Annotated in this window: 108 protein-coding genes (2 of these 108 running past the window's edge); 62 read left to right on the top strand and 46 right to left on the bottom strand. The window is 40.8% G+C overall.

Annotation, left to right across the window (positions count from 1 at the left end):
* The 9 genes from cls to AC3IRX_RS01300 form a co-directional block, all read left to right on the top strand.
* On the top strand, positions 1–570 hold the final stretch of the coding sequence (gene cls / locus AC3IRX_RS01340) for a cardiolipin synthase (protein WP_489210712.1). It extends 888 nt beyond the left edge of the window; only the last 570 of its 1,458 coding nucleotides appear in the window; its start codon lies beyond the left edge, outside the window; its stop codon occupies positions 568–570.
* Positions 571–648: 78 nt separating this feature from the next.
* Positions 649–990, top strand: a complete 342-nt coding sequence (locus AC3IRX_RS01335) for a phage holin family protein (RefSeq protein ID WP_489210711.1) — start codon at positions 649–651, stop codon at positions 988–990.
* A 16-nt stretch (positions 991–1,006) separates the two neighbouring features.
* Positions 1,007–1,492: a PH domain-containing protein gene (locus AC3IRX_RS01330; RefSeq protein WP_489210710.1), complete on the top strand. Its 486-nt coding sequence runs from the start codon at positions 1,007–1,009 to the stop codon at positions 1,490–1,492.
* A 10-nt stretch (positions 1,493–1,502) separates the two neighbouring features.
* Entirely contained in the window at positions 1,503–3,506 is a 2,004-nt protein-coding gene (locus tag AC3IRX_RS01325; RefSeq protein WP_489210709.1) for a S9 family peptidase, read from the top strand.
* Positions 3,507–3,652: 146 nt separating this feature from the next.
* Complete coding sequence (gene queA, locus AC3IRX_RS01320; protein ID WP_489210708.1) at positions 3,653–4,702, top strand: tRNA preQ1(34) S-adenosylmethionine ribosyltransferase-isomerase QueA; 1,050 nt, start codon at positions 3,653–3,655, stop codon at positions 4,700–4,702.
* 214 nt (positions 4,703–4,916) lie between these two features.
* The gene (gene rlmN, locus AC3IRX_RS01315; RefSeq protein ID WP_489210707.1) at positions 4,917–5,951 is read left to right on the top strand and encodes a dual-specificity RNA methyltransferase RlmN; all 1,035 of its coding nucleotides are present in this window, start codon (positions 4,917–4,919) and stop codon (positions 5,949–5,951) included.
* 60 nt (positions 5,952–6,011) lie between these two features.
* Entirely contained in the window at positions 6,012–6,881 is an 870-nt protein-coding gene (locus AC3IRX_RS01310; RefSeq protein WP_489210706.1) for a YncE family protein, read from the top strand.
* Positions 6,882–6,947: 66 nt separating this feature from the next.
* Positions 6,948–7,925, top strand: coding sequence for a polyprenyl synthetase family protein (locus AC3IRX_RS01305; RefSeq protein ID WP_489210705.1), 978 nt, complete (start codon positions 6,948–6,950; stop codon positions 7,923–7,925).
* A 107-nt stretch (positions 7,926–8,032) separates the two neighbouring features.
* On the top strand, positions 8,033–10,462 hold the full coding sequence (locus AC3IRX_RS01300; protein WP_489210704.1) for an alpha-ketoacid dehydrogenase subunit alpha/beta: 2,430 nt from the start codon (positions 8,033–8,035) through the stop codon (positions 10,460–10,462).
* 54 nt (positions 10,463–10,516) lie between these two features.
* On the opposite strand, the gene AC3IRX_RS01295 is transcribed toward AC3IRX_RS01300, so the two are convergent.
* Positions 10,517–10,768, bottom strand: coding sequence for a hypothetical protein (locus tag AC3IRX_RS01295; protein WP_489210703.1), 252 nt, complete (start codon positions 10,766–10,768; stop codon positions 10,517–10,519).
* Positions 10,769–11,031: 263 nt separating this feature from the next.
* On the opposite strand from AC3IRX_RS01295, the gene lpdA reads away from it, so the two are divergent.
* The 3 genes from lpdA (at position 11,032) to AC3IRX_RS01280 (ending at position 14,089) form a co-directional block, all read left to right on the top strand.
* Positions 11,032–12,423 (top strand): dihydrolipoyl dehydrogenase, encoded by a 1,392-nt coding sequence (lpdA, locus tag AC3IRX_RS01290; RefSeq protein ID WP_489210702.1) that lies wholly within the window; start codon positions 11,032–11,034, stop codon positions 12,421–12,423.
* A 62-nt stretch (positions 12,424–12,485) separates the two neighbouring features.
* Positions 12,486–13,223 (top strand): YggS family pyridoxal phosphate-dependent enzyme, encoded by a 738-nt coding sequence (locus tag AC3IRX_RS01285; RefSeq protein ID WP_489210701.1) that lies wholly within the window; start codon positions 12,486–12,488, stop codon positions 13,221–13,223.
* Between the two features lie 95 nt (positions 13,224–13,318).
* Positions 13,319–14,089, top strand: a complete 771-nt coding sequence (locus AC3IRX_RS01280) for a patatin-like phospholipase family protein (protein WP_489210700.1) — start codon at positions 13,319–13,321, stop codon at positions 14,087–14,089.
* On the opposite strand, the gene AC3IRX_RS01275 is transcribed toward AC3IRX_RS01280, so the two are convergent.
* On the bottom strand, positions 14,086–14,937 hold the full coding sequence (locus tag AC3IRX_RS01275; RefSeq protein WP_489210699.1) for an ion transporter: 852 nt from the start codon (positions 14,935–14,937) through the stop codon (positions 14,086–14,088). The genes AC3IRX_RS01280 and AC3IRX_RS01275 overlap by 4 nt on opposite strands.
* A gap of 49 nt (positions 14,938–14,986) precedes the next feature.
* Between AC3IRX_RS01275 and AC3IRX_RS01270 the strand changes: the two genes are divergently transcribed.
* The 9 genes from AC3IRX_RS01270 to AC3IRX_RS01230 all read left to right on the top strand — a co-directional run bounded on the left by AC3IRX_RS01270 (position 14,987) and on the right by AC3IRX_RS01230 (position 27,809).
* The gene (locus tag AC3IRX_RS01270; RefSeq protein WP_489210698.1) at positions 14,987–16,084 is read left to right on the top strand and encodes a Nif3-like dinuclear metal center hexameric protein; all 1,098 of its coding nucleotides are present in this window, start codon (positions 14,987–14,989) and stop codon (positions 16,082–16,084) included.
* A 4-nt stretch (positions 16,085–16,088) separates the two neighbouring features.
* Positions 16,089–16,868, top strand: a complete 780-nt coding sequence (locus AC3IRX_RS01265) for a zinc ribbon domain-containing protein (RefSeq protein WP_489210697.1) — start codon at positions 16,089–16,091, stop codon at positions 16,866–16,868.
* Between the two features lie 272 nt (positions 16,869–17,140).
* Positions 17,141–17,656, top strand: coding sequence for an Arm DNA-binding domain-containing protein (locus AC3IRX_RS01260; protein WP_489210696.1), 516 nt, complete (start codon positions 17,141–17,143; stop codon positions 17,654–17,656).
* A gap of 195 nt (positions 17,657–17,851) precedes the next feature.
* Positions 17,852–18,247, top strand: coding sequence for a hypothetical protein (locus AC3IRX_RS01255; RefSeq protein WP_489210695.1), 396 nt, complete (start codon positions 17,852–17,854; stop codon positions 18,245–18,247).
* A gap of 187 nt (positions 18,248–18,434) precedes the next feature.
* A complete protein-coding gene (locus AC3IRX_RS01250; protein ID WP_489210694.1) occupies positions 18,435–22,754 on the top strand; it encodes a CusA/CzcA family heavy metal efflux RND transporter in 4,320 nt (1,439 codons plus the stop codon).
* Between the two features lie 9 nt (positions 22,755–22,763).
* The gene (locus AC3IRX_RS01245) at positions 22,764–23,891 is read left to right on the top strand and encodes an efflux RND transporter periplasmic adaptor subunit (protein WP_489210693.1); all 1,128 of its coding nucleotides are present in this window, start codon (positions 22,764–22,766) and stop codon (positions 23,889–23,891) included.
* A gap of 1 nt (position 23,892) precedes the next feature.
* Positions 23,893–24,642 carry a phosphatase PAP2 family protein gene (locus AC3IRX_RS01240; RefSeq protein ID WP_489210692.1) on the top strand — a complete coding sequence of 250 codons (750 nt, stop codon included), beginning with the start codon at positions 23,893–23,895 and terminating at the stop codon, positions 24,640–24,642.
* Positions 24,643–24,646: 4 nt separating this feature from the next.
* On the top strand, positions 24,647–25,213 hold the full coding sequence (locus AC3IRX_RS01235) for a cytochrome b/b6 domain-containing protein (RefSeq protein WP_489210691.1): 567 nt from the start codon (positions 24,647–24,649) through the stop codon (positions 25,211–25,213).
* 97 nt (positions 25,214–25,310) lie between these two features.
* Positions 25,311–27,809, top strand: a complete 2,499-nt coding sequence (locus tag AC3IRX_RS01230) for a cation-translocating P-type ATPase (protein WP_489210690.1) — start codon at positions 25,311–25,313, stop codon at positions 27,807–27,809.
* A gap of 587 nt (positions 27,810–28,396) precedes the next feature.
* On the opposite strand, the gene AC3IRX_RS01225 is transcribed toward AC3IRX_RS01230, so the two are convergent.
* Positions 28,397–30,172, bottom strand: a complete 1,776-nt coding sequence (locus AC3IRX_RS01225; RefSeq protein WP_489211496.1) for an AMP-dependent synthetase/ligase — start codon at positions 30,170–30,172, stop codon at positions 28,397–28,399.
* A 151-nt stretch (positions 30,173–30,323) separates the two neighbouring features.
* Here AC3IRX_RS01225 and AC3IRX_RS01220 point away from each other — a divergent pair, with 151 nt between their 5' ends.
* The 3 genes from AC3IRX_RS01220 (at position 30,324) to AC3IRX_RS01210 (ending at position 32,159) form a co-directional block, all read left to right on the top strand.
* The gene (locus AC3IRX_RS01220; protein WP_459112545.1) at positions 30,324–31,463 is read left to right on the top strand and encodes an acyl-CoA dehydrogenase; all 1,140 of its coding nucleotides are present in this window, start codon (positions 30,324–30,326) and stop codon (positions 31,461–31,463) included.
* 61 nt (positions 31,464–31,524) lie between these two features.
* Positions 31,525–31,887, top strand: coding sequence for a hypothetical protein (locus AC3IRX_RS01215; RefSeq protein ID WP_459112546.1), 363 nt, complete (start codon positions 31,525–31,527; stop codon positions 31,885–31,887).
* A gap of 17 nt (positions 31,888–31,904) precedes the next feature.
* Positions 31,905–32,159: a hypothetical protein gene (locus tag AC3IRX_RS01210; RefSeq protein ID WP_459084837.1), complete on the top strand. Its 255-nt coding sequence runs from the start codon at positions 31,905–31,907 to the stop codon at positions 32,157–32,159.
* Between the two features lie 73 nt (positions 32,160–32,232).
* Here AC3IRX_RS01210 and AC3IRX_RS01205 read toward each other — a convergent pair whose 3' ends face one another.
* Entirely contained in the window at positions 32,233–33,516 is a 1,284-nt protein-coding gene (locus AC3IRX_RS01205) for a hypothetical protein (protein ID WP_489210689.1), read from the bottom strand.
* A gap of 160 nt (positions 33,517–33,676) precedes the next feature.
* Complete coding sequence (locus AC3IRX_RS01200) at positions 33,677–35,269, bottom strand: peptide chain release factor 3 (RefSeq protein WP_489210688.1); 1,593 nt, start codon at positions 35,267–35,269, stop codon at positions 33,677–33,679.
* A 98-nt stretch (positions 35,270–35,367) separates the two neighbouring features.
* On the opposite strand from AC3IRX_RS01200, the gene AC3IRX_RS01195 reads away from it, so the two are divergent.
* Positions 35,368–36,201 (top strand): CPBP family intramembrane glutamic endopeptidase, encoded by an 834-nt coding sequence (locus tag AC3IRX_RS01195; RefSeq protein WP_489210687.1) that lies wholly within the window; start codon positions 35,368–35,370, stop codon positions 36,199–36,201.
* Between the two features lie 17 nt (positions 36,202–36,218).
* Entirely contained in the window at positions 36,219–36,800 is a 582-nt protein-coding gene (rdgB, locus tag AC3IRX_RS01190) for an RdgB/HAM1 family non-canonical purine NTP pyrophosphatase (RefSeq protein ID WP_489210686.1), read from the top strand.
* Between the two features lie 32 nt (positions 36,801–36,832).
* On the opposite strand, the gene AC3IRX_RS01185 is transcribed toward rdgB, so the two are convergent.
* On the bottom strand, positions 36,833–37,561 hold the full coding sequence (locus AC3IRX_RS01185; RefSeq protein ID WP_489210685.1) for a sulfite exporter TauE/SafE family protein: 729 nt from the start codon (positions 37,559–37,561) through the stop codon (positions 36,833–36,835).
* A gap of 172 nt (positions 37,562–37,733) precedes the next feature.
* On the opposite strand from AC3IRX_RS01185, the gene AC3IRX_RS01180 reads away from it, so the two are divergent.
* Together AC3IRX_RS01180 and AC3IRX_RS01175 are read left to right on the top strand one after the other, a co-directional pair.
* Positions 37,734–38,651 carry a ribonuclease Z gene (locus AC3IRX_RS01180; protein WP_459112552.1) on the top strand — a complete coding sequence of 306 codons (918 nt, stop codon included), beginning with the start codon at positions 37,734–37,736 and terminating at the stop codon, positions 38,649–38,651.
* 29 nt (positions 38,652–38,680) lie between these two features.
* The gene (locus AC3IRX_RS01175) at positions 38,681–39,448 is read left to right on the top strand and encodes a TIGR02757 family protein (RefSeq protein ID WP_489210684.1); all 768 of its coding nucleotides are present in this window, start codon (positions 38,681–38,683) and stop codon (positions 39,446–39,448) included.
* A 23-nt stretch (positions 39,449–39,471) separates the two neighbouring features.
* Here AC3IRX_RS01175 and mgtE read toward each other — a convergent pair whose 3' ends face one another.
* Both mgtE and rsmA read right to left on the bottom strand, forming a co-directional pair.
* Complete coding sequence (mgtE, locus tag AC3IRX_RS01170) at positions 39,472–40,824, bottom strand: magnesium transporter (protein WP_489210683.1); 1,353 nt, start codon at positions 40,822–40,824, stop codon at positions 39,472–39,474.
* 113 nt (positions 40,825–40,937) lie between these two features.
* Positions 40,938–41,708, bottom strand: coding sequence for a 16S rRNA (adenine(1518)-N(6)/adenine(1519)-N(6))-dimethyltransferase RsmA (gene rsmA, locus AC3IRX_RS01165; protein WP_489210682.1), 771 nt, complete (start codon positions 41,706–41,708; stop codon positions 40,938–40,940).
* Between the two features lie 136 nt (positions 41,709–41,844).
* Here rsmA and AC3IRX_RS01160 point away from each other — a divergent pair, with 136 nt between their 5' ends.
* The 5 genes from AC3IRX_RS01160 to rluF all read left to right on the top strand — a co-directional run bounded on the left by AC3IRX_RS01160 (position 41,845) and on the right by rluF (position 45,328).
* Positions 41,845–42,744, top strand: coding sequence for a cell division protein FtsX (locus AC3IRX_RS01160; RefSeq protein ID WP_489210681.1), 900 nt, complete (start codon positions 41,845–41,847; stop codon positions 42,742–42,744).
* A 1-nt stretch (position 42,745) separates the two neighbouring features.
* Positions 42,746–43,009: a DUF3098 domain-containing protein gene (locus AC3IRX_RS01155; RefSeq protein ID WP_489210680.1), complete on the top strand. Its 264-nt coding sequence runs from the start codon at positions 42,746–42,748 to the stop codon at positions 43,007–43,009.
* Positions 43,010–43,073: 64 nt separating this feature from the next.
* Complete coding sequence (locus AC3IRX_RS01150; RefSeq protein ID WP_489210679.1) at positions 43,074–43,886, top strand: undecaprenyl-diphosphate phosphatase; 813 nt, start codon at positions 43,074–43,076, stop codon at positions 43,884–43,886.
* 24 nt (positions 43,887–43,910) lie between these two features.
* A complete protein-coding gene (gene truB, locus AC3IRX_RS01145; RefSeq protein WP_489210678.1) occupies positions 43,911–44,606 on the top strand; it encodes a tRNA pseudouridine(55) synthase TruB in 696 nt (231 codons plus the stop codon).
* Positions 44,606–45,328, top strand: coding sequence for a 23S rRNA pseudouridine(2604) synthase RluF (gene rluF, locus AC3IRX_RS01140; protein WP_489210677.1), 723 nt, complete (start codon positions 44,606–44,608; stop codon positions 45,326–45,328). Before truB ends, rluF begins: the two co-directional genes overlap by 1 nt.
* 41 nt (positions 45,329–45,369) lie before the next feature.
* Here rluF and AC3IRX_RS01135 read toward each other — a convergent pair whose 3' ends face one another.
* Both AC3IRX_RS01135 and AC3IRX_RS01130 read right to left on the bottom strand, forming a co-directional pair.
* Positions 45,370–45,714, bottom strand: coding sequence for a MerR family transcriptional regulator (locus AC3IRX_RS01135; protein WP_459084822.1), 345 nt, complete (start codon positions 45,712–45,714; stop codon positions 45,370–45,372).
* Positions 45,715–45,781: 67 nt separating this feature from the next.
* Positions 45,782–47,089 carry a DEAD/DEAH box helicase gene (locus AC3IRX_RS01130; protein WP_489210676.1) on the bottom strand — a complete coding sequence of 436 codons (1,308 nt, stop codon included), beginning with the start codon at positions 47,087–47,089 and terminating at the stop codon, positions 45,782–45,784.
* 371 nt (positions 47,090–47,460) lie between these two features.
* Here AC3IRX_RS01130 and rpsA point away from each other — a divergent pair, with 371 nt between their 5' ends.
* Positions 47,461–49,254 (top strand): 30S ribosomal protein S1, encoded by a 1,794-nt coding sequence (gene rpsA, locus AC3IRX_RS01125; RefSeq protein WP_489210675.1) that lies wholly within the window; start codon positions 47,461–47,463, stop codon positions 49,252–49,254.
* Positions 49,255–49,367: 113 nt separating this feature from the next.
* On the opposite strand, the gene AC3IRX_RS01120 is transcribed toward rpsA, so the two are convergent.
* The 3 genes from AC3IRX_RS01120 to AC3IRX_RS01110 form a co-directional block, all read right to left on the bottom strand.
* Positions 49,368–49,832: a hypothetical protein gene (locus tag AC3IRX_RS01120; protein ID WP_489210674.1), complete on the bottom strand. Its 465-nt coding sequence runs from the start codon at positions 49,830–49,832 to the stop codon at positions 49,368–49,370.
* A gap of 66 nt (positions 49,833–49,898) precedes the next feature.
* Positions 49,899–50,549: a ribulose-phosphate 3-epimerase gene (rpe, locus tag AC3IRX_RS01115; RefSeq protein WP_459084816.1), complete on the bottom strand. Its 651-nt coding sequence runs from the start codon at positions 50,547–50,549 to the stop codon at positions 49,899–49,901.
* A gap of 28 nt (positions 50,550–50,577) precedes the next feature.
* Positions 50,578–51,654 (bottom strand): M42 family metallopeptidase, encoded by a 1,077-nt coding sequence (locus AC3IRX_RS01110; protein ID WP_489210673.1) that lies wholly within the window; start codon positions 51,652–51,654, stop codon positions 50,578–50,580.
* A 54-nt stretch (positions 51,655–51,708) separates the two neighbouring features.
* Between AC3IRX_RS01110 and AC3IRX_RS01105 the strand changes: the two genes are divergently transcribed.
* Positions 51,709–52,416 carry a DUF4294 domain-containing protein gene (locus AC3IRX_RS01105; RefSeq protein WP_489210672.1) on the top strand — a complete coding sequence of 236 codons (708 nt, stop codon included), beginning with the start codon at positions 51,709–51,711 and terminating at the stop codon, positions 52,414–52,416.
* Entirely contained in the window at positions 52,413–53,207 is a 795-nt protein-coding gene (locus AC3IRX_RS01100) for a S1/P1 nuclease (protein WP_489210671.1), read from the top strand. Before AC3IRX_RS01105 ends, AC3IRX_RS01100 begins: the two co-directional genes overlap by 4 nt.
* Here AC3IRX_RS01100 and AC3IRX_RS01095 read toward each other — a convergent pair.
* Together AC3IRX_RS01095 and mnmC2 are read right to left on the bottom strand one after the other, a co-directional pair.
* On the bottom strand, positions 53,202–53,615 hold the full coding sequence (locus AC3IRX_RS01095) for an NUDIX domain-containing protein (protein WP_489210670.1): 414 nt from the start codon (positions 53,613–53,615) through the stop codon (positions 53,202–53,204). The genes AC3IRX_RS01100 and AC3IRX_RS01095 overlap by 6 nt on opposite strands.
* Before the next feature lie 10 nt (positions 53,616–53,625).
* Entirely contained in the window at positions 53,626–54,300 is a 675-nt protein-coding gene (mnmC2, locus tag AC3IRX_RS01090; protein WP_489210669.1) for a tRNA (5-methylaminomethyl-2-thiouridine)(34)-methyltransferase MnmC2, read from the bottom strand.
* 82 nt (positions 54,301–54,382) lie between these two features.
* On the opposite strand from mnmC2, the gene AC3IRX_RS01085 reads away from it, so the two are divergent.
* Both AC3IRX_RS01085 and AC3IRX_RS01080 read left to right on the top strand, forming a co-directional pair.
* On the top strand, positions 54,383–55,456 hold the full coding sequence (locus AC3IRX_RS01085; RefSeq protein ID WP_489210668.1) for a branched-chain amino acid aminotransferase: 1,074 nt from the start codon (positions 54,383–54,385) through the stop codon (positions 55,454–55,456).
* 216 nt (positions 55,457–55,672) lie between these two features.
* Positions 55,673–56,674 carry a peptidylprolyl isomerase gene (locus tag AC3IRX_RS01080; protein ID WP_489210667.1) on the top strand — a complete coding sequence of 334 codons (1,002 nt, stop codon included), beginning with the start codon at positions 55,673–55,675 and terminating at the stop codon, positions 56,672–56,674.
* Positions 56,675–56,765: 91 nt separating this feature from the next.
* On the opposite strand, the gene AC3IRX_RS01075 is transcribed toward AC3IRX_RS01080, so the two are convergent.
* The 5 genes from AC3IRX_RS01075 to AC3IRX_RS01055 form a co-directional block, all read right to left on the bottom strand.
* Positions 56,766–58,118, bottom strand: a complete 1,353-nt coding sequence (locus tag AC3IRX_RS01075) for a M20/M25/M40 family metallo-hydrolase (RefSeq protein ID WP_489210666.1) — start codon at positions 58,116–58,118, stop codon at positions 56,766–56,768.
* A 78-nt stretch (positions 58,119–58,196) separates the two neighbouring features.
* A complete protein-coding gene (locus AC3IRX_RS01070) occupies positions 58,197–59,438 on the bottom strand; it encodes a DUF1015 domain-containing protein (protein WP_489210665.1) in 1,242 nt (413 codons plus the stop codon).
* A 19-nt stretch (positions 59,439–59,457) separates the two neighbouring features.
* Positions 59,458–60,411 (bottom strand): D-2-hydroxyacid dehydrogenase, encoded by a 954-nt coding sequence (locus tag AC3IRX_RS01065; protein ID WP_489210664.1) that lies wholly within the window; start codon positions 60,409–60,411, stop codon positions 59,458–59,460.
* 12 nt (positions 60,412–60,423) lie between these two features.
* Complete coding sequence (gene serC, locus AC3IRX_RS01060; RefSeq protein WP_489210663.1) at positions 60,424–61,485, bottom strand: 3-phosphoserine/phosphohydroxythreonine transaminase; 1,062 nt, start codon at positions 61,483–61,485, stop codon at positions 60,424–60,426.
* A 139-nt stretch (positions 61,486–61,624) separates the two neighbouring features.
* Positions 61,625–61,975, bottom strand: coding sequence for a 4Fe-4S dicluster domain-containing protein (locus AC3IRX_RS01055; RefSeq protein WP_459084031.1), 351 nt, complete (start codon positions 61,973–61,975; stop codon positions 61,625–61,627).
* A 249-nt stretch (positions 61,976–62,224) separates the two neighbouring features.
* Between AC3IRX_RS01055 and AC3IRX_RS01050 the strand changes: the two genes are divergently transcribed.
* Positions 62,225–63,256, top strand: coding sequence for an acyl-CoA reductase (locus AC3IRX_RS01050; RefSeq protein WP_489210662.1), 1,032 nt, complete (start codon positions 62,225–62,227; stop codon positions 63,254–63,256).
* A gap of 1 nt (position 63,257) precedes the next feature.
* On the opposite strand, the gene AC3IRX_RS01045 is transcribed toward AC3IRX_RS01050, so the two are convergent.
* Positions 63,258–63,572, bottom strand: a complete 315-nt coding sequence (locus AC3IRX_RS01045) for a DUF4286 family protein (RefSeq protein WP_489210661.1) — start codon at positions 63,570–63,572, stop codon at positions 63,258–63,260.
* Between the two features lie 141 nt (positions 63,573–63,713).
* Here AC3IRX_RS01045 and gyrA point away from each other — a divergent pair, with 141 nt between their 5' ends.
* Both gyrA and AC3IRX_RS01035 read left to right on the top strand, forming a co-directional pair.
* Complete coding sequence (gyrA, locus tag AC3IRX_RS01040; protein WP_489210660.1) at positions 63,714–66,383, top strand: DNA gyrase subunit A; 2,670 nt, start codon at positions 63,714–63,716, stop codon at positions 66,381–66,383.
* A 27-nt stretch (positions 66,384–66,410) separates the two neighbouring features.
* The gene (locus tag AC3IRX_RS01035; RefSeq protein WP_489210659.1) at positions 66,411–67,796 is read left to right on the top strand and encodes a tetratricopeptide repeat protein; all 1,386 of its coding nucleotides are present in this window, start codon (positions 66,411–66,413) and stop codon (positions 67,794–67,796) included.
* Between the two features lie 206 nt (positions 67,797–68,002).
* Here AC3IRX_RS01035 and AC3IRX_RS01030 read toward each other — a convergent pair whose 3' ends face one another.
* On the bottom strand, positions 68,003–68,833 hold the full coding sequence (locus AC3IRX_RS01030) for a GLPGLI family protein (RefSeq protein ID WP_489210658.1): 831 nt from the start codon (positions 68,831–68,833) through the stop codon (positions 68,003–68,005).
* Positions 68,834–68,866: 33 nt separating this feature from the next.
* Positions 68,867–69,520, bottom strand: coding sequence for a metal-dependent transcriptional regulator (locus tag AC3IRX_RS01025; RefSeq protein ID WP_489210657.1), 654 nt, complete (start codon positions 69,518–69,520; stop codon positions 68,867–68,869).
* Between the two features lie 108 nt (positions 69,521–69,628).
* Between AC3IRX_RS01025 and rsmG the strand changes: the two genes are divergently transcribed.
* From rsmG to AC3IRX_RS01010, 3 genes are all read left to right on the top strand, one after another.
* Positions 69,629–70,264 (top strand): 16S rRNA (guanine(527)-N(7))-methyltransferase RsmG, encoded by a 636-nt coding sequence (rsmG, locus tag AC3IRX_RS01020; protein WP_489210656.1) that lies wholly within the window; start codon positions 69,629–69,631, stop codon positions 70,262–70,264.
* Between the two features lie 7 nt (positions 70,265–70,271).
* Positions 70,272–70,685 carry a hypothetical protein gene (locus AC3IRX_RS01015; RefSeq protein WP_489210655.1) on the top strand — a complete coding sequence of 138 codons (414 nt, stop codon included), beginning with the start codon at positions 70,272–70,274 and terminating at the stop codon, positions 70,683–70,685.
* A gap of 109 nt (positions 70,686–70,794) precedes the next feature.
* A complete protein-coding gene (locus tag AC3IRX_RS01010; protein ID WP_489210654.1) occupies positions 70,795–73,491 on the top strand; it encodes a PD-(D/E)XK nuclease family protein in 2,697 nt (898 codons plus the stop codon).
* 60 nt (positions 73,492–73,551) lie between these two features.
* Here AC3IRX_RS01010 and AC3IRX_RS01005 read toward each other — a convergent pair whose 3' ends face one another.
* Genes AC3IRX_RS01005 through AC3IRX_RS00995 form a run of 3 tightly spaced genes read right to left on the bottom strand, consistent with a single transcriptional unit; the run spans position 73,552 to position 76,751 of the window.
* The gene (locus AC3IRX_RS01005; protein ID WP_489210653.1) at positions 73,552–74,733 is read right to left on the bottom strand and encodes an acyl-CoA dehydrogenase family protein; all 1,182 of its coding nucleotides are present in this window, start codon (positions 74,731–74,733) and stop codon (positions 73,552–73,554) included.
* 31 nt (positions 74,734–74,764) lie between these two features.
* Entirely contained in the window at positions 74,765–75,526 is a 762-nt protein-coding gene (locus AC3IRX_RS01000) for an NUDIX hydrolase (protein WP_489210652.1), read from the bottom strand.
* A gap of 28 nt (positions 75,527–75,554) precedes the next feature.
* Positions 75,555–76,751, bottom strand: a complete 1,197-nt coding sequence (locus AC3IRX_RS00995; protein WP_489210651.1) for an MFS transporter — start codon at positions 76,749–76,751, stop codon at positions 75,555–75,557.
* Positions 76,752–76,949: 198 nt separating this feature from the next.
* Between AC3IRX_RS00995 and AC3IRX_RS00990 the strand changes: the two genes are divergently transcribed.
* From AC3IRX_RS00990 to AC3IRX_RS00960, 7 genes are all read left to right on the top strand, one after another.
* Positions 76,950–79,871, top strand: coding sequence for a SusC/RagA family TonB-linked outer membrane protein (locus AC3IRX_RS00990; protein WP_489210650.1), 2,922 nt, complete (start codon positions 76,950–76,952; stop codon positions 79,869–79,871).
* 4 nt (positions 79,872–79,875) lie between these two features.
* On the top strand, positions 79,876–81,387 hold the full coding sequence (locus AC3IRX_RS00985) for a RagB/SusD family nutrient uptake outer membrane protein (protein ID WP_489210649.1): 1,512 nt from the start codon (positions 79,876–79,878) through the stop codon (positions 81,385–81,387).
* A gap of 10 nt (positions 81,388–81,397) precedes the next feature.
* Positions 81,398–82,498 carry a PKD domain-containing protein gene (locus AC3IRX_RS00980; RefSeq protein WP_489210648.1) on the top strand — a complete coding sequence of 367 codons (1,101 nt, stop codon included), beginning with the start codon at positions 81,398–81,400 and terminating at the stop codon, positions 82,496–82,498.
* A gap of 6 nt (positions 82,499–82,504) precedes the next feature.
* On the top strand, positions 82,505–83,455 hold the full coding sequence (locus tag AC3IRX_RS00975; RefSeq protein ID WP_489210647.1) for a hypothetical protein: 951 nt from the start codon (positions 82,505–82,507) through the stop codon (positions 83,453–83,455).
* Positions 83,456–83,525: 70 nt separating this feature from the next.
* Positions 83,526–84,605, top strand: a complete 1,080-nt coding sequence (locus AC3IRX_RS00970; RefSeq protein WP_489210646.1) for a glycoside hydrolase family 16 protein — start codon at positions 83,526–83,528, stop codon at positions 84,603–84,605.
* Between the two features lie 17 nt (positions 84,606–84,622).
* The gene (locus AC3IRX_RS00965; RefSeq protein WP_489210645.1) at positions 84,623–86,083 is read left to right on the top strand and encodes a glycoside hydrolase family 30 protein; all 1,461 of its coding nucleotides are present in this window, start codon (positions 84,623–84,625) and stop codon (positions 86,081–86,083) included.
* Positions 86,084–86,110: 27 nt separating this feature from the next.
* Positions 86,111–86,896 carry a glycoside hydrolase family 16 protein gene (locus AC3IRX_RS00960; RefSeq protein WP_489210644.1) on the top strand — a complete coding sequence of 262 codons (786 nt, stop codon included), beginning with the start codon at positions 86,111–86,113 and terminating at the stop codon, positions 86,894–86,896.
* Between the two features lie 106 nt (positions 86,897–87,002).
* On the opposite strand, the gene AC3IRX_RS00955 is transcribed toward AC3IRX_RS00960, so the two are convergent.
* Positions 87,003–87,509 (bottom strand): hypothetical protein, encoded by a 507-nt coding sequence (locus tag AC3IRX_RS00955; RefSeq protein WP_489210643.1) that lies wholly within the window; start codon positions 87,507–87,509, stop codon positions 87,003–87,005.
* A gap of 456 nt (positions 87,510–87,965) precedes the next feature.
* Here AC3IRX_RS00955 and AC3IRX_RS00950 point away from each other — a divergent pair, with 456 nt between their 5' ends.
* From AC3IRX_RS00950 to AC3IRX_RS00930, 5 genes are all read left to right on the top strand, one after another.
* Positions 87,966–88,430 (top strand): hypothetical protein, encoded by a 465-nt coding sequence (locus tag AC3IRX_RS00950; protein WP_489210642.1) that lies wholly within the window; start codon positions 87,966–87,968, stop codon positions 88,428–88,430.
* 127 nt (positions 88,431–88,557) lie between these two features.
* A complete protein-coding gene (locus AC3IRX_RS00945; protein ID WP_489210641.1) occupies positions 88,558–89,385 on the top strand; it encodes a GLPGLI family protein in 828 nt (275 codons plus the stop codon).
* A gap of 20 nt (positions 89,386–89,405) precedes the next feature.
* Complete coding sequence (locus AC3IRX_RS00940; protein WP_489210640.1) at positions 89,406–89,828, top strand: hypothetical protein; 423 nt, start codon at positions 89,406–89,408, stop codon at positions 89,826–89,828.
* A 523-nt stretch (positions 89,829–90,351) separates the two neighbouring features.
* Entirely contained in the window at positions 90,352–90,975 is a 624-nt protein-coding gene (locus AC3IRX_RS00935) for a DUF6088 family protein (protein WP_489210639.1), read from the top strand.
* Positions 90,965–91,981, top strand: coding sequence for a nucleotidyl transferase AbiEii/AbiGii toxin family protein (locus AC3IRX_RS00930; RefSeq protein ID WP_489210638.1), 1,017 nt, complete (start codon positions 90,965–90,967; stop codon positions 91,979–91,981). Before AC3IRX_RS00935 ends, AC3IRX_RS00930 begins: the two co-directional genes overlap by 11 nt.
* Positions 91,982–92,067: 86 nt before the next feature.
* Here AC3IRX_RS00930 and AC3IRX_RS00925 read toward each other — a convergent pair whose 3' ends face one another.
* The 8 genes from AC3IRX_RS00925 to gpmI form a co-directional block, all read right to left on the bottom strand.
* A complete protein-coding gene (locus AC3IRX_RS00925; RefSeq protein ID WP_489210637.1) occupies positions 92,068–94,467 on the bottom strand; it encodes an alpha/beta hydrolase family protein in 2,400 nt (799 codons plus the stop codon).
* 257 nt (positions 94,468–94,724) lie between these two features.
* Complete coding sequence (locus AC3IRX_RS00920) at positions 94,725–95,156, bottom strand: DoxX family protein (protein WP_489210636.1); 432 nt, start codon at positions 95,154–95,156, stop codon at positions 94,725–94,727.
* Positions 95,157–95,227: 71 nt separating this feature from the next.
* A complete protein-coding gene (gene era, locus AC3IRX_RS00915; RefSeq protein ID WP_489210635.1) occupies positions 95,228–96,109 on the bottom strand; it encodes a GTPase Era in 882 nt (293 codons plus the stop codon).
* A gap of 45 nt (positions 96,110–96,154) precedes the next feature.
* Positions 96,155–96,922: a class I SAM-dependent methyltransferase gene (locus tag AC3IRX_RS00910; RefSeq protein ID WP_489210634.1), complete on the bottom strand. Its 768-nt coding sequence runs from the start codon at positions 96,920–96,922 to the stop codon at positions 96,155–96,157.
* Positions 96,923–97,732: a type I methionyl aminopeptidase gene (map, locus tag AC3IRX_RS00905; RefSeq protein WP_489210633.1), complete on the bottom strand. Its 810-nt coding sequence runs from the start codon at positions 97,730–97,732 to the stop codon at positions 96,923–96,925.
* A gap of 6 nt (positions 97,733–97,738) precedes the next feature.
* Complete coding sequence (locus AC3IRX_RS00900) at positions 97,739–98,170, bottom strand: BT0820 family HAD-type phosphatase (protein ID WP_489211495.1); 432 nt, start codon at positions 98,168–98,170, stop codon at positions 97,739–97,741.
* 93 nt (positions 98,171–98,263) lie between these two features.
* Positions 98,264–99,241 (bottom strand): acyl-ACP desaturase, encoded by a 978-nt coding sequence (locus AC3IRX_RS00895; protein WP_489210632.1) that lies wholly within the window; start codon positions 99,239–99,241, stop codon positions 98,264–98,266.
* A gap of 65 nt (positions 99,242–99,306) precedes the next feature.
* Positions 99,307–100,839, bottom strand: a complete 1,533-nt coding sequence (gene gpmI / locus AC3IRX_RS00890) for a 2,3-bisphosphoglycerate-independent phosphoglycerate mutase (RefSeq protein ID WP_489210631.1) — start codon at positions 100,837–100,839, stop codon at positions 99,307–99,309.
* A 199-nt stretch (positions 100,840–101,038) separates the two neighbouring features.
* On the opposite strand from gpmI, the gene AC3IRX_RS00885 reads away from it, so the two are divergent.
* Positions 101,039–101,362 (top strand): translation initiation factor, encoded by a 324-nt coding sequence (locus AC3IRX_RS00885; RefSeq protein WP_489210630.1) that lies wholly within the window; start codon positions 101,039–101,041, stop codon positions 101,360–101,362.
* Between the two features lie 52 nt (positions 101,363–101,414).
* Positions 101,415–102,269 carry a nucleoside phosphorylase gene (locus tag AC3IRX_RS00880; RefSeq protein ID WP_489210629.1) on the top strand — a complete coding sequence of 285 codons (855 nt, stop codon included), beginning with the start codon at positions 101,415–101,417 and terminating at the stop codon, positions 102,267–102,269.
* Between the two features lie 29 nt (positions 102,270–102,298).
* Here the strand turns inward: AC3IRX_RS00880 and AC3IRX_RS00875 are convergent, their stop codons facing one another.
* The gene (locus AC3IRX_RS00875) at positions 102,299–102,859 is read right to left on the bottom strand and encodes a DNA-3-methyladenine glycosylase I (protein WP_489211494.1); all 561 of its coding nucleotides are present in this window, start codon (positions 102,857–102,859) and stop codon (positions 102,299–102,301) included.
* Positions 102,860–103,141: 282 nt separating this feature from the next.
* Positions 103,142–103,447, bottom strand: coding sequence for a helix-turn-helix domain-containing protein (locus AC3IRX_RS00870; protein ID WP_489210628.1), 306 nt, complete (start codon positions 103,445–103,447; stop codon positions 103,142–103,144).
* Between the two features lie 286 nt (positions 103,448–103,733).
* Between AC3IRX_RS00870 and AC3IRX_RS00865 the strand changes: the two genes are divergently transcribed.
* Entirely contained in the window at positions 103,734–104,066 is a 333-nt protein-coding gene (locus tag AC3IRX_RS00865; protein WP_459084069.1) for a hypothetical protein, read from the top strand.
* Positions 104,067–104,256: 190 nt separating this feature from the next.
* Here AC3IRX_RS00865 and AC3IRX_RS00860 read toward each other — a convergent pair whose 3' ends face one another.
* Positions 104,257–104,766 (bottom strand): GNAT family N-acetyltransferase, encoded by a 510-nt coding sequence (locus AC3IRX_RS00860; protein WP_489210627.1) that lies wholly within the window; start codon positions 104,764–104,766, stop codon positions 104,257–104,259.
* A 70-nt stretch (positions 104,767–104,836) separates the two neighbouring features.
* A complete protein-coding gene (locus tag AC3IRX_RS00855) occupies positions 104,837–105,865 on the bottom strand; it encodes a threonine aldolase family protein (protein ID WP_489210626.1) in 1,029 nt (342 codons plus the stop codon).
* Between the two features lie 113 nt (positions 105,866–105,978).
* Here AC3IRX_RS00855 and AC3IRX_RS00850 point away from each other — a divergent pair, with 113 nt between their 5' ends.
* Positions 105,979–107,178 carry a pyridoxal phosphate-dependent aminotransferase gene (locus AC3IRX_RS00850; RefSeq protein ID WP_489210625.1) on the top strand — a complete coding sequence of 400 codons (1,200 nt, stop codon included), beginning with the start codon at positions 105,979–105,981 and terminating at the stop codon, positions 107,176–107,178.
* A gap of 49 nt (positions 107,179–107,227) precedes the next feature.
* Here the strand turns inward: AC3IRX_RS00850 and AC3IRX_RS00845 are convergent, their stop codons facing one another.
* The 4 genes from AC3IRX_RS00845 to uvrA form a co-directional block, all read right to left on the bottom strand.
* Positions 107,228–107,698: a hypothetical protein gene (locus AC3IRX_RS00845; RefSeq protein ID WP_489210624.1), complete on the bottom strand. Its 471-nt coding sequence runs from the start codon at positions 107,696–107,698 to the stop codon at positions 107,228–107,230.
* 75 nt (positions 107,699–107,773) lie between these two features.
* Positions 107,774–108,268, bottom strand: coding sequence for a GNAT family N-acetyltransferase (locus AC3IRX_RS00840; protein ID WP_489210623.1), 495 nt, complete (start codon positions 108,266–108,268; stop codon positions 107,774–107,776).
* A 118-nt stretch (positions 108,269–108,386) separates the two neighbouring features.
* Positions 108,387–108,800, bottom strand: coding sequence for a hypothetical protein (locus tag AC3IRX_RS00835; RefSeq protein ID WP_489210622.1), 414 nt, complete (start codon positions 108,798–108,800; stop codon positions 108,387–108,389).
* A gap of 171 nt (positions 108,801–108,971) precedes the next feature.
* The gene (gene uvrA / locus AC3IRX_RS00830) at positions 108,972–111,800 is read right to left on the bottom strand and encodes an excinuclease ABC subunit UvrA (RefSeq protein ID WP_489210621.1); all 2,829 of its coding nucleotides are present in this window, start codon (positions 111,798–111,800) and stop codon (positions 108,972–108,974) included.
* A 272-nt stretch (positions 111,801–112,072) separates the two neighbouring features.
* On the opposite strand from uvrA, the gene AC3IRX_RS00825 reads away from it, so the two are divergent.
* A complete protein-coding gene (locus tag AC3IRX_RS00825; RefSeq protein WP_459084078.1) occupies positions 112,073–112,939 on the top strand; it encodes a sigma-70 family RNA polymerase sigma factor in 867 nt (288 codons plus the stop codon).
* A gap of 91 nt (positions 112,940–113,030) precedes the next feature.
* On the opposite strand, the gene AC3IRX_RS00820 is transcribed toward AC3IRX_RS00825, so the two are convergent.
* The 3 genes from AC3IRX_RS00820 to AC3IRX_RS00810 all read right to left on the bottom strand — a co-directional run bounded on the left by AC3IRX_RS00820 (position 113,031) and on the right by AC3IRX_RS00810 (position 114,832).
* Positions 113,031–113,612 (bottom strand): Crp/Fnr family transcriptional regulator, encoded by a 582-nt coding sequence (locus AC3IRX_RS00820; protein ID WP_489210620.1) that lies wholly within the window; start codon positions 113,610–113,612, stop codon positions 113,031–113,033.
* Positions 113,613–113,621: 9 nt separating this feature from the next.
* Positions 113,622–113,996: a bacillithiol system redox-active protein YtxJ gene (gene ytxJ, locus AC3IRX_RS00815; protein ID WP_489210619.1), complete on the bottom strand. Its 375-nt coding sequence runs from the start codon at positions 113,994–113,996 to the stop codon at positions 113,622–113,624.
* 311 nt (positions 113,997–114,307) lie between these two features.
* A complete protein-coding gene (locus AC3IRX_RS00810) occupies positions 114,308–114,832 on the bottom strand; it encodes a YfiT family bacillithiol transferase (protein WP_489210618.1) in 525 nt (174 codons plus the stop codon).
* A gap of 174 nt (positions 114,833–115,006) precedes the next feature.
* Here AC3IRX_RS00810 and pncA point away from each other — a divergent pair, with 174 nt between their 5' ends.
* Positions 115,007–115,343, top strand: partial view of a bifunctional nicotinamidase/pyrazinamidase gene (gene pncA / locus AC3IRX_RS00805; RefSeq protein ID WP_489210617.1) — the 5' portion only. Its footprint extends 269 nt past the window's final position; the window shows 337 of its 606 coding nt (coding positions 1–337); it begins with the start codon at positions 115,007–115,009; the stop codon falls past the right edge of the window.

The raw sequence follows: 115,343 nt of genomic DNA, 5'->3' as shown, positions 1-115,343 counted from the left end.
GAAGCGCAGGAGTCCAGTGAGAATAAAGTGGTTCAGATTGCTTCAAGCGGTCCCGATTCACCGACTCCCACCATCTTGTTCTCCATTTTGCAGGCCATTAATCTAGCGCAAAAAGAAATTTTAATTACAAGTCCTTATTTCATCCCTGATGAAAGCCTTTTGAACGCACTTGTCATTGCCTCGCATAGCGGAATCAAAGTCAAACTTCTGGTGCCTAAAAACTCAGATTCAAAAATTGTTAAGTTGGCTTCTCGTTCTTACTATACCCAACTGCTCCATGCAGGCGTTGAAATCTACTTGTACAAAAAAGGCTTCGTGCACGCCAAAACCATGGTGGTCGATAGCTTTTTAGCCATCGTAGGAACGGCCAACATGGACATTCGTAGTTTCGATTTAAATTTCGAAGTAAACGCCGTGGTCTATGACCACAAAACGGCCTTAGAACTTAAGACTGATTTTGAAAAGGATCTACAGGATTCAGAAATTCTCGACAAAGAGCGATGGCTCTCAAGAGGAAAACCCATTCAACTTTTGGAGAGTACCATGAGCCTCATATCGCCCTTACTTTAGTCTCTACTGAGCCCTTAGGAGAGCCTTAATGCATTGCATAAAAAGAAATAAAGTAGTAGATTTGATAAAAATTATTCTATGAATTTACTAGTAAGACTTTTAATTACAGCCGTTTCGGCCTACGTACTTCAGATGATCCTCAGCGGGGTTCATATCGAAGATTTTTGGACGGCGATTATCTTTGCCGTCGTTTTAGGAATTGCAAACCTCATTTTCAAGCCCATCATGCAAATTTTAGGCTTTCCTTTGACCGTGCTTACCCTAGGGCTTTTTGCTTTAGTGATTAATGCTCTGGTCATTATGATTGTGGATTACTTTGTGGACGGTATGACGATAGACGGCTTTGGATGGGCCTTTATCTTTAGTATCTTACTCTCCATCATCACGTCCGTCATTGGAGGCGTGGTAAACAAAGACTAACCATTTAAGGATCCCTATGAAATCGTACCCGGGTGCAAGTCCTGATCTCTTTTCAAAAATAGTCACAGGAATTTTCATTCTAGCAATTCTGGTCGCGCTTGGTTTTTGGGCTTACAGCCCAAACCCCGAGGCAAGAACCTCAGGAATGTTCATTGGACTTATTTTAATCCTTGCTCTAAGCGTATCTTGGCTTCTCATTCCTTCGATTGGGAAGTCGGAAAGTCATTTTGAAATTCAGACCAAACTCCACTCCATTGAAATCCCTTTAAGAGAAATCAAATCTGTAGAAGCAAAACCCTACAAAGGACTCTATTTAAGACTCTTTGGTATAGGCGGACTCTTTGGGTATTTTGGGTATTTTAACAAAGGCGAAGTGTGGTATGTTACGAATCGACATAAGGCAGTTCGCATTGAGACCACAAGAGGTAAAGTCTATGTTGTTAGCCCTAGGGACCCCCTTGCAGTCGCAAGGGATTTAGAAAAATATATTAACCCCAAATAAAAAAAACTGTATGAAATTAAAACATACTGTTATGGCTCTTGCAGCCCCTTTCTTAATGAATGCACAGAATGTCATGACTCCAGAAATCCTCTGGACTCTAAACCGACTGGGCGTTTCGGCGGTTTCTCCCGACCAAACGACCCTCATCTATAAACTTAGCCAAACGGATCTTAAAAGCGAAAAGTCAAACAGCAAAAACTATTTGCTTTCTGTCGGAAACAAAAAGACCTTCGAACTGGATTTAGGGAAGAAATCCCTAGTCCAGTGGGACAAAAACGGACTCTATGCGCAGGAAGGAAAAATCCTTTTACTTTCCAAAGATTCCGGCAAAACTTGGACAGAGTTCTTTACCGTAGGGGACGTAGACAATGTAAGAATCTCTCCGGATGGAAAGAAAGTAGCCTTTAGTAAAGAAGTTACGATAGAAACTGTTTTAGGAAAAGAAAAATACAAAGACACGCCTAAATCCACGGCGCATATTTACACGGATTTAAATCACCGCCACTGGGATTATTTTAGTGAAGGGAAATACAACCACGTGTTTGTCGTGAATGTCTCAGACAAAAAAGAAAAAGCAATCGATCTTCTCGAGGGAAAACCTTGGGATTCTCCTCAACGTCCTTTTGGAGGGGCAGAAGATTTTGTTTGGAGTCCTGACTCCTCAAAGCTTCTTTATGTCACCAAGGCGTTAAGTGGAAAAGAATATGCTCAATCGACCAATACGGATCTATATTCCTACGATTTAGAAAACAAAACCACGACGAATCTAACGAAGGGAATGATGGGGTACGATTTGAATCCAAAATTCTCTCCTGACGGCCAGTATTTAAGTTGGCAATCGATGAAGCGCGAAGGCTATGAGGCGGATAAAAATGACATCGTAATTTTGAATCTTAAATCGGGTGAAAAGAAAAACCTAACTGAGTCTTGGGACGAGAGCGTAAGTGGAGATGTATTCTGGTCCAAAGATTCAAAAACTCTTTATTTTACTTCCGCTTTCAAAGCAACAAAACAACTGTTTTCTGTGGGGGTAGAAGGAAAAGGAAAAACGCCTGTGAAGCAACTTACCAAAGGAGACTTTGACGTAAATGAAATTTTCCTTCAATCGAAAGACGAGCTTCTCGTGTCTAGAGCAGACATGAACCACAATGCCGATCTTTATTTGGTGAATGTTAAGAATGGAAAATTTAGTCCTGTCACTTCTGTGAATGCGGAGACATACGCGAATTTGAAGCCGGCGAAAACCGAGCTTAAAATGGTGAAAACCACGGACGGAAAAGAGATGGGTGTATGGATGGTTTATCCACCTGATTTTGATCCGAGTAAAAAATACCCAACCCTTCTTTACTGTCAAGGAGGACCTCAGTCTCCATTAACTCAGTTCTTTAGTACGAGATGGAATCTAGGCCTTATGGCCGCAGAGGGATACATCGTCGTGGCTCCAAACCGTCGAGGCATGCCAGGATGGGGCACGGAGTGGAACGAAGCCATCTCTAGAGATTGGGGAGGACAAGTGATGCAAGACTATCTTTCCGCAACCGATTACGCGCTTGATTTACCTTACGTGGATAGCGAACGAATAGGAGCGGTAGGAGCAAGCTACGGAGGATATAGCGTCTTTATGCTTGCAGGTATACATGAAAATAGATTCAAAACCTTCATCGCGCACGACGGTCTTTTTGATATGAATTCTTGGTATTTAACCACAGAAGAGCTTTGGTTCGCAAACTGGGACATTGGAAAACCCACCGAATCGCCAACCCCTAAGGCGTTCACGGACTTTAACCCCATGAATCATGTTCAAAAATGGAACAAACCCATCATGATCATTCAAGGAGGAATTGACTACCGTGTTCCATACGAGCAGGGACAAGAAGCTTTCCAAGCGGCTCAGTTAAAAGGGCTAAAATCAAAATTCCTTTACTTTCCAAATGAAAACCACTGGGTGTTAAATCCCCACAACGGTCTCGTGTGGCAAAGAGAATTCTTTGAATGGCTTAAAGAGACGCTTTAGTCAGAGCTTAGACCTTTACTTTAAAACCTTCCAGGATCTTTCCTGGAAGGTTTTATTTTACTCGGAGGGTACTTTTAGGCTATACTTGACTTTGCCTCTCAAATAGTGTATCTTTGCACTCTAATTTTTAAACCGTAATTTAAAAAATGAAAACATCCCACTTTAATTTTGATTTGCCAGAGGAGCTTTTGGCAGAACATCCAAGCGAACACAGAGACGAGGCTAGACTGATGGTTTTGGACCGTAAAACGGAAACCATTGAACATAAGCTTTTCAAAGACGTCATTGACTATTTTAATGAAAAGGATCTTTTCATCTTCAACAATACCAAAGTATTCCCGGCAAGACTTTACGGAAACAAAGAAAAAACCGGAGCGAAAATTGAAGTTTTTCTTTTAAGAGAACTTGACAAAGAAACAAGAGTATGGGATGTGCTTGTGGATCCAGCTCGTAAGATTCGTATCGGAAACAAATTGTTTTTCACAGAAGACGAAGGTCTTGTGGCAGAAGTAATTGACAACACTACTTCAAGAGGGCGTACCTTACGTTTCCTATACGACGGTAGTTACGAGGAATTCAGAACCAAACTAAAAGAATTAGGGGAAACCCCACTTCCAAAATACATCAAAAGAGAGGTAGAGAAAGAAGATGCAGAACGTTACCAAACGATTTATGCAAAAGAAGAAGGAGCTGTAGCAGCGCCTACTGCAGGACTTCACTTCTCTAGACACCTAATGAAAAGATTGGAAATCAAAGGAATCGATTTTGCAGAAATCACTCTTCACATTGGACTTGGAACTTTTAACCCGATTGAGGTGGAAGACTTATCGAAGCACAAAATGGAAAGTGAAGAAGCGATTATCGACCAGAAGAATGCCGACATCATTAACAAAGCGGTAGAAGAGGGAAGAAGAGTTTGCGCCGTAGGGACTACGACGATGAGAGCTCTAGAAACTTCCGTTTCTTCCAACCGTAAAATTGGACCTTACCACGGATGGACCAATAAGTTCATCTATCCTCCACATGACTTTGGAGTGGCCAATGCGATGATCACGAATTTCCATACGCCGAAATCCACTTTGCTTATGATGATTGCAGCGTTTGCAAACAAAGATTTCATCATGAGAGCGTACGCGGAAGCCATTGAAGAAAAATACAAATTCTACTCCTACGGAGATGCGATGCTAATCCTTTAATAGGGAAGCTTTGCTATATACAAAACGTCACTTTTTAAAGTGGCGTTTTTATTATTCCGATTTGCATGGATTCCCTCCAACTTTTGAGATCGTTAAAGCTGGCATTTTTAAATCAAAAATCCATTGCACTTTAGACTTAACTGATTCACTAAGAGCACGTAAAATAAAATGGCTTAAAATTTTGTATCTTTGCAAACTTTAATAAGCATACCGTTTGAAAGATATTCGCACCTTAAGTCTTGAAGAGTTAAAAGCTCATTTTCTCACCCTCGGGGAAAAACCCTTCCGAGCCAAACAAGTTTACGATTGGCTATGGAGTAAGAACCTGCATTCCATTGAGGAGATGACGAACCTATCTAAGGAACTTCGAGAATCGCTTACGAAAGAATTTATCATTAATCCAATCGCAGTGGATTTGCTTCAAAAATCCGAGGACGGAACGATTAAAAACGGAGTGAAATTGCACGACGGACTCCTTGTCGAAAGTGTGCTTATTCCTACCTCCACAAGAACCACGGCCTGCGTATCGTCCCAAGTGGGATGCTCACTTAACTGTGAATTTTGCGCTACGGCGAAGCTTAAGCGTATGCGTAATTTAGAAGTAGCAGAGATTGTGGACCAAGTGGCCCTAATCGATCGCCAAAGTAGACTTTACTATCAAAGACCACTAAGCAACATCGTGTTTATGGGAATGGGCGAGCCGATGATGAACTATAAGAATGTGGTGGAAGCGATTCGCAAAATCACTACGCCCGAAGGGCTTGGAATGTCGCCTCGACGCATCACCGTTTCTACTTCGGGTATTCCGAAAATGATTAAGATGCTTGCGGACGAAGAAATCAAGGTAAAACTTGCGCTTTCCCTTCACTCTGCCATTGAAGAAACGAGAAACGACATTATGCCGTTTTCTCAGAAGTTCCCTCTTACCGACATTATGGACTCTCTTCAGTATTGGTATCAAAAAACAGGTTCTGTAATTACCTTTGAATATTGCGTTTGGAAAGGCATTAACGACTCAGACAAGGACATTAAGGCGCTCATTCGATTCGCGAAACAAGTTCCTTCCAAAGTAAATCTAATTCAGTACAATCCCATTGGAGAAGGAAAATTTGATCACCGAAGCATTGCGGCAGAGGAGCGTTACGTGTCCGAACTAACTAAAGCAGGGGTCACGGTCATGGTTAGAAAAAGTAGAGGAGGAGACATTGACGCGGCTTGTGGGCAGCTTGCCAACAAATCAGCGGAGTAGCTTACTTGGGTTCGATCTTTGTACGTAATTCGTAAATCCGGTTTTTAAAATCTATCTTTTATGAAATTCTATTTGCTTTTTGCCTCAGTCTTCTTTTTATCCTTTCCCAAGGCGCAGAATTCGTACGATTGGTTTAAAATCAAAAAGTACAGAGTTTCTACCTTAGATTCAAAAATAAAAGAAAATTCAAGCCTCCATTTCTATCGAGATAAGCTCTATACTTTAAACGACGGCGGCAATCCCTCTGAGCTATTCGAACTTGATCCTAAGAGCGGAAAAATTCTAAAAACGCATTCACTTTCTTTTCCCAACCAAGATTGGGAAGCTCTCGCTTCCGATTCCTTAAGCCTTTACATTGGGGATTTTGGAAACAATGCGGGCACAAGAAAGAACTTAAAAATAAGTAAGGTGGACGTAACTACTTTTGAGCTGCAAAAAGAAATCGGATTCTATTTTCCAGAGCAGCTAAAAACAGGAGCCAAATTGCACGACCATGATTTTGACGTAGAATCCCTGTTGTTTTTAGACAGTGGGCTTCATGTCTTTACAAAACAGTGGAGCTCCTTACAGGTCTCTCACTATCTAGTCGCTCCAACCGATCCTTCTTCAAATATTCCCGCGCAGTTAATCGAAACCTTTGATTTAGGATTTATGGCGACCGATGCGGCCTATGATATGGACAGGCTTTATCTCGTTGGGTACACCAAAAAAATGGAAGTTTTCTTAAGTGTATTTAAAAGAGATTCGGATGGGAAATTCTTTTCCCACCTCCCTAAAAAGTACTTCCTAGGCCTTAGTTCTACCATTGGGCAAATCGAATCGATTGCAGTCCATCAGGGCAGAGTCTACCTTTCTGGAGAAGAATTTCGCTTCCGATTCCTCCATGCAGCGCCCGCGCTGTATTCCTTCCCTTTAGAAAAATTGAAATAAGTTTCTCGAACGCTCGGAAAACCCTATATTTGTTCATTCGTATTACCCTTTTATCACCTCCTATTTGTGTCGAATACTGTAGAAGAAATTAAAAAGCCCATTGCGCAGGAAATGAAACTTTTTGAACAAAAGTTTTACCAGTCCATGCAAAGCAATGTCCCCCTACTAGATAAGGTGACCCGATTCATTGTCACGACCAAAGGAAAACAAATGCGTCCGATGTTTGTCTTTCTTTGCGCAAAACTCATGGGAGAGGTTTCCGAGAAGACCTTCCGAGGGGCTTCTATGATTGAGCTGATCCACACCGCTACCTTGGTGCACGACGACGTCGTGGACGAGAGTTTCAAAAGAAGAAACTTCTTTTCCATCAATGCTTTATGGAAAAACAAAATTGCAGTGCTCGTAGGAGATTATCTACTGGCCAAATCGGTTTTGCTTTCAACAGATAACAAAGAATACGATCTCTTAAGTGTCATTTCAAGAACCATTCGAGAAATGAGCGAGGGCGAGCTTTTGCAATTAGAAAAAGCGCGCAAACTCGACATCACCGAAGACGTTTACTACGAAATTATTCGCCAGAAAACGGCCACTCTAATCGCCGCTTGCTGCGAGATTGGAGTTCTCTCCGTAGGAGCGGATGAAGAGACAGCCAAGAAATTCAAAGATTTTGGCACCTATACCGGGATGGCTTTTCAAATCAAAGACGATTTGTTTGACTACCTGAGTTCCAATCTGATTGGAAAGCCTGTAGGGATTGACATTAAGGAAAAGAAAATGACTCTCCCTCTTATTTATACTTTGCGTGAGGCGAGTCCTACGAACCGTAAGTATTACTTAGATACAATCCGAAGACACAATAACAATCCCAAGCGAGTAAAAGAGCTGATTCAGTTCGTGAAAGATTCGGGTGGACTTAGTTATGCGGTCATGATTATGAAGGATTATCAACAAAAAGCAAAAGATTTACTTCAAGAATTTCCAGATTCAGATGCGAAAAATTCACTAAATCAAATGCTTGATTACGTGATTGAACGAAAATTCTAATTCCTTACTTTTTTTTACGTAATTCGCAATGCGATTTTAGAACATTCTTGATACTCAGTAGGTTGTGTTTTAAACAAATATAGTATATTTGTGAAAAGCTAAAGTTTATGCAAACCACCTATATAGAAACCCAAAAATTATCGTTTGAAGATTTCAAAAAGTCCGTTTTAGAGGATTATAAGCTCGGCCGTATCTCTAGAGAAATGTCCCTACTTGGACGAAGAGAAGTTTTGACTGGCAAGGCCAAATTTGGAATCTTTGGAGACGGAAAGGAACTTCCTCAACTCGCGATGGCCAAAGTCTTTAGAGAGGGAGATTGGAGATCCGGATACTACCGTGACCAAACCTTTGCTATGGCCGTAGGCGGTCTTACGCCAGAGAGTTTCTATGCTCAACTTTATGCCGACACCAGTGTCGAGAGAGAACCTGCCTCTGCAGGACGTCAAATGAATGGACATTACGGAACTCGTACCTTAAATTCAGACGGAAGCTGGAAGAACTTAACAGAATTAAAAAACATATCTGCAGACATTTCCCCGACCGCAGGACAAATGCCAAGACTTCTAGGTCTTGCGCAGGCTTCGAAAGTCTACAAAACCTTATCCTTTGAAGGAAGTGAAACGTTCTCTAACAAAGGAAACGAAGTCGCTTTTGGAACCATTGGAGACGCCTCCACGGCAGAAGGGCATTTCTGGGAAACCCTGAATGCAGCTTGCGCCCTGCAGGTCCCTATGATTGTATCGATATGGGATGACGGATATGGGATTTCGGTTCCTACCCACAACCAAAGAGCGAAGGTAGATATCTCTGAGATGCTTTCTGGATTCCAAAGAAAGGAAGGCGAAGCTCAAGGATGCGAAATCATTCAAGTGAGAGCTTGGGATTATCCTTCCTTACTCGATGCTTATGCGAAAGCAGAGCATTATGCCCGTAATGAAAGTGTTCCCGTCGTGGTTCACGTGATTGAAGTCACGCAGCCTCAAGGGCATTCGACTTCAGGATCGCACGAACGGTACAAGGACGAGGATAGACTTTCTTGGGAAGGTGAATTTGACGGACTTGTCAAATTCAAAGAGTGGATCTTAGACTACACCGTAGATTTAAACGGGAAAGAAGAAGGACTAGCCACTGTAGAAGAGCTTAATGCTTTAGATGCAGAGGCAAAACAAATTACTAAGTCTGCCCAAAAAGGAGCTTGGGATAGCTACCAAGGAGCCATCCAGGAGATTAAATCCCAATTGCTTCCCCTAGTGGAAAGCTTTGTAGAAGAACAACGCAAAATCAGCGAGGATCTCGCTCGATTTAAAGCGCTTGTTTCTGTAGGAAAAAAAGATATTTTCCACCTCGTTCGAAGAGCACTTCTTCTGTCTCGTGGTGTAAAGTCTGAAAAAAGAAAGGCCTTAAATGAAAAATTTGTAGCGCTTTTCGAAATAGAAAAGGATAACTATTCTTCTCATCTCTATTCCGAATCTCAGTGGAAATCCACTCTTGTGAAAGAGGTAAAACCCGTGTTTAGTGAAAATTCGAAAGAAGTAGACGGAAGAGTCGTGGTGAGAAACAATTTTGATAAATTGTTTGAAAAGTATCCCCATACCCTTGTCTTCGGAGAAGACGCCGGAAATATTGGAGATGTTAACCAAGGTCTAGAAGGGATGCAGGAGAAATACGGAGAACTTCGCGTAGCGGATACAGGAATCCGGGAAGCCACCATCTTAGGCCAAGGGATTGGACTCGCCATGAGAGGTCTTAGACCGATCGCGGAGATCCAGTACCTAGATTACATCCTTTACTGTCTTCAAGGAATGAGTGATGATTTAGCCACGGTACAATACAGAACCAAAGGAGGACAAAAAGCCCCACTGATTATTAGAACTCGTGGACACCGTTTGGAAGGGATTTGGCACTCCGGATCTCCAATGGCCGGAATCTTAAATCTTGTCAAAGGAATTCAAGTTCTCGTACCAAGAAACCTTACCATCGCAGCCGGTTTTTACAACACGATGCTTCAAAGCGATGAACCTGCCTTAATCGTAGAATGCCTGAACGGCTACCGACTCAAAGAGAAACAGCCTGACAACTTAGGAGAATTCACAATTCCTGTAGGGAAAATTGACATTACAAAAGAGGGAAGTGACGTGACCCTTGTGACCTATGGGTCTACATGGAAAGTAGTTACCGAAGCGGCTGCAAGTTTAGAAGAACTTGGAATTAATGCGGAAGTAATCGATGTTCAGTCTCTTATTCCATTTGACCTAGACCATGAAATTTTAGAGAGTCTTAAAAAGACTTCTCGATTGGTGATCATCGATGAAGACGTGGAAGGAGGCGCTTCTGCCTTTTTGCTACAACAAATCATGGAGAAACAAAAAGGATTCCGTTACTTAGATAGCGATCCTTTGACTATCACAGCAAACGACCATAGACCTGCCTACGCGAGTGATGGAGATTATTTCTCTAAACCTTCCGTGGATGATATCGTAGAGAAAATCTATACGATGTTTCATGAGGCCAACCCTAGTAAGTTTACCGCCTTGTAAAAAAAGTATGTCCAAAAAAAAGCGAGCCAGAACGGTTCGCTTTTTTTTATTTTCTTAAAACAGAAGCCAGCGCTTCACGTTTTCTCTTTTTAGGAGTCCATAGGATTCAAGATCATCTATGAAAGACATTTCCGAGTGGGGACGAAGAGAAATCGACTCAAAGATTTTTTTGCGGTGGGCATAGCCTTCCATGAATTCAAGGTTGGTTTCAAATTCTTGACGATCGGATTTCCTCATCCAAGTGATGAATTTCGTGGGAGTGGATTTCCAAACACTTTTCCCACGATGTAAAAGCGTGTACTTCATTGCGATAGGTGTTACAGAAAGCAAAATTAGAGTTTATTTTTAACTAAGGTGTGAACGTAAGATTAAATCCAATGGTACGCTTTCCATGCCTAGCTAGCAAAGTAGAGAGTGGAGAATCCACTTTCAAGGTCTCTTACAGTATGTGCAAGTCACACGAATCACGAGCTTTCCAATGGGATCAAAGAGCTTACTAGTCGATTTAAAAGAAATGCGTATTCAATTCACAAGAATTTTCCTTATTTTTGTGCTTAAATAATTTCAATATGAACTACGATATCATTGTTGTGGGAAGTGGTCCTGGAGGCTACGTGACTGCGATCAGAGCCGCTCAATTAGGATTTAAAACCGCTATTGTTGAAAAAGAAAACCTTGGTGGAATTTGCCTCAACTGGGGATGTATCCCAACCAAGGCCTTGTTAAAGTCAGCCCATGTCTTTAATTATCTGAATCATGCCGAAGACTACGGATTAAACAAAGTGGAAAATCCAGGATTTGATTTTTCAAAAGTAATCGACAGAAGTAGAGGTGTGGCTTCCAAAATGAGTGGAGGGATTCAGTTTCTAATGAAAAAGAATAAGATTGAAGTCTTAAAAGGGACTGCGAAAGTAATGCCTGGGAAAAAGATTCAATTAACAAAAGAAGACGGAACCACTGCAGAATACAGTGCAGACCATATTATCATAGCAACAGGAGCTCGTTCAAGAGTACTTCCTAGCCTTCCGCAAGACGGAAAGAAAGTCATTGGATACCGCGAGGCTCTCTCTATGGAGAAACAACCAAAATCTATGATTGTAGTAGGATCTGGAGCTATTGGAGTAGAGTTTTCCGACTTCTATAACACAATGGGTACCGAGGTAACCATTGTAGAATACATGCCAAATGTAGTCCCTGTAGAAGACGAGGAAGTTTCTAAACAATTAGAGAAATCTCTGAAAAAAGCTGGAATTAAAATTATGACCAGTTCCTCTGTAGAGTCTGTCGACACTTCGGGAGAAGGCGTAAAAGCGAAAGTAAAAACCAAAGATGGGGAAATTACCCTTGAAGCAGAAGTTCTACTTTCTGCAGTTGGAATTTCAGCGAATATTGAAAACATCGGACTTGAAGAAACCGGAATTCAAACGGAAAAAGGACATGTCTTAGTAAACGAATGGTACGAAACTTCCGTACCAGGATACTACGCGATTGGAGATATTATTCCAACCCAAGCTTTAGCTCACGTAGCTTCTGCAGAAGGAATCACTTGCGTGGAAAAAATCAAAGGCTTAGACATTGAACGCATTGACTACGGAAACATACCAGGCTGTACTTATACGCATCCAGAGGTGGCTTCTGTTGGACTTACAGAGAAGAAAGCGAAAGAACAAGGCTTTGATATCAAAGTAGGGAAATTCCCATTGTCTGCTTCCGGAAAAGCAACCGCAAATGGAAATACAGACGGATTCATCAAAGTAATTTTTGATGCCAAATACGGTGAGTGGTTAGGTTGCCATATGGTAGGTGAAGGAGTTACCGACTTAATCGCTGAGGCGGTTGTGGCAAGAAAACTAGAAACCACAGGTCACGAGATTATTAAATCCGTGCATCCCCATCCAACGATCTCAGAAGCGGTCATGGAAGCGGTTGCAGCAGCCTATGGCGAAGTGATTCACATCTAGACCTAAAAACCTTTTATTAACATAGCTCCAGATTCCTCTGGAGCTTTTTTACTAAATAGAGTATGCAATCCTATCTATTAGAAAACATTAAGGCCATCGAAAAGCGAATGCTTATGGCCTGCCAAGAATTTAATCGCGATCCTAAAGAAGTCAAACTTTTACTGGCCACCAAAACTGTGGAGCCTGAAAAGATTCTCTTAGCCTTTAGCTCAGGCCATACGCTCATCGCAGAAAACCGAATTCAGGAACTCAAGGAAAAATTTATTCCTCTGGATTCAGTTAGTCATACCAATCATTTTATTGGCCATCTGCAAACCAATAAGATTAAGGAACTTTTGCGCTACGAGGTAAAATGTTTGCATTCGCTTGACCGCCCAGACTTGGCTCAAAAGCTGCAAGAAAGACTTGAGAGGGAGAACAAAACCTTAGAGGTTTTGCTACAAGTCAATACCTCGGAGGAAGCTAGTAAATTTGGAGTGGATCCTAAGGAAGCTCTTTCGTTGTGTAGATACGTCTGCTCCCTTCCCAATTTGAAGATAAAGGGGCTGATGACCATTGGGCTGTTTAGTGACGAGAAAGAGAGGGTAGAGGCCTGCTTTGAGCGTTTGGCCTCAATTCGAGATCAAATTTTTGAGGCACAAATTCCAAAGGCGGAAATGAAAGAGCTTTCCATGGGAATGAGTGGAGATCTGGAACTTGCTATTAAACACGGATCAACGATTATTCGAGTGGGCACCGCTATTTTCGGCAAACGAGAAACCTCCGATTCTTATTATTGGAACGAAGGAAAGAAGCTATAATCCTTTATAGAAGACATGTAAAAGGCTAAGTCATTTTATTAATGGAAAGTTTCCTTTTCAAATATTTTCTCTACTTTTAAGAAAAATTTACGCACGTGTATAATCTAGGTCTTGCTCTTTGCGGTGGCGGTACAAAAGGACTTGCTCACGCCGGGGTCATCAAGTTCTTAAACGAACACGACATTCGTCCGGATGTTCTTGCAGGCACCAGCGCGGGTGCGATTGTAGCCAGCTTTTACGCTGTAGGAAAATCTCCTCAAGAAATTGTGGACTTCTTTAAATCCGTTTACTTTTTTAAGTGGAATCATTTCTCTCTACTAAAAGGGGGAGGATTCATCCATTCGGATATGTTCAAAAAATACCTAAATCCCGTTTTTGAGGACCGCGTTATGGACGACTTAGACAAGAAGGTCTTTATTACGGCCACCAATATCCTTAGTGGAAAACTTGAGGTTTTTGCGGGGGATGTGAAAGTAACCGATGCGATTATTGCGTCTTGCGCCGTTCCCATGATTGCCACACCCTACAAAATCGGAGAGGGACTCTATAACGATGGTGCGATCTTAAACAATTTCCCTTCCGATGTCCTTAAGTACAGCGCAAAAAAAATTATCGGAGTCTATTTCTCACCGAAGAAAGAAGCGAAAAAAGAAGATCTAAAATCCGTGATGGCGGTCACTTCACGAGCTTATGACTTAATGACCTCTCAAGTCGAAATTGGGAAAAGTGGGATGTGCGATTGGTTTATTAACCCTGCAGAACTGGTGAACTATCATATGTTTGAAGGAAAGAAAACCCGAATGGACCAAATGTTTCAAATTGGCTACCAGGCGGCTAAAGACAGTTATTTCGACGGCATTCTTTAGTGAGCGGTCCGCTCGCCGCATTTTTTGCAATAATTTGCATCGTCATCGTTGTCCTCATTTCCACACCGAGGACAAACCTTTTCCAAGTTTTGTCTCTTGTTTCTCATTTCAGCCGTGACGATTCCCGTCGGAACTGCGATAATGGAATACCCGGCAAGCATAAGGATCGTTGCAAAGAATTTCCCAATAGGAGTGTGAGGTGAGACGTCTCCATACCCTACGGTGGTTACTGTGACGACGGCCCAGTAAATACTTTGAGGAATGCTTTCAAATCCTTCGCGATGACCTTCTACCATGTACATCATAGAGCCCACAATGACTGAAAAGATCATTAAGAAAAGAAGGAAGATGTAAATCTTTCGCGAGCTGTTCCTAAGGGCACGAATAATAAAGGTACCGTCATTCATGAAATCCAGAAGGTTGAGAATTCTAAAAATCCTTAGCATGCGAAGCATGCGGATGATTAGGAAAAACTTCGTGATCGGAAAGAATAGGCTTAAATAAAAGGGAACAATAGCAAGAAGGTCAATGAGACCAAAGAAGCTAAAAACATAGCTCTTTTTGTTTCGAATGATGATAATCCTTAGGATGTATTCTATCGTGAACACGACCGAGATTAAAATTTCAAGCGTGACAAAATAAGTATGGTATTCTAAATCAAAGGTTGGCACGCTTTCCATCATGACAATGAAAGCGCTAAGTGCGATAAGAATTAATAGACAGATGTCAAATAACTTCCCCATGGGCGTGTCGGCCCTATAGATAATGCGGTATACTTGACGCTTCCATTTTTTCCTCTCGGGTATGTAATTGAACTCTTGTTCAAACTCTGGCGGCTTTGAATCCATATTCTAATTTGAAAATTATCACTAATTTCGCTACAAACTTAATGAAAAAATGCAGTTACACGAAGTAATTTCCAAATTGGAAACTAGAATCCACCCTCGCAGTGCCGAAGACTTTGATAATGTCGGACTTTTGTGCGGGAACCTTTCCCGTGAGATCACAGGGATCCTCGTTTGCCACGATGCGTTAGAATCCGTGGTACAGGAAGCGATTGAGGAGAATAAAAATTTAATCGTGTGCTTTCATCCCATTCTTTTTTCAGGGCTTAAGAAGATTACGGGAAAAGATTATGTGGAGCGTTCGCTTCTAAAAGCGATTGAAAACAAAATTGCAATCTATGCCATTCACACTTCCTTTGACAACGATTACTTTGGCGTGAACTATGGAATCTGTCAGGCTTTAGGTTTGCACGAGCAAAAGATCCTAATGCCTAAAGAAGGACAGCTAAGTCAATTGCAACTCTATGTACCTCGGGACTACACCCAGGAGGTAAAAGAAGCCCTGTTTAAGGCAGGTGCGGGCAATATCGGATTCTATGACGAGTGTAGTTTTGTTGTGCAAGGAGAGGGCACGTTTCGTCCGAAAGAGGGTTCTAGTCCCTTTTCTGGACATTTAAACGAGCGAAGCCATGCGAAGGAAGATCTTATAAGCGTGATTTTCGAGTCATACAAATCTTCACAAATTACAAATGCCTTTAAAATGGTACATCCCTATGAAGAAGTCGCCTATCAAATCCACAAACTAGAAAACAAAAACTCTTACTCAGGACTTGGCCGCTACGGCGAACTTCCCGCAGCACTAAGTTTCGAGGCATTTTTGGAGCTTGTAAAAATTGTTTTCAATTTAGAAGTGATCCGCCACTCAAACGATACAGGCAAACCCATTAGGCGAGTCGGAGTCCTCGGTGGGAGCGGGGCTAGCGGAATTCAAGCTGCAAAAAGCGCAAACTGCGATGCCTATTTGACCGGCGATTTAAAATACCACGATTTCTTTCTGTCTGAAAATCAAATACTGCTTTGTGATATTGGGCACTTCGAATCGGAACAGTTTGTTACTCAACAATTATTTGACATATTGTCGGAAAAATTTCCTAAATTTGCAATCTCTAAAACAAAGGAGAAAACTAATCCTGTTAATTATTTTTTATAAAAATATGGCTAAGAAAACAAGCGAAATTTCAGTGGAGGAAAAACTAAGAGCGCTATACGATCTTCAAATAATCGATTCTCGATTGGATGAAATCCGTAACACGAGAGGTGAACTTCCGATTGAAGTAGAAGATTTAGAAATTGAAATCGAAGGCCTTGAAAAACGAGCGTTGAAATTTGAAGAGGAAATCGCGGAGCAAAACGCAGAGATTAACACCAAGAACGAAGTGATTAGCCACGCCAACACTTTGATCGAAAAGTACAAAGCTCAGCAGGACAACGTGCGTAACAACAAAGAGTTCGAAGCCCTTGCAAAAGAAATCGAATTCCAAGAATTGGAAATTCAATTGGCAGAAAAGCGCGTAAAAGAATTCGGATTTAAAATTGAAGGCAAGAACGAAACCCTTGAAGAATTGAAACAAAAGATTCAAGAGTATCAACAGCATTTAAAATTCAAGAAAGAAGAATTAGAAGGTCTAATCGCAGAAACTCAGAAAGAAGAGGAATATCTTAATTCAAAAAGCGACGAATTTGCTGCGAAAATCGACCAAAGACTTTTAAAATCTTACAAAAGAATTCGCGAAAACTCTCGTAACGGTCTTGCTGTGGTAGGTTTAGAAAGAGGAGCTCCAAAAGGATCTTTCTTCATGGTTCCTCCTCAAAAGCAAATGGAAATCGCCCAAAGAAAGAAAATTATTATCGATGAGCACAGTGGAAAAATCCTAGTAGATGATGATTTAGTAATGGAAGAAATTGAAAAAATGAAAGACGTTATTAAGTTTTAATTTTTTTATTCAAAAAAGATTAGTAAAAAGCAAAAATAAGCAAAACGATTAAAACCGTTGCTATACAATGCTTTATAAAACAGTAGCCTTAGTTTGGAACTCGGTGTCTGATAGGTTTTGGGCTTGAAAACACAAGGTTAGGTTACTAATTCGTTACCGATTAACAAAGGTAACTACATAGTTTAACTGATTATATTTCAGTCTTTTGCACCCTTTTTTACATTCCCTTGTAACTCAATGTAATTTAATTTTAAACATTAAACATTTGAGTTATGGAACAGACAAAAAAGTCCACGTTCAAACTACTTTTCTATTTGAAAAAGAACGAACTGAAAAAGAATGGTAATGCCCCGATTATGGCACGTATTACCATTGATGGAACAGCTAAAACTTTCGGAACAAAGTTAGAAATAAACCCCAATAATTGGGATTTAAAGTACGGAAGAGTTGAAGGTAAAAGTGCAACAGCTTTAAGCATCAACCAAAAATTAGATAATATACGTGGGCGTATCGACAAGATTTATGAAGATATGCTGAAACACGAGGGCTTTGCTACCTCACAGAAAGTAAAGCTGTCCTTTTTGGGTGTTGGTGTAATGGATGATGCAATACTAAAAGTCTTCAACGACCAAAATGAGGATTTTAAAAAATTGGTCGAAAAGGAAGAACGTTCGCAAAGTACCTATAACAAGTATATCACAGTTTACAATCATCTTACCACCTTAATAAAAGAACGCTATCATCGTGATGATATGGCTTTTCGGGAATCATTACGGAGCAAAAGGTAACTTTTCACACGGCAAGGCATACTTTCGGAACAATGTTTTTGACGTATCAAGAATGACCCGAACTTACAGCATTTGATACAACAAGGGTAGAAGAAATGTTTAAAATAATCTAATTTCCTTGATGTCTTAATTTTGAATGGTTTTAAATTACAACAACTTAAAAAACTGAATACTCTTTTTCATTAACTTTGCTGCATGAGGAGAGTACTCACCATATTGTTTCTATCTGTGTATCTTATTTCAACAACTGAATTAGGTCAGTTGCTGAAGTTCCCTATGTTGGTAGAACATTATTTCGAGCACAAAGAGAAAAATCCTCAAATAAATGTGATGGAATTTCTCGCACTTCATTATGAAGGCAACCACCTCAAAAATCATCCACACGATGAGGATTACGAGCATGACCAACAACTACCGTTTAGCGTCCATATCGATGTTTTGAGTGTCAGTTTTGTACTTACCCCTCCTTTTAGTTTTGAAATAGAAACGAGAAAACTTGTGGGTAAAGAACCCAAAGCTTTGCCTTTGGACGATGCATTCTCAGACAATAACTATCTTTCTGCTATTTGGCAACCGCCAAAATCCTGTTAATTTTTCTTGGACAGATATTTTAATTGAATTCGCTTTTGTGGATGTCGTTTCTGTGTGTTTATACGGAACGTATATTTCCGCAACATAAGCGTGTACCTAATTAATCATCTGCGTTTTTCGGGCTTTTGCACCAATAGTGTAGCCTGCAAATCCCGTATTCCATTCATCATTAACAATAGTACAAATTATGTTAGATAAAATAATTGAGTTTTCCATTCGGAATAAACTCATCATCGGGCTTTTTACCATAGCCCTTATCGGTTTAGGCTTATACGAAGCCACCAAATTACCGATCGACGCACAACCTGATATTACCAACAATCAGGTGCAGATCATTACCGTAGCACCTTCCTTGGGAGCGACCGATATCGAACGTCTGGTTACTTTCCCTATCGAACAGGCAAACAGCAATATCAACGGTATTATCGAAATACGGAGTTTTTCCCGCTTTGGATTATCGTTGGTGACCATTGTCTTTGATGACAATACCGATGTGTATTGGGCAAGACAGCAGGTTGCTGAGAGATTACAAACCGTTCAGAATGAAATTCCAGATGGTGTAGGTACGCCCGAACTGGGGCCTATTTCCACTGGATTGGGAGAGATTTACCAATACGTGGTAAGACCCGAAAAAGGGTACGAAAACCAATTTGATGCCACCGAATTGCGTACCATTCAGGACTGGATCGTAAGACGGCAATTATTAGGTGTAAAAGGCGTTGCCGAAGTCAGCAGCTTTGGAGGTAAACTGAAACAATATGAAATAGCCGTCAATTCCAACAAACTGCAATCGCAGAACCTCACCATCAGCGATGTATTCACAGCGTTGGAAAATAACAACCAAAATACCGGAGGTGCTTATATCGAAAAAGGCCCTACCGTACTCTATATACGCAGCGAAGGACTGATTGGGAATAAAGAAGATATCGAAAACATTTCGGTCACGGCAACGCAGGACGGTATTCCTGTATTGTTGAAAGATGTTGCCGAAGTGAAGACAGGCTATGCCACACGATACGGAGCAATGACCTACAACGACCAGGGCGAAGTGTCAGGTGCAGTAGTGATGATGCTCAAAGGAGCCAACAGTGCTGAAGTCATCAAAAATGTAAAAGAACGCATAGCCGTCATCCAAAAAACATTGCCCAAGGGCGTGGTCATCGAACCTTTTCTCGATCGTACCAAGATGGTAAACAATGCCATAAATACCATTGAGACCAACCTTGCCGAAGGAGCCATGATTGTGGTTTTTGTACTGGTCTTGTTCCTCGGGAATTTCAGGGCGGGATTTCTGGTCGCTTCTGTGATACCCCTTTCGATGCTGTTTGCTATCATCATGATGAATTTGTTTGGCGTGAGCGGTAACCTGATGAGCTTGGGAGCATTGGATTTCGGATTGATTGTGGACGGAGCGGTCATCATTGTAGAAGCGGTACTGCACCAGTTGCACGGAAAGAAATTTGCAGTTGCCAATCGTATTTCGCAGAACGAAATGAACCATCAGGTCAGCAGTTCGGCTACCAAAATGGTCAATAGTGCCGTATTCGGTCAGCTCATCATACTGATAGTGTACCTGCCTATTTTCACGCTTGAAGGCATCGAGGGAAAAATGTTCAAACCGATGGCACAGACCGTTGCTTTTGCCCTGATCGGTGCATTCATCCTTTCGCTGACTTATATCCCGATGATGAGTTCATTGGTGTTGAGCAAAAAAATAAAGCACAAACCCAATTTTTCTGACCGGATTATGCAAAAGTTGGAGAACATTCATCACAAAGCACTCGGTAAAGTGCTGCATTTCCCAAAAATGGTTATTGGCGTGGTGGTTTCCCTGTTCATCATTGCTGTGTTTATTTTGTCCCGGTTGGGAGGCGAATTTATTCCGGCATTGGAAGAAGGCGATTTTGCAGTAGATACCCGTGTATTGACTGGAAGTAATCTGAAAACAACGGTTGAATACACCCAGAAAGCAGCCCATATCCTCATCAGGGATTATCCCGAAGTAGAAAAGGTCGTGACCAAAATAGGAAGCGGTGAAGTACCTACCGACCCGATGCCGATGGAAGCGAGCGACCTGATGGTGATCCTGAAAGATAAAAAGGAATGGACATCTGCCAAAACCTTTCCAGAACTGGCCGAAAAAATGGGCAAATCACTGGAAGCCGTTCCGGGCATTACCACCGGTTTTCAATATCCTGTGCAGATGCGTTTCAACGAACTGATGACCGGAGCAAGGCAGGATGTGGTCTGTAAGATTTTCGGTGAAGATCTGGATAGCCTGGCGGCTTATGCAGCCCGCTTTGGCGAAATCATCAAAACGGTACAGGGTGCTCAGGACTTATACATCGAACCCATCACAGGGATGCCACAAGTGGTTATCAAATATAATCGTGCAAACATTGCCCAGTATAATCTGGATATAGCCGGTATCAACAAAGTCGTGAACACCGCTTTTGCGGGACAAAGCACAGGTAAAGTGTATGAGGGTGAGAAACGTTTCGAGCTGATGGTTCGTCTGGACGAAACACAGCGTGAAAATCTGGAAGATATCCGCAACCTACTCATCCCAACGCCCAAGGGCAATCAGATACCACTGTATCAGATAGCGGATGTACAGATCATAGAAGGACCCGCTCAGATCCAGCGGGAAGATGCCAAAAGGAGGATTGTGGTTGGTTTCAACGTTCGTGGACGTGATGTACAGAGCATCGTCAACGAATTGCAGGGCAAAGCTGATAAACAGATGGCATTTTCGCCCGGCTACTACGTGACCTACGGCGGAGCCTTTGAGAACTTGAATGAAGCTACGAACCGATTGATGGTAGCCGTTCCGGTTTCGCTAATATTGATATTCATTCTGCTGTATTTCGCCTTTCGTTCCGTGAAGGAAAGTTTGTTGATCTATACCGCTATTCCGTTGTCTGCCATCGGTGGAGTATTCCTGTTGGCATTGCGTGGAATGCCGTTCAGTATCAGTGCGGGCATCGGTTTTATTGCCTTGTTCGGGGTAGCCGTTCTTAACGGAATTGTGCTTATCGCAGAGTTTAACAGGATGAAAAAAACGGGCGAGAAAGACCTTTACCAGATAGCATTACTCGGAACAAAGACAAGGCTTCGCCCAGTACTGATGACTGCGCTCGTGGCATCGCTCGGTTTCTTGCCAATGGCGGTAAGTAATGGTGCAGGAGCCGAAGTGCAGCGTCCGTTGGCAACGGTGGTAATCGGAGGTTTACTGCTTGCGACATTCCTGACCCTTTTTGTATTACCCACTTTATTTGTGCTGTTTGAAAAACTGAAATTTCCGAAACTGCCATTCGGCAGAAAAAGTGCAACGCTTCTTATTTTATTGGGTTTGAGTGGTTCAGCATTTTCACAAACCATCACACTCGATGAAGCGGTGAAGATGGCTACAGAAAACAACCTGTCGGCAAAAAGCCAAAGCCTGCTCGCCGAATATTATAAAAAGCGTACGGCTACCGGAGCCAATATCCCACAGGCTGCCGTAACAGGCGAATTCGGACAGGTCAACAGCGGTACTTCCGATAATAAATTCGGGATTTCACAATCTTTCAGTTTTCCGACTGTGTATAGCAACCAGAAGAAACTGCTGAACGAAGAATGGAATTCGGCAGTTATTTCGGTGAACTTGAACAAACTGGACATCCGTAAGATTGTAAGTGAACTGTTTTACAAGATTTTGGTTTTGCGTGAGCGGGAAAAAATACTGACCCGTTCCGATGAAATGTATAAAGGTTTTTTAGAAAAAGCCTCTCTGCGAATGGAAAGCGGCGAAAGCAACCTGCTTGAAAAAACGGCTGCCGAAGTGCAACGGCAAAACATTGCTATACAACTAAAAGCATTGGCAAACGAAATTGAGTTGGCAAAAATACAGCTTCAACTGATGCTGAATGCTGAAACCCGCTATGAACCATCGGCTTCTGATATCATTGTTCAGGATGTGCTTTTTGATACAAATACGGATATAGCACAGCATCCGGTCTTGCAATTGTCTGCACAGGAAATCGAAAAAGCGAAAGCATCGGTTCGCTTAGAGAAATCGAAGCTGTTGCCTAATCTGTCTATTGGTTATTTCAACCAGAGCTTCAGGGACTTGAACAACAACCGCTTTAATACCTTTCAGGTTGGCGTGGGCATACCGATTTTCTTCAAAGCACAGAAATCACAAATCAAAGCAGAGGAACAGTATATTCTCTTTACGGAAAACGAACTCTCTTTGCGTAAAGCCGAGTGGGAAAGCGTTTATGAGGCGGCATTGCAGCAGTACCAGACACAGCTTGACATCGTCGGAACGTATAAGCAAAAACAATTGCCGGCGGCTGAACAGATTTTCAAAACGGTAGAAGAGCAATTTGCCAATGGGGAAATCAATTATTTAGACTGGGTGATGCTCAACAATCAGGCGATACAGATACAGCGTGATTATTACGATGCCGTGATGCAGCTCAATTTCCAAATCATCAATCTTCAATATCTCATTTCAAAATAAATTATTCAAATGAAAAATATAGTCGGAATTTTCGTTTTGCTCCTGTTATGGAGTTGCGGAAATAAGGAAAATACAACAGAAGAAAACACTACGGAAGCTACCAAAAATGTGTTGAAACTATCGGACGAACAGCTAAAATCATTCTCGCTGACGACCGTTGAATTACAAGAAATAACCGTTACCAAAACGCTGAAACTGAACGGGACGGTGGACGTACCGCCACAAAACCTCGTGTCGGTGAGCAGTGCTTTGGGCGGACATGTAAAATCCACGAAATTGCTACCCGGAATGCACTTCCGAAAAGGTGAAGTGATCGCTGTAATGGAAGACAACCAGTTCATCCAACTGCAACAGGATTATCTGACGGCAAAGGCTCAATTGCAAAATGCAGAAGCCGAATACCACCGTCAGAAGCAATTGAACCAGAGTAAAGCAAGCAGTGATAAAGTGTATTTGCAGGCAAAAGCCAATTATGAAACGCTACTCATCAGCCAGAAGGCACTGGAAGAAAAACTGTGGTTAATCCATATCAATCCCTTCAATGTTTCGGTGAACAACATCAAACGTACTGTGTCTGTTTATGCACCTTTTGACGGCTTTGTTTCGCAGGTTTTTGTGAATGTAGGCAAATACGTTTCTCCATCGGATGTGTTGTTTGAGCTGGTAAATCCGAAAGATTTGCACCTGAACCTAAAAGTATTTGAAAAAGATTGGGATAAAATCAGCATCGGACAATCGCTTACGGCATACACCAACAGCAATCCGGAGAAGAAATATGGAGGCGAAATCATTCTAATCGGTAAAAATATTTTCCAAGACGGGGCGGTGGAGGTTCACGCCCATTTCACGGAAAACAACGCAAAACTTATTCCTGGTCTTTATATGAATGCCGAAGTTCCCATACCCGAAATCAAAGCATTAGCAATTCCGGAGGAAAGCGTTGTGACTTTTGAAGGAAAACATTATGTCTTTGAAGTACTGGAAAAGAACAGTTTCAGAATGACAGCAGTAGAAATCGGTTCCTCTGGAGATGGCTGGATAGAGATTGTCAATGAAAACCAATTAAGCGGTAAAAAAATCGCCCAAAAAGGAGCCTATACATTGTTAATGGCATTGAAAAATAAAGCAGAAGATTAAGATGAAACCTATATTGTTATTGATTACTTTCTTGTATGCGTTGAGCTTAAAAGCTCAAACAGTAGGCAAAGACACATTAAGCATTGAAGATAAAGCGTATAAATTTTCGGCAAAGAAACTGATCGTTCCTTCTGTTTTGATTTCATACGGAGCATTGAGTTTGATGTCTGATGATTTAAAGTCATTGAACCAGTCCACACGCTACGAAACACGGGAACATATCATTGCCGGAGCAACCATAGACAATTATATGCAATATGCTCCGGCAGCAGCGGTATATGGACTTAATCTTGCCGGAGTTAAAGGAAAACATAATTTTAAAGATAGAACCATTATCTATGCTACGTCTCAATTAATCTCTGCAGCATTGGTATTGCCCACAAAACAATTCGTAGGCGAAGAACGCCCCGATGGTTCCAATAATTTTTCTTTCCCTTCCGGACATACGGCTACGGCTTTCTCATCAGCCCATTTTATGTTCAGGGAATATAAGGACAGTAATTTCTGGCTTAGCATATCAGGGTATCCTCTGGCAGCTATGACAGGAGTATACAGGGTGTTCAACGATAAGCATTGGGTCGGTGATATTGTTGCGGGGGCAGGTATTGGTATCTTGTCCACCGAGATTGCCTATTGGCTGTTTCCTCTCACATCGAAATGGTTTTCGTCGAAAGAAGAAAGGGAAGCATTGTCTGTTGTTCCTTTCTATCAATCCAAAGCTGTTGGACTTACAATTATTAAAACATTTTAAAACAATGAAAACAATTATTAAGAAAGAGTTTACTGTAACTCATAGAATATTGCACTGGTCATTGGGACTTCTGATGACCGTACTGTTCATCACCGGATTTTTAAGAATGCAATGGATGGGTAGAAAGCCCATTGTTGCGGTCATCGAGCAGGATGCTCCCGGAGTGATGACGAAGGAACAGACAATGGCTATAGTTAATGATATTCTTAATCCTATGTGGCAATGGCACGAATACGCATCGTATGTCATCATTTTCATCTTCTTAATGAGGATTGCTTATATGTTGATGAAAGGAGTTCGTTTCCCCAATCCTTTTATCGGAACACAGTCCATAAAAGAACGTCTGCAAGGGATGACATATATATTATTTTATGTGTTTGCCATTATTGCCGGTATCACCGGATTTTATCTCAAATGGGGTAACGGGGAATGGAAAGAGCCTATGGAAACCGTACATAAGCTGGCGATATACTGGTTTCCGATTTTTATATTGGTACACATTACAGGAATTGTTATAGCAGAATTAACAGGCAAAAAGGGAATAACGTCAAAAATGATTGGCGGAGATTAAATAGATAATTCATAAAAAAAATAATTGGTAACCTACTAATTTAGTTATTCCAAAAGCAGTTTCAATACTTGAAACTAATCATCTAAAATTAAAAATTATGACAACCTATAATATCCCAAAACATCTCACAGGTCTTTCGGAAGAAGATGTAAAAATTTCCCAAAGTAAATTTGGTTATAACCACTCAGACAGTATAAAAAAGAATACCTGGTACAATATGTTATTGGCTATTCTCAAAGAACCGATGTTGCTTTTACTCATTGCAGTGGCTGTTATCTATGTGACTGTGGGCAATTATTCCGAAGCGGCTTTTATGTTTGGAGCAATCATAGCTGTTTCAGGCATCTCATTCTATCAGGACAATCGCAGCAAAAAGGCACTGGAAGCGCTGGAAAAACTGAACGAACCGCTTAGCACGGTTATCCGAAATTCAAAAGTAATACAAATTCCTACCCACGAAATTGCCGTGGGCGATTTGTGCATTACTGAGGAAGGAAAAATGATTAATGCCGATGGTGAAATAGTGCACAGCAATGATTTTTCCGTAAATGAAGCCTCTCTTACAGGAGAAAGTTTTTCGGTGTTTAAAAATCAGGATACCGAAGACAGAAAAATATATAGCGGTACTTTGACAGTTTCAGGACTGGCGGTTTTTAAAGTAGAAAAAATCGGTTCAGAAACGAAGTTGGGGAAAATCGGGAAATCTATTCAGGAGATTAAAGAAGAGCGTTCACCACTGCAAATCCAGATTACCAAATTTGTAAAATGGATGGCAGTTATTGGAATAGTGGTTTTTCTGATGGTTTGGGCATACAGTTTCTGGCAATCACGGAATATTATAGAAAGTCTATTGGTCGGGCTGACTTTGGCAATGTCCATTTTACCGGAAGAAATTCCCGTGGCTTTCACTACGTTTATGGCATTGGGAGCGTGGAAACTAATGCGTAAAGGTATAATAATCAAGCGTAGCAGCGTGGTAGAAACACTGGGAAGCACTACTGTAATTTGTACAGATAAAACCGGAACAATTACTGAAAACTCCATGCGACTGCAAGCCCTTTTCGATTACAAATCCAATCAGGTTTTTGACGAAGAACGTTTCAATGCACCCGAACTTTCCGAACTCATTGAGTTTGCGATGTGGAGCAGTGAACCCGTTCCGTTTGATCCGATGGAAAAAACACTTCATCAGATTTATGAGCAAGCTCAACCGAATGACCGACGGAAAGATTTTCAAATGGTGCACGAATATCCGTTGGACGGTAAACCTCCGATGATGACGCATCTTTTTGAAAACCATTCAGGCGAAAGAATAGTGGCAGCCAAAGGTGCTCCCGAAGCCATTCTTGCTGTTTCCAATCTTTCGGAACACGAAAAAGACAAACTGCGTCAGCATATTAGTGATTTTGGCAAACAAGGTTACCGGATATTAGGCGTTGCCAAATGTTATTTTAATGGAAATAATTTTCCCGAAAAACAGCAGGATTTCAATTTTGACTTTTTAGGATTTACGGTATTTTACGACCCACCTAAAAAAAATATCCAGCAGGTATTCCGGAAAATTTACGATGCCGGAATTAAAGTAAAAGTGATCACAGGCGACAATGCTGACACCACAAATGCCATTGCCCGGCAAGCTGGGATTATCAATCATACTCCGGCTGTTAATGGTGCTGAAATCATTCATTATTCCGATGCGGAATTGATAGAGTTTTCAAAGACAACAACTTTATTTACAAGGATGTTTCCCGAAGCAAAGCTGGCAATGGTAAACGCTTTGAAGCAAAACGGAGAAGTGGTGGCTATGTTGGGTGATGGTGTGAACGATGCCCCTGCACTAAAAGCCGCTCATATTGGTGTCGCTATGGGAAACAAAGGAACAGAAATAGCCAAAGCAGCAGCTTCACTGGTTATTACCAACGATGATTTAGACAAACTCATTACAGGAATTGCTGCAGGGCGACGGATTTACGCCAATATCAAAAAAGCCATTCAGTACATCATTTCCATTCATATCCCGATTATTCTGACCGTTTCACTGCCTTTGTTTTTAGGTTGGATTTACCCGCATATTTTTACGCCGGTACACGTTATTTTTCTGGAGCTCATTATGGGACCAACCTGTTCCATTGTCTATGAAAACGAACCGATAGAGAAAAATGCAATGTTACAAAAGCCACGAAAAATGACAGAAACCTTTCTGAACCGGAAAGAATTAAGCATCAGCATTATTCAAGGTCTGATAATTACAGCAGGTGTATTATTCGTTTATCAATTTGCCGTTCAAAAAGGAAGCAGCGAAGAAACTACAAGAGCAATGGTTTTTACTACCTTAATTTTTGCCAATATATTTTTGAGCCTGGCGAACCGCTCTCTCGTTTATAGTATATTTGACAGCTTCAAATACAAAAACCGTTTATTTCCAGTTATCATCGGAGCCACGTTGGCATTACTTTTTGCCATATTGTATATACCACTTTTTGCCGATTTCTTTCACGTAACCGGATTGAACATCTCGGAATTAGGAATGTCATTTTTAATTGCAGCGGCTTCGGTTTTGTGGTTTGAGATGTATAAATGGATAAAAAGAAGATAGTAAAGAAATGATTTTGCAAGGCGAGATTACTTTTAAAACCTCCACAAATTTGTTTCGGAGATGCAACTAATGTTGATACGCCAAATTTTGGAAATAGTATCGAAGCCAATATCACAGATTGCCCCCTATGGGGGGACTTTTTTCGCATATTGAACGAAAAAAAGGGTAAAGCAGTAGTGTACCTTACCCATTAATTTATTACATTTGCATTAATGATTTACAAGGTAATCAGATGAAAGCGAGTGCAGTAAGCACCATTACTAAATCGTTACCGATACCACTTTCGGTTCTTGTAAACTACTCTTTATTAGCTGATTTCAGCAATTCTAATTTTTTCTAAAAATAAAATAGAGAAGCCCTTAGATTTTTTTCCAAGGGCTTTTTTTTACCGCAATTCAGGCTGAATTTTTCCTACCAATCGTGTTCTTAATCGTGAAAAAGATAGGTCATAGTAACCCTAGGAAAGGTGCCCTAGTCTTTTTTTCTTTAGATCTTTCTCTTTCTAAAATAGGCCTAAAAAAACACTCTCTACAATTTGTAGAGAGCGTAAAAAAATAATAATAAAATAATTTAAAGTAACGGTTTTCTTATGGTCGTGAATACATGCGGTTGTATAGGTCTAGATAACGCTCTTTTACAGCCTTTCTTTTTAATTTAAGGGTTGGTGTTAACTGTCCATCTTCAATGGACCATACCTCAGGCGTAAGCTCAAAACGTTTGATTTGCTCCCAATGCCCTAAGTTTTTATTAATTCTCTCAATTTCTTTTTCAATTCTTTGCTTTAACTGCTCGTTGGAAGCGATTTCTTTTTCCGTCGTTCCAATAGAGTAGCCTTTGCGCTCTGCCCAAGCTTTTGCAAAATTGAAATCGGGTTGGATAAGGGCGCATGGCATTTTCTCTCCTTCACCGACCACCATAATTTGTTCGATGAATTTAGAAGCTTTCGCAATGTTTTCAATGACTTGAGGCGCTACGTATTTTCCGCCAGAGGTTTTAAACATTTCTTTCTTACGGTCTGTAATTTGGAGATAGCCTTCGCTGTCCACATGACCGATGTCTCCGGTCATAAAGTATCCGTCCGGAGTAAAGACCTCGCGGGTTAATTCCTCGTTCTTAAAATAGCCTTTAAAGACGCTAGGTCCTTTCAGCGTGATTTCTCCGTCCGATTGAATCTTCACGTCCAAGTTTTCTAAAGGATGCCCCACGGTTCCGACTTTAATTTGTCCCACAGAATTCACAGAGATTACTGGGGAGGTTTCCGTAAGTCCATAGCCTTCCAAAATCGTAATTCCCGCATTTTGGAACAAAAGGTTTAAACGGCTCGAGAGAGCAGCCGATCCTGAAACTAAACAAATGATATTTCCTCCAAGTCCGGCTCTCCACTTAGAGAACACCAATTTGTCTGCTAGTTTTTGTTTTAGGCCGGAAGGAGCAGAAATGCTCTGTTTCGCTTCGTTTACGCTAAGAGCCCAAAGGAATATTTTAGATTTAAGACCTCCTGCGCTTGTGCCTTTGTCGTAGATCTTATCGTATACTTTTTCAAGCAATCGGGGAACCACACTCATGTAGTGAGGTTCGACTTCTTTAATGTTGTCGCCCATCTTCTCAATGCTTTCCGCAAAATAGATCGAGTGGCCATTGTATTGGAACAAATAAAAGAGCATGCGCTCAAAAATATGACAAATTGGAAGGAAACTAAGTACTTTGGTATCCTTATGGGACAATCCTTTCCTGCGTGGAATACGACTGTTAGAAGCAAGTACATTGGAAACAATGTTATGATGCGTAAGCATCACCCCTTTGGGTTTCCCTGTCGTACCCGAAGTATAAATAATGGTCGCTAAATCTTCAGGATTAATCGTTTTTGCAATATCCTCTACTTCTCCTTGATTGCTAGAATCGATACCCATGTCAAGGACTTCTTGCCAATTGGCCACTCCTGGAATCGTATCAAAACTAAAAACGCCCTGCAAAGAAGGTACCTGTCCTTTAATAGAGTTTACTTTCTCATAGAGAGCCTCATCAGACAAAAAGCAATATTTAATTTCTGCATTGTTAAATATGTAATTGTAATCCTCTGCGCTAATGGAAGGGTAGACCGGAACCGATACGGCTCCAATTTGAGAAATCCCTAAGTCCATAACCGCCCATTCCGTTCTTGTGGCGGTGGTAATTAAAGCAATCTTGTCGCCAGGCTTAATGCCTAACTTTAAAAGACCTCGAGAAATCGTATTTCCTTGGTTAATGTACTCTTGTGAAGAAATCGATTTCCAGTTGCCCTCGTACTTCGTGGCAAACATGGTCTCGTTCGGGTATTTTGCCAAGGCGTGATGGGCAATATCAAATAAGCGTCTAATGGACATATAAGTAGTATTTTTTTTATTTGTAGTAATTCTGTCAATTCCTATGGAAGGCTCTTGTAAATGTATCATTTTTTTGTCAAACTCCAAAAAAAGTTTATTTTTTAGGTTCCTCGTAAAATTGTATTTTTACCCTTTAATAAAAAAACGTCATATGAACTTTAATTTATCAGAAGAACACCTGATGATTCAACAAGCCGCAAGAGATTTTGCTAAGAGTGAATTGTTGCCTGGGGTCATTGAAAGAGACCGTGATCAAAAATTTCCACATGAGCAAGTCAAAAAGATGGGCGAAATGGGACTCCTTGGAATGATGGTAGATCCTAAATATGGTGGGGCAGGCATGGACAGCCTCTCGTACGTCATCGCAATGGAAGAAATAGCAAAAGTAGACGCTTCTGCAGCCGTTGTGATGTCCGTAAACAACTCTCTTGTTTGCGCCGGAATTGAAAAATTCGCAAGCGAGGAGCAAAAAATGAAATACTTAGTGCCCCTTGCAAGTGGACAAGTCATTGGAGCGTTTGCTCTTTCTGAACCGGAAGCCGGTTCCGATGCAACGTCTCAAAAAACAACCGCAATTGATAAGGGAGACCATTATCTATTAAACGGAGTGAAAAACTGGATCACCAATGGAGGGACGGCAGACTATTACGTCGTAATCGCACAGACCGATGCAGAAAAAAAACACAAAGGAATCAATGCCTTCATCGTCGAGAAAGGATGGGAAGGATTTGAAATTGGGCCGAAAGAAGACAAATTAGGAATTCGCGGAAGCGATACGCATTCTCTTTTGTTCACGGATGTGAAAGTTCCGAAAGAGAACCGCATTGGAGAGGATGGATTTGGATTCAAATTTGCGATGGCCGTACTGAACGGAGGGCGCATTGGAATTGCATCTCAAGCCCTTGGAATTGCAGCCGGAGCTTATGAGCTCGCTTTAGGGTATGCGAAGCAAAGAAAAGCCTTTGGAACCGAGATTATTAATCACCAAGCCATCGCTTTTAAACTTGCAGACATGGCGACTCAAATTACAGCTGCCAGAATGCTATGTTTCAAAGCTGCGTTTGAAAAAGACGAAGGCAAAGACATTTCGGAAAGTGGAGCTATGGCAAAACTTTACTCCTCTCAAGTGGCAATGGACACCACCATTGAAGCCGTGCAAATTCACGGGGGTTACGGGTACGTAAGAGAATACCACGTGGAGCGAATGATGAGAGATGCGAAAATTACGCAGATTTACGAAGGAACCTCCGAGATCCAAAAAATTGTGATCTCCCGTTCGATATCAAAATAAAAATTCACACAAAGCGCTTTTGAAGCCTAGAGCTTCTAAAGCGCTTTTTAATTTTTTCCTTATGAAATATACATGGATCGCCCTTTCAGTTGTGATACTTCTCTTAGGTATCTTTGGTTGGTACAAATACTATTTTGTCTTTGGTGAAGGCGTAAAATCAGGGTACCTGAATTTTGCCGTTCACAAAGGATACGTGTTTAAAACCTACGAAGGCAAGATTATTCAAGAAGGTTTTGGCAAAGGCAAAACCGGAAATCTTACTTCTTATGAGTTTGAATTCTCCATTGAGAATCCTGCTGTATTCAAGGTTTTAGAAGAAAACAGTGGAAAGCACTTTGATCTGCATTACAAAGAGTACAAAGGAGCCCTTCCTTGGAGAGGCAACACAAAGTACATTGTAGATAGAGTCGTGAATATGAAATAGCCATCTGAAAGCTTAGAATGAAAAAGTATATTATCAAACGAGAACGAGTGTTCCATTTATTGTCTCTGATGGCTGTAGCAGCCTCTATATTCACAAGTGATTTTCTAACCAAAATGGGACTTGTGATTCTGGGTGTTTTTGGACTCTTTATCGTGGCCCTTGCCAAAGGAAATAAAAGCACTATTATTATCTACGCTGCGCTACTTTTAGTCGCGCTAGGGGTTGGACTTTACCTCGGCACCGAGCGTGGATTAATACCCGGCAAGCTTTAAGTATTACTTGAGGTAATTCCTACTAAAAACCCACTTTCAAGAATTTGGAAGAGGGTTTTTTATTGAGTTAGAGTTAGGACTTAGGCTTATACTTTGCATAAGGATCCTCAGGATCGGTATCGGGCTCCTGCGTAGGTTTCGGCATTTGATCCGGTGCCGATTTGGGTTTAGGAGCATAAGGAGAATTGTAATAGGATTCTTCAGACTTCGTCTCCACTTTAGTCTCTGCTTCTCCCTTGGTTTGCTCATTCACTTTTACACTAGGTTCGAAAGAAGAATTTCTTTTCGTTTCCACTGGAGAAACCTGTTTTTGTTCTTTTCTTTTTTTCGCTCGGTTCCAGAAATAAATTCCTACAATCAGAAGAAGAAGGAAAGGCCAAAAGGGAAGCAAAAAGACAAGAGCCTGTTTCCCATACTCAAGTCCTTGCATAAAGGCACTTTTAGACTGCTCCTTGTAGGGGCTGATTTCTTTTGCATCGTTTGAATTAGGAGTAAGGGGCTCGTTCCCTGCGAAGGCAGCGGACTGCTCTAAGGTTAGTTCAAGCGTTGAAAGCTCATCCGTAGAACCATTAAAACTCCAAGTCTCCATGGACTTGGTTCTTAAGGTTCCTAGTTTGGAGCCAAAATAGTCAAGGGCTCTTTCAAAGTGGCGAGTTGGGATTAAAAGGGTTAGCTCTCTAGTGGCTTTGCCCTGTACTTCTCCAAAACTTTCTGATTTCACTTTTGCATCGTAGAGATGCATTCCATTCTCAAGGACACTATTAGCCCGATCGAGGTCCTCCACACTCACTTTCATTTTCGCTTTTGACCCTCGAGTTTCTAGAGTTGTATGGGTCTCAGAACGAGTGGCATTACTTGGCGATAGAGTGGTGGAATCTAGGTCTTTTGAAGTCCCCTTCGAGCTTGATTCCAAGGGAGCTTCTTTTGGTTTTGATTTCGTTTGCTTGGAGAGTTTACTTAAGGTTTTAGAAACGGTGCCTAAAATATCAATTGCACTCGAGTTCTCATTAATCTCAAGTCTTGCAGAATCGACGGTTTTTAAAAGATCCGTACTTTTTTCAATCGTTCCTGCCGTTTCTTTTAAAACGGTATTGAGCGAGTCAATCGTCCTTGCATTTCCCTTGATTAACCGCTCGGCTGTTTTTTTATGCTTCTCAATTTGCGGCACAATCACCCGATGAAAATCGGCGGAATCTTCCACCATAATGGAAATGGAATCCATCGTTTTCAGCCCTTCTTTGGCGGATTTAAATAGCTCATTTGCCTGCTGGATGGTATCTTTTGTTTCTTTAAACTCGGATTCAGAGCAAGAACTAAGAAAGGCGAGTAGAAGTATATAGAAGAATGAATATTTCATTGATTATTTTTAATGCAGAAGCTACTGCAATTTGCATTCCCAAATTTAAATTCGCTCGCAAAACTTAAAGAAAAGCGCTTGTTTCCATGCAGCGTAGGGAAATGAAAAGAAACAAAAAGGCGCCGACTTATTGGCGCCCCTAGTAAAGGAAAAAACTTCCTTAGTTTTTGTATTCACTAATGAAATGAAGTTTTACATTTGGAAATTTCTCCTGAGTCATCTGAATGGTAAAAGAGGAATCCGCAAGGAAAACAAGCTGATTGAATTTATCTCGGGCTAAATAGCGCTGCTTTAATCTTGCAAACTCAGTAAATTCAGCGGACTTCTCATCGGCTTCTACCCAACAGGCTTTGTGAATAGAAATCGGCTCATACGTACATTTGGCTCCGTATTCGTGTTCAAGTCTATATTGAATCACTTCGTATTGAAGAGCTCCTACGGTTCCAATAATCTTACGTCCGTTCATTTCGAGAGTGAAGAGCTGCGCTACCCCTTCGTCCATCAATTGATCGATTCCTTTTGCAAGTTGTTTTGCCTTGAGTGGATCGGTATTGTTGATGTAACGGAAATGTTCTGGAGAGAAGGAAGGAATCCCCTTAAAGGAAAGTTTTTCTCCTGCCGTTAGCGTATCTCCAATTCGGAAATTTCCCGTATCGTGAAGACCAACAATATCCCCTGGGAAGCTTTCGTCTACAATTTCTTTTTTGTCCGCAAAAAAGGCATTTGGCGCAGAAAATTTCATTTTCTTCCCCTCTCTTACCAGTAGGTAATTTTCATTCCTTTTAAACGTTCCCGAGACAATCTTAACAAACGCGAGACGGTCCCGATGCTTTGGATCCATATTAGCGTGAATCTTAAAGACAAAACCGGTAAAATTCTTTTCCTCTGGCCTTACGAGTCTAAGATCCGATTCTTTGGGTTGGGGCATCGGGGCAATCTGAATGAAAGCATCCAAAAGCTCACGAACCCCAAAGTTATTTAAAGCCGAACCGAAAAACACAGGCTGTTGTTCTCCGTCCATGTATTTTTGACGATCAAACTCCGGATAAACACTTTCAATAAGTTCCAGTTCCTCACGAAGAGTTTCTGCGGCTTTCGCTCCAATCATTTCCTCTACGATCGGATCGGATAAATCTTCAATTTTAAGCGATTGACCTACTTTTTGTTTTCGTTCCTCCACAAAAAGTTCGATGTTCTTTTCCCACAGATTGTAAATCCCTTGGAATTCAGAACCCATCCCAATAGGAAGGGAAAGCGGGACCACTTGTAGACCGAGCTTTTGTTCCACTTCGTCAAGAAGATCGAAGGCGTCTTTTCCTTCTCGGTCTAATTTATTGATGAAAACAATCATAGGAATGTTTCGCATCCGGCAGACTTGGACCAGTTTCTCCGTCTGTTCCTCAACCCCTTTCGCCACGTCAATCACTACAATTACAGAATCCACGGCCGTTAGGGTCCGAAAGGTATCTTCCGCGAAATCTTTGTGACCCGGCGTATCCAAGATATTAATCTTATGTCCTTTGTATTCAAAAGCAAGCACCGAGGTGGCCACAGAGATTCCTCTTTGACGCTCGATTTCCATGAAATCGGAAGTGGCTCCCTTTTTCACTTTGTTGGACTTTACAGCCCCTGCCTCCTGGATGGCTCCCCCAAAAAGTAGGAGCTTTTCTGTAAGGGTGGTTTTCCCGGCATCCGGGTGGGCAATAATGCCAAAGGTTTTTCGTTTTTGTATTTCTGTGGTTAAACTGGCCATATAGATATTTGTAGCTGCAAAATTCGTGTTTTTTTGTTAGAATTAAAAACGTTCGAAGCTCTAAGTTTCTTTATATTTGCCCTAAAGACGAAAAGACAATGGAAAACTCAGCCCAAACTAGGCCCAATTACGTTTTTACATGGAAAGGAGCGCTTGTTCTTTTCTTTGGAGGATTTGTCCCTTTGCTGGGCTTCTCTGTCCTAAATGTACTCTCCATGATGGCCTTTGGAAAAAACTTTCAGTACGAGAATTGGTACTTAATCCTATCCAATGCGCTCATGTGGGTGGGAGCGATTTACGCCTTTGACTATTTTATTTGTCGACCTAGCACAGGAAAAAAGCTTTCCTTTAATTTTTCAACCAAGAACGTCTCTACGTTTCTGCTTATTTTCCCTCTCATGCTCGGCATGATGTTTATAGCGGAGTACTTTACCGAACTCATTCCCACGACAGGACCCGTTTTCGGGGAACTCTATGAGTGGTTTTCGCAGCTGATGCAGATGCTCTCTGAGGATCCTCTCACCATGATCGTAATGGCAGTTGTCATGGCGCCCATTTTTGAAGAAATCGTGTTTCGAGGAATCATTCAAAAAGGACTGCAGAATGGGGGACTTAGTCCCATCACGTCCATTTGGATCAGTGCAATCTTTTTTGGAATTATTCACGGAAACCCTTGGCAATTTGTAGGAGCGGTTCTTTTAGGCTATGTGTTAGGCCTTGTGTATTACCGAACGAAATCTCTTCTGATGCCGATTCTTTTGCACGCCTTTAACAATGCTCTTTCCAGTATCTTAATCATGTACAGTGGCACGGAGAGTTTCTCCCAATTCTTTGGAATTCCTACCTATGCACTGCTAGGAATCGGGGTCGTTCTTTTTGCCGTCTTCTTTTACCTATTTACAGAAAAATACGAAATTCATCACGCCGATTAATTCTTACCTTTGCCTATATGAAATCCTTACTAGTCGCTACGCACAACGAACATAAAAAAGAAGAAATCCAACAAATGTTGGAAGGAAAATTCCAAGTGAAGAGTTTACGAGACGTAAACCTTTTAGAGGAAATCATCGAAGACGGAAGTACGTTTTTTGAAAATGCTCTTATCAAGGGGGAATACTGCTTTAAAGAGACGGGCATTCCGAGTTTAGGAGACGACTCAGGACTTGTCGTTGAAGCCCTAGACGGAAGACCCGGAATTTATTCCGCGCGCTATGCCTCCGACCATGATTTTCAACTCAACATTGAAAAAGTTCTCCAAGAACTAGAAGGAGTACAAGATCGCAGCGCCTATTTTGTGACCGTCATGTGCTACTTCACAAAAGACGGTCCCAAATACTACGAGGGCCGAGTATATGGAACGCTTTTAACGGAAAACAAAGGAAAACAAGGGTTTGGTTACGATCCTATTTTTGTTCCCTTAGGCTATGACAAGACCTTTGCCGAGATGGATCCTTTGGAAAAGAATAAAATTAGCCACCGAAGAGTGGCGCTTGAAAAGTTCTTAGAAGACCTTGAAAATCTCCCTTCTTAATAAAGGTTTCTACCCTTTTAGGGTGAGATTCTTTAAGCTAGGGTCGTTGCAAGTAGAATAAGACTTATGACCATTAGGCCGTAGTACACGAACTTAAAGAAAAATCCGTCTTTTAATTTTCGATTGATGTACCGACCTAAGAAAATAGCTGGAATACTTGAAATGAGGCAGTAGAGAAAATAGCTATTCACTTCGGGGGTCAGAAGGCCTTTGTAATAGAACCCTAAGACACTTAGAAGGCTCACCGGTAAGAAATAAGCCTGCAAGGTCGCACGAAAATGCGTGGGACTCCAACGCCTCAAATTTCCATAAATCACTAGGGGAGGTCCATTGAGTCCATACGCACCTCCTAAGACTCCTGATAAAAATCCACAGACAAACAATCCCCACTTCGATTCTTTCAGAAGCACTCGACTCGTTTTTGAAAAAAGGCAGTACAGAGAATAGAGTAGGATCAGAGCGGCAAGCACTATTTTAACGACCTTTTCGTCTGCATAAAGTAGAATGTAAATTCCGAGTGGCAGACCCAGTAGGGCATAAAGAATAAGCCATTTGGCACTCTCAAAGTGAATCTTTCTATGGTCTTGGATTACGATCACAAGAGCAATGACTACCGATAGCATCACGGCAAGCGGTACGGCGACTTCGGCAGGAAGGAAAAAAAGCAGCAGAGGGACCGCCACGAGCGCTTCCCCAAATCCAAAAGAGGAACGAACTAAGGAGGCAATAAAACTAATGAGTAAAACAGCGATAAGGATCAAAGGAACTTTACTTTAATGATAGGGTGAGTGGCCAAATTTACAAAAAACCGTTTAGTCGAAGGACTGATGGAAAATTCTTTTTGAATGCAGCCTCATAGAGCCCTTCAAATTCACTTATTTTCTTTAACTTTGTTTTCACGGGCATCCTCCCGGTATTTATTAATTTCAACGATTGAGCAGCTACCTCACGATTCTAGGCTTTAACTCAGCCATTCCCACGATTAATTCCTCACCCACCGCCCAATTTTTGGAGATGGAGGAGAGGCATTTTCTCATTGACTGTGGCGAAGGCACTCAGGTGCAGCTTCGCAAAGCCAAAGCAAGATTTTCCAAAATCAACCATATCTTCATTTCTCATTTGCACGGCGATCACTGTTTTGGTCTTCCCGGACTCATCGCTTCCTTTCGACTGCTAGGCCGCGAGATTCCGCTGCATGTCTACGGACCGAAAGGAATCAAGGAAATGTTGGAAACGATTTTTAGATTAACAGAAACCCACAAGGGTTTCGAAGTGATTTACCATGAGTTAAGCTCTAACGAATCGGAATTAATTTATGAAGACGCAAGATTGGAAGTGTACACGATTCCACTCGATCACCGCATCTATTGCAATGGATACCTATTCAAAGAAAAACCGAAAGACCGGCATTTAAATATGGCAGAGATTGCCAAATATAAGGAAATCGAGAAATGCGATTACCATCTGTTAAAAGCAGGGAAAGATTTTGAACTGAGCGATGGCTATGTATTAAAGAACGAAATCCTTACGACGGCACCTAGTGCGCCAGTTTCTTATGCTTTTTGTAGCGACACTCGCTATCTAGAATCCATAGTCCCACTCATTAAGGAAGTGGATGTATTGTACCATGAAGCCACGTTCCTAGACGATTTAAAAGAAATGGCTCAGTACACCGGACATACCACAGCGATAGAAGCGGCTAAGATTGCAAAAATGGCGGGCGTAGGCAAACTGATCTTAGGCCATTTCTCCAATCGATACCATGACCGCAGTGTGTTCACTCAGGAAGCAAGAGAGGTCTTTGCCGCGAGCTTTTTACCCACTCAACTAGAGAGAGTAAAGATAGGGTAGATTTTACTCTTACTAAATCTTTATTTCAAATGATCCATTTTGAAGAATTAAAATCCTTTTTAGAGCAAAAGGCAGAGGAATTTCAAAACCCCAATTTCATCGAGCATGATCCGATGCAAATTCCCCATCGCTTTGAACTAAAACAGGACATAGAAATCGCCGGATTTTTGACCGCCACCATCTCGTGGGGAAATCGAAAATCCATTATTAATTCCGCTACCCAAATGATGAACCATCTGGGAAACAATCCCTATGATTTTGTTCTCTCTTTTACGGAGAAGGATCTGGACTTTTTAACGGATCGATCGGTTCATAGAACCTTTAATGGGGAGGATCTAAAGCAGTTTCTTTGGAACCTGAAACGCCTCTATGAGCAGAGGGATTCTTTAGAGTCTTATTTTCAATTGCAGGAAGGGGAAACCGATTTCTACCATGCAATAGAGCGTTTTCGAACTTCTTTTCTGGGCCCTACGAAGCATCGCAGTTCTAAACACGTGAGTTCTCCTTATAAAAATTCTGCAGCCAAACGAATCCTGATGTATTTGCGCTGGATGGTTCGATCTAGTACCCGAGGGGTGGATTTTGGTCTATGGGAATCCCTAGATCCCAAATACTTATCGATTCCTCTCGACGTGCATACGGGTAATATTTCTAGAAAACTAGGTCTTGTAGAGCGGGTTCAAAACGATTGGAAAACCGTAAGGGAATTAGATCTCACTATAAGAAAGATGGATTCTTCTGATCCTGCCAAATATGATTTTGCGCTCTTTGGTCTGGGAGTGACTAGGGAACTTTAAGTAGGAAGAAAAAGGAATTTTTTCTAAATGTGAAGCATCATCCTTGCTATGGCAAAGTAAATAAGCACCCCTAGGATGTCATTTGAAGTCGTAATAAAGGGTCCCGTCGCAATGGCAGGATCAATCTTATTTCGGTTCAAAACAATGGGCACTACGGTTCCAATGACCGCCGCCACCATAATCACAGCCAGTAACGAAATCGAAATGGTCAGTGAAATGGTCAAATCGTGGTGATTGAAAAGAAGATTGAAAGCAAAGATTAAGAGCGCTAAGATAGCTCCCGAGGCTGCAGAAACGCTAACCTCTTTTAAAAGCGTACGGTAGGTATCCTTTCCTAAGGTATCGTTCGCAAGACCTTGTACTATAATCGCGGAGGCTTGAACTCCAATGTTTCCTGCCGTCGCCGCAATTAAAGGAACGAAGAACATAAGAACCGGTTCCGTCTGTAAGGCAGACTGATTTCCTTGCAGAACTCGAGACCCGACAAGTCCACCCACCATTCCGATGACTAACCAAGGAAGCCTCGCCCGGGTCATTTGGAAAAGACTATCGGTGTGGTCCACATCACTCGAGATCCCTGAGGCCAACTGGTAATCCTTTTCGTTTTCTTCTTTAATAAAGTCTAAAACGTCGTCAATGGTAATGCGACCTACGAGTTTGTTAAGGGAGTCAACCACGGGGACTTCAAATAAATCGTATCGTTGCATGAAACGAGCGACTTCTTCCGCCTCGTCACTGTCCTTCACCCAGCGAATTTTGCTATTGTATACATCCACTACTTTTGAAGCAGAAGACGTCGTTAAGAGTCTTTTTAAACTTAGCGTGCCTAGGAGTTTCTCGGATTCGTCGACCACGTAAATAGAGTAGACTTCATCTAGGTCTTCAGCCTGCTTACGCATTTCTTTCACCGCTGCGATGACCGATAAGTTTTGGCTTACTTTGACAAGCTCCGTGGCCATTAACCCTCCGGCCGTATCTTCGTCGTAGCGAAGTAGATCGACAATGTTCTGAGCATGCTCCTCATCGTCCAAATGGTTGATAATCTCGTCCTGCTGTTTCTCCGATAGCTCCGCGATTAAATCGGCCGCATCGTCCGAATGAATCTCCCCAATAATCTCATCCGCAATTTCTTTGGAGGAAAGTTGGGTTAAGAATTTCTTTCTTTGGTCCTCATCGATTTCAAGAAGCATTTCAGCGGACTGCTCGTTGCCCATTAAATCGTAAACGAACTTTTGCCCTTCCTGGTCTAAATGCTCAAAGAAATTAGCAATATCCACCGCCTCCATCTCTACAAGCAATGCAGAGACTTCACTTACATTTCGCTGAGAAATGCCTTCTTTTAAAAGCTCTTTCAGGTTAAGGATCGGTTCAGTCAAATCAGGTCGTTTTTTAAGTTTTAAAGGAATTCAATGCGCAAAAATAGGCATAATGGCCCAAAAATCCTTGCCATTTGAAATTTAAATCAAAAAAGAGGAAATTCCACAAAGCTTTATTTCGCTTCTTTCCACAAATGGGTGAACCCAATAAAATCCTCGACGCTTAGTTCCTCCGCGCGTTTGTCCATAAAAGCGTGTGATTTTAATTCTTCTGGGATTCCAAGGGCTTTTAGGGCATTGGAAAGTTTCTTTCTTCGTTGCCCAAAGCCGTTTTTCACAATTTGCTTAAAAAGCACTTCAATGCCCACTAGGTCTTCTCTTTCTTGGCGAACCAAGCGGATTACACCCGATTTCACTTTCGGGGGAGGATTGAATACATTTTCGTGCACTGTAAAAAGATACTCCACCTTATAGTAAGCCTGAATCAATACGGAAAGTATGCCGTAATCTTTGGTTCGGGGTACTCCCGCACAACGCTCGGCCACTTCTTTTTGAAACATTCCGACCATTTCGGGCACCTGGTGTACGTAGTCTACCACCTTAAAAAGAATCTGCGAAGAAATATTATAAGGATAGTTTCCAATCACGGCAAAAGGCTTTCCTTCTGTAAAGGCGAAATCCGTTTTGAGAAAGTCTCCTACAAAATTGCTCTCGTCAATCGCCTCGAAATTCTCCTTTAAATAAGCAATGGATTCCTGATCAATCTCGGCTAAGAACAATTTCTGCTCTTTCTCTAAGAGGCTCTGCGTGAGCACGCCTGTACCCGGACCTACCTCCAGCACCTGATCGTACCCTTCATAAGAAAGACTCTCGACAATTTTTCTGGCGATGTTTAGGTCGGTCAAGAAATGTTGACCCAGGTGTTTTTTCGCTTTGACACTCATAATTTGAGATTATTTTTATTAAGGTTGGTTTCTTGCGAGACAAAAGGGACTTTAGGATTATTTAACATCTTTTTTTATCCCGCAATCCGGCAAATTTCGGAAGTTTTTTTCTAATTTAGCCGAAAATTTTGTATTGATGGCTAAAACGGTTGATGATTTTAATAAACGAAGATTGCGTTCCAGTAATATTACCGTCGTAATTTCGATTGCGCTTGTGTTATTCTTACTTGGACTTATGGGGCTTATTTTAATCAATGCCCAAAAGTACTCCGATTATATTAAAGAGCAGCTTGTCGTGAATGCTTATTTTAATGAAAATTACGACGCGAAAGACTCGGTGAAAATTGCAAAACTAGAAGAAGAGGCTTTTAAGAAGATTCAAGTTTTAGTCCCTGTAAAACGTGCGACGTACATTTCAAGAGAAATGGCAAGCGACGAGGCGAAAAAAAGCATGGGAATTGATAGCGAAGCTTTGTTTGATACAAACATTTTTCCTTCCTCTGTCGAGGTAGCCTTAAAACCTGAATACGTAGATCCTGCCAAAATCGATGATGCCATTAAGCAAATCTCAAGTGTTAAGGGTATCGTGGACGTAAAGAACAACAGTTCTTTAATGGTGGATGTTTACAACAACTTAAACCGAATTCTAAAATGGATTTTAGGATTTTCCCTTCTCTTTTTAGTCTTAGCCGTGGTTTTAATTAACAACTCCATTCGTCTAAAAATCTTCTCCAAACGTTTTATTATCAAAACCATGCAACTCGTGGGAGCCCGCCGACGCTTTATTTTAAAGCCTTTTGTTCTAGAAGCCATGCTTTTAGGTTTAATGGGTTCTGTTATTGGACTTCTCGCTTTGTTTGGCGTATGGTATTACTTTACAAACCAAATCGGACAGGCCTTCATGGAAAACGACCCTCAATACTACTGGCTCATTGCCCTGGTGCTAGCCATTGGCGTTTTGATTACAGTGGTAAGTACCATCTTTGCCACTTGGAGATTCCTACGCTCGAACATTGACGATTTATACTACAGTTAAGATGACAAACAAAAAGGAAAGTAAAGTGGAAAGCCCCTTCTATTTTGGAAAGGAAAATTTCAAATGGATGCTCGTGGGTTTGGGTCTTATTGCTTTAGGATACATCCTTATGCTAGGACCGGATGCCAACACAGTGGACGGGAAATTTGACCCTAACGTTTGGAACGATGGAATCTTCTCGATTGTAAGAATCCGAATCGCCCCCCTTCTTATTCTTCTCGGCTTTTGTGTAGAAGTGTATGCCATTTTAAAAAGAAGCAAATAACCCTCTAGTTAGAATAGTTCGCCACTTTTAGAAAGGCGAACTTAAGCCCTATAATCTTACCCTTATGGATTTATTTAAAGCGATACTTATTGCGATCATCGAAGGACTGACCGAATTTCTGCCTGTCTCTTCGACTGCGCATATGATTTTCACCAGTTCCCTTTTTGGAATTCAAGAAGACGAATTTGTCAAAATGTTTCAAGTTTCTATTCAGTTTGGAGCGATACTCGCGGTCGTATTTTTGTACTGGAAGAAATTTTTCAATTTCAAAAATTTAAATTTCTACCTAAAACTTGCCGTCGCCGTGCTGCCCGCCCTTGTACTAGGGAAATTATTTGATGACAAAATTGAAGCGGTATTAGGAGATCCTGTGCCCATCGCTATCATGCTGATTGTAGGCGGGGTCATCTTACTCTTTATCGATAAATTATTCACCTCACCTGTTATTGAGGATGAAAAGGACGTAAGTTTCAAATCGGCCTTTCTCATCGGAATCTGGCAGTGTTTGGCTATGATGCCTGGAACCTCACGAAGTGCGGCTTCCATTATCGGAGGGATGCAACAAAAGCTAACTCGAAAAGCAGCCGCTGAATTTTCCTTCTTTCTAGCAGTGCCTACCATGCTTGCTGTGACCGTTTATTCCTTGTTTTTGAAATCATGGAATCATCAAGGCGTTGAGCAAAAAGGATACGAAATGCTCATGACAGGAAACAACCTTATGCTCTTTCTTGTGGGCAATGTCATTGCCTTTATTGTGGCTGTAATCGCGATCAAGTTTTTCATTGGCGTTCTGACCAAATACGGATTTAAACCTTGGGGATGGTATCGCATCGTAGTAGGAATCGTTTTACTTATCTACTTCACCCAATTTGCGTAAGGCAAATCAGCCCAAAGAGAGCCAATGACATTAGAAGAAATACAAGAGGGAAAAATCCTACTCGTTGACAAACCCCTAGACTGGACGTCCTTTCAAGCCGTGAATAAGATTAAGTTTGCTCTAAAACGAGAGTTTAAACTTAAAAAAATAAAAGTGGGGCATGCCGGGACCCTAGACCCAAGAGCTACAGGCCTTCTTATTGTTTGTACAGGCAAAGCGACCAAAGAGATCTCGAAGATCCAGGACGCTCCAAAAGAGTATCTGGCCACGATTAAATTAGGCGTACAGACGGAGTCGTATGACACGGAAAAGCCGGAAATAAATCCAATGGACATTTCTGGAATTACAGAGTCTCAAATTTTGCAAGTCCTCAAAACCTTTGAGGGAGAAATCATGCAAACTCCGCCCATTTTCTCTGCCTTAAAGGTGGAAGGAAAAAGAGCGTACGATTTAGCTCGTGAGGGCAAAATAGTGGAGATGAAGGCAAGACCTACCACCATCACCTACCTAGATCAAATCGAAATCGATTTGCCCTTTGTGCATTTTCGAGTGGGCTGTTCCAAAGGAACTTACATTCGTTCTCTAGCGCATGACATCGGACAAGGATTAGAAGTGGGAGGTTATTTAACTTCGCTCAGACGAACCAAAATAGGGCAGTACTCTGTAGACGATGCCCTCAAATCGATATTAGACCCAGAATTTGAATTTACAACCGCCTAGTGGAAGAAATTAGAATTAATAAGTATTTATCCGAAATCGGATTTTGTTCCCGCCGAGGAGCCGATCAGCTCCTAGACGAAGGACGCATCACGGTCAACGGTCAGGTGCCTGAAAAAGGCACAAAAGTGACCGCCAATGACGTGATTCTAGTGGATGGAAAACCGGTAAAACCTGACACCGAGGCTCCCCTTTATATCGCCTTTAACAAACCCATCGGGATTGTTTGCACCACGGATAGGAAACGCGAGAAAAACAATATCATTGACTACATTAACCACCCGAGAAGGATCTTTCCCATTGGGAGGCTGGATAAACCAAGTGAAGGACTTATCCTTCTTACTTCGGACGGAGACATAGTCAACAAAATCCTTCGTTCCCGAAACAACCACGGAAAAGAATACATCGTTCGCGTCGACAAACCTATATCTCCTAAGTTTTTAGAAAAAATGCGTGGGGGAGTGCCCATCTTAGATACGATCACCAAAAAGTGCGAGGTAGAACAAATTGACACGATGACCTTTCGTATTGTCCTTACCCAGGGCCTAAATCGTCAAATTCGACGCATGTGCGAATATCTAGGCTACGAGGTAAAGAAATTAAAGAGAATCCGTGTGTTAAATATTCATCTTGATTTGCCACTTGGAAAATGGAGAGAATTAACCCCTGAAGAACTTAGCGGACTTTTGGAAATGGTGGAGGACTCCTCGAAAACCTACGAGTAAAGAAAAAACAAGCCTTGACGGTAGTAGTGGAAATCCTTTTGTTATTCTTCCGGCTTATCTACCAAAGAATCTTTTAGTTTTAAGAGTTCTGATTTCACAAACTCAAGTCGATCAATCATGGAAACCGTCTCGGATACTTTCGCGTTGGTGGTAAGCGCAATTCGGGCTCCGTCTAACGTGTAGCCTTTTTCTTTGACCAAATGGTAAATGATTTTTAAATTCTTGACATCTTCTGGGGTGAAATACCGATTTCCTTTTTTATTCTTTTTGGGACGAAGGATCGGGAATTCTTGTTCCCAATACCGAATAAGCGATGTATTTACATCAAAGGCCTTGGCAACTTCTCCGATGGAATAATAGAGTTTGTCTGGTAAATTTAATTTCATTTTAAAGGAATCACAATTTCAAAAATACATTAATTTTCAGAAAGGGAAAGCTTGAAATCTTTCAAAATTATTTTGCAATTTCAATTTTCAACTTTTTATTCTTCAATTTTTCGTTTGCAAGCTTTTTTAGTACTTCAATTACTTTTTTCCGATTGACAGCGGCGTAAGAAGTCGTATCTTTCACTTCGATAAGTCCAATATCTTCCATTTCTAATCCGCCTTTCTTAATTAAGTACCCGGCAATATCGCCTTTGTTTACTTTGTCTTTTTTTCCAGCGCTAAAATAAAGGGTTTGAAAGGGTGTTCTAGAAGGCATTTTATAATCTTGCGTTAGAACTTCCTGTGGAATCGTATTTTTGATGAAAGCAAATCGCTCCTCCTCAGTCATTAATAAATACACAAAGCCTTTCGCATGCATTCTTGCCGTTCTTCCATTTCTATGGATAAACGCGTCTTCTTTTGGCGGCAATTGGTAATGAACAATCGATTCCACTTCTGGAATGTCCAAACCTCTCGAAGCCAAATCAGTCGTAATTAAAATTCGAGAAGAATCATTTTTGAATTTTAAAAGGGCTCGTTCTCTTTCGTCTTGTTCCATTCCCCCGTGAAAAGTTTCGCGAGATATTCCTTTTTCTCTTAAAAGTCCCGAGATTCGGTCCACAGCATCACGGTGATTGCAAAAAATGAGAGTTCTTCGGTTTCCGATTTTGCACAAAAGTGTAAATAAAGTATCCAGCTTTTCCTCGGAAGTCGTTAGGACTTTTCGATACTGAAGATCGGGTTTTGCTTCCTTAATTTTTAAAAAATCAACCACTTCTTCATTATGAAGACCCGTAAAACTGGGGATTTCTGGCATTGCCGTGGCAGAGGTCAGTATCCTTTGTGAAAGAGAAGGGATTTCATTAATAATGAAACTCATCTCGTCATGAAAACCAAATTCTAAAGATTTATCAAATTCATCTAGAACCAAGGTTTTAATAGGACTCGGATCGAAATTATCATTATTCAAATGGTAGGCAATTCTACCGGGAGTTCCAATCAATAAAGCCGGAGCTTCGATCAGATTATTCATTTCAATTTTTTTATCATGCCCTCCATAACACACCGAAACTTTGTAATCGGTTCCCATCGATTTGAAAACCTGTTCGATTTGAAGTGCCAATTCACGAGAGGGAACCAAAACGAGCGCCTGAATTCCGGAGAGTTCTTTTTTTAAACTCCTTAAAATTGGAAACAAAAAAGCCAAAGTTTTCCCTGAACCCGTAGGAGACAAGAGAAGAAGGTCTTTTTCGTTTTCAGAAGCTTTGTAGGCTGATTTCTGCATTTGATTCATATCCTGAATCTGCAGGTTTTGGTAAATTGATTTTAATTCCATTTTGCAAAGGTAATTTTTTTTAAATCTGTTCTAGTAGATATTTAGCATTACTGAAAGCTTCTTTTTCCATCAGTGAATAAAGCAATCAAAGCTCGCAGTAAAAACAGATCCGGTTCTACCTGATCGTTTTCTTGCCTGGGAGCCGGCTACGTATTTTTAAGCAAAGGAAAAATAATTTAATTCAATTGTTGAAAACACCGAAGTAAATTAAAGATTCCATTGTCAATATTAAATAGTTTGCGTATTTTTGCACCACTTTTTGTGGAGGCATTTTGGCGCAGTTAAAACATTAACAATTAACATCTTCTCTATTTTTCATTATACCACATTGAGCCAAAATTGAAAAATATTGAATACAAATTATTTATTTTATGTCAGAAACGACAGACAAAGCGGAGGTTTTACTAAACCAAAACGTAGCACCAGAACAGTTTGATTGGGATTCTTTTGAATCAGGATTAGACGCGGATGCAAGACAAGAAAAAAGCGACCTTGAAGAAATCTACAACGGTTCGCTTAAAAACCTTCAAGACAATGACGTTCTTGTAGGGAAAGTCGTAAGACTTACTGACAAAGAAGCCATTGTAGACATCAACTTCAAATCTGAAGGGGTGATTTCGCTTAACGAATTCCGTTACAGAACTGACCTTACCGTAGGGGACGAAGTAGAAGTAATGGTAGACCGTAGAGAAGACAAAACAGGTCAACTTCAACTTTCTCACAGAAAAGCAAGAACGCTTAAAGCTTGGGATCGTGTGAACGAACTTCACGATACGGGTGAGGTTGTAAACGGATATGTGAAGTCTAGAACAAAAGGAGGTATGATTGTGGACATCCACGGTATCGAAGCTTTCCTTCCTGGATCTCAAATTGATGTGAAGCCTATCAAAGACTACGATCAGTATGTAGGAAAAACCATGGAATTCAAAGTGGTTAAAATTAACCCTGAATACAAAAACGTGGTGGTCTCTCACAAAGCGCTTATCGAAGCCGATATCGAAGATCAGAAAAAAGAAATCATCGCGCAACTTGAAAAAGGTCAAGTTCTTGAAGGAACCGTTAAGAACATCACTTCTTACGGGGTATTCGTGGACCTTGGTGGCGTAGACGGACTAATTCACATTACTGACCTTTCTTGGTCAAGAGTGAACCATCCATCTGAAATCCTAGAAGACGGACAAACTGTGAAAGTGGTTATCCTTGATTTCGATGACGAGAAAACAAGAATCCAACTAGGTATGAAGCAATTGGAAGCACACCCTTGGGATGCTCTTTCTGCAGATTTAAAAGTAGGAGATAAAGTAAAAGGTAAAGTAGTAGTTCTTGCTGACTACGGTGCATTCGTAGAGATTGCTCCAGGAGTAGAAGGACTTATCCACGTATCTGAAATGTCATGGTCTACTCACTTAAGAAGTGCAGGAGATTTTGTAAAAGTTGGAGACGAAGTGGAAGCAGAAGTGCTTACTTTAGATAGAGAAGACAGAAAAATTTCTTTAGGTATCAAGCAATTGAACAAAGATCCATGGGAAAACATCGAGGCTAAGTATCCAGTAGGATCTAAGCACGTGGGAACCGTAAGAAACTTCACCAACTTTGGTGTGTTCGTGGAACTAGAAGAAGGAATCGACGGACTTATCTACATTTCTGACCTTTCTTGGACTAAGAAAATCAAGCATCCGTCTGAGTTCTGCAACGTAGGCGATAAACTAGAAGTTATCGTTCTTGAACTTGACACAGCGGCTAGAAGACTTTCTTTAGGTCACAAACAACTTCAAGCGAACCCTTGGGATAAATTCGAAAGTAAATATGCAGAAGGAACTGTTCTAACAGGAACTGCGACTGACGTATTTGACAAAGGAGCTCAAGTTCAATTCGAAGATGCAGAAGTAGAAGCTTTCTGTCCTTCAAGATTATTAGAGAAAGCAGATGGATCTAAAATCAAAAAAGGAGAACAAGCTGAATTTAAAGTAATTGAATTCAACAAAGAATTCAAAAGAGTTGTGGTTTCCCACACCGGTACTTTTAAAGATGAAGAAAGAAGATCGAACTCAGGTTCTAACTCTTCTTCTAACAAGCCAGCGGCTTCCACTGGGGATGAAAAAACAACCCTAGGTGATATCGATGCGCTTGCAGCACTTAAAAAGAAAATGGAAGGAGGAGAATAATTCTTCACCCCGTTTTTTAAATAGCAAGAAGCTGTCTCTTTTTTAGAGGCAGCTTCTTTATTTTTTGTGGGATAAGCTTTTCCACTCAACTGGTGAACCTAGGCTGTTTCGATCTACCTTGCTCTCCAAACTATTTTCACAGCAGAAAGGGTAGGGAGCTCAAGCCTTTCGTTTTCTAAAACCACGAAGTCATTTTTAAGGTAGAATTCCAAAGGAGACCTGTAGAAAGTGCCATCCTTTTTCACTTCCTCGTTCCCATCAATCACCCAACCATAAAGTTCCTGTTCTTTCTGTTTCAACAGATTTAAGAGCTTTGTGCCTTCTGCTTTGCCCTGCACTTCTTTTGACAAGATTACAGCAAACCAGGACCGATCCTCTCTTTTGAATCGAGCTGCCCAGCCCACAATGTTCTCGCTCTCCATAAGGAGATAATGTCTTGCTTCACTGAGCCCTTCTAAATAACGATCTACGCTTTCTAGAGATTCAAATTCAAGTCTACTAGGATACTCTGTATTCCACAGGTTTCGTAGAGCCTCTTTCTGGTGGTCGGATAATACTGATGTTGGGTAAGTTTCCATGGATTAAAGGTATAAAAAAAGCCAGCAAAAGCTGACTTTTTATAAGCGTATCAATTGCACGATCCTTTATAGCTTAAGGAGTTCAATTGCGCGCTCTGGACTTTCGTGAGAAAACACGGCATTGCCTGCCACGAGTACATCTGCACCTGCATCAAAGAGGCGAGACGCATTCTCGAGATTTACACCTCCGTCCACTTCAATTAAAGCTGTGGAATTATGGCTTAAGATTAAATCTTTGGTCTCTGCAATCTTCTTGTAGGTGTTTTCAATAAACTTCTGCCCTCCAAAACCCGGATTCACGCTCATTAACAAAACCAAATCCACTTGGTCAATGATGTCTTCTAACATCATCACAGGGGTAGAAGGGTTTAAAACCACTCCAGCCTTGGCTCCTTTGTCCTGAATTAGAGTGACGGTTCTGTGCAGATGTCGCGAAGCTTCGTAATGAACTGAGACTAAATCCGCACCGTGAGAAATAAATTGCTCCACGTAATTTTCAGGTTCAAGAATCATTAAATGCACATCTATAAATTTCTTTCCGTGCTCTTTGATGGGCTTCATTACAGGAAACCCAAAAGAAATATTGGGTACAAAACGTCCATCCATGACATCTACGTGCAGCCAATCCGCTTGCGAATTATTAAGCATTTCAATGTCGCGCTGTAAGTTTCCAAAATCAGCGGAAAGTAGGGAAGGAGCAATTAGTCGGTTCTTCATTTTTCAAAAAAGTTTATTAGCCTAAGGCTTAGTGGTACTTAAGTTTCATTTTTGGGGTAATCGCAATGAGCGTCTCGTAGATAAGCTCAATGACGTGCTTCACGTCTTCTTTGCTTACCATTTCTACCGTGGTGTGCATATAGCGAAGCGGTAAGGAGATTAGGGCGCTTGGAACGCCACCGTTAGAATGCGCAAACGCATCCGTATCGGTTCCAGTAGCCCGGCTAGCCGCCGCTCTTTGAAAAGGGATCTTTTTTGCCTTGGCGCGCTCAACGATGAGTTCACGAAGGTTATGATGAACACTAGGGGCATAGAACAAAACGGGGCCCTCTCCGCATTTTTGATCGCCTTCTTTCTTCTTTTCAATCATTGGGGTCGATGTGTCGTGCGTTACGTCGGTTACAATTGCCATATTCGGTTTGATGGTGTCCGCAATCATATCGGCTCCATAGAGTCCTACTTCCTCTTGGACAGAGTTCACGATGTAAAGACCAAAAGGAAGATTTTTTTTGCCTTCTTTAAGAAGTTTAGCCACTTGTGCAATCATAAAGCCACCCATTCGGTTGTCTAGGGCTCTACACACAAAATATTTGTCATTTAATTCAAAAAATTCGTCAGGGTAGGTAATCATGCAGCCTACGTAAATCCCCAAACTTTCTACTTCTTTTTTGGAACTGGCTCCGCAGTCAATAAAGATGTTTTCAATTTTGGGAACCGGTTCGTTTGAATTCGTTCCTCGCGTATGAATGGCAGGCCATCCAAAGACTCCTTTGACCACTCCTTTCTCTCCATGAATATTCACCACTTTAGAAGGGGCAATCATTTGATCCGAACCGCCGTTTCTAATGACATAGATAAGTCCTTCGTCCGTGATGTAATTCACATACCAAGAAATCTCATCCGCATGGGCCTCAATGACTACTTTGAACTCCGCTTTTGGATTAATAATCCCGTAGCAAGTTCCGTAGTGATCTACTTTTATTTCATCGACATAGGGCTTTAAAAAGTCCATCCAGACCTTTTGTCCCCCGCGTTCATACCCCGTGGGAGAGGCCGTGTTTAAATAGGTTTCAAGGAACTTTATTGATTTTTTATCAAATTTCATGAAAGGGAATGTTTTTTGTAGTTTTAACACTTGAATTTAAGCGATGTAAAAATAATGAAATTATACAAGATAACAGGCATTTTGGTCCTGCTTTTCGGGAGTACACTACTCAAAGCGCAAAGCGATACCATTGCTCTGCCCCTATCCAAATACCCCGTAAGTAGCCTTCAAACCGATGAGTTCGGAAATAAGTTTTACTACGATGCGAGGCAAAAAGCAAAAATTTATGAGATTGACGGGGAGACCGTGGTGGTCATGGACGAACTTGTGCTTCAAAAAAAGCCCCATTTTAATAACGAACTCGACCGAAATTATTATTTCTTCCTCAATAAAAAACTAAATCGGGTGTATCCACTTTTTCTAACGGCCCTAGAGCAGTACCGAACCTTAGAAACCACCCTTGCTCAAATGAGTTCTTCTGACAAACGTAAGTACGCAAAAAAGAAGCAAAATGAGCTCGCAAATGAGTACGAGGAAAAGCTTCGAAATTTAACAACTTCCGAAGGACAAGTCTTTGCCAAACTCATGCACCGCGCCACGGGAAAGAACGTCTATGAGATCATTAAGGACCTTCGAGGGGGATGGAGCGCCTTTTGGTGGAACGTAAAGGGAAATGCGGCAGACATTGAACTAAAAAAAGATTACAATCCATACAAATACAGAGACGATGAATTTGTCGAATCTCTTTTGCAGAGTAACTGGAATGTCGGATATTTGCAACCCTATCCGGGATACCGAGACTTTAAAATAAAAAGAGAATGACCTACAAAATCACCCTAAGACTTCTTGTTGCAGTCTTTATGTGTCAATATGCAAGCGTTTTTGCATGGGGCACCACCGGGCACCGCATTGTTGCAGAAGTGGCCGAGAACAATTTAAAAGCTTCCACTAAGCATAAACTCAAAAAAATCCTAGGCAAACAAAAGCTTGCCTACTGGGCCAACTGGCCTGATTTTATTAAGTCGGATACGACCGGACACTGGAAACACACGGAGACTTGGCATTACGTGAATGTGAGTCCTCAAAGTTCAAAAGCGGATTTCATTCGTACGCTTGAGGCGCAGGATGCTCCCACACTGTATACAGAAATCAAAGCAATCGCAAATCGATTAAAAAACGGTAACCTTTCCAAGGAGCAGAAAGAAATTGAACTTCGTTTTTTAATACATATGGTAGGAGACTTAGCTCAACCGATGCACGCGGGACGCGCAGAGGATCTTGGGGGCAACAAAGTTCGTATTAAGTACTTTGGACAAAACACCAATTTGCACTCCCTTTGGGACAGCAAACTCATTGATGCGAATCAATACAGCTATACGGAATACGCAGAAATCTTGGATGTAAAAACCCGAAGAGAGAAAAAGGAGCTGATGAAAGGAAGTCTAGAGGACTGGCTCTATCAGTCGCACAAAGCGGCCAATACCATTTATGCGTACACAAAGCCGGATCAAAATTACACGTACGGGTACCTCTATCGATTTAATTCACTTCTTGAAAAACAACTCTACGAAGGAGGTCTTCATTTAGCGCAAGTTCTAAACGAGGTTCTATAAGAATTTTTGACTAAGTAAGGCAAAGACCTTTTGGTCTACAGGCAATAGGAATGGATTTTCTTCTCGTAAGGAAATCCATTCTACTTTTTCAATAGAGGGCTCTTTGATAATTAGATCAGATTCACTAGTAAGTTCACAGGTATAATAGACTGTAAAAAGCTGTTCATTCTTCCGAAATCGAGAAACTACAAATTCTTCTTGGGTGTAGAAATGCTCTATGTTTTCAATCTTTAAATTCAGTTCTTCGAGAAATTCTCTTTCAAGACACTCTACGCTACCTTCTCCGAACTCAAGACCACCGCCTGGCAACTTTAGTAACTTCTCTCCCGCATACATTTCATGAAGTGCCATAAGATGACCTTCCTTTATACACAGACCGTAAATGCGAATGTTAAATTGATTTGTCATATCTACTCAATTAAAGTTTACGGGCGTTAATCATTTCTCTTTTGCCGGGAGGCCCAGGTTTCTTTTCTACTTCAAAGGATAAATCGAGTAGGGCGCGCCTTAAACTGCCTTTGGAGCTGTAGGTGGTAAAGAGTCCACCGGCATTCATTTTGTCAGCGACCAGCGAAATTAGATCCATCTCCCAGAGTTCTGGCTGGACCCGAGCGCCAAAACAATCAAAGTAAACCAGGTCTATAGGGGGCATAGGCAAAGACTTTAAATCAAAAAAGTCAGCCTCGATTTTCGTGACAAAAAAGTTCTCACAAACTTCGACTGCCTCTCCCCAGGGCGCCTTGTGCAGCCTGTCAAAATAGCCTTCAAGAAGTTTGTTATCAAAAAGACTGGGGTACTCTAGCGCTACGAGTTCTTCTGGCAAAACGGGGAATTTTTCAAGGCTAAAATAATTTACAACCTGATTTTGACCCGTTTTTAAAAATTCATCAATCGTAACCAAAACATTTAAACCTGTTCCGAATCCGAGTTCTAAAATATTAATTTCACAACGTTGTACGAGTTTGAACCCATTTTCTATAAATACGTATTTAGCCTCCTGCAAGGCCCCGTGCCCGGAGTGATAACCTTCGTTTATTTCCTTGATAAACAAAGTTTTACTTCCATCTTCTGTGAATTTAACCTCTCTTTCCATAACAATATTTGCCAAATTTAAAATTAATATTTATATTTATCAATTAAATTCTATCGTAAAATATAAAAATATTTTTAATAAAATGATAATTCAAAAAACCACCAATTCAAAAATTGACTCCTTTGATACCGAAAACTATTCGTTTGGAGATCACTTTATAGACCACATGGTTCTATGTGAGTACGAGAATGGAAAATGGGGAGAGCCTAAATTAATGCCTTACGGTCCTCTTTCTTTTTCTCCAGCCAACATGACTTTCAACTATGGACAGGCATGTTTTGAAGGTATGAAAGCCTACAAAGACAAAGACGGACAGGTGTTTTTATTTAGACCGGAAAAGAATTTCACGAGATTAAACAAATCCGCTACTCGCCTTGCGATGCCGGAAGTACCTGAGGAGGTATTCATGGAAGGATTACAAGCCCTAATGGATATAGACCGCGCATGGATTCCGTATGGAGAAGGAAAATCCCTTTACATTCGTCCGCTTATTTTCGCGACGGAAGAAGGACTAAAAGCTAGAATTGCAAACAAGTACATGTTTGCTATCGTCGCTTCTCCAGCGAAGAGTTATTACTCTGAGCCGGTTTCTGTAAAAATTTCCGATTATTACTCTAGATCCGCAAGCGGTGGAGTTGGATTTGCAAAAGCCGCTGGGAACTACGCAGCTTCTTTTTATCCGACGAAACTAGCAAACGAGGAAGGATACGAACAAATCATTTGGACCGACGACACGACGCATGAAAACTTTGAAGAAAGTGGAACCATGAACGTATTTGTTCGTATCGGAGATACGATCTATACGCCTTCTACATCTGAGAAAATTCTTGACGGAGTGACGCGCGATAGCTTTATCCAACTTGCGAAGAAAAGAAACTTAGAAGTGGTGATTGGAGATGTAAAAGTGAAAGACGTAGTGAACGCCCATAAAGAAGGTACTTTAAAAGAAGTATGGGGAGTGGGTACCGCTGTGGTTACTTCTGCTTTCAAAGCGATTGGGTACGGAGAGGAGAAACTTGAGCTTCCTACCTTAAGCAAAGAAGACAGCTACGCACTTACACTTCAGGACGACTTGGTTTCTATTCAGACCAACCAAAAAGAAGATCCCTTCGGATGGAGAGTTCTTGTAGAAGAAGGATTTGCGGACAAAATCTAAACCCTATTTTTTAGACAAAAATAGCCGGGATGATTCCCGGTTATTTTGTTTCTGATAGTCATGAAAATTCATTAATTTCGCAAAACGTTTTCTTTAGGCTAAAGAAAGCGAAAACTTTCTCGCCACGGCATAAGAAAATTTAGAATGAAAATTAATAAAATCCTATTCGCATTAGCCGGTATCGTGCTAATAAATTGTACACCAATATATAAAAAAATGAACGTAGACAAAGAACTTTACGAAGGTCTAGACAATGGACTTTACGCAAACTTACAGACTTCAAAAGGAGCCATGCTCGTGAAATTAGAAGCGGACAAGTCACCGGTAACGGTAGCCAATTTCGTGGGCTTAGCGCAAGGAAAAATTCAGAGTAACAAACCGAAAGGAACTCCATTTTACGATGGAACCATCTTTCACCGTGTGATTGAAAACTTCATGATCCAAGGGGGAGATCCTCAAGGAACGGGAATGGGAGATCCAGGGTATAAATTTGATGACGAAAAGAACGACCTACAACATACAGGGAAAGGAATCCTTTCTATGGCGAACTCAGGACCTAACACCAATGGATCTCAGTTCTTCATTACGCAAGTGGCAACTCCTTGGTTAGACGGAAAACACACGATCTTTGGAAAAGTAGTAGAAGGAGAAAATGTAATCGATGAAATTTCTGAAGTAGAAAAAGGACCTTCTGACAGACCTAAAACTGACATCGTTTTAGAAAAAGTATCTATTTTCGGAAAAGGCGAGCCTTACGAAAAATTTGATGCAGCGCAAGTGTTTGAAAATGGCAAAGCAAAAATTGCAGAAAACAACAAAGCATTCGAAGAAAAAAGAAAAATAGAAGCGGAGAAAGAATTCGAAGCATTAAAAGAAGGAATGCAAAAGACGGATTCAGGTCTTTACTACAAAATCACGAAAAAAGCGGAAGGCAAAAAAGCAGAAAAAGGAAACACCGTTTCTGTTCATTATGCAGGAAAACTTTTGGACGGGACTGAATTTGACAACTCTTTCAAAAGAGGAGAACCTATTGAATTCCCAGTGGGAACCGGAATGGTGATCCAAGGTTGGGACGAAGGAATCCTTCTTCTTAATGAAGGAGAAGAAGCGACCTTCTTAATTCCACCCACATTAGGATATGGAGCGCGTGGCGCTGGAGGAGTTATTCCTGCCAATGCATGGTTATTATTTGACGTGCAGCTTATTGAGGCGAAATAATCTTCCCCTCTTTACTCAATAAAAAAGCAATTTCGTGAATTCACGAAATTGCTTTTTTTAGGGTTATATACAAAGGGAACTTCTAAAAGGTTTACCAGTTTTGGTCTACCATGTAAAGGAGTTGGGTCATGACCGTGGCTCCTATAAGAAGCTCTCTTCGGTTTACATTTTCAAAAACATCCTTCTCCGTATGGTGCAGATCAAAATAGCGCTGCGGATCCGGAGAAAGTCCGGCTAATGCCACGCCTACCTCTTTTAAAGGACCTACGTCTACGCCACTATGCTCCTTTTCAAAATCATACACTCCGTAAGGCAAAAACAGGGGAGCCCAAGATTTAATTTGTGCTTTTTGCTCTTCTTTCATATCTAAAGCAATTCCACGAGGAGAGAATCCTCCTGAGTCGCTTTCAATGGCGAACAAATGCGGCTCTTTCGATTTTTTAACCTCTTCTAGGTATTTATATCCACCACGAACTCCGTTCTCTTCGTTCGCATACAATACCACCCGAATCGTATGGTTAGGCTTAATTCCTAGGTTCTTAAAAGTTCGCAGCGCCTCAATACTTTGGACCACTCCCGATCCATCGTCGTGCGCTCCTTCGCCCACATCCCAAGAATCAAGGTGACCTGCCACCACAATCACCGACTTATCTTTCTTTCCGACGAGTTCTCCAATCACGGTAAAGGAACTTTTGTCTTCTTTCATCGTACAATTGGAATTCAATTTGGCGACCACTTTTTGAGTCTTCAGGGCCTTAGCAAGCTCGTCAGCCGTTGTATTTCCAATGGCCACTCCTGGGATTTTTTTCGCATCGGAATCGTAGCGAAGTGAGCCGGTATGAGGTATGGCATCAAAGGCGGACGAAAGGGAACGGATAATGACCGCCTTGGCTCCTTTCCTTGCTGCCTCGCTAGCGGTGGAGCGGCGGTAAATCCCTGCCTCTCCATACGCCTGAAAAGGTTGAATATGGTCGTGTCTCCAAGTAAAATTAAAAAAGACAATCTTGTCTTTCACCTTATTTTTATCTAGCGCTTTAAATTCATCTAAACTTTGCACTGCGATAATCTCCGCCACCACGTCCTTGCCACTGGTTCCCTCTGAGTTCCCAATGGAAAGCATCTTAATTTCTTTGTAGGACTCATTTCCAATTTGGATTTGAAGCGATTCCTCACCCCGTTCCCATACAGGTACCATCACGGGTTGAAGATACACTTTGTCCGCACCGGCTGCCTTCAATTTAGCCTCTGCCCAATGAACCGACTTCTCATAAGCTTCCGATGCGCTAAGCCTGTGGCCGATGGATTTGGTTAGTTCATGAAGGTCGTCGTAGGCCTTGCCGTGAAGTAGGATTTCATCAGAAATCCGTTTGAATTGGATGGAGTCTGCATTCTGCGAATGCAAAATTCCACCCCAAAGGAGTGGAATGAGAAAGATTTTCTTCATACTTCTTTTATTTGGAAGAACGAATGTAGAAAAATATTTACAGAAGGCAAACCCAATGGGCTCCTAGTTTATAGAATTTTACTTCATGTCGTACATCACCAGGGCGGTCACTAACTTAGGTTGAATGTATGTACACTTTGGGGGCATGCTGATTTTATGGTCTGAAATTTTAATCATTTCATTAAAACTTACCGGGTAAATTCCAAAACCTACTGTGAATTTGGTCGTGTCTACTATTTCTTTAATGCGGTTGATTCCCTCGATACTAGAGGTTCCTTTCACGTAGGCAATTCGATCGGAAGAATCCGTATCCTCAATTCCTAACAAATCGTTGAAAATGAGTTCATCCACCATGTGGTGGTCTACGAAGTTCACTTTAATGTCTTGAGAACGGAGTTCGTGCTTAACGTGAAGGGAGTAGAACTTTCCTTCTAAGTACATGGAGATGTGGTATTTCTGAGAAGGGAAGTACGGCGTGTCTCCTTTTTCATGGATATTAAAGGTTTTTTCAAGCGACTTTAAAAAAGCGGCCGGTTTCATTCCGTTTAAATCTCTTACCACGCGGTTGTAATCGTGAATCTTGATGGATTGATTAGAGACGATGTAGCTGAATACAAAATTGTACGCCTCGTTTCCAGTTTGACGCTTGTTTCTAGCGCGCATATGCTTTGCATTGAGTGCGGCCGAACCAATTCGGTGGTGTCCGTCTGCAATGTAAAACGAATCGATACTTTCCAAAACCTCTTTAAACTGAAGCATTTTAAGACGGTTGTCAATTCTCCAAATCTTATGCTTAATCCCCTGTTCGTCATCGTAGTTTAAAATCGGAACATTCTTTTCCTCGTGGTTCATTAAAAGCTCCACTTTGGAATTCGCAGGGTAGGTAAGTAAAACCGGTTCCGCCTGCACGTTTACTTTTTCAAGGTAATGCGCAAGTCTTTCTTTCTTTTGAGGGATGGTACTTTCGTGACGCTTGATTTTACCATTCCAAAAGTCCTCTACCGAAGTGAGTCCTAAGAGTCCTCTATACACCGCTTTACTGGGGTGGATCTGCTCGTATAAATAATAGGCAGAGGGATCTTGCAAAAGTTTTCGATCCTGGAGCAGTTGCTCGTAATTGGTTCTGATCTTTCTTAGGTTTCGATCAATGTCTTTCGACTTAGAAAGAAGAGCCGGCTTGATCATCTGAATGTAAGAAGAATCTTCCTGCGCTTTTGCACTGATTTCTTCCATTGAAAAATTATCAAGGGGATGCGTTGGAAATTTGTCTACGTAATCTTCTACGGGTCTTACCCCCTTAAACGGTCTAAATACTGGCATATAGTTCTATCTGTCGTTATTATTGGATTAAACTTAGGATGCGCTCTGCGAGTTCACGCCCAATTTTCTCTTGCGCATCAAGGGTACTTCCCCCCAAATGAGGAGAAAGAGAGAGACTTGGGTTCATTAAAAGAGGCAGCTCAGGATGGGGCTCGCTTTCAAATACATCGAGAGCAGCTCCCGTGACGATTCCTTCTTCAATTGCATCGAGCAGACTCACTTCGTTAATTACGCCGCCTCTAGCGGTGTTCACAATTCGAATTCCTCGCTTCATCTTCTCGAACTCTGGCCTATCGAGAAGATACGCGCTAGATTTCGGTGTGTTTACACTTAAAAAATCAAGGTCTTTCAAAAATTCGGGAAGATCGCTCGTGGTTTGCAATTCAAAAGTAACGCTTTGCGAATCAAAAAAAGAAAGCTCTAGCGTTTCCTTTCTTGCCGTACGAGTACAAACCTTCACATTCATTCCGAGGGAAAGTCCCATTTTTACGACCTCTTGACCCACGGCTCCAAACCCAATCACCCCTAAGGTTTTTCCTTGAAGTTCTACTGCCGTTGAAAAGGACTTTTTGAGCGCTTTAAATTGACTTTCTCCTTCTAAAGGCATCAGTCGATTGGATTCGTGAAGAAAGCGAGCTAAGGTAAAAAAATGCGCAAAGACAAGCTCTGCCACAGAGCGTGCGGAACTGCTAGGCGTGTTTACAACTTGAATCCCGAGTTCCTCTGCGTATTCAACCTCAATATTGTCCATTCCAATTCCCCCACGTCCAATAATTTTCAGGGAAGGGCACTGATCAATTAATTCTCTTGTGACCTGAGTGGCGCTACGAACCAGAAGAATTTCAATCCCATTTTCGTTAATAAAATCGGGCAATTGCTCCTGCGCGACGCGATGCTCAATCACTTCCAAACCGGCCTCTCTAAATCGCTCAAGCCCGCTTTTGGAAATTCCGTCATTCGCTAAAATTTTCATGCCTACTTTTTTTTAGATAGATTTCATTACCTCTACTAACACCTTCACGCTCTCAAGAGGCAGGGCATTGTACAGACTTGCTCTGTATCCGCCCACGCTACGGTGACCATTTAGTCCTGAAATGCCTGCGCTAGCCCAAGCCTTATCAAAACTTTCTTTTAGGCTCTCGTCCGTCAAAACGAAACTTACATTCATTAACGAGCGGTCTTCTATTTCTGAATACCCTTTAAAGTGAGGGTTTCGGTCAATTTCATTGTAAAGAAGTTCGGCTTTTTGATTGTTTCTTTCTTCGGCCGCTGCAATTCCACCGCTTTTTTCTAAGTACTGAAGCGTTAGTAAACTCGTATAAACGTTGAATACAGGCGGGGTGTTAAACATGGATTCTTTTTTAATGTGCAGACTATAATCCAAATAGGAGGGAAGGTCTCTTCCCGTATGCCCTAAGATTGATTTTTTCACAATCACGAGGGTGGCTCCCGCAGGCCCCATATTCTTTTGCGCTCCCGCATAAATCAAATCAAATTTTGAAAAATCGATCTCACGAGAGAAAATATCACTACTCATATCGCAGACACTAAGGGTATCCACTGTTGGAAACTCTTTCATTTGAGTTCCGTAAATGGTATTGTTCGATGTACAATGAAAGAAATCGTACTCGGAACCCACAGAGTATCCTTTTGGAATGTAGTTGTAATTTTTATCCTTGGAGGAACCAACCACATCCACTTCTCCAAATTTCTTCGCTTCTTTGATGGCATTGGCCGCCCAAGTTCCCGTATCCAAATACGCCGCTTTTCCGTTTTGCGCTTTCATTAAGTTGATTGCGCTCATCAGAAATTGAAGCGAAGCTCCGCCTCCTAGATAAAGCACTTCATACTGATCGTCTAGATTCATAAGTCTCTTTACGATCGTGCGCGCTTCTTCCATGACAGCGACAAATTCTTTACTACGATGAGAAATCTCTAGAAGCGACAGGCCGATTCCATTGAAATCAAGCACAGCCTCCGAGGCCTTTTGAAAGACTTCTTGAGGTAAAACACTGGGTCCTGCGCTAAAATTGTGTTTTTTATTCATGAGTAATTGGGTCTTGGTTTGCCGCCGAGGCGACAAAAGGTGAAACAGAAAAACCTTCTGCCATATCTTTACTATCCGTTTAGGAGAGAGAGACAACAAGGTTTGAAAAAAAAGCCTCAATACTTTGAGGCCTTACTAATTATTCGTTGTGCAAGAAAGCCTTCTTCGCTAAAAGGCTTTCCTCCGACTCTACGTGGTCTTCATCCGGTATACAGCAGTCTACCGGACATACGGCAGCACACTGTGGTTCTTCATGGAATCCCATGCATTCTGTACATTTGTCCGTGACAATAAAGTATACATCATCACTTACGGGCTCTTGCGGAGCATCCGCATCCACGGTTAACCCGGATTTAAGGGTTACCTTTCCTTTGAGGGAAGTTCCCTCCGAGGCTCTCCAGTCCACTGCACCTTCATAGATTGCATTGTTTGGACATTCAGGTTCGCAAGCGCCGCAATTTATACATTCATCCGTTATTCTAATCGCCATTGCTGTTGTTAATTTTTATATAAAGTTGCACAAATATACAAAGAAATCTCGGCTCAAGACGAATTTTAGCGAGATTCTAGACCTAAAATAGATCAGGTTTTGGCCCTATCTCTGAGCAGGCTAGCTCCTGGCGTAAGGTGGTGCGACCCATTTGTCATTTTGCCCGCGATTGCTTATCTTTGTCTTTACTAAAAAACAGGGCCTTAGGCCCCTTTTTAGAGTCTTATCCAACGACGAGAAACATTTTTAATGGCATTAGATTTACAAATACAAGGCCTTGCAAAATTAGGTGAGTTTATACAGAATTATCTCGACACAAGCGAGAATCTTTCCCCTGAACAAACGGCACTAGAAGAGGTACTAGCTAAAACCACGGCTGAAAATTCGTGGTTCACGAAAGAATCGCTCACCCAGAGCCTTTCCCAGTGGGCAAGTGTTTTAAATGAACCTGCAATCCAAGAATGGCTTTCTTCCTACAAACGACCAAGTACGACTCGTCGAGTAGGGCTAATCCTTGCGGGGAACATTCCACTAGTGGGATTTCACGATGTGATCTGCGTCCTGTTAAGCGGACATTTCCCTGTCCTTAAGCTCTCTTCTAAGGACAAGCGATTACTTCCTTTTCTACTTACGAAATGGAATGAGTTTTCTCAAGGGAATGTGAATTACGAATTGACTGAGAAACTAGAAAATTTCGATGCCATCATCGCTACTGGCAGTAACAATACAGCACGTTATCTAGAGTATTACTTTAAGGACCACCCAAGCATAATTCGAAAGAACCGAACCTCCTTAGCGGTCGTGAGTGAGAACGACAGTGATGAGGATTTGCAAGCGCTAGGAAAGGACGTCTTTAGTTACTTTGGCTTAGGCTGTCGAAACGTAACCTACTTACTACTTCCCGAAGGCTTTAAGCTCGAACGAATCTTTGAGAATCTTTTGCCTTACTCGGAGATTATCAACCACAATGGCTATGCGAACAACTACGATTACAACAAAGCCATTTACCTTCTAAACCAAGATCTCTTTTGGGACAACAATTTTGTCATGCTAAGAGAAAGTCCTGAACTTTTCAGCCCTTTGTCCGTACTTCATTTTTCAACCTATAAATCGTGGGAAGAGGCGCAAAGCTTCCTTGAAACCCATAAGCTCGAAACCCAGTGCGTGGTTTCCAATCTTGAGCAAATTGAAAATCGAATCAAACCAGGAGAGGCTCAAAATCCAACCCTATCTCAATACGCAGACCACGTGGACACGATGGCCTTTCTTGAAGGACTCTAGATTAAAACCGACTTTTAGAAGGATTTAGCGCGGTCACAAAGACCATCACTTCCTCTTGAAAGCGCTTTTCTACGTGCTCCACCAAATTGACAAGTTCATTTTCCATAAAGCTAGAACGAATCGCTTGGGTTTCAAACACAAGGAGCAAATTGGTATTTTGCCCCTCCGTTACGCGATCGCTTTCTACGGAAGATATAATATACTTCTCTACATCGTACAGATTTTCAACCATTTGATGAAGCTCGTTTTGCAAATAAGAATCCCACAACTCAAGCGAGGAGGCGATCGTATGAAAAGTTATGCTCAGTACCGTCATTTTTGTCTATTTTTATGAGAAATGTGGATAATTTTGAGGGCAAAAATCGGGAATTTTTTCTTAAATTAGCACGTTATTATATTTTGAACGTAAAAAATAGAAATCACAGGCCTCGGCCTTGAAAAACATTTTAGATTTTATATGAATACAGAAGGAGAAAGGTTAATTCCAATTAACATTGTGGATGAAATGAAATCCTCGTACATCGATTACTCGATGTCGGTGATTGTATCCAGAGCATTACCAGATGTGAGAGACGGTCTCAAGCCTGTCCATAGACGGGTATTATACGGGATGTATGGACTTAACGTGTTTTCAAATAGAAAGCACCTGAAATCTGCGAGAATCGTAGGGGACGTACTTGGTAAGTATCACCCACACGGAGATAGCTCCGTGTATGACGCGATGGTTCGTATGGCGCAGCCATGGAGTTTACGCTACACCCAAGTAGACGGACAAGGGAACTTTGGTTCCATGGACGGAGACCCACCCGCAGCCATGCGATACACAGAGGCAAGACTAAAGAAAATTTCGGATGAAATCTTAGCCGACTTAGACAAAGACACTGTGGACTTCCAAAACAACTTTGATGACTCCATGACCGAGCCTACGGTAATGCCTACGCGTATACCAAACCTCCTGGTCAATGGAACCTCAGGGATTGCGGTGGGGATGGCCACCAACATGGCACCCCATAACCTTTCAGAGGCTGTAGATGGAATTTGTGCTTATATTGACAACAACGAAATTACCATTGAGGAGCTCATGCAGCATGTCGTGGCGCCCGATTTCCCAACCGGTGGGATTATCTATGGGTACGAAGGCGTGCGCGCCGCATTCCACACAGGAAGAGGCCGCGTCGTCACTCGCGCAAAAGTAAACTTTGAAGAAATTGGAAATCGCAACGCTATTGTTGTGACCGAGATTCCTTACCAAGTGAACAAAGCGGAAATGATTTCTCGTACCGCAGAACTTGTGAAGGACGAAAAAGTACCTGGGATCTACGAAATTCGGGACGAATCAGACCGACGTGGGATGAGAATCGTTTACGAACTTAAAAACGATGCGATTCCAAATGTCGTTTTAAATCTACTTTACAAATACACGGCGCTTCAGACTTCTTTTAGTATCAATAACATTGCCCTTGTTCACGGAAGACCTGAGCAATTGAACTTAAAGGACATGATCGTGCATTTTGTCGATCACCGTCACGTCGTGATTGTAAGACGTACGGAGTTTGAACTTCGCAAAGCGCAAGAAAGAGCGCACATCTTAGAAGGTTTCATGAAAGTCATTGGATCCCAAGACTCTCTTGACAAAGCCATTGCGATCATTCGTCATTCCTCTACGCCTAACCAAGCGAAAGAAGGGCTGATTAGTGAATTTGAACTTTCTGAAATTCAGGCTCAAGCCATTCTAGATTTACGACTTGCTCGACTTACCGGAATGGAACTCGACAAGATTCGTGCGGAATACGATGAAATCATGGCCTTAATTAATGACCTTGAAGACATTCTTTCTAACGAACCTAGACGATTTGAGATCATCAAAGCAGAAATGCTTGAAATCAAAGAGAAATACGGAGACGAAAGAAGAACGGAGATTGATTACGCCGGTGGCGATATGTCTATCGAAGACTTTATTCCAGACGATACCGTAGTGGTTACCATTTCTAATTTAGGATACATTAAGCGTACAAGCCTTTCTGAATACAAAATTCAAAGTAGAGGAGGTGTAGGTAACAAAGCGGCTACCACAAGAGATACGGACTTTTTAGAATACATAGTTTCCGCGACAAACCACCAGTACATGCTATTTTTCACAGAGAAAGGAAAATGTTACTGGCTCCGTGTTTTCGAAATCCCTGAGGGATCTCGAACCGCGAAGGGGAGAGCGATTCAAAACCTTATTAATATAGAACCAGACGACAAAGTTCGCGCCTATATTAAAACAGACGATCTAAAAGACGAAGACTACGTAAATCAAATGTTCGTGGTGATGATCACGAAGAATGGAACGGTGAAAAAGACTTTACTTAAAGCCTACTCACGCCCAAGAACCAACGGAATTAACGCCATTGAAATTAGAGACAACGACCTTCTATTAGGAGCCCGTTTGACACAAGGCGATTCTGAAATCATGATTGCGACTCAAAAAGGAAAATGCATCCGATTCCCAGAAGAGAAGGCTCGCGCCGTAGGCCGAGGCTCTATTGGGGTTCGAGGAATCGCCCTAGAAGAGAGTGATGAGGTTATTGGTATGATTGTTGTGAATGATGTGCAGCAAGAAAGCGTTTTAGTGGTTTCTGAAAAAGGATACGGAAAACGTTCTGCAGTGGAAGACTACCGTGTGACAAACCGAGGCGGTAAAGGGGTAATCACCCTGAATGTCACGGAAAAAACCGGAAACCTGATCGCGATTCAAAACGTTGTGGACGGAGACGGTCTTATGATTATCAACAAATCAGGGGTCGCTATTCGTATGAGCGTCGATGAACTTCGTGTGATGGGTAGAAATACGCAGGGGGTTAAATTAATTAACCTCAAGAAAAACGATGAAATCGCAGCCATTGCGAAAGTGCAAATGGACGATGAAATCGCAGAATCTGAAGAGGAATCTACAGAAACACTTCCAGGAGCCGTTCATAGCGATCTTGTAGAATTCAGTGGAGCTCCACAAAGTGGAGACAATGCGGTAACCACTCTAGGAGATGAAGCTTACCTACGCAGCATTGAAGAGCAGGAAAAGAAGGACAATGAAGAGATAGAAAAAAACGAAGCAGACGATTCCTCTGAACCTAGCGAAGAATAAAGTAATTAACGTTAAAAAAGTATAGGAATGAAAAAAATAATTTTAAGTGTAGCAATGGTTTCTATGACCTTTGCATTCGCGCAGAAAAAAGAAGTTTCTGCGGCATTTAAGGCGATTGAGGCAGGGAACACTGCGGAAGCAAAACAAAACATTGCTCAGGCCGAAGCTCTAATGAATGGGAAAGTATATGTCCTCGAACCTAACATTCAAGAACAGTACTATTACACCAAAGGTCTAGTCCTAATTAAAGAAGGGAAAACCGTAGAAGGTGCAGCTCAACTTGCAAACATTACCGATTTAGGGAAAAACAAAATCTACGCTGGGAAAGAAGGGAAAACGAAAGTTTACATTTCTGGAAAAGCCAAAGCGGATGCTTCTGGAATTTCAAACCTGAAAGAAGAGGCTTATAAACCGGTATTGACCGGACAAATTATCGGGCAGGTAAATCCTTTAATTCAAGCAGCCAATGCAGCGGCATTAGAAGCCAACAACAAAGAAAATTTCGACGTTGCAGGTCCTAAGTTCTTAGAAGTTTACAACCTTTTAAAAGCTGCAGGTCAGGAAAACAAACAATACCTGTATTTTTCAGCCATCACCTATGCTCGTTCGTCAGACAAAGCAAAAGGGATTGAAATCTACAAAACGCTAATTGATTCCAACTACACAGGAGTTGAGACTCGTTACTTTGCAAAGGACAAGTCAGGACAACAAGTAGAGTTCGATAAAGCCACTTGGGATTTAATGAAAAAGACTCAAAACGCAGATTATACGGAGTATAAAAACGAAACGAGTCCTAACATTGAGCAGGAACTTTACGAATCGGCTGTCGGTCTAATGATTGAAGCAGAAAGATATGACGAGGCGATTGCGTACTCTCAAAAAGGAATGGATAAATTCCCGAAAAACACCAAGCTGACTGAATTAAAAGGTCTTGCTTATTACCGCGCGGGAAGAACCGATGAGTTTATGGCAAGTTTGAAAGAACTAGTGGCTAAAAACCCACAAGATAAAATCAGTTGGTACAACCTAGGGGTTCTTTCTAGCAAAGACCCAAGCAAAAGAGCGGAGTCGGAATCTTATTTCAAGAAAACAGTTGAAATTGACCCGAGTTATGCACCGGCTTATCAGAACCTGACTTACATGACGATGGACATTGACAACGATCAAAAACACATTGATCAGTACAATGACCTAAGAAAAGCAGGGAAGATGAACGAGGCGAACAAAGTAATGGAAGATCGTAGAGAACGTTTTGCGAAAGCAGTTCCTTACGCAGAGCAGTGGTACAAAGCCGCGCCTGAGGATATCGATGCCGTTACCATTCTAAAAGGGCTTTACCAAAGCACTAAGAATGAGGTGAAATTCCAAGAGTTCAAAGCAAAAGAAGCCGCTTTAAAAGCGAAGCAAAAATAAGCGCTTAATTTATTAAAGTGTATAAGCCGTCTCGATTTCGAGACGGCTTTTTTTGTTAATTGATCGATTCCTGAAACGACCTCTGAACTACTAATTTGAATCCTTTGACTCACTCCGTATTGCCATGGGGTGGTAATTCTCGAGCTATTTGCAAAATGTGCAGCTTATTAATGAATAGGACGCTATCCATATTTTATAAATTGCAATTATCTATTGTAAATAATTGCATCACTTAGTTCTATCGGATTATTAAATTTAATAATAGCTTCCTGTGTACTTTTAGTGAGTTCTCTGTAGTCTGGTTCAAACTTTTTTCCGTTTTCGTCGACCCATGTAACTTTTCTGTCTCCGCTTCTCATTTCCCTGTATGGATCATTAAAGTGATCAAGACGTGTTTTCTTTAATTGTTCTGAAGTTATTGGGATTGGTTTTAAACTCATTATAGGTGAAGAATCCTTATAACCTTCCTTAATATTCGTCAAAGTAAACAAAAAGTTATCTTTACTATCGTGCATTTCTAAAATTAGACCCGGTAACCCGCTAAATATATAGGGCCCATCTGGTATCGGAATTTCATTTGTAAACCAAGCCTCCCACACTCTTCCTTTATAATTTAAAATGGCTTTTTGCGTAGAATAAATATCAATACGTTTCTTATCTTCTGTAATTTGCCACTTGAGATCTGGCACGAAATCGATTTTAAATAATTTACTTAATTGTATTTCAAATTTAGAGATGGAGTTTGAACTATAGTCTTTTTTGATCATAAATTCAAAATCAAAATTCTTTGATGGATGCAGTTCACTTTCACCATTTGCAACTTGTATCGAATCGTACCTAAATTTATCGTAAGAAAAATATACTGAAGATTTAGAATTTGGGGAAGCTAACAAAACAAATTCTTTTCTTGTTCTATCCTCTTGCGTTGAATCTTTCTTATAAATCATAGTGTAATTCACCATAATATTATCCTGTCCTTTAGCAAAAAAAGTCATTGCTAGAAATAAAAATAATAAATTCAATTTTAAATAAGTCATAGTATTTAGTCGCATTTGGATATTACTTCTTTCTTATGCTTTTTCCATCAGAAGGCGTTGCGTAACTTTCTCGCTAAACTCATGGGTTTCGCCTCCGTAACTCACCTTCATACTTCCGTCAAATTCTTCGACAGAATCGATTCTAAGCTTTGTACCCAAGGCTAAGTTTTTTGCATTCAAATATTTTAAAAACTCACTGGTCGATTCCGTTAAAGCGCAAAACACTAAAACATCTCCTTTCTTACCTTGGTTAAGGCTTTTGTAATTAAAGCGCTCAATGGAGCCGCTTTTGTCGGGGATGGCAGATCCGTGCGGATCGGTTTTAGGATAATCCAAAAGCTCGTCAATTTTTTCGAAGAACAAACTCGATTGAATGTGTTCGATTTCTTCTGCGATTTCATGCACTTGCTCCCAACCAAATCCCATTTTTTCTACAAGAAACATTTCGGTTAAACGATGCTTTCTGACAATAAGTGCAGCCTCCTTCTTGCCCAAAGTCGTAAGCAAAAGAGGTTTATAAGGCTCATAACTAACCCAGCTTTTTTTCTCGAACTTCTTCATCATGCTGTTTACACTAGGCATCTTGATACCCAGAATTTTACTGAGTTCATTGACACTTGCGGGCTGATTTTTCTCTGTCAAATGATAGAGAGCCTTTAAATAATTTTCTTCTGTACGTGTTGTCATGCCTCAAAAGTACAAAAAGTTAGACTCTCAAAAAAACCTATCTAACATAAGAAGTTTTTCCAAAGACCAAAATTAAAACCTTAAATTTGCAATTCTTATGCACTTTATATGGGTATCGAATTAATACTAAAATACTTTCCTGAACTTTCCAAAACGCAAATTGAGCAGTTCACACAGCTTGAAGCACTATACACGGAATGGAACTCTCAGATTAATGTCATTTCAAGAAAAGACATGGATTCCCTTTATGAGAAGCACATCCTTCATTCTCTAGGCATTGCAAAAGTGATTGAGTTTGCCCCGGGTACGAAAGTGCTAGACGTCGGAACTGGGGGAGGATTCCCTGGAATTCCTTTAGCGATCTTATTTCCAGATACGCAGTTTACCCTTGTGGATTCCATCGGGAAGAAAATTCTCGTGGTTAACGAAGTCTCAACGGCTCTAGGGCTTACCAATGTGCGAGGGATCCATACCAGAGCAGAGGGCGTAAAAGAGAAATTTCACTTTGTGGTAAGCCGCGCTGTCACCCGTATGCCTGAGTTTTTGAAATGGCTAAAGGGGAAATTTGAAAAAGAACAAATCAACACCAAACACAATGGCGTTCTTTACCTAAAAGGAGGAGACCTCGGAGAAGAACTTGCAGGCCTTCGCTGTGAGCTTACTTCTTTAAGTAAACATTTTGAAGAAGAATTCTTTGAAACCAAAAAAGTAGTGTACTTATCCAAAGGCCACTTTAATTCCTAAGTATACCATGCAGAATTCAATATACTTTCTTCTTTCAATTGTCACGGTGCTTGTTTGCCTAGCGAGTTGTCAACGATCTGACGATCCCACGTTTGCTCAAAAGATTGAGTTAAGCACCGACAGTGTATCGCTTCCTACCGAATCCATTACTCTTGGTAATACCGTACAAATTACAACCTATCATAAACTTGCTGCCAACTGTGAACTCTTTCACGGTTTTTCTGAAGTAGAGGTGGGAGAGGAAAAACAAATAACAGCTTATTACCTAAAAACGGACAGCGTTTGTGGCGCCCCTACCGTAGCAGAGGCTTTTATGAATTTCACGCCAAAAAGAAGCGGAACCTTTCATCTGAAGTTTTGGAAGGATAATAACCAGTGGGTTGAGAAAACCCTTGAGGTTCTCCCAAGCCCCGCACCGTAAAGGGAAGGGAAGGGAAGGGAACCCTCCAATAAAAAGACTTGAAACTAAGGTAGCTCGCTCCTTCTTTCAAGTCTTTTTCTTATCTTGGCTCTACCTAAAAACAGAACCTTTGGATTCCTCTTTTCTAAACAAAATTACGCTGGAACTTCTGGAACAGAGTTCAAGTCTCAAAAACTACACCTTGATTTTTCCAGGGAAACGTCCCACAGTCTTTTTCAAAAAGCACTTGGCTGAGAACGGCTACACGGGTTTCTTACCTGAGTTTTTCACGATCGAGGAGCTTATGGAAGAGATTGCCGGGGTTCCAATGGTTCAAGGCCTTTCTCTATGGCTCTTTGCTTATGATGTCTACAGTACGCTTTATACCGAGGACTTTAATCAGTTTTTAAAATGGTTTCCCACAGCCTTAAAAGACTGGGACGACATTCTAAAATACAAAGCAAGCGAAAAAGAAGTCTTTAGCTACATGCACGAAGAAGAGAGAATCAAAAACTGGGGAGATTCTCTTGGCGATCCTACAGAAACGCAAAAGAAAAACCTTAATTTCTGGCGTCGACTCGCACATTTCTTTCCGATCTTAAAACAGAAGCTGATCGAGAAAGGTTGGTATAGCTATGGAATGGTTTATGAAAAAGCGAGTGAAAATCTAGAAACGTTTATTGCAAATGTCGATCAGCGTTACGTATTTTGTGGGTTCAATGCGATTACTCCCATTGAAAAAGATTTAATGCGTGGTCTTTTGCAATGGAACAAAGCTCAGTGCTTCTTCGATGCAGATCAACACTATCTTAACGACAAAAGACAAGAAGCAGGAAAATTCCTTCGAAGCACTTTTCAATGGAAAGAATTTGGGGACCACCGAAAATTCAATTGGATTGAAAATGAATTCATTCAACCCAAAGACATTGAGATTATTGAAGTATCGGGTAATGTATCCCAAACCAAAGTACTTCCTAGCCTGCTTGAGAACCTTTCTTCTTTAGAAATCTCACAGACTGCAGTCGTCCTTTTGGACGAAAATTTACTACCGGCAACCCTTGAGAGCCTGCAGTTTGCAGAGAGTCTCAACATTACGATGGGATTTCCGATCAAAAATTTAGATTTTTCACTTGCCATTAAAAAGATATTTCATCTTCATAAGCAATTAGCGAAGTCCAAATCCTATTACTACCGAGACGTAAATGCCATTATCAATGCCATTGAAAGCACCGAAGAAGACAAAACAATCACGCATGAATTCCAAGAACAACTGCGGTCCAAAAACCTAGTCTATCTATCACAAAAGAGACTGCAAGAATTGTTAGGGAACCTAAGTTACCTCAAGATCCTTCAGCCCTACAATTCTCCAAAGGCTCTTCTCAAAGAATTAATTGAATTTTGCCTTTCTTTAAAATCGACCACACAAAACGATTTGCTCTACGAAAACATTACCCTTTTTGAGAATGCTTTCAAAATTGCCGCCAATCAATTAGAGGGCTACCAATTTGAAGTAAGCATGGAAACCCTCGAGGTGATGATGAACCACTTGATAGGAAGCGAAGAAATCAAGTTTCAAGGGGAACCTCTGGAGGGATTGCAAGTGATGGGACTTTTAGAAACGAGGCTTTTAAGCTTTGAGAACATTATTTTGCTCTCCACAAACGAAGGAAACCTTCCTCAAGGTAGCTCCCACAACTCGTATCTGCCGTTTGACGTGCGATTAACTCGGGGACTTCCCACCTATCTTGAAAACGACAGCATCTACGCCTATCACTTTTACCGGTTGTTACAAAAAGCAAATAAAGCAACCTTCCTTTACAACAGTTTAAGCTCAGGGGTTAATACAGGGGAGAAATCTAGGTTCCTAACGCAAATCGAACTGGAAAGTAAACACTCCATTAAACATACAGTGGTTGACGCGGATTCATTGCCAGTGCAAAAGTCGTTAATGACGATTGAAAAAACACCCTCCGTACTTGAACGATTAGAGGAGTGGAAATCGAAAGTGGCTGCTACCCATCTCACTTCCTATATGTATAATCCTATTCAATTTTATTTAAAATCGATTTTAAAACTCTCAGAAGAGGATGACATTGAAGAAGAAATTTCTCGCAAAAGCTACGGAACACTGGTCCATTATGCACTTCAAGTACTTTATGAACCACTTAAAGGTAAGTTGCTATATGAAAAGGACTTAAATAGTCTTTTCTCAAAAATAGATGAAGCAATTCAGGAGGCTATTACTAAGCTTGATCACCCGCTCGAAGCCTATGAAAAGGGGATGAATTTCGTGCACAAAACTATTGCTCGCGATGCTGTAGAATCGGTCATAAAATACGATCTTGCTTTGGTTAAAGAGGGAAGTAAACTTGAAATTCTAGCCCTTGAGCATCCTTTTAGCAACCTAGCATTTGATCTTGAAAACGAGAAGGGTGATCAGGTCTTTTTCAAGGGATTCATTGACCGAATTGACAGGCTAGACGGCGTCATTCGAGTCACTGACTATAAATCCGGAAAATTGGAAAACCTTAATTTAGAATTTAAAGACTTGAGCGAAAATTACCTAATTGAAAAAAGCTTAAAACAAGCGATTCAGTTAAGCATCTATCTTTGGTTTTTGAAGTCAAGTGGGGAATTTAAAGGCATTGAGACTAGAGCCCATATTTGGTCATTTATTAACGCTAAGAAAGGACCTCAGCCTCTTACCTTTGTCGATGGAGATCTTAGTACAGCTATGAATTCCATTCGAACCTTAATCCTAGAGATTCTAAATCCCGAAATCCCTTTCGAGCAAAAGGAAATTCCCGTTTATACCAAATCCTATTAAACGAAATAGAAAAAGGAACTCGAAATGAGTTCCTTATTGTTTTGAAATGCGAATGCCTTTTTAAGAAAAGGCATTAATCCCTGTGATATCATGGCCTGTAATCAGCAAATGAATATCATGGGTCCCTTCGTACGTAATGACGGACTCTAAATTGGCCGCATGACGCATCATTGGAAATTCTCCCATAATGCCCATTCCTCCGAGCATCTGTCTACTTTCTCTTGCGATGTCAATAGCCATCTTAACATTATTTCGTTTTGCAAGTGAAATTTGAGAAGGGGAGGCCTCATCTGTATTTTTCAAACTCCCAAGTCTCCAAGACAAAAGCTGCGCTTTCGTAATCTCGGTTAAAAACTCGGCAAGCTTCTTTTGTTGCAATTGAAACGAAGCAATGGGCTTTCCAAATTGCTTACGTTCTAAACTGTACTGCAAAGCGGTGCAATAGCAGTCAATGGCCGCTCCAATCACACCCCACGAGATTCCGTAGCGTGCTGAGTTAAGACAAGAAAGCGGTCCTTTTAATCCAGAAACACCTGGAAGTAAATTTTCCTTTGGAACTTTCACGTTATCAAAAACAAGTTCTCCTGTTTTTGACGCACGCAGGGACCATTTGTTCAGCGTTTCCGGTGTTGAAAAGCCTTCCATGTCTCTTTCTACCACTAAACCTCTTACTTTTCCATCAGGGCCTTTTGCCCAAACCACTGCAATATCACAAAGGGGCGCATTGGTGATCCACATTTTGCTTCCATTAAGGAGGTAATGGTCAGACTCTTCTGTAAAATGAGTTTCCATTGCCCCTGGATCGGACCCATGATTGGGTTCCGTTAAGCCAAAGGAACCAATAAAATCTCCAGAAGCTAGCTTAGGCAAGTATTTCTTTTTTTGCTCCTCTGAGCCAAACTTAAAAATTGGAAACATCACAAGAGAGCTTTGCACAGATGCTGCTGAACGAACAGCGGAGTCTCCGCGTTCGAGTTCTTGCATGATAAGTCCGTAGGAAATTTGATCTAGGCCCATTCCTCCGTATTCTTGTGGAATGTAAGGGCCTAACGCGCCAATAGCGCCTAATTCTTTCATTAAACCGGGAAGATCTTCGTGGTCTTGAGCCGCCTTGTCAATTTTAGGGAGGACAAAAGAATCCACCCAACTGCGAATAGAATCCCGAATCAGCAGGTGTTCCTCGGTTAAGAGGTCATCAATTAGGTAGTAATCGGGTATTAAAGTAGAAGGATAATAGGACATTTTATTTTTTTTCTAAATTAGGAATTTGTTCTCAATCTCGAAAGTCAACCAAATCGTCTTTAAAGCGATACAAATAAGGGGCTTTGTTGGCTGATCCGTCGAAGAATTTCTCTAGTCTTTCGAGACGGTTAAAGCTAAGCATTTTTCGCTGAAAATTATTACGTCGAAACGGTTCTCCTAAAACAATTTCGTAGAGCTTTTGAAGTTCCATCATTGTGAATTTTTCAGGAAGTAGGTTGTAGGCAACAAGCTGTGTGTCTAAATTGCGTCGAAGGTGATCGAGGCCCACATGAATCATGCGGTCGTGATCAAAGGCCATTTTGGGAAGCTCATTTACATCAAACCAAGCAATGGATTCATTTAATGCATCCGGAAATGTTTTGGAAATCGTGTAATCAATCAAACTGCAATAGGCCACGCTAATAAAGCGCTGAAAGATCCAGTGGTCCTTCGGAACTTCAATCCCTCGGTTTTCCAAAAGGATTTGATGTACGTTGTTTTGTGTTCTTTCCTTGCGACCAAAGGTATGGAACTGGTCCAGGAACAAATTGTCGAGGTGAGTTCGCTCATAGAGAACGCGCGCTGCCGCTTCTCTTAGATCCTCGTGATGGAATACAAAACCGCCAGGAATGGACCACAGGTCCAGATCGTGGTATTTTAACAAAAGGACACGGAGTTTCTCTTTGTGAAAACCAAAGATGGTACAGTCTACCGAAATTTGAGGAATAAATCCGTCCGTATCAATAAGATCTTGTAAAGATTGTCTGTTTTTAGAATCATCAATGACACTCATGCACTACTCGTTTTTTCCAAAGTTAAGACTAATTATCTTTTTGAGTGATTAATATTTTAAAAAATACAAGAAGTAGTCCTAAAAACAGGATAGGAACCAGGATAAACACTGGGTATAAGGAAGTTAAATCGAAATGAAAGGCCCAAGAAATGTAAATAGAGCCTAAGGCACTCCCTAAAGAAGAAAAGACCACAAGCGCAGAAATCAACCGATTTACCCTCTGAGAATCGTAATGAAGAAGCATTCGGGCATTAATAATGGGATAAAGAGGCGATAGAAATAGTCCAATGGCTGGAATTAAATAAATCAAAAACAAATTGTGCTCAGGGGAAAAATTGATAAAAAGGTACATCGTCACTAACATGAGCACCAGCAGCACTAGGCAACTCCTGACGTACTTATACCAAGAGAAACGATAAATCAGTTTGCTCGTTAAATACCTTCCTACAAACGAAAAAAGTGCGAGAAAGGCCGTGCTCTGTAAGGCAAACTGCGAGGAGACATTAAAATGACCTTTGTAGAAAGTCGGGAGCCAAGAATTTAGGCACTGCTCAACAAATACAATCAAAAGCATAATTAGAAGGAACACAATCGTTTTTCGATCCATTTGTTTGAAAAACCCAACCCATAAATTGGATTTCTGTCCCTCTTCACTTTCTTTTATTTCCTCATAGGGCATCTTCCAAAGCAGAATGAAGGTGAAAATCGAGAGAAGAGCAATCATCCAAAACCCAAACATCCAATGCTCCTTAAAAGAAGAACCCAAGAGCCAACCGAATCCCATGTTCACAAGAAAGATTCCTAGCATAAAAGAAGCCTCCACTTCGTTCATTACCTGAGCTAGATGCTTCTCTCTAAAATTGCTTCGAAGTAGCGAGAAGGTGCTAATTTTCCCCACTGCAAAGCCAAGTCCGATAAAAACGAACCAAATTTTCATAATCCAAAAACTTCCAATAAAAGGGACACTTAAGCAGCAGATAGCCACAAAACCCACGGTGAAAAGCAGCGCATACTTAGAGCCGAAACGATTGATGTATCGAACTGCAAAAAGGGAGGCCACGGCAATGGGCAAATCTTTAAATGCTTCTAAGAATCCGAGCCCTTGAAATGAAATTTGTTGCTCTGAAAATTGGAGAATCATAATGCCCATGCAGTTTAACAACATGGAGAAAATTAAAAAGACGAGAACAAGGGGATAGTGGGATATTTTTTCGGAGCGCACCATGAAAATTAACGTTTTAGTAACAGTTTTTGTGAAATTTTAAGCTATAAACACACTCAAATTAATAGTAATTTTCCTTTGTTTTTTGCTCTAAAGCACTGCAAATAAACGAATTTTAAAAAAAATAAAAAAATAAAACTCAATGTTAATAATTTGTTATAGATTTATTGTCTCATAATGAGATAAAAAAATCAAAATAATATGAAAAAACAAATTCTTAGTGTTTTGAGCTTATCCATGCTTCTCTCTGCCACCGGTTTAATGGCGCAGCAAGCGGAGAAGGATACAGTTCGCGAGGAAACTATTGAAGAAGTAGTTTTAGTCAACGTCGGATACGGCGTACAAAAGAAAAGCGTGGTCACAGGAGCTATATCTAAGGTGAGCTCTGAAGATTTCAAAAATGCGCCTAACGGGGGTATTGGACAAATGATGCAGGGGCGTAGTGCTGGGGTAACCATTGCTATGAACTCCGGTGCACCGGGATCCTCATCCACCATTCGTGTTCGAGGAATTACTACCTTCTCCGGAGCCAACGACCCACTCTGGGTTGTGGATGGACTACCAATTGAAAATGCGGATATCGCTACCTTAAACCAAGGAGATATTGAATCCATTGAAATCCTAAAGGATGCGGCCTCTGCTGCCATCTACGGGGTTAGAGCTGGAAAAGGGGTTATTCTAGTAACGACCAAGCGCGGCAAAAAAGGCAGAATGAACGTAGCTTATAATGGGTACACTTCTTATTCCGCACCTTCGAGAGTGCTTCAATTGTTAAATGGTACCGAGTATGGAGCCTTGATGAATGAAAGATCTATCAATGGAGGCGAAGGGCTTCTTTTTAACGATCTCTCCACCTTAGGGGTAGGAACCGATTGGCAAAAAGAGGTATTCAACACCAGTGCATTTGGACAAAACCATGAACTAAATTTTAGTGGAGGAAACGACACTTCTCAATTCTTCGCTTCTTTCGGGATTCAAGAACAAGAAGGGATTGTGGCGACTCCTATTTCTAATTATAGAAAACAAACGGCTAGAGTAAACTCTACGCACAAGTTTTTAAACAATATTTTAACATTCGGTCAGAATCTCTTTTATTCGCACCAAAAAAATGTGGGTATTGGAGATCAAAACCGTGAATTCGGTGGCGTACTTGCAGACGCACTTATGCTTGACCCTTTAACTCCTACGATTGAATACGATCCCGTTCGAGCCAACTCGGCTCCATACACGGCCTCTCCTTGGATTGTTCGCGATGCGAATGGAAACCCTTACGGGATTTCCAACATGCAACAATCCGAGATTGTAAACCCTCTTGCATACATTCAAACTCGCATGGGAAATTACAGTTGGAGCGATGTCATAGTAGGGAATGCATACTTACAAGCGGAACTAATCCCGGGTTTAAAACTTCGTAGCACAGTCGGGGCGAAAAAAGCCTTTTGGGGAGATTACAGTTTCAACCCACAGTATTATTTAAGTTCCCTTAATTTAAATGCAGTACGAAACAACCTTAACCGTGGAAACGGAAATGGACTAGACTGGAACGTAGAAAACACTTTAACTTACGACAAAAAGATTTCAGGCCATGATTTCTCCTTTTTAATAGGTCAAGGTGTGAATGTCATTGGGAAAGGGAATTTCAGTGGAGCCACTCATTACAACGTACCCACAAACGATTGGAGAGAAGCTTCCTTCAACATGGCGGTCGCTCCTACAGACCAACTTGGGTATAGTTACAATTTTAACGAAGTAAGGCGAACTTCTCTTTTTGCAAGGTTAAACTACAACTTTCAAGAAAAATATCTATTAACCGCAATCGTTCGTCGTGATGGATCTTCCTTATTTGGTCCGAACTATAAATACGGAACTTTCCCTTCTGTTTCAGCAGGATGGGTGGTTACAAAAGAAAACTTTTGGCCAGAGAACTCCTTCGTAAATGAACTTAAAATTAGAGCAGGGTATGGGAAAAACGGGAACGACGGATCGCTTACCCCAAACCAATACGAATCTCTAATCGCAAACGGATACAATTACTATTTTGGAACCGGTCCATCTGTAATCATTGGTAGTGCACCAGAAACGCTTTCCAACAACGATTTGCACTGGGAAACCACGACTCAAAAGAACATTGGGATCGACTCCCGTCTCTTTAATACCTTTACTTTAACGGCTGAATACTACCAAAAAGTAACCAAAGGAATTTTACTTCAATACCAAATCCCAGGCTATGTAGGGGTAACCAACAACCCGTGGGGGAACATTGGGGATATGAGGAACGACGGTTTTGAACTCGAACTATCGTACCGTAAAAAATTCGGCGATTTAAAATTTGATGCTTCTGCCAACTTCACAACATTAACAAATGTAGTAACCAAGTTGAATGGGCTTGACTTTATCGGAATGGGTAGCTTTCAATCTTTAAACGGCGAAGTCGCTAGACTAATGGAGGATCTTCCTTATGGAAGTTTCTACGGTTGGAAAACCAACGGAATTTTCCAAAACTGGGACGAGGTAAATTCATACACGTCTTCAGACGGTTCTGTGATCCAGCCGGATGCAAAACCAGGGGATTTCAAATGGATGGATACAAATGGGGACGGAACCATTGATTCCGAAGACCGAACTTTCTTAGGAAGTTCTCTTCCGAAAAACACATTTGGATTAAGTTTAAATTTCGAATACAAAGGATTTGACTTAAATGCAATGTTCCAAGGAGTAACTGGAAACAAAATCTTCCAAGGTCTTAGGAGACTTGACGTGAGTAGAGCAAACTACCAAGCCGTAGCGCTTGAAAGATGGACAGGAGAAGGCACTTCAAACACCTATCCTAGGCTGACCTCAGACGATACGAACGGAAACTTCACGAACATGTCCGATTTCTACTTGCAAGACGGAGATTATGTGAGACTAAAAGTTCTCTCTCTAGGGTATTCTCTTCCTGCGAAATTAACGAATGCCATAAGCGCTCAAAAAATTAGAGTTTATGTCACTGGAAACAACGTATGGACCCTGACCGATTACAATGGATACGATCCAGAAATTGGTGGAGATGTTATGGGGGTTGACAAAGGGTATTACCCACAACCTAAAACTTTAATCTTTGGTATCAACTTACAATTCTAAAACAATGAAAAACAAACGATACATATACATTGCTTTAATAGGAGCCCTCAGCTTTAGCCTTGGGTCCTGCTCGGAGGAGTACTTAAACGTACCCAACGACGGAAAGCAAACAGAAACCAATTACTACAAAAACGAAAGTGAAGCCTTTTCAGGACTCGTTTCTATCTACGATGTTTTAAGAAAGAACACAGGAAGTTTTGACAACATCCTTACCTTCATGAATGCGGGATCGGATGATCACTTCGCTGGAGGTGGAGGGGAAACCGACGGAGTCGGAATCCACAAGTTTGAAAATTTCACAATCGATCAATTTACGATCCACAGAAGTTACTGGAGTGATCATTACCAAGGAATTTTCCGTGCAAACATTCTTTTACAGAAATTGCCAAACGTTCCTATGGCAGACACGACCAAAGAACAATTTGCAGCGGAAGCCAAAACGCTTCGTGCGATCTATTATTTCAACCTCGTGAGAATGTTCAAAAACGTTCCTTTAATCTTGGAACCAATTGACCCTGCTGCGATGTACGACATTTTACAGGCGCCAAGTGAAGAGGTTTATGCACAAATGGAAAAGGATCTTGAAGAAGCCATTCCAAACTTACCTTTGAATGCCTCCGCGCAATATCCGGGTAGACTTTCTCAAGGAACTGCAAGAGCTGTACTAGGTAAAATTTACCTTTACAACGGTAAGAAAGCCGAAGCTGCTGCACAACTTGCCTTAGTAAACGGTACGCCGGGAGGAACAAGTCAGTACGGATATAAATTACTCGATTCTTTTGATGATTTATGGGTGACAGACAACAAGTTCAACTCAGAATCCATTCTAGAATGCTCACACACCAACCTAAGTAACGCCGGATGGGGGAACTGGGGAAGTGGAACAGACGAAGGAAATACCACGGGCGTAATGGTAGGCCCAAGAGGGTATACAAAAATTGGAGCGAACGCACCGGATCTTCCTACAGGATGGAGTTTCAACAACTGGACTCAAGGGTTCTACGATGCGATTAAAGGAGATCCAAGGTTCGAGGCTACAGTACTTGACTTAAAAGCGCTTAAAGCAGCGGGGCAAGCAGATTACACTCCAGGATATCGCGACACAGGATACTTCTTAAATAAGTTCGTCCCAACCAATGCTGATGTGACAGACGGAGCAGGGGATGCGGTATTAAATTACCGTCAGAACTCTTATATCATTCGTTTAGCAGATACGTACCTAATGGAAGCGGAAGCTTTAGGCGCCACTGGCGCTAGAGCTCAGGCACTTTTAGATGCAGTTCGTAAAAGAGTAGGCCTTCTTCCTGTCCCTGTTACCATGGATGCCATTAAGAAAGAAAGACGAATTGAACTTGCAGGCGAGGGCCATCGTTTCTTTGACCTTGTTCGTTGGGGGGATGCAGCCAGTGTACTCGCTTCCAAAGGATTTGTCGCAGGGAAAAATGAAATCTTACCGATTCCTTACCAAGAATTGCAAGGAACCAAGATTGAACAAAATCCAAATTACAAAGATTAATTCCTAAGATATGAAAGCATTTAAAATTACAACAGGCCTTTTGGCCCTTGCCTTACTCATTACGGCATGTGATGTGGAGGGAATTGACCAAAACGTACCGGAATTAACCGATCCCAATTCAGGTACCTACGATAAGATTTTTGACCTAAGTACAGACAACTCGGGAACAGTTCGAATCACACCTGTAGGAACTGGAATCTCTAAATCCATCGTCGACTTTGGCGATGGTTCAGGAGCTGCCGCCACTGCAGTTGTGAACGCGGGTCAAAGTATAACGCACGTGTATCAGGAAGGAGACTATACGGTAAGTATTACCTCAATTGACCTTTCTGGAAAAGAAACGGTAAACACGTATCCTTTGAGCGTGATCTACGCGACACCGACGGATCTTAGTATCGGCGTATCGGGTGGCGGACTTACTTTAACCGTGAAGCCGGAAGCGCAGCTTGCGAGTGGAGGGTATAAAATCCTATTTGGAGAGGGAGACTCAGAAGTACCCACTGTCATTGCAAACGGGGCCTCATCCACACATACTTATGCTAAAGCAGGGGAGTACACAATTTCTGTCACTGCATTAAGTGGGGGAGCCGCTACTACGAGCACTACTTTAGATGTAACTGTTAACAACCCACTTGGACTTCCTATCGATTTTGAAACCCCTTACACGAATTACGGTGTAGCAGGAGTCTTTGGCGGTATGGGAATGGGCTTTGTCGACAATCCAAACACGGAAGGCTTAAACGTTTCTAACAAAGTACTTAAAATCACAAAATCCGTCGGGGCCGAAACGTGGGCAGGTATTTATATTCCACTCGGAGAACCAGGAGGCGTTCCTATTAATATTAACAACGGAAAGGTCTTTAAAGTATTAGTCTATTCGCCTACCATCGGAACCTCCGTTCATTTCCAATTGGAAGATGGGAGTGATTACAAACCCTTTGTGGAAGTTTTGACTACAAAAGCAAATAAGTGGGAAGAACTCACCTTTGACTTTACAGACCAAGACATAGCCAGCGGCTATCACTTCACGCAGGTTGTTTTCCTAGTGAATGCTAGTAGTGTTGGCAATGGTGAAGTTGTTTATTTGGATGACATTACACAAATTAATTAAAATATTATGACAACTAAATCCCTACTAAAAATTTCAGGACTCCTTTCCTTTGCACTTGTATTTTTATTCTCGTGCAAGGAGGAAGTCTATACAATGGGAGCCCTTAGCTCTCCAACCAATTTAAATATTGTAACAGAGATTTCAGGACAAGATGCTCAAAACCCTAACGGTGATGGATCAGGAGTCGTGAATATTACTGCAAGTGCAGACAACGTTCTTAGTTATCGTGTCGCATTTACGGAGATTAACGATTTAGCAAGTGAACCAGAATATGTGGTTATGCCAGCAGGCAAAATGACTAAAAAATTCAGTTCACTTGGCGATGTTAACTACCGAATTTCGGTGATGGCATACGGTGCTGGAGGTACCTCTACAGTAGCGACGAAGGATATCACCGTAAAAAGTGTGTACAATCCAGATCCGATTGTTGTAGAAAACCTAACAGGCGGAACGTCTAAAACTTGGGTCGTAGCGAAAGCTCAACCAGCCCATATGGGTGTAGGACCATACACACCAGCCTCCATAGAACCAGAATGGTGGGCAGCTACTCCTTTTGAAAAAGAAGGAACAGCAGACTGTCTTTATGCTGCCAGCTTTACCTTTACACAAGAAGGGCCTGCAAGCTTTAGCATGAAATCCACAACTCCACAGGGAGCCTTTACAAAAACAGGAGCGCTCGCTGGAATTCCAGGAATCCCAGCCTCAGGAGACGAAGGGTGTTATCCTTACGGAGGAGGTAGCTCAGCTTTTGTTTTCATTGAAGCCACAAGTGGAGTCGCTGCTTCTGCATCTACCACCACCAGCATTTTGCTTTCGGGCAATACCACCTTTATTGGGTACGCTGCAACGAAAAAAGAATATGAAATCCTATCTATTACGCCTACCACCATGAACCTAAGGGTACAGGGAACGGAAACGGGTAATGCATGGTATGTAAAACTAGTTGCTGTTGAGTAACTATAGTTTCTCTCTTGGGAAGCGGTTTGAAAATAGCCGCTTCCTTTTTTATTTTTAACCGATTCAAATTATGAGAAAAAGACTGAATATAAATTTTATAGCACTTGGAACTTTCCTGGTGTTTTTCCTTGTTTCTTGCTCCTCAGGAGGAGGCGACAATCCAGGAACACCAGAACCCAAACCGACTCCAAGCAACCTTGTGGTTAGTTCTTTAATTGTGGGCTCCAATGCTCAGAATCCAGAAGGAGACGGAAGTGGGGTTGTCAATTTTACTGCGAAAGCAGATCATGCCACTAGTTACAAAATGCTAGTCAATGGTGAAACCCTTAGCTCAAGCACAGGAGCATTTACCTATACGTTTACTGCTCCCGGATCCAATGTTTACAGTGTGTTTATTTCCGCCTATAACGGGGATAAATTCGCTTCTAAAACGCTTGAAATCCGAGTGAAGGTAGACTCCAAATTAGTTTGGTCAGACGAATTCAATGTCGACGGTGCCCCGGATGCAAACAAATGGACCCATGAGACCGGAACCGGAGATGGCGGCTGGGGTAATAACGAACTTCAATACTATACGAACCGTAGAGAAAATTCAGTGGTTAGTAACGGTACCCTAAAAATCCATTTGATCAAAGAAGCGTTTCAAGGAAGCTCCTTTACTTCGGCCCGAATGGTGACCAAAGGTAAATTTGATTTCAAATACGGTAAGATTGAATTCCGAGCCAAGATTCCTACCGGAAAAGGAACATGGCCAGCGCTGTGGATGCTAGGAGCCAACATAGACACAGTCCCTTGGCCTAGCAGTGGAGAAATTGATGTCATGGAACATGTGGGAAACCAACAGAACCGAATCTTCTCTACATTGCATTATCCTGAACACTCAGGTGGAAATGCGGTAGGTGGAAGTATGATGCTTCCCACAGCATCCAGCGAATTCCATTTATATTCCGCCGAATGGACTCCAAGTTCAATCATTTTCTCCGTGGACAACACACCTTATTTCACATTCAACAATTCAAGTTCTTTGCCTTTCAATCATAATTATTTCATTATTATGAACATGGCAATGGGCGGAAACTTTGGAGGCGCGATCGATCCTTCGGTTCAAGGGGCTACCTTTGAAATCGATTATGTTCGCGTATACCAATAACCTTAAACCTATCCCAAATGAAAACTCGTCTTTTAACCACTATTTTCACAGGCATGCTTGTGGCAACTTCACTTTCTTGTTGCTCTCGCTCCTCGGAACCCGGAGGGAAGAACCCTCCCGTAGATCCACCCGTGAATCCACCGACCGCGAAAAATGAAGTCGATGTGTGGATTACGAAATCGGATCAGTCTGCTTTGCTCCAAAAACAAACCAATGTGATCGCCTTTTCGTCCCAAACGAATTCCTATCCATTTATTGATATCAATACCAATCAAAAATTCCAATCTGTGGATGGATTTGGATACACCCTTACTGGGGGTAGTGTGGAGGTTATTAATAAGTTAAGCGACACTAAAAAAAATGAACTTCTGCAAGAACTCTTTGGTCAAGGTGAAAACAGCATAGGCGTTAGTTACATTCGACTAAGCATTGGCGCTTCGGATTTGAATAGTTCGGTATTTTCTTATAACGATCTACCGGCAGGTGAAACCGACTTAACTCTAGCCAAATTTTCACTCTCGAAGGACCAAGCTTTAGTGGATATGCTTAAGCGCATTCTCGCCATCAATCCAAACATTAAGATTATGGCTACTCCTTGGTCTCCACCGACCTGGATGAAAACCAATAAGAGCAGTATTGGAGGTGAACTTCTACCAGAGTACTACGGAGTCTATGCTCAGTATTTTGTAAAGTACATTAAAGCGATGAAAGAAAATGGCATCACAGTCGATGCAATTACTCCGCAAAATGAACCTTTGCACCCTGGGAACAATCCTAGTTTATCCATGTCTGCAAAGCAGCAAGCAGAATTCATTAAAAAGCATTTAGGACCAGCGTTTCGCACAGCAGGCGTTCAAACCAAGATTGTCATCTACGATCACAATTGCGATCGCCCTGACTATCCGATTGAGATCCTTTCAGATACAGAAGCAGCCCAATACGTGGACGGAAGTGCTTTCCACCTATATGGAGGAGACATAAATGTTTTGCAAGGAATTCATGATACGTTCCCGTCCAAGAATCTTTACTTCACAGAACAGTACACGGCTTCTACAGGAGAATTTGGAGGAGATCTTAATTGGCATGTGAAAAACGTAATCATCGGATCCATGAGAAACTGGAGTAAAAACGCGCTCGAATGGAACTTAGCGAATGACGGCCGTTACGAGCCGCATACGCAGGGCGGATGTGACACTTGCAAGGGCGCAATTACGATTAACGGAAGTAGCAACTTCACCCGTAACGTCGCTTATTACATTATCGCGCACGCCTCGAAATTTGTTCCTCAAAACTCGGTTCGAATTCAGTCTACTCAAAATTCAAACCTTAGTACCGCAGCCTTTCAAACTCCTAGTGGGAAACTGGTTTTAATTGCACAGAACGGCAGCGCAAACGCTGAAATCTTCAATCTAAGAATTAATGGAAAATGGGCCACCTTATCTCTGGATGCAGGTGCGGTCGGAACCTATGTATTCTAAAGTGTATAATCCAAGGAAAATTAAGGTATGAAAGGTTTATTTGCAGTTTTAGTACTTGCCACACTCACTTCTTGTCAAACAAAAGTTCCGCTCGAGAAAGACGGCTTAAAACTCGTCTGGAATGATGAATTCAATTACAAAGGACTTCCCGATTCAACAAAATGGGAATTTGAAGAGGGGGGAAGTGGTTTTGGAAATCATGAACTCCAGTACTACACGAAAAACAGACTCAAAAATGCGCGCGTAGAAAAAGGAAGCCTTGTCATTGAAGCGCACAAAGAGCCTTGGGATAAGAATGAGTATACGTCTGCCAAACTGCAGACAAAATCCACGCAGACATGGACCTACGGACGAATAGAAGTTCGTGCAAAGCTTCCGAAGGGGAGAGGGACTTGGCCTGCAATCTGGATGATGAGCGAGAAAATGAAATCCTGGCCTAAGGACGGAGAAATTGACATTATGGAACATGTAGGTTACAATCCTGGTTTCATTCACTCCTCGGTTCACACGCAGAAATACAATCACGTCATCAACACCCAGAAAACGGATACTTTATACGTGAAGGACGCCATGGACAAGTTCCATGTCTATACGCTAGATTGGACGCCTGAAAAAGTGGATGTATACGTGGATGAAGTTAAATTCTACACCTACAAAAATGAGGAGAAAACTTACGAAGCTTGGCCGCTAGACCAGCCCTTTTACCTCATTTTAAATCAGGCCGTGGGAGGCGACTGGGGTGGGAAAGAAGGAGTAGACCCAAGTATTTATCCTCAGAAATTCTATATTGATTACGTTCGCGTTTATCAATAAAAAAACACCCAATCAATAGCAATAGATTTTCTAATCAAAAATGCAAGCCTTTTCGCTTGCATTTTTGTTTTAATCTACTTGTAATTACCTTTTTAAAAGAGGTAATCTAAGGCTTTAGTTTCGATGCAATCAGATTGCAATCGGCCTGCGTTAAGCTGTGTCCACTTTCAAATTTTACAACTTTAGGAGTCGCATAACGCTCTCCAGAATCATCATAATCACCAATTCCTTCGATGAGCTTACCGTCTTTTTGAAGAAACCAGATTTCACGCGTGGAAGTGGTTCCTTCAGCCTGAAATACATAATCCACCTTTAGGGTATCTCCGTTTGCAATTCCAGCTAAATCTCCGAAAGAGCTATCTTTCTCAAAGTTTTTATACCGTAAACTTCCTGTGATTGTTCCCAGATTGTTGTTAATCTTTGCAAAGAGCGTATCCTTACCAATCGCTTCAAAATAACAAGTGCTAGTACTAGCAAGTGTAGAATCGGTTACATTGGCTTCATCAATAAAAATTCCACTGGAGTCAATAGGTTCCACAGTAGTGGTTTCTGTTTTCTTATTACAGGACACAACGGCTAAAACCATTGCACCTACTAAAACTAAATTTTTCATAAGTCTAGGGTTTAAATGAGTTTTCAATTTACTAATTATCTAGAAATGCCACAAATGGAACCTGAAAGCTTCATTGTGACTGGCTTTATTTTTCCATGAATGTGAAGGATACTTTACAGCCTTGTCATTATGAGAAAGAGCATTTATTCCACGTTGAACCGCCTTGAACTGCGAAATTAGCCCCATATGCTACAATTTTGTAAAAGCACAGTTTTGAAAATAACACAAAGAAATTACAATAAGAATAAATAATCCCATGAATTTTTGACGAAATCAATCTCAAAAACTAAAATATACCCTCAAAAACAATACAAAACATTTGTATATATTTTTATTTACATTTACATTTACTAAATCACAAAAATTCGCTTTCGAAATAAAATTAGAACCGCCTTTTTTGGATCTAATTGTCATAATTTCAAAAGTACACCAAATCTAATACATTAAATTCTACTTATGAACTTTAGTGAAATTATTTCAAAAAAAGTATATAGACGTGTAATTACATGCATCACTTTATTCCTTTTAATCGGATGCACAACATTCAGCAAATCGGCAAAATATAATGATTTTAGCTATGAAAATCAGAGAATTAAATATACAAATACCGACTTAAATATCGAACATCTAACATATGGTGGTCTAAACATAATAGACTCGAAGGAAAAGAAGGCGAATAATTCTGCTGTGGATTTAAAATATAAAAATATTGTCTATTATGCGAGTCAAGATATGGGTTTTGAAGTTCATAATGTAAAGTATGACTATTATCTTCTGGCAAAATTTAGTGGAAAAAAAGATAAAGATGCAACTGTAGAACAAATTCGGTGCAATTCAAGAAATTCCTATCTAGTAATATCTGGTGATATTCCACCAAATGATCTGAAATTATTAATAGATAGTTTTAAATGTACTAAATAATGATTCTTTAATTTTCCGATCAGATGTAGCCACTGATATAGCTATAACTTGGCTGCGGCTAATCCTTAAAATGGAGAATGGGAGGAGTAGACCAAGAATTCATTAATACAAAATGCAATTAAATATTATGGAATGGACAAGAACCTTTAAACTATTTATATCTATCATTTTTTCAATTACATCGGCAGTTTCATATGCGCAAAACTATCGTGTTTTTTATGATATGAAATACAAAACAGATTCATTGTCAAATGAATATGTCGATAAGGTAATGATTCTAGACGTCAACGAACACACGACACGTTTCTATTCCTATAAACTATATCAAAGTGATTCAACTCTTATTGCAAATGAAAAGCTAAATTTGATTACTATATCTAAATCAATGGATTATGATTTTATGGTTGTAAGACAGGATAATAAAATTTCTAAATATCATAGAATCCTCTATGATATTTACGAATTACAGGAGAATAAGACCGAATTAAATTGGCATATTAGTAAGGATACTAAAAAAATAAAAAACTTCACAGCTCAAAAAGCAACTTTAGATTATCAAGGCAGAAAATGGGAAGCATGGTTTGCTAGAGAGTTGCCCTATGCGGAAGGTCCCTATGTTTTTGGCCAGTTACCCGGATTAATTATATATATGAGCGATCTAGATCAAAATTATATTTTTAGCATGACTGAAGTATCGCCACATTATCACAACATATATACAGAAGGTGATTTGCCTAAAACCATAAAAGTTAATTCGGAACAGTTGAGGAAGGTTTATTTGGATTATTATAATGATCCTTATAAAGAAGCAAAAGCAGGAAGAATTATGATCAATTTCAAAAATGAGAAAGGAGAGAGGATCACTCCAAATTGGAACGAGCTTACAAAATACAGACAACAGGAAATTAAGAAAAATAATAATCCACTGGAGCTCAGTAATGCTATTTCCTATTAACTACTTCAAAACGTGCTATTATGAAAAAATATCAAATTCTTCCCATACTATCTCTCTTTTTCGTACTAAGTTGTAGTAATAAATTCATCCTGAAAAGAACTTATTTTACTGGAGTAGAAAATTCAACTAATCGTGTGAACGAATACAATACGAAGTTAAAAACAATTACAGTCACCACTGAAGAAAGCACTGAAATTAGCGATTTTGCTCTTAAGAGGAAAGACTACAAACATTTTAAGAACACATTGAAAAATGCGGGTATCCGTTCTAATTATTGCTGGATCTCCAAGGAAAGCTATCCTGAATATTCTTATAAGTATGAAATAATCTTCAACGAAAAAGAAGCAAACCCTAATTGCCAAACAGAACCCGTTAAATACGAAGTCTACGATTCTTTTGTCAAAATTACAGATAGCATTAAAAAGATAAGTCTTTTAAGGTAACCAACATCAATGTACAGGACCATTCTCCATGCTATATATAATTCCTATAATTTATATTATGTTAAATAGGATTGGTTTCTGAATTCAAGAACCTATCTATTCATTTCGTTAGCTAGACGCCTGTTCCCGCATACGATCTAGTTTTTCATTGTTGAGTACCAAGGACAAGAAAAGTCGATTTTTGACCACTAAACACCTTGGCTCTCTTTAATTTTTAGATAAAGTAATTTCCATTTAAACAATAAGCTGAACAATAACAATTTATTTTGGTTAGGTTGCATGCTCAAAATCGCTTAGGCCGCTTTTTGTACGGCACTAATCCTTTTATTTAGATTCAGCCTACTCTTTGAGTTTCAATTTAGAAAGTAGTGCTTTCTTAGAATTATTGAGTGTGCCCATAAAATATTAGCGAAGATACTTTGATAATGAACTGAAAATGGGTTTTATGGAAGAGTTAATAAGTAAATTATTTATTTAAATTGAATTTTGTCGCAAATATTTCCTAAATTTGCGACAACAATGTATGAAAGATAACATGGAAAGCATTGATATTAAAATACTTGAAAAAATAAAAAAAGCGAAGAGGGGTTCGCTTTTTTATACCGAAGATTTTCTTTCATTTGGGAATTATAAAGCCGTTTCTAAAGCCTTAGAACGCTTAGTGAATGAAAATGAACTTTCTAGAGTTGCACGTGGAATCTTTGCTATTTTAGAAAAAGACCCTTATTTGGGTGAAATTTCACCAACAGCAGAAAAAATTGCCGAATCCATTAGAAAAAGAGATAAGGCACGAATTATTCCTACCGGTTCTTTAGCTCTAAATATGTTGGGATTATCAACGCAAATCCCAATAAATTTAATCTATTTGACAGATGGATCAGCTAGAACAATTAAAGTCGGAAATCGCAGTATTGTTTTCAAGAAAACCAGTCCTAAAAATCTAGCTACTATCGGTAGTATTAGTGGGATTGTGATACAGGCACTCAAAGAAATTGGAAAAGATAATGTTACAGATGAAGAAATCCAATTGATTTTAGAACATTTAAAAAAAGAAGACTTTTACCGTTTAGAACACGATATTAAATTAGCTCCTGAATGGATTAGAATTATTATGCGTAAAGCTTTAAATAAAACAAATGAAAAATAAATTTCTAAGCCTACCTGAACAAACTAAAGTAAATGCATTTAACCAAATTGCTGAGAAAAGGGGAATTTCGCCAATTGCAGTTGAAAAGGATTGGTGGGTTACTCAAAGTTTATCTATAATATTTGAAATGGAAGAAGCGCCGTTTTTAGTTTTTAAAGGAGGAACTTCATTAAGTAAGTCGTGGAATTTAATTCAACGGTTTTCAGAAGATATCGATTTAGCAATAGACCGAGAATTTTTAGGATTCTCTGAAATTCCAAAAAGAAAAACTAATCTCCGAAAAAAGTCCGGGAAATTCGTTTCAGAAGAGTTTTATCCAAAGTTACAAAAACGCTTCATTGAAAGAGGTATAGGTGAGAATGTTCGTTTTACTTTAGAAGAAGCGCAGTCATCAGATCAAGATCCAAGAATTATTAATATTTACTATCCAACTTTAATCGTTGCAAAAGGATATATGAATCCTCGGGTCCAAATAGAAGTTGGTTGTAGATCACTAAAAGAGCCATATTCAAGCTGTTTGGTTTCATCATTTATTGATGAGGAATATAAAAATATGGATTTTTCTGAATTAGCTTTCAATGTACCATCAGTTAATCCGGAAAGAACGTTTTTGGAGAAAATATTCTTACTACATGAAGAATTTCAGAAACCACCCGAGAAAATTAGAGTAAATCGTTTGAGTAGGCACTTATATGATATTTACTCACTTTATCATTCATCGTTTAAAAATAAGGCTTTAAACGATGAAGATTTATATAAAACTATTGTTCATCACAGAATTGAATTTACCAAAGTTGCAGGTATCGATTATTCACTACACAACCCTCAAACAATTAATCCAATTCCTCCAGAAATAATTATCAAGCAATGGGAAGAAGATTATGAAACTATGAAATCGGAAATGTTGTATAGTAAACACCGACCTGAATTTTCTGAAATCATTAATACGCTCGAAAAACTAAAATCCGAAATAAATGAATTGGAATGGGTTGCGGTAGAGAGGTAACAATTATTCAAAAAAAGTAAAACGGTTGTAAAGCATTTATTACAACCGTTTTTCTTGGTATTAATCTTTGATGTATTATTGAAGCCCTATTTTAGACATTTGTCTAGGAATTGCTCCTGCTCCCAAAGAGTGTGTAATACAGATTCCTTCGCTGCATATCCATGCGCTTCTAAAGGAAGTAGTACCATTCTTACAGGCGCTCCAAGATTCTTTAAAGCTTGGAAGTAACGCTCAGTCTGTAGAGTAAAGGTTCCTGGATTGTTGTCCGCATCTCCGTGAATTAATAGCATTGGAGTTTTCATTTTATCCGCATGCATAAACGGCGACATGGTGTTGTACAAATCTGGATTGTCCCAATAGTTTCTCTGCTCTCTTTGGAATCCAAACGGCGTAAGGGTTCTATTGTAAGCTCCACTTCTTGCAATTCCACAAGCGTAGTCTTTAGAATGGGTCAAAAGATTTCCAGTCATAAAGGCTCCATAAGAGTGACCTCCTACTGCCACCTTAGTACGGTCGATATACCCCAGTTTATCCACCGCATCAATTGCTGCCTTTCCATTAGCTACAAGTTGAGCAATAAAGGTATCGTTAGGCTCTGTAGTTCCCTCTCCCACAATTGGGAAGGCTGCATCGTCTAAGACTGCGTATCCTTTGGTTACCCAATAGATAAACGATCCGTAGCTTGGGAATGTGAAATCGTTAGGATTCTGAGTGATTTGTCCCGCTGTTTTCTTGTCTTTGTACTCTGTTGGGTAAGCCCAAATAAGAAGTGGTAATTTTTCTTTTTTCCCTACTCGATCGTAATTTGCAGGCAAATAAAGAGTACCGCTAAGTTGAACTCCGTCTGGACGCGTGTATGAAATTACTTCCTTATACACATTTCCTAAACTCTCAAATGGATTTTCAAAGTGCGTCACCGCGGTCCCTTTACCATTCTTGATATTTCTGACATAGGTATTCGGATATTCTTTCGCCGACTGCTGAGATACGAGAATGGTTCCTTTTTTAATGTCAATGATATCGATAATATCTTCTTTCGCTCCTTTGAGTGAAGACGTATAGAGTCTTTTCTTCGTAAGCGTTTTGAAATCTTGCTCGTCTACGAAAGGCTTCTGCCCTTCCTTTGTAAATCCATCTCCAATGAGAAGAACTTTTCCATTCTGAACATCGACCACGCTCTGTCCGAATTCGTTTCGAGCACGGTTGTAGGATCCTGGATCGCTGTAAACATCTTGAGAGTTTCTATCCACAATGACTTTTGAGTCTCCTGTATTTAAATCCACTAAGAACGATTTGGTGTTACGGGTGTCGTACCAGGCTTCATGCACAAGGGCATAATTTGAATTGGTCCACGTAATTCCAGAATAACGCTGCTGCGTTTTAAAGAAAGGCTCTGGATTTTGCGTAAAAGGAGCATCCCAAGTGGAAATTTGATCTCTATACTCTACTTTTTTCGCTGGATCCCCTCCGTCGAGTGCTTCTGTAAACACCAAAGTGGAAGGCTTATCGCTTCTCCAATACATACTTCTTTTCCCCATGCGAACGGCAGAAAATCCTTTTGGCATGATTTCGTTTCTAGGGACTTCATTTACTACCTTCACCTCTTTTCCGGTCTCATCATACACCGTGCTCACCATTGGGAATCGGCTAAGTGGAACAATATAAGAATACGGTTTTTGAATGGTCGTAGAAAGAAGATACTTTCCATCGGGAGAAAAGCTTAAAGAAGAATAAATGGCTTTTTCTTTATAAAGACTGCTCTCTCCACTAAGATTCACTTTGTGAAGCTCAGAATGGGTAAGAGCATCAAAATTAGCTTCGTCTTGAGGGTTGCTAAGTAAATCCTGGTAGGTTCTGTTCTGAGAGACCCTTCCGTCCGAGTTGGAAACGATTGGACCTGTAGGTAGGTCTTTTGAAGGATCGATTAATTGAGGACGATTAGCAGGAATTACTTTAATCAGTAAATTTTCTGAATCTCTAAACCAAAGATAAGGAGACCCTAAATTCGCATTTAGATTGTCAGGGGTGATTTTTTTTGCGCTAGCCGACTTCATATCCACAACCCAAAGCTCTACTCCACTTGCGGTGGTGTTTGTAAAGGCAAGTTTGGTTTCGTCCGGTGAGAATCCGAAATTAGCAATTTTTGCATTCGAAGGAAGTCCTTTCACCTGAACTTCGGACTTATCACTAAGTTTTCTTACTTTGATATTGTTGACATACGTGGTGCTACTTGAGATGTTGGTCACGGGATTAATTCTTAGACCTCCTAAGCGCATTTCCTCTTGGTTTAATTCGTCAAGGGTTTTGTAGGTGTTACGGTAGGTGAATACCATCCACTCTCTTCCACTGTCCATAAAGACGGAAGGAGCTCGCTCGTAATCCGCAAGCTTAAGAATCTGGGCAGAAGGTTTTTGATAAGTAATGTTTTCCTGGGCCGTGGAAAGACCCATAAATGCCAGTAAAACGGCAGTTAATTTTAACTTCATAGTTTATACAATTTGCACGAAAATAGGAAAATTAAACCAAACTATGAGTATATGCATAACAAATTGCCCAAAAATTATCAAAGTGTCGCTAATTCTTTAGAATAGGTGGGTTCAGCCCTTAAGCAAAGCCTCTAAAAAGGGTCAGGTACGCCGCGCCGAAAATGCCGTTTTAATCAAAATAACGACTAAGAAACTCAGGCTTTTAAGGGGCATACTGCCCGAAAAAGGTCAGTTAAAAAAGAAAAGTAATACGATTTTTACCAACCAGAACTCGCTCTTTTCTTGGTAATCATTCCGTCAATGGAATATTTTCCAGGACCGAATGCCATTAACAGAAGGTAGACACTTAGATAAAGAAGTGCGAGTTCACGCTTCCCAAATACATCGCCACCGTGCACAAAAAAGGAGATTACAAACGTAAGACCGATTAAAAAAATGAGAGCTCCCCTAGTGAAAAGCCCTAGAATTATAAATATAGAACATACTACTTCAACAAAAATGCAAAGTCCTAAGGTAAACTCAGATCCTAATCCTAGAAAGTTATAGAATTCGACAGGCTCCCCAGAAGACAACTTCATAATCTTTGGAAATCCATGGGAAATCATACCAAAGCCGATAAAGAGTCGTACCACTAGTAAAATGAAGTCATTAACACGGGGATGGGTGTGGATAGAAGTTAGAAAATTCATAGAAAGTAGTGATTTGGTAACAAAACTAAGAAAAAACCTTTAGACCGCGCAGCAAAAAAGCATTAATCCTTTTAACGATAGCCGAAATTCTTGAGATCTCGCTCGTTTTTACGCCAGTCTTTTTTGACTTTGACAAAAAGGTTCAAGTGAATTTTTTTGTCAAAGAACTTTTCGAGATCTACCCTTGCCTGAGTTCCCACTTTTTTGATGGCTTCTCCTCTGTGGCCAATGATAATCCCCTTTTGGGTTTCTCTCTCCACATAAATGATAGAATCGATCACTATAGCTCCCTCCTTTTCAATAAATTGTTCCGTCACGACTTCCACAGAATAAGGAATTTCCTTGTCGTAATTCAGAAGGATTTTCTCCCGAATGGCTTCGTTCACAAAGAATCGCTCCGGCTTGTCGGTGTATTGCGTCTTATCATAATAAGGCGGGCTCTCCGGAAGTAAAGACTTTAGTTTCGGAAGAATTAAGGCGGTGTTCACGCCTTCAATCGCAGAGATAGGTAGAATTTCTGCTTTTGGAATTTTCGCATGCCAAAAGTCGATCACAGCTTCCATTGCTTTTTGATCTGAAATATCGATCTTGTTCACAAGAATAAGGACCGGAACAGGAATTTTATTGAGTTTGTCAATCAAAAATTCAGAAGGTTCCGTTTTGTCAGTGATGTCTACAATGAAAAGAAATACGTCTGCATCTTGAAGAGAATCCTTTACAAAATCCATCATCTTTTCTTGAAGGCCGTACTTGGGATCAAGCACTCCAGGGGTGTCCGAAAAAACGATCTGTACGTCTTCTTCGTTATAGATACCAAAAATCCGATGGCGGGTGGTTTGTGCCTTCTGCGTCACGATGGCAAGCTTTTCCCCCATCAGTGCATTCAAAAGGGTTGACTTCCCTGCATTAGGTTTCCCCACGATATTAACAAATCCAGCTTTGTGCGTATTCACAGCAATAATTTTAAGTAAGGGCAAAGTTAAGGATAAATTACCGATTTATTTTTTTCGAACGATCGGTAGAATTTCGTTCTCGCTGAGTCCATAGCGCTTTTGCTCCTGTTTTGAGAAGTTCTTAGAGTACTCTAGTGCTTCCACTTCGAATCCTACGGATTCAAGACGCGTGAAGTAATCCATTCCGTACCAACGCACATGGTCGTACTGTCCAAAATGAATTTGTCTTTCTTTCGGATCGGTAATGGAGAAATCTTCATAGGTTTGCTTCTCATTTCTTTTTAAAGGAACTTGCAAGATTCCCCAACCGCCCGGTTTTAAGACGCGGTAGAGTTCCTTCATGGCCTTTCTATCGTCCACAATATGTTCAAGTACATGGTTGCAGAAGACCACATCAAATTCTTCGTTCTCAAAAGGCAATTGCAGCAAATCGGCTTTGACATCGACAATGGGTGAATATAGATCCGCAGACACATAATGAAGGTTCTTCATTCGTTTGAAACGTTTAAAGAAAGCTTGTTCGGGCGCCATGTGAAGGACTTTCAAGGAGTCCGAAAAGTACGAGGTCTCTTTCTCTAGATAAAGCCACATCTGACGGTGTCTTTCTAGACTTAAAGTTCCTGGGGCTAACGCCCCGGGTCTTGGGGTTCCATACCCATAGGGAAGAAACTTCCGGTAGGAACGTTTGTCAATGGGATCGGTAAAGTCTTTTCCCCGAAACCAAAGATAAAGTAAGGGTCTAAGTGCTAAACTCAGGCGAATTAAAATCGGCCGAGGTAAGGCATTTAAAAGGTATTTCGCTAGTTTCTGCATCTAGAAATCCAGCGTAAAAGCCGCTTCTTCATCAGACTCAATTCCTAACGCTTCGTAAATAAATTTATAAGTGGAAAGCAAAACGGGTTTGCCCCCAATGATGCATACATCGTGTTCAAAATGAGCTGAAGGTTTGTTATCTAGTGTGGTTACGGTCCATCCGTCTGAATGAAACTTCACTTTTTCGGTTCCTAGATTAATCATAGGTTCAATAGCAAGTGCGACACCATCTTTTAAGACTTTCCCACTCCCCTTCTTCCCGTAATTAGGGACTTGAGGATCCTCGTGCATTTTGCGGCCAAGCCCATGCCCTACCAACTCACGAACGACACCATAACCGTGAGATTCACAGTACGTTTGAATTGCATAAGAAATATCCCCTACACGCTTCCCTCTAACGCACTGCTCGATTCCTTTGTAAAGGGATTCTTTTGTAACCTTTAGGAGCTTTTTAACTTCTTCATCGACTTCTCCTACTTCAAAGGAATAGGCATGATCTCCATAAAACCCGTTCATGTAAACACCACAATCCACAGACAATACGTCGCCATCCTCTAAGGGCTTATCGTTCGGAATCCCATGCACCACTTCTTCATTCGGAGAAATACAAAGGTTCTTAGGAAATCCATACTGTCCGAGGAAAGCCGGAATACCGCCGTGATCACGGATGAATTCGTCGGCAATTTTGTCTATATAATTGGTAGTAACCCCTGGTTTTATTTCGCTGGCCACCATTCCTAGCGTTTTCGAAACTAGCTGTGCACTCTCGCGCATCAGTCTAAGTTCTTCTATGCTTTTTAGTTGTATCATATTCTTTTACCAAAAAAGGCCTTTTTTCTTATCTTTTTTCATTTTTGAAAATGCAAGGACTTCTCCTCCTTCTACGCGAAATTCAATTTTTTCATCAATAATTCTGTAAATCTCACCCCAACCTGGAAATCCTCCTAGATTGCGATCGTCAATAAACAAATCTGCGTCAATTTTTCGTGAGGCATTCTGTTCATCAAAGACTTCCCCTTCAAAGCTTGAATTGACGCTGTAAAATTCAAGTCCATGCTTGCGGCAAAATTCAATCGCCTCGTCGAGCTCTTTGCCGCTTCGGTAAGTCCATAGAATTAGGCGATAGCCCTCACTTTGAAGCTTTTTCAAGGTGTCGAATGCAAAAATTTTAGGTTTTCCGATACCAGGATAAGCATCGTCTACAATAGTACCGTCGAAATCGATCGCCAGTTTTTTATTGCTTTTCATCATGTTCAAACTATTTTCCGAGTGCAAAGGTACAAAAAAAGAGCCGGATGTTTTGGAAACTCCAGCTCTAATAGAATGTTTAGACTCGCTCTGTTAACTGCGTACCCATTTGAATTTGTACTCCTGATCCGGAGTGGAAATTCGATCGGTTACTCGCTGCAGTCGAGAAGGCAGTTTCATTAGGTACTCCTGCGCTTTTTGAGCCGACTCATTTAAGTTGTCAATATGCTCAATTTTCCAATCGTCTAGAAGTTGTTTAAGGATATCAATATAGTCCTGCGCCGTATACACCATACAACGCTGCGCCGCATCCGAGAAATGAGACCAAAGCTCTCCCGCTTTCTGTCCACTTTCTCTCATCATATGGGCAGGCATGACAATTTTCTTTCTCATCATGTCTTCAAAAGCAAGCATCATTTCGGAAGGATCCATCTCAAAAATACGCGTTACAAAATGCTTGTAGGCCTTTGCATGTCTCGCTTCATCCGCTGCAATGACAGCGCACATTTTGGCTAGTTTTTTATTCCCGCTTTGCTTCGCAAAAGTCCCTACTCGTCGGTGGGAGTAATTGGTGGCTAATTCTTGGAAACTTGTATAGACAAAGTTTCGGTAAGGATCGGCTGAGGTTCCCAAGTCAAAACCATCTTGAATCAGGTATTGAGTGGTAATCTCTACTTCACGCATATTTACTCTTCCACACAGGTATAGGTACTTGTTAAGTAAGTCTCCGTGTCTATTTTCTTCTGCGGTCCAGGATCGAACCCATTGGCTCCATCCCCCACTTTTTTCTTGTTCTACTCCATCGATTCCCATAATCCAACTTTCGTAGCTGGGTAGAGCCTCCTCTGTAATACAGTCTCCAATGAGAGTCACAAACAAATCGTATTCCATGTCCTGCGCAAAATGCTGCAATTCTTGGACCTCGTCCTGAAAGGAGTCACTCGTAGGATCCGGTAGAAAATCAGTAGGTTGCCATATTTTTTCTACAGGCGTTAAATAAGTATCGATAAAAGAATTGACTTCTGGACTTAGAGTTCGCATGACCTCTAGTCGCACTAATTTATTATACATTGGGTTCATTTCTGAGGTGCAAGATAGTTAAATAATTATTTTTAGCATAACACATTGCAGGGAAATTAAGGTTCAATGAGAACCTCTCCTGTCATTATTTCTGGGATTTCGATTCCCATGGCTTTAAGGATCGAGGGAGCAACATCCCCAAGTTTCCCTGGTTTTAAGTTCCAAACTTGGTCTTTGTCCATGACAATTAAAGGAACCAGATTGGTGGAATGCTGTGTATTGGGGGAACCGTCCTTGTTTTTCATCACATCGCTGTTTCCATGATCGGCCAATATAAAGACACAATACCCATGCTCATAGGCTGCAGTAGCTACTTTTTCGATGCAGGAATCGACCGTCTCAGCGGCTTTCACGGCAGCTTCAAACACACCTGTATGCCCGACCATATCGGTATTGGCAAAATTCAAACAAATGAAATCCGCACTTTCGCTATTAATCTCCACCAAAATATTTTCGGTAATCTCGTAGGCGGACATTTCCGGTTTAAAATCGTAGGTAGGAACGTCCTTCGGACTAGGGCATAAAATTCTCTTCTCCTTAGAAAAGGGTTCTTCCCGTCCTCCTGAAAAGAAAAAAGTAACATGAGGGTATTTTTCTGTTTCCGCGACGCGAATTTGAGATTTGCCATGCTTTTCGAGGACCTCGCCTAGCGTTTCTTGTAACACTTGCTCATCAAAAACTACTTTCACGTTTTTGAATCCTTTGTCGTAATTCGTTAGCGTGACGTAATACAAATCAAGCGCATGCATATTGTACTCTGGGAAATCGTTTTGGCATAAAACCTCTGTAATTTCACGTCCACGGTCCGTGCGGAAATTAAAACTAATCACTACGTCGCCTTCTTCAATTAAAGCCATCGGAAGATGACTCTCCTTTTGCATGACAATTGGCTTTAAAAATTCATCTGTGATCTCCTGGTCATACGAATGCTGAATCGATTCGAGGGCATTGTAAGATGATTCTCCGATTCCTTTGACCATGGCATCGTATGCTAATTTGACTCGCTCCCATCGTTTGTCTCGGTCCATTGCATAATACCGTCCCACAACCGAGGCTAGTTTTCCACCTGTGGTTTGCATATGGGTTAAGAGCTCATCGATGAAATGCACGCCCGATTGCGGATCGCAGTCCCGTCCATCTGTAAAGGCGTGGACATACGTACAGTCGGAAAGTCCATTTTCATGTACGGCGGTTAAGAGTCCTTTTAGGTGGTTGATATGGGAATGCACTCCCCCATTGGAAACCAGTCCAATCAAATGCACTTTTTTGTGGTTTTTCTTTGCGTACTCAAAAGCCTCTGTGATTGCATTTTCTTTACCTAACGTAGCACTTTCCACAGCCATATTTAATTTCACCAAATTCTGGTACACCACTCGTCCGGCGCCTAGGTTCATATGACCTACCTCTGAATTCCCCATCTGACCGATGGGAAGTCCCACAGCGAGTCCGCTTGCCTCTAAGGTAGTGTGTGGGAAATTTCTATATAAACTATCCATAAACGGAGTGGAGGCCTGATCGATGGCGGAAACACTAGGATCCGTTCCGAGTCCCCAGCCGTCGAGTATGGCAAGTATTGCTTTTTTTGACATGATGTACTTATTTTACTTGTACAAAATTACCAAAACAATTCCCAACCCTCCTACTTTATCGGCGAAAATCGATTTGGAATGAGGCAAATATCGAAGTGTAGAGCAGAAAACCCTCGTGTGTTTTCCATTTGACCTTGCTAGAGAAGCATAATCTTTATTAATAGGAGGAACTTTCCAGATTAATTCCTAATTTTGACTGATGGATTTAAGAGATCAATTAAAAAATTTGTTCCCCGACCATGAGGAACAGGAACTAGAAGAACCGATCGAAGTCTTTGAGCAAAAGTCAGCTTTGGTCTGCAAATTTGAAAAGAAAGCGCGAGCAGGAAAACCTGTCACGTTAATCGAAGGATTTGAAGGCCCTCAATCGGAACTAAAAGCCTTATCCAAAATCTTAAAAACTCGCCTCGCGTTAGGCGGATCAGAAAAAGACGGCGTGATCATTATCCAAGGTGATCACCGCGATAAGATTATGACGATTCTTAAGGAATTAGGGTACAAGACTAAACGTGTTGGAGGATAAATCCCTCTACTTTCTCTTTTTCTAATTCGAAAACAAAAATCAATTTCAACTTATGATAAACAAACTTGCAGCCTCCGAACTGGTTTTAAACCCAGACGGAAGTGTATACCATCTCAATTTATTGCCTGAGGACATTGCCTCGAAAATCATTTTAGTGGGCGATCCCGATCGGGTTCCCAAAGTATCCGCTTTTTTCGATACGATTGAACTTAAGAAGAACAAAAGGGAATTCTTTACCCACACAGGTACGCTTCGTGGCGAAAGAATTACAGTAATGTCTTCCGGGATAGGAACTGAGAACATCGATATCGTTCTAAACGAACTTGATGCTTTAGTGAATATCGATTTAGAGAAAAAAGAGCTTAAGACATCGCATACCTCCTTAGAGCTTTTTCGCTTAGGAACCTGCGGATCGGTGCATCCCGATATCGAAGTAGACCAAATGCTGGTCACACAAAACGTAGTAGGACTCGATGGACTTCTTCATTTCTACCCTGATTATGAATTTGAGAATGAATTTTCAAAAGCCTTTTTAGAAGGGTTTCCTTACGAGCGTATTAAAGGAATGCTCTATTTTGCAGAGCAGTCCAAAGAAATTGCACATTACTATAAGGATGCCCCTTACCATGGAAATACAGCCACCTTCCCGGGCTTCTATGCACCTCAGGGAAGACAACTACGACTTCGCAGTGTGGATGAGAAATTCTTAGAAACCCTTAACGATCTTGGCGTTTCCAATTTTGAAATGGAAACCTCCGCCATTTACGGGCTTTCGGCGCTACTAGGTCACAAAGCGCTAACCGTGAATAACGTGGTGGCCAACCGTCGACGAGGAGAATTTGTAGCGGACCATCATGCCTCGGAAAAGAGAATGATTGATTGGGTGCTAGAACGAATCATCAAGTAATTAGCCTAGGGATTTCTTTTTTGAAATCCCTATTTGTTTTTAAAGGAGCATGAGACCAAATGATCGTTGACCATTCCCGTGGCCTGCATATGGGCATAGACTACAGTGGAGCCCATAAATTTAAATCCTTTCTTTTTCAGGTCTTTGGATAGCGCATCGGAAATTTCACTTGTGGCAGGTACTTCACTAAGGGTCTTTGGAGAATTAACAATCGGATTTCCACCCACAAAAGACCAGAGGTATGTAGAGAAACTCCCATACTCTTTTTGAACTTCCATAAAGCATTTGGCATTGTGGATCGTCGCTAAAATTTTTAGTCGATTTCTAACAATCCCTGCATTTTGCATGAGCTCTTCTATTTTCTGCTCCTTATACTGAGCAATCTTTTTATAATCGAAGAAATCAAATGCCTTTCGGAAATTCTCTCGCTTGGAGAGAATGGTATACCAACTGAGCCCTGCTTGAAAACTCTCTAAGGTTAGGAACTCAAAAAGCTTCTCGTCGTCTCTTACAGGTATTCCCCATTCGTTATCGTGATAATCACGGTAAAGTTGATCTTTTTCACACCAAGCGCATCTCTCTTTGTTCATTTTTAATCCTTGTTGTCCGATAATAAGAGTACCCGAAAAAAGGCTACTCATTTTTTAGTAAGTTTGAAGTACCTACACACCAAACTACTATGCGTAAAAGTACATATTTTTCGACAAAGTCCGTTATTGGACAGGTGATCTATTGCGCTTGAAAACCCATAAAACATCTTCTTTGCTTGAATTACGTTTGTATCACACTTGTGAAATAGAGCGACCGGCCTCTACAAAAGTTGAAATTCATTAGTCTAAGAATGCCCATTTCTATTCCTTAGTTGGCTATTTTCATTTTCTGCTTCCCCTTTTTTTAATGGGTTTCTCCTCCGATTTTAGTACATCATCAATCGATATGAAACTCTTTTCCTTTGGTTTTAAAACATCAACCATTTCTTCTAATCCACCAACAACGGAAAGTAATTTTAAAAATGATTCCAAGGAAATCAAGCCTTTTTGCTCAAATTTCCTTAGAGTGGGTAAAGGAACACCCGATCTTTCAGCCAAACCTTCCTGAGTAAGATCCATTTGCAAACGTCTCTCACGGATATTTTCAACTAATCTTTTTTGAGTTCTGGACAAAGAAACAAATAACATAATGGTATTATTTAGTTTAACTATTTATCTTTAAATAATATTATTGTATTACAAATATGCTGTATTTTAAGAACATATTTTGAAAATAAAATGAATTGCCAAATCGTCTTTGAGATATTTAGATAACTAAACTTGAATTAAACGTATCGGACGACAGCGATTTTCAAGAAGTAAGTCCCCAATTTACATAATTTCCACATCTAAGCGGTTTAACATAATATTAACGATCTAAGGAATACTTCTTGCAAATCTATAACTACCAAATAACAATTAAATACTTTATATTATGGACAGACAAGATTATAACAAAGCAGAAAACGCAGTGAACAAAGCAAAATGGACCGTAAACGATTACGCGGACAGAGCTAAAGATTACATTCGCGAACAGAAAGAAAGAAACGCAGAGCCTACTCAGGAAGGGTGGATGGAAAGAGCAAAAGAAAATGTTTCTGATGCTTGGGAAGACACGAAAGACGCAGTAAGCAATGCTTGGGATCAAACCAAAGACTGGGCCGATAAAACATGGGAAAACACCAAGGACGCTGCAAAAGATGCAACTGACAAAGCGAAAGATGCTACGGAGGATGCAAAAGCAGAATTTAATAAGAGAACGAACTAAGTCTCTTAATAAAATAAATACCTTATAGGTATCCTTGGATTGGATGGGGAACTTCGCTAAAGTGAAGTTCCCCATTTTTAATAAAATACTTTAAACCAATTTAATTAACCGATCTATTGTTTTGAGGTTTAGTCAAATACGAATTCTTTACTAGATCTTAATAAGAATCGGTAGTTCAAAATTTAGATGATTATTGCTCAAGTTTGATTTCGAAATAACAGACATCTGCATTTTCATAATGGGAGGGTAAATTTGAAATAACTCCCAGTTTTTTAATACCCAAGAAATCAAATCCACAGTATTGATAGTGCTGTATCAATTTTTGGTTTTCCCCACAGGTATCCATCCGGATAAATTTCTTATCTTTTGCAAATTCTTTTGCCCAATCCACGATAATTTTTACATAATTGTTGCCTCTAAAATTCGGGTTCGTTGCTATTCTATGGATGTAAAGCGAAGATACGCCATCGTCCTGTTTCCAAATTTCTGGATCGCTGTATGCAATTGCCCAAACACAGGCAATTTCATCATCAATCAATAACTTGAATTGTCTGTTTTGTGCAATTTCTTCTTCTATTAATTTTCGATCAAATTCTGGCCATTGGTTTTCAGGAAACCTTTGTTTCTGAAATTCAGTGGCCAATTTATAAAGTCTAAAAATTTCAGGTATATCTTTTTCGGTACTATTTGCAATATTCATTCTTTATACTTCTATTGATATTAATCTTCTATTGTCCTAGTCGTCTAGCGTCAGTCCTTCCATCGTGAAGCTAAAGTGCTCCAAGTTTGTCTATAAACTCCTCAATTTTCTCCTCGGGCGTGGCCCAAGAGGTGATTAAGCGAATGGCATACCTATCCTCCGATAGTTTCTTCCAACGATAAAATTCATAGTCTTGTTCTAGCTTCTCAATCTCTCTTATTTTCAGAATAGGAAATAGTTGATTGGTGTAGGTGTCACTTAAAAAAGAATAGCCTTTCGAAGTAAATGCTTTTTTGAGTGTCATGGCCATTTGGTTGGAGTGAGAAGCAAGTTCAAAAAAGAGCTCGTCTTTAAAGAGTTCAAGAAATTGAACACCTAAAGCGCGACCTTTCGCAAGCAAAGCCCCTCTTTGTTTTAGAATAAAACCAAAGTTTTTCTGAATCTCTGGGTTGACAAGTACAATGGCCTCTCCCATCAAAGCTCCATTTTTCGTACCCCCAATATAGAAAGCATCACAGAGCCTAGCGAGGTCACGAAATTCCAAATCATTCGGTTCTGCTGTTAACGCCTGACCTAGCCTTGCGCCGTCCATAAAGAGATAGAGTTTCTTTCTTTGACAGAATTCATAAAGCGCGGTCAATTCCTCTTTTGAATATAGAGTACCCAGCTCGGTCGAATTGGAAATGTACACCAATTTGGGCTGCACTTGATGCGGCACATTGGTATGCATTTCTAGCAATTCTTCAACCGCTTCACAGGAAATTTTGCCTTCCGGACTTTCCAGTCCATGAACCTTATGCCCGGAAGCTTCTATTGCTCCCGCTTCATTTGTAAATATATGTCCCGTTTGTGCACTAATGACACTTTCATAAGAACGAAGTGCCGCAGCAATCACAAGTAAATTCGCCTGAGTTCCGCCGGAGGTAAAATAGATCTCAGCAGACTCGCTCTTTAACTTGTCTTTAATAATTTGTTTCGCCTCAGTGCTGTACTGATCGAGTCCGTATCCGGGCTCTTGGGTAAGGTTGGTCTCCAGTAATTTTTGTAGTATTCTTGGATGGACCCCTTCGGAATAATCGTTTTTGAAGGAATACTTCATTTGTTTTGCATTATTTACAGGGTGCGAGCCTCTCGCGAATGTAAAAGTAACAATAACTTTGTCATTTAGAAAATTAAATGTTCTTATCTTTGTTCGAATTGAATCAAAAAACTATGAAAAAATTCTCGGACCGTCTTGAGCGATTGAGCTATTCTCAAACCTTTGTCATGTCAAATAAAGCGCGCGAAATGAAAGCAAGCGGCATCGATGTCATCAGTCTCACCCTTGGAGAACCTGATTTTGATGTTCCTCAAAACATTAAAAAAGCAGCCCAAGAGGCCATTGATCAAAACTTTTCCCACTACTCTCCTGTTCCTGGATTTCTAGATCTAAGAGAAGCGATTTGTGAAAAACTTCAAAGAGACAACGAGCTCGACTTTAAACCAAGCCAAATTTGCGTTTCCAACGGGGCCAAACAGGCCATTGTCAATGTACTAGGCGCCCTATTAAACGACGGGGATGAGGTTATCCTTCCCGTTCCCTACTGGGTGAGTTACGATGAGATGGTTAAGTTAATGGGCGGGAAATCCGTTTTTATTAAAACCTCTTATGAAAATGATTTTAAGATGACGGCAGAGCAGCTAGAAGAGGCCATCACACCGAATACAAAAGTACTTCTCTACAGTTCTCCGTGCAATCCTTCAGGAAGTTACTATACGTATGATGAACTTAAAGCTTTAGCGAAAGTAATTGAGAAGCACCCTCATTTGGTGGTCATTTCCGATGAAATTTATGAATACATCAATTACGAAACCTCGCACAAATCCATTGCCGTATTCCCTGAAATTAAGGACCAAGTGGTCGTGATTAATGGAATGTCAAAAGGATACGCCATGACCGGCTGGAGACTTGGATACTCGGCTGCGCCACAATGGCTTGCCGGCGCTCTAGATAAAATCCAAGGACAAATGACTAGTGGCGCGAACACCATAGCACAGAGAGCGGCAGTCACGGCCCTAAAAACGAATCCAAAAGAGTATCACTATATGATTGAGGCCTTTAAATCTCGTCGAGATTTGGTCTACGATCGAATGAAATCCATACCTGGCTTTAAAGTGTTGCTGCCAAAATCCGCATTTTACTTTTATCCAGATATTTCTTTTTATCTAGGCAAAACCCTTAATGGAACTAAAATTAACGATGCGGACGATTTTGCCATGTTCCTCCTTGAAAATGCGCATGTAGGATGCGTGGGAGGAGTCTCCTTTGGGAGTCCGGAATGTGTACGATTTTCCTATGCGGCCTCCGAGAGCGATCTTAAAAAAGCAATGGATCGAATTTCTACTACTTTAGAAAAGGCAGAAATATTCTAACAAAATAAAGCGGCTTCCTTTTTGGGAAGCCGTTTTAGTAGATTCATATCTAATGTTGGTTGTTCTGATTTTTTCTTTTGTGATTTGATTTCTTGTAATAGGAATTGTTTTTCTTATAATTTCCTTTCTTGTAAGAATTCTTCTTTTGACCGTAGTACACGGATTGTCTTTTCTTAACTTGACCTGGCGCATAGTCTTTTGCTCTCCCACCGTATATTTTTTTAGCTTGTCCTGATGGAAGTCTTCTTGCGTTATTAGACTGCGCTCGACGAACAATTCCCGGACGTCCGTATACGTTTCCACGTTCGATTACTCGTCCATTTCGGTATATGTTTCCATTTCGGTCCCTGTATACATCCCCTTGTCTATAAACCGTTCCTTCAGGAGTTCTGTACACTCCCCCATTTCCGTAGGTACCAGAAGGATATCGGTTGTCTCCATAATAAGGATCCATTGTACCACAAGAGGCCACACTTACAGCAAGTGCACCACCTAAAACTATTTTTAGTATTGTATTCATTTTGTTATTTCTATTGTGTGAATACTTACTAAATTTCAATCTTTGTGCCAAACCCGAAATAAATAGCCTGGAGCGTTATAATATAACCGTACTTCTACGCTCTAAAAGGGACACATCCCTCCATGTTTCCTCTAATTTTCCAATCTTTCTTCTTGTACCCACAAGTCTAAAGCCTGCCTTTTGGTGCATTCGAACTGAGGCCTCGTTCTCAGGAAATATACTCGATTGCAGGGTCCAGAATTGATGCTCTTCACTTGCCTGCGCCAATTGACGAAGTAGCATGGTTCCTAACCCTTTGCCTTGATACAAAGAATCTACATAAACGCTCACTTCTGCCACGCCACTGTAACAGGCCCGGGTACTAATGGGTTTGAGCGCAGCCCAACCAATGATCTTGCCCTCGTCCCCTTGCAAGACAAGTCTTGCAACTCGATGGAAACTCATATCCCAGCTCTCCCAAGAAGGAGCCTGCGTTTCAAAGCTTGCCAAATGGGTATCAAGACCCTGTTGAAAAATCTCAAGGATTCTCTGCCCGTCACTGGGCTGCATTTCGCGTATGGTAAAATTCATGTACTGTTTCTTTTAAACTGGTTAGAGTCCTTTATGGACTATAACGAAAATAGAAAAAAAATCCACACTTTGCAGTATGGATTCCTTATTTCTTTGTTTACAATCTGTAAATAATTCCCTATCGGTTTGCAATCAAAACTTGCACAGGCATGCGGAATACAGTAAGATTGGGATCTGCTTTTAAATCTTCCATTCTTACTTTATAGTGCAATTGCGAAAGAACAGTTTCCAATTCTTTTTTCACAAACTTGCAATCGCTTTTCGCATTAACGTGGGTAATTTTCCCTTCCTCAGACAAAGCAAATGAAAGTTCTGAATTAACCAGTCCTTGCTGCATCTCAGTATTTGTAAAATCAAAATGCGTTACAATTAGGTTTCGAAGTTGATTAAATCCATCATTGTTGGATAATTCCACGGCCGCGATCTCGTTATTTGCTCTTTCTGTTTGGGCATAAGTCATAGAGAAAAATGCGCTTAGCGCAAAAACACCTAAGGTTAAAACATTGATTTTAAGACTATTGTAATTTTTCATTGTGTTGTATTTTTTGTTTGTTAACATTCCGTTCACATTAGCGTAATACAAATGTAATAAATAATTACAAACAACTGTTAAACAATCAGTTAAAAATTACAAAAAAAATGAAAAATTAGAAGCTAATCCTGCTCAGTACTCTAACGCTCTTAGATAAACCCTTTTGGGCATTTAAAGTTCCTCTTTCAAAAAGCGTCCTGTAACCGATTTTTTGTTCTTCACAATTTCTTCCGGTGTGCCTTTGGCCACAATGGTTCCACCACGCTTGCCTCCTTCTGGCCCTACATCAATAATGTAATCGGCTAATTTAATTACATCCATATTGTGCTCAATGATAATAAACGAATTTCCCAAATCCACAAGCCTTGCCACGGTATCCATCAAAATTCGAATGTCTTCAAAATGAAGTCCCGTTGTGGGTTCATCTAAAATATAAAGCGTGCTTCCGGTTTGCTTTTTGGAAAGTTCGGTTGCTAATTTAATTCTTTGAGCTTCCCCTCCTGAAAGAGTGGTAGACTGCTGTCCTAACGTAATGTAGCCAAGTCCCACATCATGTAGAGTCTTGACTCTGCTGTAGATCTTAGGAATGGGCTGAAAGAATTCTACAGCCTCATCAATAGTCATTTCAAGAACGTCGGAGATGGATTTTCCTTTGTAACGTACCTCTAGAGTTTCCCGGTTAAAGCGTTTACCATTGCAGGTTTCACAGTGCACATACACATCGGGGAGGAAGTTCATTTCAATCACCTTAAGTCCTCCCCCTTGGCAGGTTTCGCAGCGTCCGCCTTTCACGTTAAAGGAGAATCTTCCGGGCTTATAGCCTCGAATTTTACTCTCTGGCAACTCTGAGAACAGCGTACGAATGTCAGAAAACATTCCCGTATAAGTGGCAGGATTGCTTCGCGGAGTTCGTCCAATGGGAGTTTGATCCACATCGACAATTTTATCAATATGCTCTATGCCTGTAAACTTCTTATAAGGCAGAGGCTCTTGAAGGCTTCGATAGAAATGTTTATTTAAAATGGGATAGAGTGTTCCGTTGATAAGGGAAGATTTTCCACTTCCTGAAATCCCAGTGACCACTACAAGTTGTCCTAAAGGGATGTCTACATTTACATTCTTCAAATTGTTTCCACTCGCTCCTTTGAGACTTAAGGTCTTCCCATTGCCTTTTCTTCGCTCAGTGGGAACCTCAATTTTGCGCTTTCCACTTAGATAATCAGAAGTGATTGTATGGGCAGAGGTTAGATCCTTCGGATCTCCCTGCCATAGTACTTCGCCACCGTGCTTCCCTGCTCGAGGTCCAATATCAAGCACATGATCCGCCTCTAGAATCATATCCTTATCATGTTCTACTACCAAAACCGAGTTTCCTAAATCCCGCAAGTTTTTAAGTGACGCGATGAGTCTTTCGTTGTCCCTTTGATGAAGACCAATGCTCGGTTCGTCCAAAATGTACAAGACATTGACAAGCTGAGAGCCAATTTGAGTTGCGAGTCGAATCCTCTGGCTTTCTCCACCGGAGAGGGTTCGAGAACTTCGGTTAAGACTTAAATAATCAAGTCCTACGTCAAGTAGAAATTGCAAACGAGTTTTGATTTCTTTTAAGATTTCGGAGGCAATGAGTGTATGGGTTTTTGAAAACTTTCCGTCTAGTTGGTTTAGCCACTCTTTGAGTTCAGTTAGTGACATCGCACTGACCTGCGCGATATTCAACTCATCAATTTTAAAGCTTAAACTTTCTATTTGAAGACGAGCACCGTGGCAGCTTGGACACACATCTTCTGTGGTGAAATGCCTTTCTAATAGAACGGCGTCATAATTTTCTTTGTTTGCAATGAGATCCTCCATGTAAGGAATTAACCCTTCAAAATTTACTTTTATCTTCTTCGAAATTCCAGCGTATTTTAGATCTTTATTGAATTCTTTATGGAGTCCATTGTAAAGGTAATCCAATGCCTCAGCGGAGATTTCCGAAAACGGTGTATTTAGGTCTTGTCCAAAAATCTCAAGAATCGATTTTATTTGACCCATTAGCCATTTGTTGTTTTTGATATCCTCCAGTGGCCGAAGGGCACCTCGGCTAATGGATAATTTCGGATTCTCAACAAAATATTCTTTGTTTATTTTCTTCACGCTCCCTAGTCCCTTGCAAACAGGACAGCTCCCTTTTGGGGAATTGAAAGAAAATGTATTGGGTTCTGGAAGCGCTAAGGAAAGACCCGAATCGTCATCCATTAATTTCTTAGAGAAATAATGAATTTCCGTTTCGTGGAGTTTTTGAATTCCGATCACGCCCTCTCCCATTTCCATTGCAGTTCTTAGCGAACTTTCCATTCGGCTTTCTGTCGCATTCTCCCCGATGATCCATCGGTCGACAACAATGTCAATATCATGCGTTTTATAGCGATCTAATTTTAGATCGTACTCGATGTCTTGCAACTCGCCGTCAATCCTAGCCTGTCCATATCCTTTCTTAGCCATTTGCACGAACAGCTCATGGTAATGTCCTTTTCGGGAGCGAATCACAGGAGCCAAAAGAAGTACTTTCTCTCCTTGGTAATTAGACTTGATCACCTCTAAAATTTGCTCTTCCGTATAGCTTACCAGCTTTTTGCCCGAACTTTGGGAATAAGCCTCAGAGACGCGAGCGAAAAGAAGGCGTAGGAAATCGTATAATTCCGTAACCGTTCCCACGGTGGATCTTGGATTTTTGTTCGTGGTTTTTTGTTCAATGGCAATGACGGGAGACAGCCCTTCAATTTTATCTACGTCAGGACGTTCTAATCCTCCTAGAAACTGCCTTGCATAGGCAGAAAAAGTTTCAATGTATCGCCTTTGTCCTTCCGCAAAAATGGTATCAAAAGCGAGAGAGGATTTTCCACTACCGGAGAGTCCTGTAATCACGACCAATTGATTGCGCGGAATGCGCACATCAATATTCTTTAAGTTATGCTCTCGTGCGCCGTATATTTCTATATATTCGATTTCTTCGTTCATTATTTTAGGACTTTGACTATCAGAATCAAAATCGTACAAAATTACGAAATTTAACGCGATATGCCCTCATAGAGAATGGAAAACCCACAAGTGTTTACCCTTAGGTTTTCTGAATGTCACCTTGTCAAATCACACTCCACCACGGCCATAGCGCCCTCTTTTCCACTCATTTTGAAGGGCGAAAGAAAAAGAAAAGCAAAAAGAGTGTAACCTTTTGGTCATGTTGAACGTATATATAAGTAGAGCCCTATAAATACCGGGCACAAGTTTACATGAGACAGTTAAAAATTACAAAGCAGGTTACCAACCGTGAGACGGCGTCCTTAGACAAGTATCTTCAGGAGATTGGTAAAGTGGAACTAATTACGGCAGACGAAGAAGTGGAACTTGCACAGAAGATTCGTGCAGGAGACCGCATAGCCCTTGAAAAACTTATTAAAGCAAATTTACGTTTCGTGGTTTCCGTATCGAAACAATACCAGAACCAAGGACTTTCCCTTCCCGATTTAATCAACGAAGGAAACTTAGGTTTAATGAAAGCGGCCAAACGGTACGACGAAACAAGAGGATTTAAATTCATTTCTTACGCCGTATGGTGGATTCGTCAGAGTATTTTACAAGCGTTAGCAGAGCAATCTAGAATTGTGAGATTGCCTTTAAATAAAATTGGGTCCATCAATAAAATCAACAAAGCCTACGCACACTTAGAACAAGAGAATGAAAGACCTCCTTCCCCAGAAGAGTTGGCAGAAGTTCTTGACATGAGCGAGGATGACATTAAAGAATCCATGAAAAACAGTGGACGTCACCTCTCTATGGATGCGCCTTTGGTGGAAGGGGAAGACAGTAACCTTTACGATGTACTTCGTTCCGGTGAATCTCCAAGTCCAGATAAAGATTTGATGCTAGAATCTCTTCAAATTGAAATTGAAAGAGCGCTTCAGACGCTAACGCCAAGAGAAGCTGATCTAGTAAGACTTTACTTTGGACTTAACGGAAAGCATCCGATGACCTTAGAGGAAATTGGAGAAACCTTTGACCTTACAAGAGAAAGAGTACGTCAAATCAAAGAAAAAGCGATCAAACGTCTTAAGCACAATACAAGAAGTAAAATCCTTAAATCCTATTTAGGGAAATAGAGCTCTATACTTTTTGAATATACCCTCCTAAGAAAGGGTTTGAACCTAACAACAAAAGCCACTCATCGAGTGGCTTTGTTTGTATGGGTAGTTATTTTTCTTTGCTTACGAGTTCTTTTCGAACTCGGCTTAAACTCTCTGGAGTGATTCCTAGGTAAGAAGCCACCATCCACTGGGGGGCTCGTTGCATTAAATTAGGATACATCTTGAGAAAATTCAAATACCGCTGCGAAGCAGTGTCTGACAATAGAGAATTGATTCGGTTTTGAAGGGAACGAATATGTTTCTGCAGAAGAAGATCGTTGTTGACGATTGTCCCTGGAAACTGCATACTTAGGTTTGAGAAAAAGTCTGAACTTAAAGAAAGAATCTCGCTGTCTTCGACCGCCTCAATGTAATAGTTCGATTTTTCATTAAAATAGAGGGAACTGCGGTCACTCATCAGCCATTTTTCAGGAGCAAATTGAATGATGTGTTCTTTGCCATTGGGATCAATCGAATACATTCGAAGAAGTCCCTTCTCTACAAAATAGGTACTCTGGCAAATCTCCCCTGCCCTTAAAAGAACCTCTCCCTTCTTTATATGCTGAAGGGTATAGTACGCGCCGCAAATACCAATGGCTTCCATGGGTATCTCTAAAACATCAGAAAGATAGTGTTCAATATTTTCCATAGTCTAAAACTAGACCAAAGATAATGAAATTGCTTGGTGTGAACTATTTTCTGTGCAAACTCCATTCTCAATCACTAGGAGCTGTGGGCTTTGATGAATGATTTTTAGGTCACTTGCAATTTGGTTGGAAAGTTTTCGGTATTGAAGTAAGTCTAGATAATAGAAATTCACTTCCTTATCCTCTTCTTGCATCTCGCGTTGAAAGTTTTTTAATACCATCTTACTTACATGGCATGTCGTAGAGTGTTTAAAGACCACCACCTTCTTGTGGTTCGAAGCCTCTAGCGCAGCCTTCCAATCGGCTTCACTACGCAAGGCAATCCATCGTGCATCCAGTTCAAAAGAAGGGTTTGAACCCGAGCTAAATAAATTAAAAAGACTCATATCCCAAACTATTTTATTTATTAGTTAAACAAACGACAGTCCCTCACAACCCATTTGACTTTTACTTAATCTACCTATAGCTTAGAGCTATTTCTATGGAAGAGATAGACAAGTAAATATCAAAAAATAGAGCGATTGAATTCGCTGATTTCCTTACATTGCAAATTCGTTGCCACTCGCTCCGATAGAAAGTATTTTTTTTCTATCGGACTGATTTCCATTAAAATTTAGCGCTTTAAGGAAAACCAATTGGCTCAATCCACCTTCGTTGAAAACCCTTTGAAAAATAGTGTATTCAAAAGCCTAATATATTACCAGCCTTCTTTGTCTTTAAGAGCTTGCAACTGCGCTAAATGATGCTCACAATGCCAAGCATAGTAGGCAAGACTTTCTCGTAGCGTAAAGGAACGATCGTATTCCGTGTGGTAAAACGTACGTTTGAGTTCTTTGTTGGTCAGAGCTTTAATTTCAAAAACCCAGCGTTTGTGAAGACCTTTTAGTATGAGCATCGAGGGCTTGATATCGATCGAAAAACTATCTTGCAATTCTGCCCATGCGCTTTCTTTGTAGGTTTTGACCGTGGGGTTTTCTTCCGTAAGGGCCAATTTAAAGCGCAAATAGCTATTCATATGACTATCGGCCAAATGATTAATTAGTTGGCGAGCTGTCCACCCTCCTTCGCGGTAAGGTGTGTCGAGCTGCTCCGTGGTCCACCCCTCCACTAGATTTTTCAATTTAGGATAAAAATCTTTTAGCGTGCGTAGGTGTTTGTCAACGTCTACGTCCGTGATTTTTTCACTTTGTTTGTATTCTCCTATCGGATATCGAATGTCCATTTTATCTTTTATAAATTTGTATAAGCGACAATTTGTCTTGTCTTTTGCATTCGGTCGCTTATTTGTGTAAAGTTAGTTTAGATTCTGTAAAACGGATTACACGATTAGATTAAATATTTATAAATAAATAAGGATGTACCCTTTAGCAGCCTTACAGAGGAAAACAATAAGAATATGAAAAAAGCCTTACTCGTCGTAGATGTTCAAAACGATTTCTGTCAAGACGGTTCATTAGCCGTTCCCAAAAGCAATGAAATCATTCCCTATATCAATCTTTTAATGGAAGAAAACCAGTACGACCAAATTGTATTTTCACAAGATTGGCATCCTGCAAATCACAAAAGCTTTGCTTCCAACAATGGAAAACAAGTGGGAGACACGATCACCCTTAATGGAACTAGTCAGTTCATGTGGCCAGACCATTGTGTTCAAAACACCAAGGGAGCTGAATTCCATCCGGAATTAGACCTATCCAAAGCCACTCATATTATACAGAAAGGGAAAAACCCAG

The sequence above is a fragment of the Epilithonimonas sp. KH_059 genome (assembly GCF_057838485.1).
This window is presented reverse-complemented; position numbering and strand designations above follow the sequence as displayed.

Coding starts and splice junctions, on each gene's coding strand:
- AC3IRX_RS01335 (WP_489210711.1), top strand. CDS start 649: ATGAATTTACTAGTAAGACTTTTAATTACAGCCGTTTCGGCCTACGTA.
- AC3IRX_RS01330 (WP_489210710.1), top strand. CDS start 1,007: ATGAAATCGTACCCGGGTGCAAGTCCTGATCTCTTTTCAAAAATAGTC.
- AC3IRX_RS01325 (WP_489210709.1), top strand. CDS start 1,503: ATGAAATTAAAACATACTGTTATGGCTCTTGCAGCCCCTTTCTTAATG.
- queA (WP_489210708.1), top strand. CDS start 3,653: ATGAAAACATCCCACTTTAATTTTGATTTGCCAGAGGAGCTTTTGGCA.
- AC3IRX_RS01310 (WP_489210706.1), top strand. CDS start 6,012: ATGAAATTCTATTTGCTTTTTGCCTCAGTCTTCTTTTTATCCTTTCCC.
- AC3IRX_RS01300 (WP_489210704.1), top strand. CDS start 8,033: ATGCAAACCACCTATATAGAAACCCAAAAATTATCGTTTGAAGATTTC.
- AC3IRX_RS01295 (WP_489210703.1), bottom strand. CDS start 10,768: ATGAAGTACACGCTTTTACATCGTGGGAAAAGTGTTTGGAAATCCACT.
- lpdA (WP_489210702.1), top strand. CDS start 11,032: ATGAACTACGATATCATTGTTGTGGGAAGTGGTCCTGGAGGCTACGTG.
- AC3IRX_RS01285 (WP_489210701.1), top strand. CDS start 12,486: ATGCAATCCTATCTATTAGAAAACATTAAGGCCATCGAAAAGCGAATG.
- AC3IRX_RS01275 (WP_489210699.1), bottom strand. CDS start 14,937: ATGGATTCAAAGCCGCCAGAGTTTGAACAAGAGTTCAATTACATACCC.
- AC3IRX_RS01270 (WP_489210698.1), top strand. CDS start 14,987: ATGCAGTTACACGAAGTAATTTCCAAATTGGAAACTAGAATCCACCCT.
- AC3IRX_RS01265 (WP_489210697.1), top strand. CDS start 16,089: ATGGCTAAGAAAACAAGCGAAATTTCAGTGGAGGAAAAACTAAGAGCG.
- AC3IRX_RS01260 (WP_489210696.1), top strand. CDS start 17,141: ATGGAACAGACAAAAAAGTCCACGTTCAAACTACTTTTCTATTTGAAA.
- AC3IRX_RS01255 (WP_489210695.1), top strand. CDS start 17,852: ATGAGGAGAGTACTCACCATATTGTTTCTATCTGTGTATCTTATTTCA.
- AC3IRX_RS01250 (WP_489210694.1), top strand. CDS start 18,435: ATGTTAGATAAAATAATTGAGTTTTCCATTCGGAATAAACTCATCATC.
- AC3IRX_RS01245 (WP_489210693.1), top strand. CDS start 22,764: ATGAAAAATATAGTCGGAATTTTCGTTTTGCTCCTGTTATGGAGTTGC.
- AC3IRX_RS01240 (WP_489210692.1), top strand. CDS start 23,893: ATGAAACCTATATTGTTATTGATTACTTTCTTGTATGCGTTGAGCTTA.
- AC3IRX_RS01235 (WP_489210691.1), top strand. CDS start 24,647: ATGAAAACAATTATTAAGAAAGAGTTTACTGTAACTCATAGAATATTG.
- AC3IRX_RS01230 (WP_489210690.1), top strand. CDS start 25,311: ATGACAACCTATAATATCCCAAAACATCTCACAGGTCTTTCGGAAGAA.
- AC3IRX_RS01225 (WP_489211496.1), bottom strand. CDS start 30,172: ATGTCCATTAGACGCTTATTTGATATTGCCCATCACGCCTTGGCAAAA.
- AC3IRX_RS01220 (WP_459112545.1), top strand. CDS start 30,324: ATGAACTTTAATTTATCAGAAGAACACCTGATGATTCAACAAGCCGCA.
- AC3IRX_RS01215 (WP_459112546.1), top strand. CDS start 31,525: ATGAAATATACATGGATCGCCCTTTCAGTTGTGATACTTCTCTTAGGT.
- AC3IRX_RS01210 (WP_459084837.1), top strand. CDS start 31,905: ATGAAAAAGTATATTATCAAACGAGAACGAGTGTTCCATTTATTGTCT.
- AC3IRX_RS01205 (WP_489210689.1), bottom strand. CDS start 33,516: ATGAAATATTCATTCTTCTATATACTTCTACTCGCCTTTCTTAGTTCT.
- AC3IRX_RS01200 (WP_489210688.1), bottom strand. CDS start 35,269: ATGGCCAGTTTAACCACAGAAATACAAAAACGAAAAACCTTTGGCATT.
- AC3IRX_RS01195 (WP_489210687.1), top strand. CDS start 35,368: ATGGAAAACTCAGCCCAAACTAGGCCCAATTACGTTTTTACATGGAAA.
- rdgB (WP_489210686.1), top strand. CDS start 36,219: ATGAAATCCTTACTAGTCGCTACGCACAACGAACATAAAAAAGAAGAA.
- AC3IRX_RS01175 (WP_489210684.1), top strand. CDS start 38,681: ATGATCCATTTTGAAGAATTAAAATCCTTTTTAGAGCAAAAGGCAGAG.
- rsmA (WP_489210682.1), bottom strand. CDS start 41,708: ATGAGTGTCAAAGCGAAAAAACACCTGGGTCAACATTTCTTGACCGAC.
- AC3IRX_RS01160 (WP_489210681.1), top strand. CDS start 41,845: ATGGCTAAAACGGTTGATGATTTTAATAAACGAAGATTGCGTTCCAGT.
- AC3IRX_RS01155 (WP_489210680.1), top strand. CDS start 42,746: ATGACAAACAAAAAGGAAAGTAAAGTGGAAAGCCCCTTCTATTTTGGA.
- AC3IRX_RS01150 (WP_489210679.1), top strand. CDS start 43,074: ATGGATTTATTTAAAGCGATACTTATTGCGATCATCGAAGGACTGACC.
- truB (WP_489210678.1), top strand. CDS start 43,911: ATGACATTAGAAGAAATACAAGAGGGAAAAATCCTACTCGTTGACAAA.
- AC3IRX_RS01135 (WP_459084822.1), bottom strand. CDS start 45,714: ATGAAATTAAATTTACCAGACAAACTCTATTATTCCATCGGAGAAGTT.
- AC3IRX_RS01130 (WP_489210676.1), bottom strand. CDS start 47,089: ATGGAATTAAAATCAATTTACCAAAACCTGCAGATTCAGGATATGAAT.
- rpsA (WP_489210675.1), top strand. CDS start 47,461: ATGTCAGAAACGACAGACAAAGCGGAGGTTTTACTAAACCAAAACGTA.
- AC3IRX_RS01120 (WP_489210674.1), bottom strand. CDS start 49,832: ATGGAAACTTACCCAACATCAGTATTATCCGACCACCAGAAAGAGGCT.
- rpe (WP_459084816.1), bottom strand. CDS start 50,549: ATGAAGAACCGACTAATTGCTCCTTCCCTACTTTCCGCTGATTTTGGA.
- AC3IRX_RS01110 (WP_489210673.1), bottom strand. CDS start 51,654: ATGAAATTTGATAAAAAATCAATAAAGTTCCTTGAAACCTATTTAAAC.
- AC3IRX_RS01105 (WP_489210672.1), top strand. CDS start 51,709: ATGAAATTATACAAGATAACAGGCATTTTGGTCCTGCTTTTCGGGAGT.
- AC3IRX_RS01100 (WP_489210671.1), top strand. CDS start 52,413: ATGACCTACAAAATCACCCTAAGACTTCTTGTTGCAGTCTTTATGTGT.
- AC3IRX_RS01095 (WP_489210670.1), bottom strand. CDS start 53,615: ATGACAAATCAATTTAACATTCGCATTTACGGTCTGTGTATAAAGGAA.
- mnmC2 (WP_489210669.1), bottom strand. CDS start 54,300: ATGGAAAGAGAGGTTAAATTCACAGAAGATGGAAGTAAAACTTTGTTT.
- AC3IRX_RS01085 (WP_489210668.1), top strand. CDS start 54,383: ATGATAATTCAAAAAACCACCAATTCAAAAATTGACTCCTTTGATACC.
- AC3IRX_RS01080 (WP_489210667.1), top strand. CDS start 55,673: ATGAACGTAGACAAAGAACTTTACGAAGGTCTAGACAATGGACTTTAC.
- AC3IRX_RS01075 (WP_489210666.1), bottom strand. CDS start 58,118: ATGAAGAAAATCTTTCTCATTCCACTCCTTTGGGGTGGAATTTTGCAT.
- AC3IRX_RS01070 (WP_489210665.1), bottom strand. CDS start 59,438: ATGCCAGTATTTAGACCGTTTAAGGGGGTAAGACCCGTAGAAGATTAC.
- AC3IRX_RS01065 (WP_489210664.1), bottom strand. CDS start 60,411: ATGAAAATTTTAGCGAATGACGGAATTTCCAAAAGCGGGCTTGAGCGA.
- serC (WP_489210663.1), bottom strand. CDS start 61,485: ATGAATAAAAAACACAATTTTAGCGCAGGACCCAGTGTTTTACCTCAA.
- AC3IRX_RS01055 (WP_459084031.1), bottom strand. CDS start 61,975: ATGGCGATTAGAATAACGGATGAATGTATAAATTGCGGCGCTTGCGAA.
- AC3IRX_RS01050 (WP_489210662.1), top strand. CDS start 62,225: ATGGCATTAGATTTACAAATACAAGGCCTTGCAAAATTAGGTGAGTTT.
- AC3IRX_RS01045 (WP_489210661.1), bottom strand. CDS start 63,572: ATGACGGTACTGAGCATAACTTTTCATACGATCGCCTCCTCGCTTGAG.
- gyrA (WP_489210660.1), top strand. CDS start 63,714: ATGAATACAGAAGGAGAAAGGTTAATTCCAATTAACATTGTGGATGAA.
- AC3IRX_RS01035 (WP_489210659.1), top strand. CDS start 66,411: ATGAAAAAAATAATTTTAAGTGTAGCAATGGTTTCTATGACCTTTGCA.
- AC3IRX_RS01030 (WP_489210658.1), bottom strand. CDS start 68,833: ATGACTTATTTAAAATTGAATTTATTATTTTTATTTCTAGCAATGACT.
- AC3IRX_RS01025 (WP_489210657.1), bottom strand. CDS start 69,520: ATGACAACACGTACAGAAGAAAATTATTTAAAGGCTCTCTATCATTTG.
- rsmG (WP_489210656.1), top strand. CDS start 69,629: ATGGGTATCGAATTAATACTAAAATACTTTCCTGAACTTTCCAAAACG.
- AC3IRX_RS01015 (WP_489210655.1), top strand. CDS start 70,272: ATGCAGAATTCAATATACTTTCTTCTTTCAATTGTCACGGTGCTTGTT.
- AC3IRX_RS01005 (WP_489210653.1), bottom strand. CDS start 74,733: ATGTCCTATTATCCTTCTACTTTAATACCCGATTACTACCTAATTGAT.
- AC3IRX_RS01000 (WP_489210652.1), bottom strand. CDS start 75,526: ATGAGTGTCATTGATGATTCTAAAAACAGACAATCTTTACAAGATCTT.
- AC3IRX_RS00995 (WP_489210651.1), bottom strand. CDS start 76,751: ATGGTGCGCTCCGAAAAAATATCCCACTATCCCCTTGTTCTCGTCTTT.
- AC3IRX_RS00990 (WP_489210650.1), top strand. CDS start 76,950: ATGAAAAAACAAATTCTTAGTGTTTTGAGCTTATCCATGCTTCTCTCT.
- AC3IRX_RS00985 (WP_489210649.1), top strand. CDS start 79,876: ATGAAAAACAAACGATACATATACATTGCTTTAATAGGAGCCCTCAGC.
- AC3IRX_RS00980 (WP_489210648.1), top strand. CDS start 81,398: ATGAAAGCATTTAAAATTACAACAGGCCTTTTGGCCCTTGCCTTACTC.
- AC3IRX_RS00975 (WP_489210647.1), top strand. CDS start 82,505: ATGACAACTAAATCCCTACTAAAAATTTCAGGACTCCTTTCCTTTGCA.
- AC3IRX_RS00970 (WP_489210646.1), top strand. CDS start 83,526: ATGAGAAAAAGACTGAATATAAATTTTATAGCACTTGGAACTTTCCTG.
- AC3IRX_RS00965 (WP_489210645.1), top strand. CDS start 84,623: ATGAAAACTCGTCTTTTAACCACTATTTTCACAGGCATGCTTGTGGCA.
- AC3IRX_RS00960 (WP_489210644.1), top strand. CDS start 86,111: ATGAAAGGTTTATTTGCAGTTTTAGTACTTGCCACACTCACTTCTTGT.
- AC3IRX_RS00955 (WP_489210643.1), bottom strand. CDS start 87,509: ATGAAAAATTTAGTTTTAGTAGGTGCAATGGTTTTAGCCGTTGTGTCC.
- AC3IRX_RS00950 (WP_489210642.1), top strand. CDS start 87,966: ATGAACTTTAGTGAAATTATTTCAAAAAAAGTATATAGACGTGTAATT.
- AC3IRX_RS00945 (WP_489210641.1), top strand. CDS start 88,558: ATGGAATGGACAAGAACCTTTAAACTATTTATATCTATCATTTTTTCA.
- AC3IRX_RS00940 (WP_489210640.1), top strand. CDS start 89,406: ATGAAAAAATATCAAATTCTTCCCATACTATCTCTCTTTTTCGTACTA.
- AC3IRX_RS00935 (WP_489210639.1), top strand. CDS start 90,352: ATGAAAGATAACATGGAAAGCATTGATATTAAAATACTTGAAAAAATA.
- AC3IRX_RS00930 (WP_489210638.1), top strand. CDS start 90,965: ATGAAAAATAAATTTCTAAGCCTACCTGAACAAACTAAAGTAAATGCA.
- AC3IRX_RS00925 (WP_489210637.1), bottom strand. CDS start 94,467: ATGAAGTTAAAATTAACTGCCGTTTTACTGGCATTTATGGGTCTTTCC.
- AC3IRX_RS00920 (WP_489210636.1), bottom strand. CDS start 95,156: ATGAATTTTCTAACTTCTATCCACACCCATCCCCGTGTTAATGACTTC.
- AC3IRX_RS00910 (WP_489210634.1), bottom strand. CDS start 96,922: ATGCAGAAACTAGCGAAATACCTTTTAAATGCCTTACCTCGGCCGATT.
- map (WP_489210633.1), bottom strand. CDS start 97,732: ATGATACAACTAAAAAGCATAGAAGAACTTAGACTGATGCGCGAGAGT.
- AC3IRX_RS00900 (WP_489211495.1), bottom strand. CDS start 98,170: ATGAAAAGCAATAAAAAACTGGCGATCGATTTCGACGGTACTATTGTA.
- AC3IRX_RS00895 (WP_489210632.1), bottom strand. CDS start 99,241: ATGTATAATAAATTAGTGCGACTAGAGGTCATGCGAACTCTAAGTCCA.
- gpmI (WP_489210631.1), bottom strand. CDS start 100,839: ATGTCAAAAAAAGCAATACTTGCCATACTCGACGGCTGGGGACTCGGA.
- AC3IRX_RS00885 (WP_489210630.1), top strand. CDS start 101,039: ATGGATTTAAGAGATCAATTAAAAAATTTGTTCCCCGACCATGAGGAA.
- AC3IRX_RS00880 (WP_489210629.1), top strand. CDS start 101,415: ATGATAAACAAACTTGCAGCCTCCGAACTGGTTTTAAACCCAGACGGA.
- AC3IRX_RS00875 (WP_489211494.1), bottom strand. CDS start 102,859: ATGAACAAAGAGAGATGCGCTTGGTGTGAAAAAGATCAACTTTACCGT.
- AC3IRX_RS00870 (WP_489210628.1), bottom strand. CDS start 103,447: ATGTTATTTGTTTCTTTGTCCAGAACTCAAAAAAGATTAGTTGAAAAT.
- AC3IRX_RS00865 (WP_459084069.1), top strand. CDS start 103,734: ATGGACAGACAAGATTATAACAAAGCAGAAAACGCAGTGAACAAAGCA.
- AC3IRX_RS00860 (WP_489210627.1), bottom strand. CDS start 104,766: ATGAATATTGCAAATAGTACCGAAAAAGATATACCTGAAATTTTTAGA.
- AC3IRX_RS00855 (WP_489210626.1), bottom strand. CDS start 105,865: ATGAAGTATTCCTTCAAAAACGATTATTCCGAAGGGGTCCATCCAAGA.
- AC3IRX_RS00850 (WP_489210625.1), top strand. CDS start 105,979: ATGAAAAAATTCTCGGACCGTCTTGAGCGATTGAGCTATTCTCAAACC.
- AC3IRX_RS00845 (WP_489210624.1), bottom strand. CDS start 107,698: ATGAATACAATACTAAAAATAGTTTTAGGTGGTGCACTTGCTGTAAGT.
- AC3IRX_RS00840 (WP_489210623.1), bottom strand. CDS start 108,268: ATGAATTTTACCATACGCGAAATGCAGCCCAGTGACGGGCAGAGAATC.
- AC3IRX_RS00835 (WP_489210622.1), bottom strand. CDS start 108,800: ATGAAAAATTACAATAGTCTTAAAATCAATGTTTTAACCTTAGGTGTT.
- uvrA (WP_489210621.1), bottom strand. CDS start 111,800: ATGAACGAAGAAATCGAATATATAGAAATATACGGCGCACGAGAGCAT.
- AC3IRX_RS00825 (WP_459084078.1), top strand. CDS start 112,073: ATGAGACAGTTAAAAATTACAAAGCAGGTTACCAACCGTGAGACGGCG.
- AC3IRX_RS00820 (WP_489210620.1), bottom strand. CDS start 113,612: ATGGAAAATATTGAACACTATCTTTCTGATGTTTTAGAGATACCCATG.
- ytxJ (WP_489210619.1), bottom strand. CDS start 113,996: ATGAGTCTTTTTAATTTATTTAGCTCGGGTTCAAACCCTTCTTTTGAA.
- AC3IRX_RS00810 (WP_489210618.1), bottom strand. CDS start 114,832: ATGGACATTCGATATCCGATAGGAGAATACAAACAAAGTGAAAAAATC.